Here is a 111,555-nt window from a genome sequence, read left to right as displayed (position 1 = left end):
CGTGCCGCGACGCATCTGCATGGTGTCGGGGTTGTGGCAGTACAGGCACTGCAGCGGGCAGCCGGCCAGGAACACGGTCAGGCGCGTGCCCGGCCCGTCCACGGCCGTGACCAGCTCCCACGAGTGGACCGAGCCGACCGACCCGGACCGCACCGCCGCCATCTTGGCCGCGTGGTCCAGCTCGATCGAGGAGAGCCCCGCCGTCCCGGACCGCGCCCGGGGCAGCCCCAGGTGCACGGCCGGCCACGGCGCCGCTTCGTGCACCTGGGTGGTCTGCGCCATCGTCGGAGCCGTCAGACCGAACCGTGGAACGTGCGGGACAGCACGTCGAGCTGCTGCTCGCGGGTGAGCCGCACGAAGTTCACGGCGTAGCCCGACACCCGGATGGTCAGCTGCGGGTACTCCTCGGGGTGCTCCATGGCATCCAGCAGGGTCTCGCGGTTGAGCACGTTGATGTTCAGGTGGAAGCCCGACGACATCATGAACGCGTCCAGCAGACCGACCAGGTTGGTGACCTGCTCGTCGCGGGTGCGCCCCAGACCGGTCGGGATGACCGACGAGGTCAACGAGATGCCGTCCTGCGCCTCGCCGTAGGGGATCTTCGCGACGGACAGTGCCGAGGCGAGCATCCCGTGCGCGTCCCGCCCGTTCATCGGGTTGGCGCCCGGTGCGAAGGGCTGGCCGGCGCGGCGTCCGTCGGGCGTGGAGCCCGTGGACTTCCCGTAGACCACGTTCGACGTGATGGTCAGGACCGACTGCGTGTGCAGCGCCTTGCGGTACGTCGGCGTCTTGCGCAGCTTGGTCATGAACAGCTCGACCAGCCACACCGCGATGTCGTCGGCACGGTCGTCGTCGTTGCCGTAGGTCGGGAAGTCGCCCTCGACCTGGTACTCGGTGATGAGGCCGTCGACCGTCCGCACCGGGTGCACGGCCGCGTACTTGATGGCCGACAGGGAGTCGGCGACCACGGAGAGCCCGGCGATGCCGCAGGCCATGGTGCGCAGGATCGCGCGGTCGTGCAGGGCCATCTCGAGGCGCTCGTACGCGTACTTGTCGTGCATGAAGTGCACGCAGTTGAGCGCGTCGACGTAGGTCTCGGCGAGCCAGTCGAGCATCCCGTCGAGCTTGGCCACGACGTCGTCGTAGTCGAGCACGTCACCGGTCACGGCCGGCGCCGAGGGGGCCACCTGCTTGCCGGTCATCTCGTCGCGACCACCGTTGATCGCGTAGAGCAGCGCCTTGGCCAGGTTGATCCGCGCGCCGAAGAACTGCATCTGCTTGCCGACCCGCATGGGCGAGACGCAGCACGCGATCGCGGCGTCGTCACCCCAGGAGTCGCGGATCAGGTCGTCGGACTCGTACTGCAGCGCGGAGGTGTCGATCGACACCTGCGTGCAGAAGCGCTTGAAGCCCTCGGGCAGGCGGTCGCTCCACAGCACCGTCAGGTTGGGCTCGGGCGCCGGGCCCAGGTTGTAGAGCGTCTGCAGGAACCGGAAGGACGTCTTGGTGACCAGGGTGCGTCCGTCCTCGCCGATCCCGCCGATCGACTCGGTGACCCAGGTGGGGTCGCCCGAGAACAGCTCGTCGTACTCCGGGGTGCGCAGGAACCGCACGATGCGCAGCTTGATGACCAGGTCGTCGACGAGCTCCTGGACGTCCTGCTCGGTCAGCCGGCCCGCAGCGAGGTCACGCTGCATGAAGACGTCGAGGAAGGTCGACGTGCGGCCCAGGGACATGGCCGCGCCGTTCTGCTCCTTCACCGCACCGAGGTACGCGAAGTAGAGCCACTGCACGGCTTCCTTGGCGGTGGTCGCCGGACCGGAGATGTCGTAGCCGTACGTGGCGGCCATCGTCTTGAGCTCCTGCAGGGCGCGGATCTGCTCCGCGTTCTCCTCGCGGTCGCGGATGACGTCCTCCGACGAGCGCTCCTTGTCGAGGTCCGCGCGGTCCTCGCGCTTGGCCGCGATCAGGGCGTCGACGCCGTACAGGGCCACGCGACGGTAGTCGCCGATGATCCGGCCGCGGCCGTAGGCGTCCGGCAGGCCGGTGATCAGGTGCGAGGAACGGGCAGCGCGCACGGAGGGCGGGTAGACGTCGAACACGCCGTCGTTGTGGGTCTTGCGGTACTTGGTGAAGATCTCGCCGACGATCGGGTCCGGCGCGAAGCCGTAGGTCTCGAGCGCCTTCTCGACCATCCGGTAGCCGCCGTTGGGCATGATCGCGCGCTTCAGGGGCGCGTCCGTCTGCAGGCCGACGATGATCTCGTGGTGGCGGTCGATGTAGCCCGGCTCGTGCGAGGTGATCGTCGAGGGCGTGTGCTGGTCGATGTCGTAGACGCCGCGGGCGCGCTCCGCCGGGAACATCTCGGTCAGCTTGGCCCAGATGCCGGTCGTCCGAGCGGTCGGTCCCGCCAGGAAGGAGGCGTCGTCGACGTAGGGCGTGTAGTTGCGCTGGATGAAGTCACGGACGTCGATCCGGTCCACCCAGGGCCCGGTGACGAAACCTTCCCAGGCCGGCCTCACGGCGGGCTCGATCCGAGAGTTCGCGGACACGGTGCTCGTGGACATTTGCGCTCCTCCGACGTTGCTGATACCTCGACGTTACGGAGGCGACGAGGATTCGTCCCAGGACCTAAGGCCCCGTGTGATGCGGGTCATCACGAGGACAGCCCCAGCGCGGCGAGAGTGTCGCGCGCGATGTCCGCAGGATGCAGGCGCAGCTCGGTCACCAGCTGCTCGCGGGTGGCGTGGTCGAGGAACTCCCGCGGGATGCCGAACGCCTGCACGGGGGTGCCGATCCCGGCCTCGCGCGCACGCTGCGCGACCACCGATCCGAGGCCCCCGTCGACCACCCCGTCCTCGATGGTGACCACGTGGTCGTGGTCCCCCACGAGCTTGGTGAGCGCGCCGGCGACCGGCAGGACCCACCGGGGGTCGACGACCGTCACGCGCAGCCCGTGCGCGGCGAGCACCTCGGCCGTCTCGAGCGCGGTCTGCGCCATGGCTCCGTACCCCACGACGAGCACGTGCGCCGCGTCCACGGGGCCGTCGTGCCGGGCGAGGACGTCGATGCCGTCCAGGTGGTCGATCGCGGGAACCGGGTCCACGAGGGCGCCCTTGGGGTACCGGACGACCGTGGGGGCGTCGTCGACGTCGACCGCGGTGCGCAGGGCGTCGCGCAGCGTCTCCTCGTCGCGCGGAGCCGCCAGCCGGAGCCCCGGGACGACCCCCAGCATCGCCAGGTCCCACATGCCGTTGTGGCTCGCGCCGTCCGAGCCCGTGAGGCCCGCACGGTCGAGCACGAACGTCACGCCGGCCTTGTGCAGGGCGACGTCCATGAGGATCTGGTCGAACGCGCGGTTGAGGAACGTGGCGTACACGGCGACGACGGGGTGCAGGCCGCCGAACGCCATCCCCGCCGCGGACGTCGCGGCGTGCTGCTCGGCGATGCCGACGTCGAACACGCGCGTGGGGAACTCCGCCGCGAACGGCGCGAGCCCGACCGGCTGGAGCATCGCCGCGGTGATGGCGACGACGTCGGGACGCCGGCGGCCGATCCGCACCAGCTCGTCGGCGAACACGCTGGTCCACTCGAACCGCGAGGGCGCCACGGGCAGCCCGGTCTCGGGGTGGATCTTGCCGACCGCGTGGAACCGGTCCGCGACGTCCTGCTCGGCCGGCACGTAGCCCCGGCCCTTCTCCGTGATGACGTGCACGATGACCGGGCCGCCGAACGCCTTGGCGTTGCGCAGCGCCCGCTCGACCGCGCTCACGTCGTGCCCGTCCACCGGGCCGACGTACTTGATGCCGAGGTCCTCGAACATGCCCTGCGGCACCAGGACGTCCTTGATGCCCTTCTTCATGCCGTGCAGCGCGTCGTAGGTGGCGCGGCCGGGAGGCCCGGAGCGGCGCAGCGTGCGCTTGCCCCACGACAGGACGTTCTCGTAGCCGCGCGTGGTGCGCAGCGTGTCGAGGTGGTGGGCGAGGCCACCGATCGTCGGGGCGTAGGACCGGCCGTTGTCGTTGACGACGATCACGAGCCGGCGGTCCTGGCCCGCCGCGATGTTGTTCAGCGCCTCCCAGGCCATGCCGCCGGTCAGCGCGCCGTCCCCGATCACCGCGACCACGTGCCGGTCGCCGCGGCCGGTGAGCTCGTTGGCCTTGGCGATGCCGTCGGCCCAGCTCAGCGCGGTCGAGGCGTGCGAGTTCTCGACGACGTCGTGCACGGACTCCCTGCGGCTGGGGTACCCGGACAGGCCGCCCTTGCTGCGCAGCTGCGAGAAGTCGCGGCGGCCGGTGAGCAGCTTGTGCACGTACGCCTGGTGGCCGGTGTCGAACACCATGGTGTCCAGCGGCGACTCGAACACGCGGTGCATGGCGATGGTCAGCTCGACGACGCCGAGGTTGGGACCGAGGTGGCCGCCCGTGCGGGACACCCGGTCGACCAGGAACGTGCGGATCTCGGCGGCGAGGTCGTCCGCCTGACGCGCGGTGAGCCGGCGCACGTCGTCCGGGGAGCTGATGCGGTCGAGCTGACCCATGGTGGTGCCTCCTCCTCCGGTGTGCGGCGACGATGCCGCACACTGCGGACGCCGAAAGCTGTGTCCCACACTGTAGAGGGACCGGAGCCGGACGACGCGCCGAGGCTGGTCAGGTGCCTGTGGAGGCCCCGTGAAGAGGGACGTCCGACCGACTATCATGGATCGGAAAGGGGAACACCCATGCGCTTCCTGCCCGGCCACGCGGCCACCTCCGACCTCACCTACGGCGACGTCTTCCTCGTCCCGTCGCGTTCCGAGGTCACCTCCCGCTTCGACGTCGACCTCACCGCCGTCGACGGCACCGGCACCACCGTCCCGATCGTCGTCGCCAACATGACGGCCGTCGCGGGACGTCGGATGGCCGAGACCGTCGCCCGCCGCGGAGGAATCACCGTCCTCCCCCAGGACGTCCCGACGAACGTCGTGGCCGAGGTCGTCGCCTCGGTCAAGGCGCGGCACACCGTCGTGGAGACCGCCGTGGTGGTCAGCCGCCACGACACGGTGCACACCGCCCTCACCCTCATCGGCAAGCGCGCGCACGGTGCCGCGGTGGTGGTCGACGACGGCAAGCCCGTCGGGGTCGTCACCGAGGCCGACTGCCAGGGGGTCGACCGCTTCACGCAGGTCGAGGAGGTCATGACCGCCCACCCGACCACGGTGGACCTCGCGATCATCGAGCAGGGCGGCCTGCGCGGGCTGGAGGCGGCGTTCGAGAAGCTGCACGGCTCGCGCCGCAAGTTCTCCCCCGTCGTGCGCGACGGCGAGCTGGTCGGCGTGCTCACCCGGATCGGCGCGCTGCGCTCCTCCATCTACCAGCCCGCCGTCGACGACCAGGGGCACCTGCGCGTGGCGGCGGCCGTGGGCATCAACGGTGACGTCAAGCAGAAGGCCCTCGAGCTGCTCGAGGCCGGGGTCGACGTCCTCGTCGTCGACACCGCGCACGGCCACCAGCGCAAGATGCTCGACGCGCTGGGCGCCGTCCGGTCCCTCGACCCGCAGGTGCCGGTGGTCGCGGGGAACGTGGTCACCGCCGAGGGCACGCGCGACCTCATCGCCGCCGGTGCGGACATCGTCAAGGTGGGGGTCGGGCCCGGTGCCATGTGCACCACGCGCATGATGACCGCCGTCGGGCGCCCCCAGTTCTCGGCGGTGCTCGAGTGCGCGGCCGAGGCACGGCGCCTGGGCAAGCACGTGTGGGCCGACGGCGGCGTGCGGCACCCCCGCGACGTCGCGCTCGCGCTGGCCGCCGGGGCCTCGCAGGTCATGGTCGGGTCCTGGTTCGCCGGCACGCACGAGTCGCCGGGCGACCTGCACGAGGACGGCAACGGGCGGCTGTACAAGGAGAGCTTCGGGATGGCGTCGGCACGGGCCGTCGCCGCCCGCACCAAGGGCGGCTCCGCGTTCGACCGGGCCCGCAAGGCGCTGTACGAGGAGGGCATCTCCTCCTCGCGCATGTTCCTGGACCCCCGCCGCCCGGGCGTCGAGGACCTCATCGACACGATCACCGCCGGCGTGCGCTCGGCCGCGACCTACGTCGGCGCCACGACGATCGACGAGCTGCACGAGCGCGCCGTCGTCGGGATCCAGTCGGCTGCGGGCTACGAGGAGGGGCGCCCGCTGCCCGACGGGTGGTGACCGGGATGCGTCCCGTGCTGGTGATCACGCACGCCCCGCACGAGGGCCCCGGGCTCATCGCGCGCGGGCTCGACGCTCCCCTGCGCGTGCGCACGGTCCTCGACCTGGAGGACGCGCGGCTGCCGACTCTCGACGAGGTCTCCGGCGTGATCGTCATGGGTGGTCCCATGGACGCCGACGACGACCGGGGCCACCCGGGCCTCGCGGCCGAGCGGGCGCTCCTCGCGGCGGCCGTCGACGCCGACGTCCCCGTGCTCGGCGTGTGCCTCGGCATGCAGCTGCTCGCGCTGGCGCTCGGCTCGCACCTGCACCTGCGGGCCGCCACCGAGATCGGGTTCGCGCCCGTGGACATCGACGTCGAGGACCCGGTCCTCGGCGCGCTCGGCACCCGGCCGACCGTGCTGCACTGGCACTCGGACACCGTCGACCTGCCCGCGGGCGCGACGCTCCTGGCCTCGACCGAGGCGACCCCGGTGCAGGCGTTCCGGGCGGGCAGCGCGCTCGGCCTGCAGTTCCACCCCGAGCTCGACGCCGGGATGCTCGAGCTCTGGCTCTCCACGCCGGACATGGTCGGCGAGCTCTCGGAGGACGACATCGACGAGATCCGCGCGGCCGGCGCTCGGCACCTGCCCGGGTTGGTCCCGGCCGCGGAGAAGATGTTCGCCGGCTTCGGGGAGCTCGTCCGGGCGCGCGGATGACGCACCCGACGCCGGACGTCGGTGGGGCGCGCGCCGAGCTCGTCGACCTGTGCGCCCGGGGCGTCGACTGGCGGGTGGACCCGGCACGCGTGCTCGAGGACGTCTCGACCGCGCGGCCCGCCGCGGTGCTGGTGCTCTTCGGCGCCCTCGACGACGCCCCCGCTCGCACCGGGTCGCCCGCGGTCGCCCGGGACCTCGACGTGCTGCTCCAGCGGCGCTCCCGGACGCTCGGGCACCACGCCGGGCAGATCGCGTTCCCCGGGGGGCGGCTCGAGCCGTCCGACGCCGGACCGCAGGAGGCCGCGCTGCGTGAGGCGGTCGAGGAGGTCGGGCTCGACGCCTCCGGGGTCGAGGTGCTCGGCACCCTGCCGCCTCTCCCCGTGCCCGTGAGCAACCACCTGGTCACACCGGTGCCGGCGTGGTGGACGCACCCGTCCGAGGTCGCGGCCGTCGACCACGCCGAGACCGTGGACGTGTTCCGGGTGCCCGTCGCCGACCTCCTCGACCCTGACAACCGCGCGAGCGTCGAGCACACGCGGTGGGGCCGGACCGTCCGCACGCCTGCCTTCACGGTGGACGGCCGGCTCGTGTGGGGCTTCACCGGGATCGTCCTGTCGAGGATGTTCGACGCGCTCGGCTGGGCCGTGCCGTACGACGCCCACCGGATCGTCCAGGCACGCTGACGTGGTCCATCCCCTCCTCGAGATCGAGGTCACCGAGGACCTCGCCCGCTCCCTCCTGCGCGAGCAGCACCCCGACCTCGCCGACCTGCCGCTGACCTGGGCGGGCACGGGCTGGGACAACGCGCTCTGGCGGATCGGCGAGCACGTCGCCGCCCGGTTCCCCGTGCGGGAGATCTCGGCGCCCCTCGTCGTCCACGAGCAGCGCTGGTTGCCCGTCCTGGCGCCCCGGCTGCCGGTCGACGTGCCGGTGCCGGTCCGCGTAGGGATGCCGTCGGCCACCTACCCGTGGGCGTGGAGCGTCGTGCCCTGGTTCGACGCCGTGGCGGCGCACCGCACACCGGTGCCCGGTCGGTCGGCATGGGCGCCGCGGCTGGCAGCGGTGTTCGCCGCGCTGCACCGGCCCGCCGCCGACGACGCACCGGTGAACCCCTTCCGCGGCGTCCCGATCGGCCCGCGCGAGCAACCGCTGCGTGAGCGGCTCGAGCAGCTCGCGCTCGCCGACGCGGACCGGATCCTCGAGCGGTGGCGCGACCTGGCCGCCGCGCCCGTCTGGGACGGACCGGCGCTGTGGCTGCACGGCGACCCGCACCCGGCCAACCTGCTCGTGCGCGACGGCCGGCTGCGGGCGGTCATCGACTTCGGGGACATCACCTCAGGCGACCCCGCGTCCGACCTGTCGACCGCGTGGCTCACGTTCGACGCGGAGGGCCGCGCGGCGTTCCGGGCGCGCCTGGCCTACGACGACGCGACCTGGCGGCGGGCCCAGGCATGGGCGCTGCACATGGCGGTCGTCCTGCAGATGCACCCCGTGGACCACCCGCACCTCGCGGAGATCGGGCGGCACGGGATCACGCAGGCGCTCATCGCCTGACGCGGTTGGATACTGGCGCGATGGCGAACACACCGAACAAGACCACCCCGACCGACGCCGACGTCGACGCGTTCGTCGCGGCCGTGGAGCACCCCGTCCGCCGTCGGGACGCGGAGCGCCTGATCGCCCTGATGAGCCGCATCACGGGCGAGCCACCGCGGATGTGGGGGCCGACGCTCGTCGGCTTCGGGTCGTACCACTACCGGTACGCGAGCGGACGCGAGGGTGACGCGGGCGCCGCCGGCTTCTCCCCGCGCAAGGCAGCCACCACGGTCTACCTCCCGGACGGGGTCGATGCGCACTCCGACCTGCTCGCAACGCTCGGGCCGCACACCGTGGGCGTGAGCTGCGTCTACATCAAGGACCTGGACACCGTGGACCTGGGTGTCCTCGAGGAGGTGGTCCGGCGCTCGTACGCGACGGTGTCCGCGGAGACGTTCGGCGACGGCTGATCGTCAGGATGCCGGTCCCTCCCGCACCATGCGCCGCACCGGGTCGAGGCGCAGCGTCGCGGGGTCGACGTCGGTGAGGACCCACGTCGCGCCTGCGGCGACCCAGGGAGCGGGATCGGTCCCGGGGGTGAGGTCGATCGCGACGTCGTAGGGCAGCTCCGGGTCGGCCCGCAGAGCACCCACCCGCGCCACCGCCTCTGCCAGCTGGTCCGGGGACGTGAGGTTGACCGGGAAGACGCCGTCGTGCCGGGCCGCGCGCCGCAGCGGGCGCAGGTTCCCGGGGAACGCGGCGACCCAGACCGGGATGTGACCGCGCACCGGCGTGGGCGCGAAGGTCATGCCGTCGACGAGGTGGTGCTTCCCGTGGTGGCGCACGACCCCACCGCTCCACGCCGAGCGCAGGATCTCGAGCGACTCGTCGAGCATCTCCGCGCGGGTCCGGTCCTCCACGGGCTCGCCGGTGCGCGAGTACTCGCGGGCGAAGGAGTCGCTGCCGACCCCGACGCCGAGGACGAGGCGCCCGTCGCTGAGCCGGTCGAGCGACACGGTCTCGCGCGCGACCTTGGTGGGCCGACGCCGCGCCAGGGGGCTCACCATGGGGCCGAGCGCGAGGCGGTTCGTCACCGCGGCCGCGGCGGCGAGGCAGACCCACGGGTCGGCCACCGCCGTCACCGGCGCCCGCCAGTCGAGCTGGTCCCACACGAAGAACCCGTCCCACCCCGCGGCCTCGGCCTCGACGGCGAGATCGGCGACGACCCGCGGGTCGGCCAGCTCGTCGAACAGCGGTAGCCACACCGCGGACCTCATCGCGGTGTCCCGGGTGCCGTGTGCTCCAGCAGCGCCGCCGTGAACTCGTCCCACCGGGCCGGTGGCAGCTCGTGACCGGCACCCTCGAGCACGACCAGCCTCGCCCCCGGAATCGCCTCCGTCAGCGCGTATGCGTGGGGCAGCGGGAAGACCGGGTCCAGCTCGCCGTGGACGACGAGCGCGGGCACACCGACGTCCCCGAACCCGCCGTTCACCGGACCCGGCGTGTCGATCGCGAAGTGGTTGTTCGCGGCGCTCGGGTCCGTGGAGCGCGCCAGCTCCAGCTCGACGAGCCGGCGCAGGTGCGCCTCGTCGACCAGGATCGACTCCCCGTGGTACGCCCGGATCACCGCGACGGTATGGTCGACCCACGCGTCGTGGTCGTCGAGCGGGGGGGCGGGCGCCGCGACGGCGTCCCGGAAGGCGGAGGTCGGGCCGGGCAGGCCGGCATCACCTGTCGTCGTGGACATGAACGTCACGCTCGCGACGCGGTCGGGATGGTCGACGGCCAGGATGAGTGCCGTCCCGCCCGACATCGAGCGACCCACCACGTGGACGGTGTCGAGGCCGAGCGCGTCGACGATCCCGAGGGCGTCGTCGGCCAGGTCCCTCATGTCGTACGCCGGGTGCCCACCGCGGGAGACCGTCGACCGTCCGGTGTCGCGCTGGTCGTAACGGACGACGAACCGGCCGCCGGCGGCGAGCCGTTCGCACAGCTCCTCCTCCCACCCGACCATCGACGCGGCTGCACCGTGGATGAGGAGGATCGCGGGGTCGCCGCGGTCGCCGGCGGTCTGGACGCAGAGCTCCACGTCGCCGAGCTGGATCATCGTCTCGGGGTTCATGAGAGCGACGCTAGGACGACCTCGCCAGCGCGAAAAGCGATTGTTCCTGATGATGATGATCGCAGAGGGCGATACTGGGGCCATGCTGGAGCTCCGCCTTCTCGCCGCCCTCAACGCCGTGGCCCGCACGGGCACGTTCGGGGCTGCCGCCGCCGAGCTGGGCTACACGCAGTCGACGCTGAGCCAGCAGGTCGCGGCACTGGAACGACGGGTCGGTGGCGCCGTCTTCGACCGTCCGGGAGGAGCCCGTCGACCGCGGATCACCCCGCTCGGCCGCCTGGTCCTCACCCAGGCGAGGACCCTGCTCGCGGCCGACGTGGCCGCCCGGGACGCGATCGACCGTTTCCACGCCGGTGCCGGCCGGGTCGACGTCGGCACCTTCCAGACGGTCACCAACGTGCTGCTCCCGATGGTGGTGGACCGGCTCCGGGTCGAGCACCCGGACGCGGACATCCGGCTGTTCGAGGACGAGACCGACGAGCCGCCGATCGACCTGCTCGACCTCGCGTTCCTCGACGTCCCCGGCCCGGACGACGCCGACCACGTCGAGGTGTTCCGGGACGAGCACGTCGTGGTGGCCCGACGCGGCGCCTTCCCGCCCGGACCCGTCCCCCTGGCCGACCTCCACGGCCGCGCGATGGTGGCACTGCCGCCCATCTGCGACCAGGCGGTGGTCGAGGCGGCCCTCGCCCGGGCAGCGGTCGCGCCCGACATCGTCTTCCGGACCGTGGACAACCAGGGCATCACCTCGATGGTCCGGGCGGGTCTCGGCGCGGCCGTCATGCCGGTGCTCTCGGTCTGGGGGCAGCGCCACGACGACGCGCTGTCGTTCCACCGACTCGAGCCCGCGGTCCCGGACCGGGTGGTGCAGGTGGTGTCGCGGGGCACCCTGTCGCCCCTCGCGATCCGGCTCCGGGAGCTGTCCGTCGAGGCCGGGCAGCACCTGGTGCGCGACCTGGCGGCTGCGGACGGGTCGGGGGACATCGCTGGACGTGAAGGCGCCCACCCGCCCGGCACGTCATGATGTCCGGCGTGACCGACGCGCCGACCCCTGCCCCCGCACCGCGTGCCGGACTGCGTGCGTGGCTGAGCGACCTCGGTGCGGTCGTGGCGCAGGGCGTCCGGCTGTGGGCGCGCACGTGGCCGCTGCTGCTCGTGATCGCACTGCTCGCCGTCGCCGGGCGGCACGCCGCCGGCTGGGCCGCCGTGAACGCGGCGACCGTGAACAACACGCTCGGCTGGGCGGTGCTCGTGCTCGCACCGCTGAGCATGGTCGCGGGCATCGTCGCGATGCTGCACGTCCTGCGCCGCGACCTGCCCACGCTCGCCGCCATCGGCCGTACCCGCGCGCCCGACGACCCTGCGTCCGGGCACGAGCGCGGCCTGGTCGACGTGCTGGCGTCGGTGTTCGTGCCGTTCCTCGCGCTGTACGCGTCCTACGGGCTGCTCGCCGAGGACCGCGCCCGGTTCCTCAACACGGCCGCGTACCGGGAGTTCATGGAGAGCGTCTCGTTCACCGGCGGGGACGGCCCCGACGGGTCGTTCGTCGACCTCGCGACCGGGTGGGGGCTCGTCGCCGTGGTGGTCGTGGCCGTCGTGCTGCGCTGGTTGCTCGGCCGGTGGGAGGGGCGCAGCCACCGGCGCGCGCTCGCGTTCGCGGGCGCCTACATCGAGGCGTTCTGGCTGCTCGCGGTCGCGGCGTTCGCCACCCAGCTGCTCGACGACCTGTGGACGTGGATCGAGTCCCGGCGCGCCGTGGCGATCGTGCTCGAGTGGTGGCTCACGGTCCTCGACGCGCTCGGCCCGGTGGCCGGACCGGTCGACGCAGCCGTGAACGCGGTCGCCGGCGTGCTGGGCAACCTCGACGACCTCGTGGTCATCCCGCTGGCGTGGCTCACCGTCGGCGCGGTCGTCTACGGGCACAAGCTCGCGGCGCCGCCCAAGCCCGAGCCGCGCGTGCGGCTGGCCGCGTGGCAGCGGGTGCCGGCGCCGGTGCGTCGCTGGACCACCGAGGCCGCAGCGCCCGTCGTCGGCGACGTGCGTGGGCGGTTCACCGCGCTCGTCGACGGGCTGCGACGGCTCGCGATCGCGGGGCTGGGCCCGATGCTCGTGTTCGCGCTGGCGTTCCTGGTCGCGACGCGGATCGAGGAGGGCATCCTGCTGCTCTTCCGGGCGATCAGCGGCCCGCAGGACGTCGACACCTGGCTCGCGTTCGCTCCGATGGTGTCGTCGGTCGCGACGGCCGTCGGCCTGACGGTGACGATGGCGCTCCTCGCGGCAGGCGTGGACCGGATCCTCGCGGGCCAGGCGGCGGTCTCGGCGCGGGCACCCGATCCGGTCGAGGCGTCGGAGGTCTAGCTCGGGACCTCGAGGAGCACGTAGTGAGGCATCTGCCACCAGAGGGCGACGTCGGCGATCTCCACGCCGTCAGGGACGACGACCACCGGCGACACCGACCAGGTGGCAGGTCGCGGCAGGTCGTCCGGGTCGCTCAGAGCGTCCTCCAGGTCGCCCAGCGGCGGCCACGGGCCCGGCGCGTCCTCCGGGACGCACGGCGTCGCGGACTGCAGCGCACCCCAGCCGCTCGCCACGTAGCCGTACCGTGTCCCGGCCGCGTCCCGCACGGCGAGCGAGCAGCCGGTGAGCACGACGTCGGGGTCGGCGCTCAGGGTCAGGTCGACCTGGACCGCGCGAGTGCCGGCGGGCAGCTCCATGTCCTCGGGCAGGGTCGTCGCCTCGCCCACGCCGTCGAGTCGTACCTCGACATCGACGGGCAGGGTGCCGCCGGCGCCGTCGTAGACCCGTTGGTGGAACTGAGCGGTCTCGCCCGCCTCGACGGTGGTCGGGCGGCGCAGGTCCTGCTCCCACCACAGGGTGCGGACCCGGTCGCCCGCCGCGACGAGCGCGAGCGCCAGCGCGACGGGCAGCGCGACCAGGGCCCAGCGGTTGCGTCGCCACCAGGACCGGGAGGTCGGCGGGGAGTCGGTCGTCGTGCTCACGGCTGCTCCGGGGGCTCGTCGGACCACGCGCCGGCGACGACGGGCGTGTCGTCCGACGCCCACGCGTCCGCGTCGGCCTGCGTGAGGCCCAGGTCGATGTCGGCGACGTCGTCGCGGCGCTGGTCCTTCTGCTCCGACCCGATGCGCAGGTGCGCCCCCGCCACGGCCTCGGGCGGGAGCTCGACGCGCACCGTCGCGTAGCGAGGGACCCCCGGCTGTGCGGTGCCGGGAAGGAACCACGAACGTCCGCCCGTGAACACCGTGTACGTGCGACCGTCGCCGCCGAGCAGCTCCGCGAAGCTCAGCGCGCGCGGCCGGCCGACGACCTCGATCGTCAGGGGCACGGTGAGCCACACGCCGGGCGTCGCGAGCAGCGTCCCGTCGTCGTTGTCGAGGACCGTCGAGCCCGCGGGCTCGCCCGCCGTCAGGCGTGCATACCGGAGCTCGACGGGCTCACCGACGACCGCGGGCCGGACGAACGACGCCTGCACGCGCTCGTCGACCGGGAAGGCGGTGACGACGACGTGTCCCACGGCGAGGGCGGCGAGGACGGCCGCACCGGCGCCGAGCGTCTGCCCCCGGGGACGACGTGCGGCCGGTTCGGGCACGGTCACTCGTCGACCTCCTCGTCCGCGTCGGACACGGCCTCGCGCACGTCGAGCTCGCCGCGCAGGGTCGTCGTCGGGTCCCACCAGGCCGCCGTCGGATCGAGGCTGCTGCTGCGCCAGGTGTGCCGCTGCACCAGGACGGTCGCGCTGGTGGGGGGTGCGACGGAGCCGTCCTGCTCGAAGAGGAACGCGGCCTCGTACGTCAGGCCGGGCTGCACGGGGCTCAGTGACGAGCCGTCCTCGAGCAGCGCGATCGACGTGGACGTCACCCCCGGGACGATCGGGTTGTGCTCCTTCACCAGGCCGTCGACGTCGGTGAGCGTGAGCGCATCCCGCAGCGTGCCGCCCAGCAAGCCCGCGTCGCTCGTGTTGCGGACCGTCGCGACGACGCCGATCCAGCGGTTGCCGTCCTCGGACAGGTACTGCCCCGGCAGGTCGGTGGTCCACACGACGCGGTGCACCGTCAGCTCGAACGGCGCGACCTCCACGGGGGCGTCGACCGTGAGCGCCTCGGGGCCGTCCTGCGTCTGCTCCTGCAGGCCCCCGAACGCCGCCGTGGCCGCGAGGAGCACGATCGCGCCACCGAGGCCGATGCGCCGCAACGGCTGGTCGAGGACGCGACGCGCGACCGTGCTGCCGCTCTGCCGCGCTCGGGCGCGCAGGTCGGGAGGGGCGGCGGGTCCGGGCACGCGCCCGAGTGTAGGGGCGCGGTGAGTGCGGGGCCGCCGGTGACCGGCGTCAGTCCGGGACGCGCGCCAGGGCGATCCCGAACCCGGGGAGCAGGTCGTACCAGCGCACGTCGACGAACCCGGCGCCCTCGAGGAGCACGCGGAACTGCTCGGGCGTGTGGAAGCCGATCCACCCCGGGTCGCCGGCCAGGGAGAGCGCCGACGCCAGGCGGACGAACCACTCCGGGCCGGGGTCGATGATCGCGTAGTGGCCACCCGGCCGCAGGCACCGCCGGATCCCCGCCGCCGCGGCCGCCGGGTCCGGGTAGTGGTGGTGCGCGAGGCAGTTGTAGACGAGGTCGAACGCACCGTCGAGGTCCCGCGGCAGGTCACCGACGTCGGACTGCACGAACGCCGTGTTGTCGAGGCCCGCGGCCCAGGCCGCCCGGTGCGCACCGACGACCATCCCGGCAGCCAGGTCGACCCCCACGACCTCGCCGTCCGGGACCCGGCGCGCGACCGCCCGCAGCTCCCGTCCGGGCCCGCACCCCGCGTCGAGCACCCGGGCGTCACGCGTGAGCAGGGGCGCGAGCATGTCGAGGGCCTCGGAGAAGAGCGGGACCGAGAAGGGGCGCACGTAGAAGTCGTACGCCTCGGCCAGCCGGTCGAACTCCTCGACCAGCCCGTCGTTCTTGGTCGGCGCGTCCAGGAGCCGAGGCCCTCGCTGCGTCCTGCTGAGCAGCGGTCCCCCGCCCGGGGTCGGCGGTGCGGCGTCCACGACCAGCGCCTCGCCGCGTGCGCGGGCCGCCTGACGGGTCGCGCGGACCGGGTCGGAGACGAGCGCGGCCCACGACCACATCGACGCCGCGAGCACCCCGCTGGCGGTCTCGCTCATGCGTCGGTGCGCCGCAGCACGACGGCGATCGTGCCGGCGGGGATCCCCTCCACGCGCACGGTGCTGCGATGGTCGACGCCGGCCACGACGGTGTCCGGCACGGTGGCGCGCAACGAGACGACGACGGACTCCTTGGCGGCCAGGTCGAGGGTCGAGGGCGTGACCGTCACCTCGACGTCGACCGGTTGGCCGGACGGGTCGCGGAACGGGTCGACGACGACGACGCCCGCCGCCCCGGCGTCCAGCACGTTCTCGACCTCGAACGCCCCGGCTGCCTGCGCGCCCGCCGGCCCCTCCAGCACCAGCAGCGCGGCCGCGGGCGCCGGCGCGTCCTCGGCGTGGTGCTGGTGCGGGGCGGGCGCGTCGGCATGGCTGTGGGTCGCCGGGCGGCCGGGGGTCTGGAGGGACACCACGCGGGGCGCCTCCTTGGCCACCGCGGAGACCTCGGCGAGCCAGTCGGTGACCAGGCTCCCCCAGGCCTTGTAGTACGCCACGTTCGCGTCGACGATCCGGCGGACCAGGTCGTCCGCGCCGGCGGTGGGGGGCGGCTCAGCCATGGACGACCGGGACCCGGCCCTGCCGCGGCTGCGGGCGGCAGCAGGGCTCCTTATAGAAGTGGTCGTACCAGTGGTGCACCGTGTCGGGCTCGTCCAGGACCGCGACCTCGTGGACGCAGGCGCAGCCACCGTCGGACGACGACACCTCCCACCGCACGACGTGGTCGCGGCAGCCGCGCACCCAGAGCAGGGCCGAGAGCGACTCGGAGCCGTCGTCGGGGAGGTGCACGGTGGCGGTGAACGTCGAGGTCTCGTACGGCCCGATCTGCTGCTGCACGGGGGTGACCGTCACGGCGCCGGCATCGGGACCGGTCACCCGGACGGCGACGAACCGGCTGGCAGGCCACTCGTTGGTCACGACGAGCCGCAGCGTCATCGTGGCGCCCGGGCAGCCGTGCGCGGTGACGGTGGGGAGCTTCTCGGGCAGGAAGCACGCGTCCGGGATCGCGCAGCCGCAGGGCTGCGTGCCCAGCGACACCTGCGGCAGGCGCAGGCCGCTCGTGTCGACCTTGCCCGCCGCCGCGACGACGTCCGACACGGGGGTGGACGACCGCATCGCGTCCAGCATCGACCGGCCGAGCTTCAGGCCCGCCCCGACCACCGCGTCGAGGGCGGCCGTCGTCTGGTCGGTCATGGTCTGCTGAGTGCTCACGACGGCTCCTTCGCTCGGGTGCTGCGCTTCCGCGGGGTGGGCACCGGGGCGGTGACCTGGACCTCGACCCGTACGCGTACCCCGGCCACCACCCAGGTCCCCGCGTGCTCGGCGGGCGGGAGGCCGGCCGGGACGTGCACCTCGGCCGCCACGAGCGTGTCGGCGCCCGGCGCGAGGATCCCTGCGCCGTCCGTGACGACCACCCGGGCGGCCTCGGACTGACGGGCGGCCACCGTGTCGGCGACCACCGCCCACCGGTCCAGACCCCGGGCCTTCCCGCTCAGCCCGGCCGCGATCGCGTGCTCGAGCGTCTCGCGCTCCTCGAACGCCAGCACCGCGACCTTGCTGATCTCGACCGGGACGTTCCCCCGGTTCACCGCGTGCACCGACACGGGCACGATCGCGCCCGCCGACCCGGAGACCGGGACGACGAGCGGCCGGACCTCGGCCGCCTGGATCCCGAGCACCTCGATCCGCACGTCGATCGCCCCGCCGTCCCAGAGCAGCTGCGCCGCCCGCTCCCCCGCGGGAGCGTCGTCGGCCAGCAGCAGCCGGACCTCGGTCCGGGCCGGACCGGCGGGGGCCGTGAGCACGCGCGCGGTCGACAGGACCTCGTCCGGCTTCTTCGACTCCGGCGGCACCAGCACGATCGAGGTGCGCTGGTCCGGGGGCACGTCGACCACCCCGACCACCGCGCCGGGCGGACCGACCAGCCGCGCGACCCGGACGTCGCCCGCGGGTGCGCGGGTGGCACGGGCCACGGTGTCAGCCGTCCTTCGGGTCGAGGTCGTCGTCGCGGTCGGTGTACCCGCAGCGCTCGCAGGGTCCGGCCTTGTACGCCTCGGAGATCATCTGCGCCTCGCCGCAGAGCCGGATGCTCAGCAGGTCCATCCCGAGCAGGCTCAGTCCGACCGTGAAGTCGGCGGGCAGGTGGGCGCGCGTCTCGGGGAGCTCGGTCACGGCGAGGTTGAGGTTCACCGGGTTGAGCGTGACGGGGTTGAGGGTGATGGTCGCGTTCAGGGGGTTGAGCGTGACCGGGTCGATGCCCATCTGGATCTTGGGGATCGGCTCGTGGATCGTGATGCCGAACTCGTTCGGGATGCCGGCGACGGTGACGGGACCGATGGCGCCGATGTGGTCGACGACGACGGGGTTCATCGAGACGGGTCCGATCGAGCCGAGATGCCCGTCGAGGTGGACGTCCGAGCCCATGGCTACCCCCAGGTTGCCGTGCGGGATGTCGTCACCAAGCAGGATCGACCCGGACAAAGTCGGGCGTCAACCAGCAACGCCGCCCAGTTCGTCGGCCAGCAGGTCCAGCTCGCCCAGCAGCACGATCTCGTCGGGACCGGTCTCGGCCGGGTACCAGGCCACCCGCGTGGCCGTCGGCGGCGCCATCGGGGCGCCCGCGAGGAGCTCGTCCGCGAGCGCCTGCAGCGTCGGCAGCCGCACGGAGGACGCGATCAGCACCTCGACCAGCGCGAAGATCGCCGCCACCTCGTCCACGGTGCCGACGACCTCGATCCGGCCGCTCAGCACGGCGTCCCGCACCTCGAGCCGCGCCTCGAGCAGGTCGACCACGGTCCCCCGGTCCGTGCGACCCCAGCAGGCCGGTCCGGGGCCGGCGGCCGACGTCACGCGCAGGAGGCCCGCGTCGTCGAACCTCACGTCCACCGCCTCGTCGTCCAGCCCGATCCGCGCCTCGCGCGCACCGGCGAGCCGCCGCACCCGCGCGCCCGCGCCGGGCTCCCCGGCATCCAGCCCCGCCACGAGTGCCGCCACGAAGGCCGCGAGCCCCCTATCCGGCACGCTCGACCACCCCCAGCCCCACGGAGTCCACGCGTGTCCCGGCGATCAGCCCGACGCAACGGAACTCCCCGACGAGCTCGTGCAGGAAGGCGAAGCCGGGCTGCGCGGGCTCCGCCATCACCAGCTGCGCCACGTCCCGCACCTCGAACTCGAGGTCCAGCCCGTCGAAGCCGTTGTTCGCGTGCACCGCGACGCGCGCCGGCAGCCGCTCGGCCGCACGGTCGGTGTGCAGCGCGGCGAGCGCGCCGGGCAGGCGTCGCGACGGCCACCTCCGCCCGTGCGTCTCCACCAGCACCTGGTCGTCGACGAACCGGACCACCCGACCGCCGACCTCCACGGTGAGCAGCACCTGCCCGGAGCGCGTGTGCGCGCGGTTCGTCATGCGCGAGAACACCACCAGCAGCCCGTCGGGGGCGTGCCAGCAGGCCCAGTCCCAGCCCGCGTCGTCGCCCCACCACCACCGACCCCAGTTGTGGTCCGCGTAGCCGCCGGCGCCGTCCAGCGTGACCGTGCGACCGGGCAGGTCGAGGGTGCCGTCGACGCGCATCCTGGGGTAGACGGCCCAGCCGAGGTACCCGGAGCCGAACGGCATCGTGGACTCGACGCTGAGCTCAGGGCCGACCGGCACCCCCTCGAGCGTGAGGTCGACCCCGTCCCGTGGCAGGCGCGCACGCGCGGCCACCCGGGTGCCCGACGGATCGACCGCGACCGCGACGCCCGCGGTCGCCAGGGCGAGCACCCCCGCCTCGACCGCGCCGGCCGACACCACCTCCGCGTTCCCCGCCCAACCGACCCCGGGCTCGTGCACCAGCGCCGCGCCCACCGCGCGGGACGCCGGCGCGGTGGGGTCGCCGTGCACCGAGACGTTGACCAGCGCGATCACCCCGGTCGCGTGGTCGAACGCGTTGACGTGCAGCCACTCCTTGTACGCGCCTCGCGCAGGGTCGTCCGCCGGCGGCCGCCGCAGGTGGTCGCGCACGGTCAGCGCAGGACGCCGCCGTCGACCCGCGCGGGTGCGGGGCGACCGGGCACCACGGTGGCCGTCGGCGGGCCGGAGCTGTCCGCGAGCGCCTGCACGAGGTCGACCGTGTCCGTGGCCAGCACCCACATCCCCACCATCAGGTCCAGCGGGTCGATGCGTGCGGGGTCGGCCGGCCGGTCCGCCCCCGTGGGCTCCGCGACCAGCGGCGGCAGCTCGAACGTCTCGGCGAGATCGTCCACCAGGAGCAGGGCGGCGTCGTTGCGCAGCTGGTCGAGGACCCGGCTGGGCGGCATGGTGGACAGCCACCGCTCGATGCCGAGCTGCTTCCAGAGCAGCGCCGCGTTCGTCGCCGGGCGGCCGTGCGCCAGCCCGTCCCGGAGCCTGCGGCCCTCGGTCGTCTCCGCCGCCTGCCGCCCGAGCGCCGCCACCCCGGCCGCCAGCGCTCCGACGACGTCGGCCCCGGAGACCAGCGAGAGCGCCGCCAGCCGGCCGGAGAGCGAGGCGACGAGCGCCGCCGTCGTCCGGCCCGCCCGGTCGGGCTCGTCGACCAGCCGGACCTGGGCGCGCGCCGTCATGCGACGACCTCCGTCACGGTGACCTCGAGGGGGACTCCCGCCGGGTGCAGTCCCCGCAGCGTCACCAGTCCGCGGTAGAGCCCGGGTGGCACGTCCCCCGGGACCCGGAGGCGGACCGTGACACGCGCCTGCTCGGCCGGGGCGAGGAGCCGGAAGGCCGGTCGCGCGTCGGCGTCGACGAACCACGTCGTGCCGTCGTCGCCGACGAGCGGGGTGAGCACCGCCGCGAGGGCCGTGTGCACCCGCTGCCGGTTCTCGACGTCCAGCGCGACCGAGGCACGGCCGCCCAGCGGCACCGTCACCGCCAGCGCGTCGGGGGCGTCCGGCCGCAGCACCGTGCCGGGGCTGTGCGGCTCGAACATCCCCTGCACCCGCCGCAGATACCGGAGCGTCTCGTCGACCATCCGACCCTGGAACTCGGTCTGCAGGCGCAGGATCTCGCTCAGTGCGTCGCCGGCTCCGTGCGGTGGCTCCGTCATCGACTCCCCCAGCTACAGCGTCCGGTCGATCACGTAGTGCAGCATCTCGCGCAGAAAGTGACGATAGTCCGCCGAGTCGTCGTCGCGGGAGGGGCCGAGCACGCGGGACTCGAGCTCGAGTGCCTTGCGCGAGTACCGCTGCGCGAGGGCACGCCCGTGGTCGATCGACCCGTCGCGCTCCATCGCGGCCGCGAGCCACGCCACCTCGTCGGCGTCCTTGTCCGGCCGTGGGACGGTCAGCAGGCGCAGCGCGCGCTCGCGGTCCGGGGTGGGGGCCGTCCGCAGGAAGTGCAGGAGCATGACCGTCCGCTTGCCCTCCCAGAGGTCGCCCGCGGACTCCTTGCCGTAGGCGCCCTCGTCGGCCACGAGGTTGAGCACGTCGTCCGTGATCTGGAACGCGACCCCGGCGTGGAACCCGAGGGCGACGAGCGCCAGGAGCTCCTCCTCGGTGGGCCGGCCCTCCCCCGGCGGGCTGCCGCAGATGACCCCGATGCGCAGCGGCGCGATCACCGTGTACCAGCAGGTCTTCTTGTAGACCATGCGCACGTAGTCGCGGTCCTGCAGGTCGAACGTGCCGGCCGCGATCCAGTCGAGCTCGATCGCCTGACCCTCCACCGACTCGCGGGCCATCCGCTCGAACTCCCGCAGCACCAGCAGCGCCTTGCGGACACCGACGGTCGACACGTTCTCCAGCAGCACGCCGACCGACAGGATGTTCGTCGCATCGCCCACGTTGATCGCCACGGGGACTCCCCGGTCCGCGAAGAGGGTCGCGCGGCCGCGGCGGAACGTGGAGGCGTCCTCGATGTCGTCGTGCACCAGGAACCCGTTGTGCAGGAGCTCCAGCGCCGTCGCCGAGCCCAGCGCCTGCTCGGTGCGGCCCCCCGCGGCGATGGCCGCGCTCAGGCAGATGGCGGGACGCAGGCCCTTGCCCTCCCGGAGCGGGTAGTCCGCGACGAGGTCGTACAGCGGCCCGTAACCGGTCGCCCGACGACGCGCGACCAGCTCGGCGATCTCCCCGCGCACGAGGTCACGCGCGTCGGCGAGGACGCGCGCGACCAGTCGTTCGTCGTGAGCCATGGGCCCGTCCTACCGCACGACGACGGCCCCCGACCACCGTGCGGTGGTCGGGGGCCGTCGGCCGGGCAGGTCAGGCCTTCACGAGCGAGCGCAGGACGTACTGCAGGATGCCGCCGTTGCGGTAGTAGTCCGCCTCGCCGGGGGTGTCGATCCGCAGCACCGCGTCGAACGCGACGACCGTGCCGTCGGTCTTGGTCGCGGTCACGGCGAGGGTGCGCGGTGTCGTGCCCTCGTTCAGCGCGGTGACACCCGTGATGTCGAACGTCTCCGTGCCGTCCAGGCCGAGCGAGTCGGCCGACTCGCCCTCCGGGAACTGCAGCGGCAGCACGCCCATCCCGATGAGGTTGGAGCGGTGGATCCGCTCGAAGCTCTCGGTGATGACCGCCTTGACGCCCAGCAGGCTGGTGCCCTTCGCGGCCCAGTCGCGCGACGAGCCGGAGCCGTACTCCTTGCCGCCGAGCACGACCAGCGGGATGCCCGCCGCCTGGTAGGCCTGCGCGGCGTCGTAGATCGACGACTGCTCACCGGTGAGCAGGTTCTGCGTGAACCCGCCCTCGACGCCCGGGACCAGCTGGTTGCGCAGCCGGATGTTGGCGAAGGTGCCGCGGATCATGACCTCGTGGTTCCCGCGGCGCGAGCCGTAGGAGTTGAAGTCGCGACGACCCACGCCGTGCTCGGCCAGGTACAGGCCCGCAGGGCTGTCGGCCTTGATCGAGCCGGCCGGGCTGATGTGGTCGGTGGTCACCGAGTCGCCCAGCTTTGCGAGCACGCGGGCACCGTGGAAGTCCACGACCGGCGCCGGGGCCGCCTGCATGCCGTCGAAGTACGGGGGCTTGCGCACGTAGGTGGACTCCTGGTCCCACTCGAACGTGTCGCCCTCGGGGGTCGGCAGCGAGCGCCACCGCTCGTCGCCGGTGAACACGTCGGCGTAGTCCTTGGTGAACATCGCGCGGTCGATCGAGGCGTCGATCGTGGACTGCACCTCGTCGGGCGTCGGCCAGATGTCCTTGAGGAAGATCGGCTGACCGGCCTCGTCGCGGCCCAGCGGGTCCGACTCGAAGTCGAAGTCCATGGTCCCGGCCAGCGCGTACGCGATGACCAGCGGCGGGGACGCCAGGTAGTTCATCTTGATGTCGGGGTTGATGCGCCCCTCGAAGTTCCGGTTGCCGGACAGCACGGCGGCCACCGCGAGGTCGTGCTCCTGCACCGTCTCCGAGACCTTCTCGTCGAGCGGGCCGGAGTTGCCGATGCACGTGGCGCAGCCGTAGCCGACCAGGTGGAAGCCCAGCTTCTCGAGGTAGGGCCACAGACCGGCCTTCTCGTAGTAGTTGGTCACCACCTGCGAGCCCGGCGCCATGGACGTCTTGACCCAGGGCTTGGCGACGAGGCCCTTCTCGACGGCCTTCTTGGCGACGAGGGCAGCCGCGATCATCACCGACGGGTTCGACGTGTTGGTGCAGCTGGTGATGGACGCGATCGCGACCGCACCGTGGAACAGGTCGAACGAGCGGCCCTGCGTGTCGGTGGTCGGGTACACGCGCATCGCCGACGACGTGATCGCGGGCGAGTCGGACGCGGGGAACGACTCGCGCTCGGCCTCGTCGACCCCGTTGGTGACCTCGGGTGCATACGTGGGCAGGTCGCGCTGGAACTGCTCCTTGGCCCGCGACAGCTCGATGCGGTCCTGCGGGCGCTTCGGGCCGGCGATCGACGGGACCACCGTGGACAGGTCGAGCTCGAGGTACTCGGAGAACACGGGCTGGACGTACCCGTCCGACGTCGGGTCCAGCCACATGCCCTGCTCCTTGGCGTACGCCTCGACGAGCGCGAGCTGCTCCTCGGAGCGCCCGGTCAGGCGCAGGTACTCGATCGTCACGGAGTCGATCGGGAAGATCGCCGCGGTCGAGCCGAACTCGGGGCTCATGTTGCCGATGGTGGCGCGGTTGGCCAGCGGCACGGCCGCGACGCCCTCGCCGTAGAACTCGACGAACTTGCCGACGACGCCGTGCTGGCGCAGCTTCTGCGTGATCGTGAGGACGATGTCGGTGGCGGTGACGCCCAGCGGGATCGTGCCCGTGAGCTTGAAGCCGACGACGCGCGGGATGAGCATCGACACGGGCTGCCCGAGCATGGCCGCCTCGGCCTCGATGCCGCCGACGCCCCAGCCGAGCACGCCCAGGCCGTTGACCATCGTGGTGTGCGAGTCGGTGCCGACGCAGGTGTCGGGGTAGGCCTTGCCGTCCCGCACCATCACGACGCGCGCCAGGTACTCGATGTTGACCTGGTGCACGATGCCGGTGCCGGGCGGGACGACCTTGAAGTCGTCGAACGCGGTCTGGCCCCAGCGCAGGAACTGGTAGCGCTCACGGTTGCGCTCGTACTCGAGCTCCACGTTGCGCTCGAACGCGTCGGCGCGGCCGGCCACGTCGATCTGCACGGAGTGGTCGATGACCAGCTCGGCGGGGGCCAGCGGGTTGATGCGGCTGGCGTCGCCGCCGAGCTCGACGACGGCCTCGCGCATGGTGGCCAGGTCGACGACGCAGGGCACGCCGGTGAAGTCCTGCATGATCACGCGGGCGGGCGTGAACTGGATCTCGGTGTCCGGCTGGGCGTCCGGGTCCCACTCGGCGAGCGCGCGCACGTGGTCGGCGGTGATGTTGGCGCCGTCCTCGGTGCGCAGGAGGTTCTCCGCGAGCACCTTGAGGCTGAACGGCAGGCGCTCCACCCCCGGCACGGCCGAGAGACGGAACACCTCGTACGAGGCGTCACCGACCTCGAGTGTTCCCTTCGAACCGAAGCTGTCGACGCTGCTCACGGGGGCTCCTTCGCTGGCGAGTCTGCCGGTGTTCCTGCCGGGGATGAAAGTCACCCGGACCGCTGGGCGGTGCGACCTCCCAGCCTAGGTGCGGCGGGGGTCGCGATTTATCTCGACATCAAGATACATGCTCGCGGGCCCCCGTGCACACGCGTCCACTGCGGCGTGGCGCGCGTGCACGGGGGCCCGGGTGGCGTGTGCCTCAGTGCTGCTGCGCGGCCCGCTCCGCGTCCACGGCGTCCTGCGCCTTGCGCTCCGCCTCGATCGCCCGCTCGTGCGAGCGCGGGTCGTACTCCGGCGTGCCCTGCTTGTGCAGCTCCTGCGTGACCAGCCGCTTCGCCTCCGCCAGCCGGCTGACCGCGTCCTTGTCGCTCACCGTGCCGCTCCCCTCTGCCGGGCCGCTCCGGTCCGGCTACGCGTTCCACGCTAGTCCGGAGGTCACTGACGTGCACCCAGTCAGCGCGTCAGGACGGCGACGGCCTCGAGGTGGTGCGTCATCGGGAACAGGTCGTACGCCTGCAGGTCCGCCAGCGCGTACCCGGCGTCGGCGAACAGGGCGATGTCCCGGGCCAGCGCGGCCGGGTCGCACGCGACGTAGACCACGCGCTCCGGGCGCAGCTCGGTGATCCCGGCGACGACCTTGCGGCCGGCCCCCGTCCGGGGCGGGTCCAGCACGACGGCGTCCGCGTGCACGACGTCGGAGTCCGAGTCCACCCGGCCGGTGAGCACCTGGGCGACGTCACCGGCGTGCAGCTCGACGTTCGAGCGGGCGTGCAGGTTGCGTCGCGCGTCCTTGACCGCACGGGCGTCGCCCTCGATCGAGATGACCTCGCCCGTCTCGCCGACCGCGTCCGACAGGGGTGCCGTGAACAGGCCGGACCCGGAGTAGAGGTCCAGGACCGCGGCGCCGTCGACGTCGCCGAGCCCAGCGAGCACGGCGCTGACCAGCAGGTCGGGTGCCTCGCGGTGGACCTGCCAGAAGCCCGCACCCGCCACGCGGAACTCGTACCCGACCTCGCCGTGCTGGACGTGCTCCTTGACGGCGGTGCGTGCGTTGGGGCGTCCGTCCATGCGTCCGCGGCCGAGGTCGAAGGGCGCGCCGTCGACGAGGACCAGCGGGGCGTCCCCGCTGGACGGGGCGATCGCCTCCACCCGCGCGCCACCGGTCCAGCGCCGGCCGAACAGGTCGAGGGCCGCGATCGCCTCGTTGGCCAGGGGCATCGAGTCGAGCAGGTGCACGTCGTGGGAGCGGAAGCCGTGCATGCCCGCCCGGCCCTCGGCGTCCGTCACCAGGTCGATCCGGGTGCGCCAGCCGAGGCCCCCGCGCTCCTCGTCGCCCGGCGCAGCCTGCACGGGGACGTCGAGGTCCAGCTTGGCCAGGCGGCGCAGCTGCTCGGCGAGGACCGCCGTCTTCCAGGCCCGCTGAGCCGGCAGGGAGACGTGGGCGAGCTCTCCCCCGCCCACCCCACCGGGACCGGCGGCCGGCCAGGCCGACTCGACGCGGTCAGGGGATGCCTCCAGCACCTCGACGGCGTCGGCGCGCCAGAACTTGGCGGTCTCCCCCGCGTCGGTCAGTCGTGCGCGGACCCGCTCGCCGGGCAGCGTGTGCCGGACGAAGATGACGCGCCCCTCGTGGCGGGCGACGCAGTGGCCGCCGTGCGCCACCGGGCCGATCTCGAGCTCGACGAGCCCGTCGATGCGGTCGGGTGCAGAGTCAGTAGCCACGCGGAACGGTACCCCGGACCGGCTCCTCGAGCCCCGTCTGCCCCTCGGTGGACGCCAGCTGCCACGGCACGGAGGCCACCACGACGCCCGGCGTGAACAACAGCCGGCCCTTCAGCCGCAGAGCGCTCTGGTTGTGCAAGAGGTGCTCCCACCAGTGCCCGACGACGTACTCGGGGATGTACACGACCACCAGGTCGCGCGGGCTGTCGCGTCGGATCGAGCGCACGTAGGTGAGGACCGGCCGGGTGATCTCACGGAACGGGGAGTCCAGCACGCGCAGCGGGACGGGGATGTTCATCGCCTCCCACTCCGCACGCAACATCTCGACGTCGTCCGCGTCGACGCCGACGGTCAACGCCTCGAGCACCTGGGGCCGCGAGGCGCGGGCATAGGCCAGCGCGCGCATCGTCGGGCGGTGCAGGTGCGAGACCAGCACGATCGCGTGCACCCGGCTGGGCAGCGCGCGAGACGCTTCGGCGTCGGTGCCGAGCGCCAGCTCCTTGCGCACCAGGGCGTAGTGCCGGTGGATCGACTGCATGAGCACGTAGACGACCGCCATCGCCAGGATCGCGATCCACGCGCCGTGCGTGAACTTGGTGATCAGCACGACGACGAGCACCGTCGCGGTCATCGCCAGGCCCACCGAGTTGATGATCCGCGAGCGCTTCATGCGCGTGCGGGCGGCGGGGTCGGGCTCCGTGCGCAGGTGCCGCGTCCAGTGCCGGACCATGCCCAGCTGGCTCACCGTGAACGACACGAAGACGCCGACGATGTACAGCTGGATCAGGCGGGTGACCTGCGCGTCGAAGGCCCAGATCAGCACGATCGCCGCCAGCGCCAGGGTGACGATGCCGTTGGAGAACGCCAGCCGGTCGCCCCGGGTGTGCAGCTGGCGGGGCAGGTAGCCGTCACGCGCCAGGATCGAGCCCAGCACCGGGAACCCGTTGAACGCGGTGTTCGCCGCGAAGAACAGGATCAGCCCGGTGACCACCGCGATGAGGACCGCCACGACCGGCACGCTCTGGAACACCGCGGCCGACAGCTGGCTGATCACGGGGTGCTGGTCGTAGCCCTCGCCCACGGGCACGCCATCGCGCAGCAGCTGGGTCGCGGGGTCGTCGGCGAAGATCACGCCGGTGGCACGGGAGAGCAGCAGGATCGACATGATCATGACGATCGAGAGGCTGCCCAGCAGCGCCAGGGTGGTCGCGGCGTTCTTGGACTTCGGCTTCTTGAACGCGGGGACGCCGTTGCTGATGGCCTCCACGCCCGTGAGGGCGGCGCAGCCGGAGGAGAAGGCGCGCAGGATGAGGAAGAAGCCGGCGAGGCCGGTGAGCCCCTGGTCGAACGCCGCGTCGGGCGCGAGCTCGAACCCGGAGCTCTCCGCCATCGCCAGGTTGCCGGTGAGCAGCTGGACCGATCCCACGACCGCCAGAGCGCCGATCGCGAGCATGAACATGTAGACCGGGATGGCGAACAGGCTCCCGGACTCCTTGACGCCGCGCAGGTTGGCCACCGTCAGCAGCACGACGAGCCCGACCGCGAACGCCGCCTCGTGCCCCCGCAGCGCGGGGAGGGCGGTCGCCGCGTACTGCGCGGCCGACGAGATGGACACCGCGACGGTCAGCACGTAGTCGACGAGCAGCGCGCTCGCGACGGTGACGCCGGCGTTCTTGCCCAGGTTGGTCGTCGCGACCTCGTAGTCACCGCCCCCGGACGGGTAGGCGTGCACGTTCTGCCGGTAGGAGGCGACGACGACGATCATCACCGCGACGACCGCCAGACCGACCCATGGCGAGACCACGAGCGCGGTCATCCCCGCGAGCGAGAGCGTCAGCAGGATCTCGTCGGGCGCGTAGGCCACCGACGAGAGCGCGTCCGACGCGAAGACCGGCAGCGCGATGCGCTTCGGCAGGAGCGTGTGGCCGAGCCTGTCGCTGCGGACGGGACGTCCGAGCAACAGGCGTTTGGCGGCATCCGAGAGGTCCGACACGATCCGCAATGCTAGGCCCGCGCGGGCCGACCCACACCACCCGCACGCCGCGCACGGTATAGCGTGCCCCACTGTGCACTTCGTGATCATGGGATGCGGCCGGGTGGGCGCGACGCTCGCCAAGAGCCTCGAGGACAACGGCCACTCGGTGTCCGTCATCGACCAGAACCCCGAGGCCTTCCGGCGCCTCGACCCGGAGTTCGGCGGCAACAAGGTCACCGGGCTCGGTTTCGACCGGGACACGCTGACGCAGGCGGGGATCGAGGACGCCTTCGCGTTCGCCGCCGTGTCCGACGGGGACAACTCGAACATCCTCGCCGCGCGCGTGGTGCGCGAGACGTTCGGCGTCGAGAACGTCGTCGCCCGCATCTACGACCCGCACCGCGCCGAGATCTACCAGCGGCTCGGCATCCCGACCGTCGCGACCGTGCGCTGGACCGCCCACCAGGTGCTCCGACGGCTGCTGCCCATGGGCGCCACGGACGAGTTCCGCGACTCCTCGGGCCAGATCCAGCTCTCGCAGGTGGACGTCCACGCGGGCTGGGTGGGCAAGCCTCTGCGCGTGCTGGAGGAGGCCACCGGGGCCCGGATCGCGTACGTCACGCGTTACGGCGACGGCCTGCTGCCGACGCCGACCACCGTCCTGCAGGAGAACGACACCGTGCACGTGCTCATGCGGGCGGACGCCTCCGCCCTCGTCGAACGCATCCTCACCAGCGCCCCGGCGGTGACCGCGTGAGGGTCGTCATCGCGGGTGCCGGCTCCGTCGGCCGCTCCATCGCGCGCGAGCTCCTCGGCCACGGGCACGAGGTCACCCTCGTCGACCGTCAGCCGTCCGCCATGCGCGTCTCGCAGGTCGCGGACGCCGAGTGGCTGCTCGCCGACGCGTGCGAGCTCCCGACCCTGCGGCAGGTCAAGGCCGACGAGTGCGACGTGGTCGTGGCCGCGACCGGCGACGACAAGGCGAACCTCGTCATCTCGCTGCTGGCCAAGACCGAGTTCGGGGTCCCGCGCACGGTCGCCCGCGTGAACAACCCCAAGAACGAGTGGATGTTCGACGAGGCCTGGGGCGTCGACGTGGCCGTGTCCACGCCGCGGATCATGACCGCGATGGTGGAGGAGGCCGTCACGGTCGGCGACCTGGTGCGCATCTTCACGTTCCACCAGTCGCGCGCGGACATCCTCGAGCTCACGCTCCCGGACGACTCCCCGCTGGCCGGCGTGCGCGTGGGTCAGATCCAGTGGCCGGCCGACACGGTGCTCGCGTGCATCGTGCGGGACGCGCGACCGATCGCCCCGAGCCCCGACGACACGCTCGAGGGCCGGGACGAGCTGCTGTTCGTCACCGCTCGGGAAGCGGACGAGGCTGAGCTGGAAGCGCTGCTGACCCACGGACCAGCGACCAGCTGAGCCAGAGGGTCAGCGCGGTCAGGGGCAGCCCCATGGCCAGCTTGGCGGTGCCGAGCCACGCGACCTGGTCCGCCAGGTACAGGGGCACCTGGACCGCGAGCCGGACGGCGAACATCGCGACCCACGGCCACGTGGCGAGCGCGTAGCGGCGACGCAGCACCGGATCGGCACGCCACGCCACCGCGGCACCCCACGAGCCGTTGCTCGACAGCGGCCCCTCGGCCCGGAACAGACCCATGACGAGACCGACCAGCGGCCAGCCGGCGAGGATCGAGACCAGCGTCGCGACGAGGTACGCGACGTTGACCCAGAGCCCGTAGGCGAAGTAGTCCGAGGCGTCGCCGGAGCGCCACGCCCAGATCACGCCGATGCCGACGCCGACGAGCCCGGAGAAGGCCTGCGTGACGGGCGTGCGCTGCACCAGCCGCACCACCACCGCGACGACGGCCGCGCCCGCCGCGGCGATCAGCGCCGGCGTGAGCCGCTGGCCCGACGCGAGGTACACCACGACGAAGAGCAGCCCGGGGGCCACGGACTCGACGACCCCGCGCACTCCCCCGACCGCGTCGGCGGCCGAGAACTGCTCGGCCGTGAGCGCGCGCATCCCGCGCAGGCCACCCTCCTCGGGCGGCACGACGTCGTCGATCGCGTCCATCCCCTTCAGGGGATCGGCCGCCTGGTGGTCACTCACCGGGACGCGGCCGCAGCTCGTAGCGCGGGTTGAACACGGTGCGACGACCGTCGATCAGGCACACGAGCCCCTCGATCTTCAGCCGCCGGCCGGGCGTGACACCCGAGATCTCGCGGCGGCCGAGCCAGACGAGGTCGAGGGACCCGCTCCCGTCGTACAGCTCCGCCTCCAGGGCGGGGACTCCCTCGCGCGGCCGCAGCGTGACGGACCGGATGACGCCCGAGACGCTCGCGCGCGACCTGTCGCGCAGCTGCTCGACGGGCGTGCACCCGACCGAGCGGTGGGCGTCGGCGCGCTCCTCGTCGGCCTCGATCTCGGCCTGGGACGCGACCGCCTTCTTCAGGCGCTCCTTGAGGCTCATCGGATCTCCGTGATCTCGGGACCTCGGGTCATCGGGTCGAAGTCGGGCGCCGCCGGCTGGTCCTGGTCCGTGACCGGCTCGGCGGACTGCAGGTTCGGCGTGCCCGGACCGGGCAGCCGCAGGGTCAGCAGGTCGCGCGGCGGCCGGGCGTCCTGGCCGCGGACCACGACGATCCCGGCGAAGAGCTGCTCCAGGGCGGTGGCTGCGGCCGGGTCCACCGCGGCACGACCGGTGATCACGCCGCGCACGAACCAGCGCGGACCGTCGGCGCCGACGAAGCGAGCAGGCCGGTGCCCCGTGCGGCCCTCCGGCGTCCGGATGGGCAGCCGGGCCAGCAGCTCGCGGCCGAACGGACCCGGCAGGTCGTCGGCCGAGCCGCCCTGCTGCGTCACGGACTCGGCGATCTCGGCGCGGATCTCGTCCCAGATGCCCTCGGTGCGCGGCGCGGCGAACGCCTGCACCTGCAGCGACGACCCGTCGAGGAGGATCGACGCCGCGGAGACGACGTCCGTCGCCTTGTCGATCTCCATGCGCAGCTCCATGCCCTGGACGCCGGGCAGGAGGATCGCGCCGAGGTCGACGCGCGGGAGGTCGTCGTCCACCTGCGAGGCGTCCCAGGGGCCGCCGGTGCGCTGGACGGGGGCGGACACCGTCGGGACGGCGTCGTCGTCGGGCTCGTCGTCCACGACGGGCGACTCCTCGACCTCGGTCTCGACCGCGTCGTCTGGGGCGGAATCCTTGCCACCACGCCGGAACAGCGCCACGTGCTCACTCCTCTTCGACGCGCTCGCGCGCATCAGTTGCTGACAGATCGACAGTAGTCCCGACCTAGGCGGTCGGCGCAGCCTTCCAGCCGCCGCTGGACCCGAAGCCGCCGTCCCCGCGGTGCGAGCCGGGCAGCCGCTCGGCCTCCACGAAGCGCACCCGCTCGACCCGCTGCACGACCAGCTGCGCGATCCGGTCACCCCGGTGCAGCTCCAGCGGGTGCTCGACGTCCGTGTTCAGCAGGGTGACCGCGATCTCGCCGCGGTAGCCCGCGTCGACGGTCCCGGGAGCGTTGACGATGGTGAGCCCGTGGCGCATGGCCAGGCCGGACCGCGGGTGCACGAACGCCGCGAAGCCGTCCGGCAGCGCGATGGCCACACCCGTCGGCACCGTCACGCGTCCCTGCGGCGGGATGACCACGTCGATCCGGGAGACCAGGTCCGCGCCGGCGTCGCCGGGGTGCGCGTAGGCGGGTGCGGGGAGGTCGGGGTCGAGGCGCAGGAGGAGCACCTCGGTGCTGGGGTCGGCCGTCACGGGGCCCGACCCTACCCGCCGGATGGGATGCTGGGTGCATGTCCGACGCGCCCCGTGGCACCCCGCTGTCCTCGTCCCGGGCGGCTGCGCCCACGTACGTCGAGAGGCTCTGGCTCGGTCCGCTCGGGTGGGTCCTCCTCGTGGCGTTCGCCGCCATGGTGTTCGTGGCGTTCGTCCCCGTCGACCTGCGCGTCGCCGGAGCCGTGGGCGTCGCGGTCCTGGCGGCGGGTGCAGCCGTGCTCGCCGGCGCGGCGCCGCGGGTCGAGGTGCGGGACGGGACGTTCCGCGCGGGCGGCGCGCACATCCCGGTGGCGGTGCTCGGTCCGGCTGTCCCGCTGGACGCCGCCGCGGCGAGGTCCGAGCTGGGCCCCCGCCTGGATGCTCGCGCGCACCTGTGCCTGCGCGGGTGGATCCACACCGCGGTGCGGGTCGAGGTGCGCGACCCGCAGGACCCGACCCCGTACTGGATCGTCTCCACCCGCCGTCCGGCGGAGCTGGCCGCCGCGCTGAACGACTGAGGGCCGGTCGCCCGGAGCTCCGGGCGACCGGCCCTCAGGTCGGTCGAAAGACGTGGGCGGAGGCGATCAGGCCGCGCACTCCGAGCAGACGGGTCGTCCGTCGCGCTCGTAGGCGAGCTGGCTGCGGTGGTGCACCAGGAAGCAGCTCGAGCACGTGAACTCGTCCGCCTGCCGGGGCAGCACGCGTACCGAGAGCTCTTCGCCGGAGAGGTCCGCGCCCGGGAGCTCGAACCCTTCGGCCGCTTCGGTCTCGTCCTCGTCCACCACGCCCGAGTTCTTGTCGGAGCGCCGGGCCTGGAGCTCCTGGAGCGAGTCCTCGCTCAGGTCCTCCTCGGTCTTGCGCGGGGCGTCGTAGTCGGTAGCCATGTGTGGCGTCACACTCCGTGTCTGGATGGAATCTCGTACGCGGGATCAATGCACGCGACGTGCTTTTTGTTCCCGCGCGCGGTGGGATTCTGCACCACTTTCGAGCGATGAGCGAACCGGACGCGTGACCGATTTCGTGGCGCGCCCCGTGGGAGCGTTTTCAGATGTCCGAGTCGGCTCCGAGCTCCTCGAGGAACGCCCGCAGCTCCTCGAAGGCCCCCGGTACGCCCGCGACCGTCATCGCCTCCTGCGCCTGCCCACCCCGCAGACCTGTGACCTGCGCACCTGCCTCCTGGGCGATCAAGGCGCCCGCGGCGACATCCCACGGCTGCAGCCCTCGCTCGTAGTACAGGTCGAGGCCGCCGGCGGCCAGGGCGCACAGATCCAACGATGCACAACCCGCGCGACGAATATCACGTACCCGCGGCAACAGTTCTGCCACGATTCGGCCCTGCGAGCGTCGCCTCGAGGCGACGTATCCGAAGCCGGTGCCCACCAACGAGTCGATCAGCGGGCGCGGCGGGTTCACCCGCAGCGCGTGGCCGTCGAGGGTCGCTCCGAGGCCCAGGCCGGCCGTGTACGACCGTCCGTCCTCCGGGGAGAACACGCAGCCGGCGAGGGCGGTCCACGTGGCGGGTTCGGGCGCGACCGTCGGGTCCGGTCCGCGCACCGCCGCGACCGAGACCGCGTAGGGCGAGTGCCCGTAGAGATAGTTGACGGTGCCGTCGATCGGGTCCACCACCCAGGTGATGCCTGACGTGCCGGGGTGGAAGGCCTCCTCCTCACCGAGGACCGCGTCGTGCGGACGCAGCTCGGCGAGCCGGCGGCGCAGCAACGCCTCCGACGCCAGGTCCATCGCCGTCACCACGTCCTGGGCGCTGGACTTCGTGGCGGACACGGTGACGTCCCGGCGACCGTCCCGGACCAGGGCACCGGCCTCCCGGGCGATCACCTCGGCGACGTCGACGAGCTCACGGACCTGGTCAGGGGTGTCGGGGTTCACCCGGCCATCCTCTCAGCGCACGGTCCCCCGCCACGGCCCGGGCGCCTTCAGCTGGAACCGCAGTGCACCCACCCGCAGCGCGAACACCGCGATCACGACCGTCACGCTGGTCGCGGTGGTGACGGCCTCCTGCCACCACAGCACAGCGGTCGCGGTGGACCCGAGCAGAGCGGGGATCGCGTAGAGCTGGCGGTGGTGCAGCACGACCGGGACCTCGCCCGACAGGAGGTCGCGCAGCACCCCGCCGCCGACGCCGGTCATGACGCCGACCACCACGGCCGCCGTGAGCGTCGTGCCGTACTCGAGCCCCTTGATCGTCCCGACGACGCTGAACAGGGCGAGCGCCCCTGCGTCGAGCACCACGATGAAGCGGCGGGCGCGCTCGAGCCGGGGGTGGAAGAAGTAGATGACGGTCGCACCGACGACGGCGGTCATGATGAACCGCCAGTTGGAGATGCCGACCGGCGGCACAGCGCCGATGAGGACGTCGCGCAGGATGCCGCCGCCGAGGCCGGCCGCCCAGGCGAGCACCATGATGCCGAACACGTCGAACTGCTTGCGGACCGCGGCGAGCGCACCCGACATCGCGCCGACGAAGACCCCGATCAGCTCGAGGATGGGCTCGAAGGGGATGTCCGTGTCCACGCGGCAGATCATCGCAGCGTCGGCCCCGTGCGGCACGATCCCGCGCCGCACCGACCCGGGTGCGCGCCGTGGGGCCGGATCGGTGGCAGGCTCGTGCCCGAGGTACCGGGAGGTCGCATGGGTGAGCTGGAGCTGGTGGGTCTGCACGAGGACGGGGAGCACCTCGTCCTGGTGGCCCCGGACGGCGCACGCTTCCGCGTGCGCATCGACGAACCGCTGCGCGCCGCCGTGCGACGCGACCGACCGCAGCTCGAGCAGCTGCGCGCGGAGAGCGCCGGGACGCTGAGCCCGCGGGAGATCCAGGCGCGGATCCGCGCCGGTGCGACGACGCAGGAGGTCGCGGACTCCGCCGGACTGCCCGTGGAGCGCGTCCGTCGGTACGAGGGACCGGTACTCGCCGAGCGGGAGCACATCGCCGAGCAGGCCCGCGGCACCCGTGTGGGCCGGGAGGCCGGCGCGCCGACCCTCGGCGACCTGGTGACGGACCGGCTCGCCGCACGGGGTGTGGAGCTGGCCTCGCTCGCGTGGGACGCCGCCCGTGAGTCGTCCGGGCCGTGGGTCGTCCTCGCCCGGTTCGCCGTGGACGAGACCGAGCACGAGGCCCGCTGGACCTTCGACCCGGCGAAGCGCACGGTCGTCGCCGACGAGGACGAGGCACGCTGGCTGTCCGAGACCGAGCTCCCGGACGAGCCGGTGTCACGGCGCCACCTCGCGGCCGTGCGCGACGTGGTGTTCGACTTCCAGGGCGACGGTGCCACCCTGCGCGGGACGCACGACGCGCCCGAGCCGGTCGAGCCCGAACCCGTCCCGGACCCGCAGGAGCAGACCGCCTCGCTCCTGGACGACCTGCGCAGCCGTCGCGGCGTGCGCCAGGCGGTGGAGCTCGGCGACGAGGACGACCCGGAGGAGTTCGAGGGCTTCGGGCCTCAGCACGCGTTCGACTTCGGCCGGCTGGACGCCTCCGTGCCCGGTGCTCACCCGGTCGATGCCGACGCCGCCGCCGAGGCGCAGGTCTACCCGGCGCCCGTCGCGGTCCCCGAGCCGGTCACCACGCCCGCGGCCGCTGCCGAGCACGACGAGAGTGAGCGCCCGCGGTCCCGCCGCGGCCGCGCCAAGGTGCCCAGCTGGGACGAGATCGTCTTCGGAGCGAAACCAGAGTGACCCGCGGTCGGTGACCGGCGAGCGCTGAGCCCGTCAGATGCTGAGCTCGTCCACCGACGTGAGCGTCTGCGGGCTGGGCGAGGAGGCCCGGGCGGCAGCAGCAGTCATGCGCCGCATGTGGTGCCGCCGGCACAGGACCTCGTAGCCGACCTCGTCGGCACCGGCCTCGACGTCGCCGACCACCACCTGCGCGCCCTCGACCACCATGGTCCCGCCGATGGTGCGGGCGTTGTGCGTGGCGCGCGCGCCGCACCAGCACAGCGCGCGGACCTGCAGGATCTCGACGCGGTCGGCCAGCTCGACCAGCCGGGCGGCGCCGGGGAACAGGCGCGCGCGGAAGTCGGTGGAGATCCCGAACACGTAGACGTCGACGCCGAGCTCGTCGACCACCCGGGCCAGCTGCTCCACCTGCGCGGCGGTGTAGAACTGCGCCTCGTCACCGATCAGGTAGTCGACCGGCCGCCCGTGCGTGCGTCGCGCGATCACGTCCGACCAGAAGTCCGTCGAGTCGTCCACCTCGTGCGCGCGCTGGGTCAGGCCGAGCCGCGAGGAGATGGTCGCCGTGCCCGCACGGTCCTGCCGCGTGAACAGCACCCCGTCGCGTCCGCGCGCCGCGTGGTTGTGGTGCATCTGGAGCGCGAGCGTCGACTTGCCGCTGTCCATCGTGCCGGAGAAGAACACCAGCTCGGCCATCAGGCGACCACCAGGCACGGGACGAGCATCTCGAGGCGGGTCAGGGAGCCGTGCACCCCGACGATGTCGAGCGAGGCGGGCGTCTGGGTGCGCGAGTCGACGACGGTGGCGCGTCCGGTCATGGCCACGACCACGTCCCCGATCACCGGCAGCACGTGTGCGGAGATCTCTCCGAACCAGTCGTCGTCCGCGGCCTCGGTGCGCGTCGCCACGACCGCCGCGTCCCCGAGCACGTCGCGCCACCGGTCCGCCACCGTGGAGGCGTCGACGCCGGGCTCGAGGTGCAGGTGCAGCGCGCGCGGCTCCCCCGCCACCAGCGCGACACCGTCGCCCAGCACGGGGTGAGTCGCCGCGTCCCAGCGGAGCGTGCGGTCGACGTCGACCATCCCGTGGTCGGCCGTGATGACCAGCACCGTGTCGCGGGGCAGCGACCGGGCGAGCCGGCCGAGCTCGGCGTCGAGCTCGGCGAGCGCGTCGCCCCACTGCCAGGACCCCCAGCCGTGGCGGTGCCCCGCCTTGTCGACGTCGCCCCAGTACAGGTAGGCGACGCCCGGCCGGCGGAGCGCGTCGAGCGTGGCGTCGACCCGCGCAGCGAGCGACTCGGCCGACGTGTAGGCGGGGCCGCGCAGCGCGGCCTCGGTGAGCCCGGAGCCTGCGAACCGCGCCGGTCCGATGCTCGTCACGCTGGTGCCGGCGGCGACGAGCCGCTCGAACACCGTCGTCTCGCGCTGCCACTCGCGGGCGGGCGGCAGACCGGTCCAGCTGACGAGGTTGCCCAGCTCGCCGGTGGCGGGGTCGCGGACCGTGTACCCGAGCATCCCGGTGCGGCCCGGAGGCAGCGCCACCCCGAACGTGCCCATCGCGGTCGCGGTCGTCGAGGGGAACGTGCTGGTCAGGGGCGAGGAGTCGGCGAGACGCCGACGCAGGAACGGCGCGTGCCCCGCGCGCTCCGCGAGGTTGGCGTGCCCGAGCCCGTCGACGAGCACCACGCAGACGCGCGACGCGTCGGGCAGCCCGAGGGTCTTCTGCGAGAGGTCCGCGTCCGGCACGTCCAGCACGCCGATCGCGCCGGCGACGGCCGGGAGCACGCGCCCGAGGCACGGGAACAGCGACGCGGGGGCGACCAGGTCCGCCGCGTCGAGCGCGTCCTGGAGCCGTGACGGCGTCGCCGGTGCCTCGAGGTCGGTCATCGGGCGCGTGCGCTCGCCGCCGAGAGCTGCCGCGCGAAGGCCGTGGCGGCGCGCACGGAGTCGAGCCCCTCCGCCGCGGCGCTCACACGGACCACGACGTCGTCGGGCGCGAGCGTGCCGGTGAGGCCATGGTCGGCGTCGCAGTTCGGGTCCCCGCAGGTCGCCGGCTCGAGGTCGACCCGGGAGACCGCGCCCCAGCCGATCACCAGCGTCAGCTCCTGCGCGAGCTGCCCGCGCTCGTGCTTCTCCGGGAGGGGCACCACGTGGGTGAGCGCGACCGACGTGAGCTCGGCCAGCGGCACGGCCTCGGTGGTCGCCGAGGCGGACGCCGACGGGTGCTCGGAGTCGGCCGGGTGGTCGTCGACGTGCGCGACCACGAGACGGGTCGGGGTCAGCACCAGCACGGTGACGTGGCGGCGGACCTCGGCGGCGTCGAACGTCGTCTCGGGGTGGACCAGGTGGGCCACGACCTCCTCGTCGGCGAGGGCCACGTCGAGCACGTCGACGACGAGCTCCGGGTAGTAGCCGGCACGGTGGAGATCATGGTGCAGGGCGGGAGCAGCGGCAGGCACCCGTCCATCCTCCCACCTCGACGGCCGTGGCCTGCGACCGGGCATGCTCACACCCTCGACAGTCGGCGCGTGGCGTCCGCACGGTCGGCCCGCGACACCGCGACGCGCGCGCCGAGCACCACGGCGCCGTGCTCGGAGACCACCACGGGGTTCAGCTCGAGCGAGCGCAGCTCGGGCAGGTCGTCGGCGAGCACCGCGACGCGCGCGATGAGGTCCTCGAGCGCGGCCACGTCGAGTGCGGGCAGGCCGCGGTAGCCGAACAGCCGGGGAGCCGCCCGCGCCGTCCGGACCAGCTCGGCGACGTCGACGTCGGTGAGCGGCGGGACGCCGTAGGCGATGTCACCGAGCAGGTCCGACGCGTCACCGGCGAGCCCGAAGCTGATGATCGGGCCGAACAGGGGGTCCTCCACCGAGCGCACCACGCACGCCGACCCGTGCGGAGCCATGGCCTGGACCTCGAGCGGAGCGTCGACGTCCCCCTGCTCGTGGCTCGCGGCGAGGGTGAGCACCTGCTCCACGTCGGCGCGCAGCTCGGCCTCGTCGGCGACGTCCAGCCGCACGCCACCGAGGTCCGCGCGATGCCGAAGGGCGGGGACCGTGGTCTTGATCGCCACGGGCCACCCGATGCGCTCCGCGGCGGCCACCGCCTGGTCCGCGTCGTGCACGCGGAAGGACGGCAGGACGCTCACACCGACCGTGGCGAGCAGCTCGGAGATCCGGTCGGGGCTGAGCGCCAGGACCGCGTCGCCCGAGGCCTCGGCCTCCAGCCAGCCCGCGACGAGCCGGCGAGCGGCACGCGTCTCGACACCCTCGGGATGCAGGGGGCGTCCGCGGTCCCCGGCCCGCCACTGCGCGTACCGGGCGGCGTGCCCCAGCGCCAGGGCGGCGTCCTCCGGCGTGCTGTACGCGGGCACGGTCCACTCCCGGCCGTCGTCGTCCGCCGCGGTCAGCTCGGCGGTGAGCCCGTGCAGGTCGTAGATGCACGCCACCGTCGTGCGGCCGGATCGGGCGGCGGCGCGCGCGACGGCGTCCTGCAGCACGGTGTCCGGTCCCCCGACCGTCGGGATGCGCACGACCACCACGACGTCGCTGTCGGGGTCCGCGTACAGCTCGTCGACGGCCGCCGCGACCTGGTCCGCCGGGGCGTCCTCGGGGAGCAGCTGCACGTGCCCGCTGACCACGAGCCCCGCCGCCGCCACGGCCTCGGCGACGAGCGCGGCGACGGACGCGGAGCTGGCGAGGATCGCGGTGCGTCGGCCCGCGGGCAGCGGCTGGTGCGCGAGGACCTGGGCCACGTCGAGCATCTGGTGGGTGTTCTCGACGCGGACGACCCCGGACTGACGGAGCATCTCGGCCAGGGTGCGCGGCGGCGCGTGCGTCGGGCGGACCGCGTGGCCCGGCGGGACCACCTGCCCGGACCGCCCGGCCGTCACGACGATGACCGGCTTGAGCAGCGAGAGGCGACGGGCCACCCGCGAGAACTTGCGCGGGTTCCCCAGGGACTCCAGGTACAGACCGACCACGTCCGTGTCGACGTCGTCCGCCCAGAACTGCATGAGGTCGTTGCCGGACACGTCCGCCCGGTGCCCGGCGGAGACGAACTGCGAGACCCCGATCCCCCGGCGACGGACCGCCGAGAGCAGCGCGACCGCCAGCGGCGCGGACTGGCAGAAGAGCCCGATCCTGCCGGTGGGCGGAGGTTCGGCGGCCAGCGACGCGTTGAGCTGGAGACCGCCGGCACGGGTGGAGATCACCCCGTAGGACCCCGGCCCGACCACGCGCATCCCGGCCCCGTGCGCGACGCGCAGCAGCGCGCGCTGCCGGTCCAGCCCGTCGGGACCTTCCTCGGCGAAGCCTGCCGTGACGAGCACGACGCCGTGCACCCCGAGCCGGGCGAGCGCACGGACCACGTCGGCGGCCTCGTCCGAGGGCACCGCGACGACCGCGAGCTCCACCGGCGCGGGCACGTCGGCCACCTGCGCGTGCAACGGGAGGGCAGGGTCGCCGGGGACGCCGACGGCGTGCACCAGCACCGACGGGTCCCCGAGCAGGAGGTCCCCCAGCACGCGTGACGCCAGGCGCCCGGCGAGGGTCTCCCCCGCGTCCACCCCGGGGCCCACCACCACGACCGACCCCGCGTGCAGCAGGTCCCGCATCGATCGCGCCTCGGCGCGGTGCTCCCGGTCGGCCATCACGGCGAGCGAGCGGTCCGTGGGGTCGATGTCGAACCCGACCGCGACGATGCCGTCCTCGGTGCGCTGCCGCACCTCGAAGCCGGCGTCCTTGAACACCGAGATCATCCGGCCGTTCTGCGGCAGGACCTCGGCGACGAACCGCCGCACACCTCGCTCACGGGCCGCCGCCGCGAGGTGCTCGAGCAGCACGGACCCGAGCCCGCGCCCCTGGTGGGCATCCGCGATGTTGAACGCCACCTCGGCCTCGTCGGTGCCGATCCGGTCGTAGCGCGCGACGCCGATGATCTGGTCGTCGTCCTCGGGCTCGGTGGCGCTCGAGACGGCGACGAGCGCGACGCGGTCGACGTGGTCGACGTTCACGAGCCGCGCCAGGTCCCGCTCGGGCAGCCGCTCGAGCGGGGCGAAGAACCGCATGTACGTCGAGCGCTCCGACTGCCCGACGTGGAACGCCTGCAGAGCGTCGGCGTCCTGCGACCGCAGCGGGCGCACGTGCGTGGTGGACCCGTCGTGCAGGACGACGTCGGCCTCCCACGTGGCCGGGTAGGCGGGACCCGGTCGTGAGGTGTCGTCAGCCGTGACGTCTGCCATGACGGTCACGGTAGTGCTGCCAGCCGCGCGCCGCGGCCCGTCGGAGCGCCGCGACGGTCCACAATGGTCGCCGCACCGCAGACCGGCACCGAGGAGCAGCACCCATGGCGCGTCGCCCCGCGACCCCCGAACTCCCGCCCGAAGACCTCGTCGAGCGCATCGTCGACATCGACGTCGCGACCGAGATGGAGGGCTCGTTCCTGGAGTACGCCTACTCGGTCATCTACTCGCGCGCGCTCCCGGACGCCCGCGACGGGCTCAAGCCGGTGCAGCGCCGGATCCTCTACCAGATGTCCGACATGGGCCTGCGCCCCGACCGCCCGTACGTGAAGTCCGCGCGCGTGGTCGGCGAGGTCATGGGCAAGCTGCACCCGCACGGCGACGCCGCGATCTACGACGCCATGGTCCGCCTGGCCCAGCCGTTCTCGCTGCGCCTGCCCCTGGTGGACGGCCACGGGAACTTCGGCTCGCTCGACGACGGACCCGCCGCGCCGCGGTACACCGAGGCGCGCATGGCGCCATCCGCGCTGGCCATGACCACCGGGCTCGACGAGGACGTCGTCGACTTCGTGCCCAACTACGACAACAAGCTCACCCAGCCCGAGGTGCTCCCCGCGGCGATCCCGAACCTGCTGGTCAACGGCGCGGCCGGCATCGCGGTCGGCATGGCCACCAACATGGCGCCGCACAACCTGGTCGAGGTGGTCGCGGCCGCCCGGCACCTGGTTCTGCACCCCGACGCCACGCTCGAGGACCTGCTGCGCTTCGTCCCCGGTCCCGACCTGCCCTCGGGCGGCAAGATCGTCGGCCTGGAGGGCGTCCGCGAGGCCTACCGGACCGGCCGCGGCGCGTTCCGGACCCGCGCGACGGCCCGGATCGAGAACGTCACCGCGAAGCGCAAGGGCATCGTCATCACGGAGCTGCCGTACACGGTGGGCCCGGAGAAGGTCATCGAGAAGATCAAGGAGGGCGTCCAGAGCAAGAAGCTCTCGGGCATCTCCGACGCCGTCGACCTCACCGACCGCCAGCACGGCCTGCGCCTGGTCATCGAGATCAAGACGGGCTTCCACCCCGAGGCGGTGCTCGAGCAGCTCTACCGGTACACGCCGCTCGAGGACTCGTTCTCCATCAACAACGTCGCGCTCGTCGACGGCCAGCCGCGCACGCTCGGCCTGCGCGAGCTGCTCGTCGTCTGGGTGGAGCACCGGATCGTCGTCGTCCGCCGTCGCTCGCAGTTCCGGCTGGCCAAGCGCCTCGAGCGGCTGCACCTGGTGGAGGGTCTGCTCGTCGCGATCCTCGACATCGACGAGGTCATCCAGGTCATCCGCACCTCCGACGACGCCGACACCGCCCGCGCCCGGCTGCGCAGCGTGTTCGACCTGTCCGAGCCGCAGGCGGAGTACATCCTCGAGCTGCGGCTGCGACGACTCACCAAGTTCTCCCGGATCGAGCTGGAGAAGGAGCAGCAGCAGCTCGAGCAGGAGATCGCCGAGCTGCGCGAGATCCTCGGCGACGAGGCACGCCTCCGGACCCTCGTCTCCGCGGAGATGGCCGAGGTCGCCGCCACCTACGGCACCCCGCGTCGGACCATCCTGCTCGAGTCGGCCGGTGGCACCTCGATCACGGGCGCCCCGGCAGCCCGCGGCGCCGCCGCGCCGCTGGAGATCGCCGACACCCCGTGCTGGGTGCTCCTGTCCGGTACCGGGCTCCTGGCCCGCACCGCGTCGGAGGACCTGCCGGCGCGCGTCGAGGGCGCCCGGCGGTCCAAGCACGACGTCGTGTCCGCCGCGGTGCCGACGACCGCGCGCGCCGAGGTGGGCGTGGTGACGTCGCAGGGGCGGATCGTCAAGGTCTCCGTGCTCGACCTGCCCGGGCTGCCCCCCACCGACGGCGCGCCCTCCCTGTCCGGCGGCGTCCCGCTCGGCGAGGTGGTGACCCTCCTGCCGCGCGAGCGCGTGGTCGGCCTCACGTCGCTCGCCGCCGACGCCCCGACGCTCGCCCTGGCCACCGTCCAGGGCACGATCAAGCGGGTGTCCGCCGGCGACGTGCCGGGGAACCGCGACGCGTGGGAGGCGATCTCGCTCAAGGACGGCGACGAGGTGGTCGGTGCCACCGCCGTCACGGACACGGACGAGCTCGTCCTGCTCTCCTCCGACGCCTCCCTCTTGCACTTCCCGGCCTCGGCGGTCCGGCCGCAGGGACGTGCCGCGGGCGGCATGGCCGGCATCAAGCTCGCCGCGGGCCAGCGGGTCGTCGCCTTCGGCTCGGTCGCGGCCGACGAGGCGCCGAACGCGGTCGTCGTGACGATCGCCGGGACCTCCGGCGCGCTGCCCGGCACGCAGGCGGGCTCCGCGAAGGTCACGCCGTTCGACGCCTACCCGGGCAAGGGTCGCGCGACCGGAGGGGTCCGTGCGCACCGGTTCCTGCGGAACGAGGACGCCCTGCTGCTCGCGTGGGTGGGATCCGCGCCCGCGTGGGCGACGGGCTCGGGCGGTCAGCCGATCGAGCTGCCGGCCGTCGACCCGCGCCGGGACATGTCCGGCACGGCGCTCACGTCACCGGTGCACGCGATCGGCTGACGCCGCTAGACGAACGCCACCACGTTGTCCCGCACCGGAGGGTGCTGGACGAACGTACGTGCCGGGGTGGCCTCCGGCGCCCGACGCTCGGCGACGTTGCGCGCCACGACCGCGGCGGCGATCAGGCCCTGCCCGACCGTGTAGGTGAGCATGACCCAGAACCCCTGCCCGGCGAGCTCCCAGGACGGCACGAAGGCCTCCAGCGCGATCAGGGCGTCGCTCACGAGGAAGACGGCACCGCCGACCCCCGCGACCCGGCCGAGGCCGGTGGAGAGCACGGCCATCGCGGTCAGCACGCCGCCGTACACCGCGACCGGCACGAGCAGGCTGTTCGCACCCGGAGCGCACAGGGCGACGAGCCCGACGAGCACCGCGGCGTACGGCAGGAGAAGGACCGGGCGGCGGTAGACGATCGACGCGCGGACCGACGGGGCGAACGCCACGACGTAGGCCGTCTGCGCGAGCAGGAAGAACCCCACCATCACGAGGAACGCGGCGTCCTCCCCGACCAGCGACGGGACCAGGTCACCGAGCCAGGAGAACCCGAGCGCGACCAGCACCCAGGTGACCAGGCGTCCGCGCGGCCACCGGGTCGCGGTGAGGACGACCGCCGCGAGGGCCGGCATGAGCAGCCACTGGCTCACCCGCTCGAGCCCGGCCGGACCGGTCAGCTGGGCGACCAGGTGCACCAGCACGAGCACGACGAACACCGCGACCCACGCGCGCGCGGCCCTGGACAGCGAGCGTCCCACGACGACCTCCTCGAGGCCGGACGCCCTCGTCCGGCGACAGAAACGGCCGGACGTCGTCGTCCCGCCGCGCCGATGCTAACGCGCGGCGAGCACCTCGTGAGACGGATCGACCACGTCGCTCACAGCTCGATCGAGAACATCGTCGAGCTGTGGAACACCGCGTACCCGAGGCCCTCGTACAGCCGGTGCGCGCCCGACTGGTTCGCGGTGTCGACGCCCAGCTCGGCCATGTCCATCCCGTCCGCCCGGTACGCGACCATCACCGTGGCGAGGAGCGCCGCCGCGAGCCGACGGCCACGCCATGCGCGCCGCACGCCGAGCAGGTCCGTGTAGCCGGCCTTGTAGCCGATCACGGGCCAGTCGTGCTCGAACCTGCTGGACAGGAGGTACCCGGCCACCTCACCGGTGGCATCGTCGATCGCGACGAAGCTCCACGTCGGAGCGAACATGCTCCGACCCTGCGCCCACTCGTCGGCCGTGCGGGGCTCGCTCCCCCAGTGGTCGGCGAACGCCTCGTTGTGCGCGAGCCGCACCTGCTCGTCCAGCTCCGGGGTCCACGGCACGATCCGCAGCCCCGCGGGCACGTCGACCGGCGGGAGCTCGGCGTCCAACGGGCGACGCATCTCGGCGTAGTACCGCACCGGCGTGAAGCCGCTCGCGCGCAGCAGGCGGATGGTGGTCTCGGCGTTGTCGTGCACGAACACCGCGAGCCGGCCCGGCAGGTCCTTGCCCGAGGACGCCAGCCGCTGCCGCCCGCGCGCCGTCTCCCAGGCCAGCACCTGACGACCTATCCCCCGGCCGCGCCACTGCGGGTCGACGCAGCCGTCGAGGAACGCCCTGACCACCCGGGCGTCGCCGGGGGGCTGGTTGACGCGCGCGTAGGCACGGATCACCCCGTCGGTGTCGACCCCGGCGAGGGTGTCGCGCGCGTGGTCCTTCCAGTCGCCGTCGAACTCGTCGTCGATCTCCTCCGCCGAGGTCCTGTACGGCGCTGCCTCGGCCTCCTCGACCGCCGTGACGAGGCGTGCGAGGGCGGGCACGTCGTCGCGCGTGAGAGGGCGCCAGGTGAGGCCGTCGGTGCCGGTGGGCAGCGGGGCGGCGGCGGGAGCGGCGGCGCGCTCGGCGATGGGCGCGAGATCGGTGGCGGTCACGACCACCACGATCCCCGGCCCGGCGACGTCACGGCAACCCAAATGTCCGTCAGGCGTCGATACGGCTGCGGTCCAGCCCGTCCCCGCCCGCGACGATGAAGTCCTTGCGCGGGGCGACGTCCGAGCCCATGAGCAGCTCGAAGACCTCCTCGGCCCGCTGCGCACCCTCGACTGTCACGCGGCGCAGCGTGCGGTGGCGCGGGTCCATGGTGGTCTCCGCCAGCTGGTCCGCGTCCATCTCCCCGAGGCCCTTGTAGCGCTGGATGTCGTCCTTGTAGCGCTTGCCGGCCCGGTCGAGCTTCTTCAGCGTCGCCGCCAGCTCGGCTTCCGAGTACGTGTAGACGTACTCGTTCTTGCGCCCGCCGCCCCCGATGACCTCGATGCGGTGCAGCGGCGGCACGGCCGCAAAGACGCGACCCGCCTCGACGAGGGGACGCATGTACCGGAACAGGAGCGTGAGCAGCAGGGTCCGGATGTGCGCGCCGTCGACGTCGGCGTCGGTCATCAGCACGATCTTCCCGTAGCGCGCCGCTTCCAGGTCGAACGAGCGACCCGACCCCGCACCGACCACCTGGATGATCGCGGCGCACTCGGCGTTCTTCAGCATGTCCGTGATGGACGCCTTCTGGACGTTGAGGATCTTGCCGCGGATGGGCAGCAGCGCCTGGAAGTCGGAGCTGCGCGCCAGCTTGGCGGTGCCGAGCGCGCTGTCCCCCTCGACGATGAACAGCTCGCTGCGCTCGACGTCGTCGCTGCGGCAGTCGGCCAGCTTGGCGGGCAGCGAGGACGTCTCGAGGGCGTTCTTGCGGCGCGAGATCTCCTTCTGCTTGCGCGCGGACAACCGGGCGCGCATCTCGCCGACCACCTTGTCCAGCAGCAGCGACGACTGCGCCTTGTGGTCGCGCTTCGGAGAGCTGAAGATCGCCGCGAGCTCGGTGTCGATGACCTTGCCGACGATGGCGCGGACGGGCCCGGTGCCGAGGACCTCCTTGGTCTGCCCCTCGAACTGGGGCTCGGCCAGCCGGACGGTGACCACGGCGGTCATGCCCGCGAGCACGTCCTCCTTCTCGATCCGCTCCGAGGTGTCCCGGGCCGAGATCTTGAGGCGCCGCGCGTTGGCGTCGACCGCCTTGCGCATGGTGCGCAGCAGCCCCGCCTCGAAGCCGGCCAGGTGGGTGCCGCCCTTGGGCGTCGAGATGATGTTGACGAAGCTGCGGACCTCGGTCTCGTACCCGGTACCCCACCGCAGCGCGATGTCCACGTCGCAGGTGCGCGAGACCTCCTGCGCGGTCATGTGGCCGCGGTCGTCCAGCACGGGGACCGTCTCGGTGAACGCCGCCGACCCCGTCAGGTGCCAGGTGTCCGTCACCGCGGTGTCCGGCGCCAGGTGGTCCACGAAGTCGATGACGCCGCCGCTGTGCAGGAACGTCTCCTCGTGCGGTCCGTCGGCGCCGGGCGTGCCCGGGATGCCGCGTTCGTCGCGCACGGTCAGCGTCAGGCCGGGCACCAGGAAGCTCGTCTGCCGTGCGCGGGTGACCAGCTCGTCGTACGCGAACACGGCCGTCTTGGGGAAGATCTGCGGGTCCGCCCAGTACCGGACGCGCGTGCCCGTGCGTCCCCGCGCCACCTTGCCGCCGACCGCCAGCTCCGAGCCTGAGACGAACGGCTCGAAAGGGTTGTCCGGCCCGATGCCCCCGCGGTCGTCGAACGTGCCCGGCTCGCCGCGGTGGAACGTCATGCGGTGCGTCCGGCCGCCGCGGTCGACCTCGACGTCCAGGCGCGCTGACAGGGCGTTGACCACGGACGCGCCGACACCGTGCAGGCCACCGGAGGCGCCGTAGGAGCCGCCGCCGAACTTGCCACCGGCGTGCAGCTTGGTGAAGACGACCTCGACGCCGGTCAGCCCGGTCTTCGGCTCGATGTCCACGGGCACGCCACGCCCGTTGTCGCGCACCTCGACCGAGGAGTCCGCGTGCAGCACGATCTCGATGCGGTCGCCGTGGCCACCCAGCGCCTCGTCGACCGAGTTGTCGATGATCTCCCAGAGGCAGTGCATGAGACCGCGGCTGTCGGTGGTCCCGATGTACATGCCCGGGCGCTTGCGGACCGCCTCCAGGCCCTCCAGCACGGACAGGTGCCGGGCGGTGTAGCCGGACTGCGGGGAGGTCGTCGTCACGGGGCGATGGTAGTCGCCGGGCCTGACAGGACCGCGGCACCATGCCGCCGGGCACGGCTGTGTTGCAGGCTGGTTACAGTCCACTACGCGGTGAGCGAACCACCCGCTCCTGGTGCGAGGGATCGACGGCCGGGATGGTTCTATGGACTCGTGACCGGGACCATGACGCATCCACTGACCGCGGCCGACCGCTGCGACCGCTGCGGCGCACAGGCCTATGTCCGAGTTGTTCTTCCCGTGGGAGAGCTCCTCTTCTGCGCGCACCACGCGCGCGAGCACGCGCCCAAGTTCGCCGAGCTGGCCACCCACGTGCAGGACGAGACCGACCGCCTGCTCGCCGAGCACGGAGCGGGAGCCGGCGCCGCGACCTGAGTCTCGGCACCACCCACGACGACCGCACGAGGCCCGGACCTGCTGGTCCGGGCCTCGTGGTCTGTCCCGGCGGGCTCCACTCTCCTACGCTCGGTACGACCGGCACCGACGCCGGTCCCGAGCGAGCAGGAGACGCACCATGAGCGAGCCCGACGTCGACAAGGCCGAGCAGCTCGAGCTCGTCCGCCGCGGCCTGCTGGAGGGTGAGGAGGTGCTCGCCGTCTACGACTGCATCGGCACGGGGACCGGCTTCCTCGGGATCACGACCCTGCGTGTGGTCATCCAGGACAAGAGCTTCGTCGGGAAGCGCGTCGCGATCACCTCGATCCCGTACCGCCACGTGCGCTCGGTCTCGATCGTCAGCAACACGTCCTTCGCGGGCAAGTTCGCCTCGAACAGCAGCATCGCGATCGACGTCGGCGGCACGGTCCACGAGGCCGACTTCCGCGGCGTGGAGAAGGCCCACCGCGCCCACGACCTCATCCTCTGGTACCTCACCCGCTGAGGTCAGGCCAGCACGTTCGTCCAGGCCAGCACCCGGTAGGACCGCACCACGCCGTGGACGACGAACGGGTCCGCCGCGGCGAACTCCTCCGCGGCCTCGCGCGTGGTCAGGACGCACATCGACCCGTTGACCTCGGGCTGCTCGAACGTGCCGATCGCCACCAGCAGGCCGCGCGCGGCGAAGTCCTCGTAGTGGGTGGTGTGCGCCGCCATGTGCACCGGCGCGAGCTCCAGCACGTCCGGCCCGGACTCGTAGAGCACGACGTACCGGACCTGCCTCACGGCGCCCCACCCTCGGCGTGGGCCACCAGCCGAGCCAGGATCATGCCCCAGCCCCGCACGTACGACCCGCCCCGGTAGCCCTCCGGCAGCGCGCACGCACCGCCCAGCTGCTCCTCCGTCATCCGCTCCCAGCCCCGGTGCTCGACCGCGACCCGCGTGAGCGCAGGCCCGAGGGGCCGGAAGCTCAGCTCCACCTCGGTCGGCTCGGGCGTCAGGAGCCACGACATCGTGAACCCGTGCGGCGGGTCCCATGCGACGAGCTCGCCCCAGACGTGGGTCGTGCCGTCGTCCCAGGTCTCGACGACGTTCCCGCCGAGCCGGCGCTCCATCGTCACGTCCCGCACCCGGTCGCCGCCGGACGAGAACGGCTCGACCGGCCACCAGACGCCGATCTCGCGCACGAAGACGTCGAACGTCCTGGACACGTCCGCCCGCACGGTCGTCGCCTGGTGCACCGGAGGTGCGGCCAGCGTCGTGACGTCACGCGGTGGCACGGTCGTCCCTCTCGCTGCCGTCAGGCTCGAGCACGCCGACCTCGATCTCCACCAGGCGCCGCGCGGTGTCGAGCGACGACGCCCAGGTCTCGTCGAGGTACGCGCGCAGCCCGGCGAGCCCCTCCGGCCGTGACCGGTAGAAGTTGCGGGTCCCCTCGGTCCGGCGCGTCACCAGCCCCGCGTCCTCGAGCACCCTCAGGTGCTGGCTCACCGCGCTGCGCGTCACGTCGAACTCCTCGGCCAGCCGCCCGACCGGGACCTCGTCGAGGGCGAGCAGGGTGAGGATCTCGCGGCGTCGCGGCTCCGCGAGCGCCCGGAGCACGGCGTCGGTGTCGCTCACGCCCACAGTCCTACCGCGTGCCCGTCCAGGTCCGCCAGCACCGCGACGCTGCCGCTGTCCGCCGGCAGCGCGGTGGGCGGCTGCAGGGTCGACCCGCCGAGCTCCTCGGCACGGGCCAGCGTCGCGGCCAGGTCGTCGACCCGCACGTACAGCAGGATCCCCGGCGGCAGACCGTCCGGGTCCGCCGCGCCGATCCCGCCCCCGACCGTCTCGGCCGGCGCACCGGTGTCGATCAGCGTGTAGCCGCCCAGCTCGGGTGGCGCGTCCGCCGACCAGTCGAACAGCTGCGTGTAGAACTCGCGCGCTCGCGCGGGATCCGTGCTGGTGACCTCGAACCACATGACGGGACTGCCCATGACCCACCTCCGGCTGATGCGACCGACCCGTCTATGGTCAGCCATCACTAACCGTTAGTCAACCCTTACGGTACTAGCAGGTGGCGAGCATCGTCACGAGCGCGTCCAGCTCGGGCTGCGTGACCGTCAATGCGTTGTCCTGCTTCAGCGTGACCCAGGCCGTGGCGTAACCGCACCATGCAGCGACTGCCGGCGGCTTCCACTCGTCGGGCCCCCGGGAACCCTTCGACTGGTTGAGCCCGTCCTCCACGGCGACGAGCGCGTTGACGTGGGCGAGATCGTTGGCATAGGTCTCCTTCTGCGCCGCCCCCCATGCCCAGCCACCCGAGTCGTGCGCGTTCTTCAGCGGGACCATGTGGTCGATGTCCAGGTCGGACGCCTGATACCAGGTCAGCCCGCTGTAGGGGTCGACCCACGTCCCGGACAACACGGAGCAGCCGTCGGCACTCAGCACCACCGCCGTGGTCGACTCGGCGATGAGCACCTCGGCCCTCGTGTCCTGGCAGTCGCCGTCCTCGTCGACCCAGTGGTTCCAGGTCGCCCGGTCGTACACGACCGGCGGCTCACCGGCTCCACGCACCTGCAGCCCCTCGGGCGACGGGTCGACTGGCGAGTCGCTGGTGAAGTAGCCGAGGACGTCCACGAGCGCGTGGGTGCGCGTCGAGGTGTACATCGTGACCCGACCGCCGTCGCCGAGAGCCCCGATCGCTGCGTTCGCGACCGTCTCCCCCGCACCCGTGAAGTTCACGCTCGACGACGCACCCGCGACGCCGCGCCCCTCGGGGAACAGCTGCAGATAGCCCGAGCCCGTGGTCTGCGTCGCCGTGGCGTTGACGAACACGGCCGACACGCCGCTCGCCGGGACACCGAGGTGACCGGTCGGGCTCAGAGCCGTCGGCGACCCGGCGGCGAGCGCCGACCCCGCGCGACTGTCCAGCAATCGGCCCGGCGTCACGGGGACGAACAGCCCGGTCGAGCTCGCGGTCGCGGTCTGGTCGGTGAACCAGCCGACGACGTCGATGATGAGGTGGGCACCGCTCGACGTGTACAGCGTCACGTTCCCGCCGGGTCCGAGGGGGACGATCACCAGGTTGGCGACCGTCTGCCCGGCCCCGGTCAGGTTGACGTTCGAGGTCGTCCCCAGCGCGGTGCCACCACCCGTCGGCACCACCTGGACGAAGCCGGCAGAACGGGACTGCGTCGCCGTCACGGTCATCGCGACGGACGAGACCCCGGAGGCCGGGACGCCACCGCGGCCGGTGAGCTGCACCGTGAAGGACTCCCCCGGAGCGGGCCGGGGGTTCGGGTCGAACGGTGGCGGACCCGGCGGCGCGGGCGGCGGCTGCGGGGACGACGGCCGACCGGGAAGCGCCTCGCACGGGATCAGGTCGTCGTTGCCGTCGAGCCGGGCCACGTCCCCGTAGTGCGGGTAGTACGTCCAGAACCAGGCGTTCGCCTCGGCCCAGGTGGAGAAGTTGCCACAGTTGACCGCATCGCCCGGGTTCGCCGGCACGCTCGGCCCCGCGGGCGGGGTGAGCGCCGGCAGACCCGTCCGGTTGCGTGAGTCCACGACGCGGGCCGGGCTGAGCGCCTGGTACCGACCGTCCGTGCTCTGGGCCGTGTCCTCGAAGTATCCCGACACGTCGACGACGAGATCGCCACCCGCCACGTCGTACAGCGAGATCCGGCCGCCGTCACCGACCGGGACGGTGACGAGGTTGGACGCGGTCTGGCCCGGGTAGAAGACATTGATGTTCGACGAGGATCCCGGCGTGCCGCGGCCCGTCGGCAGCGCCTGGACGTAGCCGAGCTGGCGCGGGTTCGTCACCACGACGTTCAGTGCGACCGCGGTGACGCCGGACTCCGGCACCCCGCCCTGCCCGGTGACCTGCACCTCCATCAGCGCGCCCGCAGCGGGTCGCGCCGACGGCGCACCCAGGCCGACCCTCGTGTCCAGGATCCGCGTCGGGGCGAGCGGGACGTACCTGCTCGTTCCACCCGGGTCGGCCGCTGCCGCAGTCGGGACGGCGACTGCGCCGACGGCCAACATGAGGACGATGGCCGTCACTCGCGCGAACGAGTGCGCCCATCCGGGCTGCTGCATGGTCGGGCTCCTGGCGTCGAGGGCAGTTCCACTGCACGATCGACGGTTGCGGTGCTCACCTTGAGTCTCCGCCGCGTGTGTGCGCGACGGCACACGACCACCAGCACCGTCCTGGGGTCATCCCGGAGACAGCGATGCCCCGCACACCGAGGGGTGTGCGGGGCATCGCTGGTGACGACTCAGTCCAGGTAGTCGCGCAGCACCTGCGAGCGCGACGGGTGCCGCAGCTTCGACATGGTCTTCGACTCGATCTGCCGGATCCGCTCACGCGTCACGCCGTAGACCTTGCCGATCTCGTCGAGCGTCTTCGGCTGGCCGTCGGTCAGGCCGAACCGCATCGAGACCACGCCGGCCTCGCGCTCGGAGAGCGTGTCGAGCACCTGGTGCAGCTGCTCCTGCAGGAGCGTGAAGCTCACGGCGTCCGCGGGGACGACGGCCTCGGAGTCCTCGATGAGGTCACCGAACTCGCTGTCACCGTCCTCACCGAGCGGCGTGTGCAGCGAGATGGGCTCTCGGCCGTACTTCTGGACCTCGACGACCTTCTCGGGCGTCATGTCCAGCTCCTTGGCGAGCTCCTCGGGCGTGGGCTCGCGGCCCAGGTCCTGGAGCATCTGCCGCTGGACGCGGGCGAGCTTGTTGATGACCTCGACCATGTGCACCGGGATGCGGATGGTGCGGGCCTGGTCGGCCATGGCGCGGGTGATCGCCTGGCGGATCCACCACGTGGCGTACGTCGAGAACTTGTAGCCCTTGGTGTAGTCGAACTTCTCGACCGCGCGGATCAGACCGAGGTTGCCCTCCTGGATCAGGTCCAGGAACAGCATGCCGCGGCCGGTGTAGCGCTTGGCCAGGGAGACGACGAGGCGCAGGTTGGCCTCGAGCAGGTGGTTCTTGGCGCGTCGACCGTCGTTCGCGATCCACTCGAGCTCGCGCTTGATCTTGGCTTCCATCGTGATGCCCGCGTTGAGACGCTCCTCGGCGAACAAGCCCGCCTCGATGCGCTTGGCGAGGTCGACCTCCTGCTCCGCGTTCAGCAGAGCGACCTTGCCGATCTGCTTCAGGTAGTCCTTGACCGGGTCCGCCGTCGCGCCGGCCGTGACGACCTGCTGAGCGGGGGCGTCGTCGTCGTCCGCGTCGGAGTAGACGAAGCCGCTGTCCTCGCTCTCCTCCTCCTTGGCGGCCGGCTTCTTCTCGCCGTCCTCGTCCTCGTCGTCGGTCTCGGCGGCGTCCTCGACCACCTCGACCACCTCGACGGCCTCCACGACGACCTCCTCGATCGACTCGATGTCGGGCTCGTCGCCCTCCACCACCTCGACGTCGGGGTCGGCGGTCTCGGTCGCCGCCTTCTTGGCGGCAGCAGTCTTCGCGGCCGCGGGCTTGGCGGCCGTGGCCTTCGCTGCCGTGGTCGTCTTGGCGCGGGTCGTCTTGGCGGGTGCGGCGGCGCCCTCCTCGGGCGGCACCACCGCCTTGGCGGACGGGCGCGCCTTGGCGCTGGTGGCGGCGACGGCACGAGCAGGAGCGGCGGGCTCGCGGACGCCGATTCCGGCGGTGGCGAGCCCACGGACGACGGCGCGAAGACGCTTGGCGTCCTGGACGTCCGCCTGCTCGCACGCGGTGCGCAGCTCCTCGGCGCCCACGGTGCCGTGGGTGCGCCCACGCAGGACAAGGTCCTGGAGAGCAGGGTGCTCGAACTCACGCGGAAGAGCGGGATGCGGGGTCTGGGACGACACGAACGACCTTTCGGCAGCGCGACACCCGGAACGGGGCCGGGAGGTAGATAGATATTGTACCGACCTCACGGGCCGGTCGGCGCTATCACGGGCACGACGACACGGCCGTCGAGGACGGCGGTCAGAGGGTTCTCGTTCTCAACGAACGACACGGGCAAGAGATTCCCGAGCTGACGGGCGCCCTGCGTGTGGCGAGGGGATGCCGACGTCAGGCGGGTCCGGGCTTGACGGTGAGAACGGGGCACGGCGCGTCGAAGAGCACCCGCTGCGCGTTGGCGCCGAGGATCAGCTTGCCCACCGGGCTCCGTCGACGCAGACCGAGGACCACCAGCTGGGCACCGACCTCTTCCGCCGTCGCGATGAGGTCGTCCGCGACGTCGCCGCCCGTGAGCAGCCGCACCTCGTGGTCGACGTCGCTCGCTGCGAGCTCGGCCCGCACCTTCTCCAGCTCCGCCTCGACGGCTGCGCGCTGCTCTTCCGGTTCGTCCGGGCGTGCGCTCACGACGACCACGACGCGCGTGTCGCGCTGTCGTGCTTCCTCGATCGCCGCCCCGAGGGCCGCCCGACCTTCCGGAGTGGCCAGATAGCCGACCACGATGCCCATCGGTCCTCCCCTCGTCCGCGGCAACACCGCCGTGTGCGTGACGCTACCGGAGCGGAGGGGCCGCCACGAGCGCACCGGGCATCTCGGCGCAGGTCAGTCGGTATGCCGCACCCACCCCGGGGGGACCGCCGCGCCCAGCGCGTCGTCGAGGAGCTCCGCCAACCGGTAGTCCGGCTCGGCATCGAGCGCCCCGTCCAGCAGCACGCGCGAGCGCGCGCCGTCCCCACGCCACCACGCCAGCAGTGCCAGGAGCGTCAGCGCCGGTGCCTGCGCGCCGGTCCGGCCACGCGCGACCACGGCCTCCAGGACGGTCTCGTGCACCGCCGTCGCCCGCGCCGGAGGAACGACGCCACGCACGGGGTCGATGATCATGGCCATCGCACGGCCGAGCGCGGCATCGAGCTCCGGCGTCGACTCCGCACCCCGGACGCAGCGCTCGGCCAGGTCCGCCGTACCGGGCACCAGCGCGACCAGCACCCCGTCCCGCACCCGTCGGTCGGCCAGCCCCGCCTCGAGCCGCCCCCACGGCGCTCCCCCGGTGCCGGGCCCGTCCGACTCGACCATGTTCACCGCGCAGCGCCACGCCACGAGCGACTCCTCGCGCCACCGGGACACCGCGTCCGTGCCGGCGACGAGGGCCTCCTCCCATCTGCGCTCCCACCGACGCCGGACGCGGGCGACCGAGCGGCGGACCTCGCCGTTCTCCGGGCGAATCCGGGCGATGTCGTCCCGGGAGTCCGCCACCGCCGACCCGGCCAGCACCAGCGTGGCGCCCACCTGGGTGGAGTCCAGGTCCCGCAGCGGCCGGCCACCGGGCGGGCAGCAGTCCTGCGCGCAGTCGAGCGCCAGGTACCCGGTCGGCGTGACCACCCACACCTGTACGTCCCCGAGCGCCGCCGCAGCGGCATCCCGGAAGTGCCGCGCCGCCGCGTGCGCGGGCCCGTCCCCACCGCGGGGGTCGCGATCGCTGTAGAGCACGAGGATCCCGCGACGCGCGCCGTCCCGACCGAGATGGGCGACGAGCGTGCGGGCGAGCAGCGGACCGTCCGAGGCGTCGGCGAGGTGCGGCAGGTCCACGCGGACGACCAGGCCGACCGCCCCGCGGGGCGGACGCAGGCTCACGGCGACGGCGCTGTCCGCAGGGCGGAAGCCGAGCCGATGAGGGACGAGCGCGAGGATCTCCCGGGGTTCGCTCACCCGGAGCGTGGTGGTCTGCATGCCGTCAGCCCACCGGACCCGCCGGGTGTGCAGGCCCGCCCGACCGGATCTGTGCACCGGGCCGCTGCTGCCGGGGCATGTGGGCGCCTCGATGCAGCACCGGGGGCGGCTACCCTGTCGCGATGCCCCGTCCTGCGCCCCTGCCCGCGCGCGCCCGGTCCGCCGTTGCGGCCGTCGCGGTCGCGCTCGCGGTCGGCGCCTCGACCGTGGCGTGCACGACCAGCGGACCCGGCCGGGAGTCCCCCACCGGCAGCGCGGTCGCCCTGGCCACACCCACTCCCGGCCGCACCGAGACGTTGCTCCCCGACGACGGAGGCTCCCACTCGGCGGTCGGTGAGGTCGTGGACGGCTTCCCGGTGGACCTCGTCCCGGTCCCCGACGGCGCGGAGGTGCTGCTCTCGTCCGCCGCACCGGTCGACGGCACCGACCTCACCGAGATCAGCCTCAACCTGCGCACGGACCAGGACGCCGCGGGGCTGCTCGCTGCGGTGCGGGCGCCCCTCGTGGCGGCCGGGTTCACGGAAGGCACACCACCCGCGGCCGAGGCGGGGCTCGCGGCCCAGTCGACCTTCGCCCGCAACGCGGGCTCCGAGCTCCTGGTCGTCGGCATCCTCGATCGCGACGACGAGCGCACCCTCACGCTCGGCGGGCGGGTCCGCGCGGCCGCGCCGTAGGCTGCCCCGCGTGAGCACAGTGACCCCGTCCCTCGTCGACGTCGAGGACGTCCGACCGCGTATCGACGCCGTGCTGACCAGCCACGTCGCGCAGCTGCGCACCGTCCTGGCAGCGGCCAGCGGCGACGCTGACGTGCTCGCCGACGCGGTGGCGCAGATCCTCACCGGCGGCAAGCGACTGCGGGCCGCGTTCTGCTACTGGTCCTGGCGCGCACACGGCGGCGTCCCCGGCACGCCGGAAGCCGACGCGGTGCTCCGCGTGGGCGCCGCGCTCGAGCTGTTCCAGGCGGCCGCGCTCTTCCACGACGACGTGATGGACGACTCGGACACCCGGCGCGGGTTTCCCGCGGCGCACCGGGCCTTCGCCCTCCTGCACGGCCGGCACGGACTCACCGGCGACGCCGAGCGGTTCGGCATGTCGGCCGCGATCCTGCTGGGCGACCTCACGCTCATCGCGAGCGAGCAGGAGTTCGCCGGAGCGCTGGCACTACAGCCGCGGCCGCGCGCCGAGCGTGCGCGGGCCGTGTTCGACCTGATGCGCACCGAGGTCACGGTGGGCCAGTACCTCGACGTGCTGGCGCAGGCGATCCCGTGGGGCGACGACCCCGTCGGCGACGAGGCGCGGGCGCGGGAGGTCATCCGGGCGAAGGCCGCGCGCTACAGCGTCGAGCACCCGATCGTGCTCGGTGCCGCGCTCGCGGACGCCGGGGAGGACGACCTGGAGGCGTGCCGCTCGCTCGGCCTGCCGCTCGGCGAGGCGTTCCAGCTGCGCGACGACCTGCTCGGCGTCTTCGGCGACCCGCAGACCACGGGCAAGCCGGCGGGCGACGACCTGCGCGAGGGCAAGCGGACGGTCCTGGCGGCGCGAGCGGTCGCCCGCGCGCGTGCAGGTTCCGACGACGCCACGGTGCGGCTGCTGCGCGAGCGGCTCGGCGACCGCTCACTCACCGAGGCCGACGTGACGGTCCTCGCCGACGCCATCCGGAGCACCGGGGCGCCCGACGACGTCGAGACCCTGATCGAGGACCTCGCCGGCCGCGCGTTCACCCTCATGGACCAGCGCCCGTGGGCCGAACCGGCGCGCTCCCAGCTGGTCGGGCTGGCGCACGCGGCGGTCGACCGGCGCGCCTGAGCCCTCAGAGCTCCGCGGCTGCCCGGCGGCGGATCTCGGTCTTGCGGCCGGCGCGCAGTGCGTCGATCGGCGTGCCCGGCAGCGAGTCGTCGGGCGTGAAGAGCCACTCGATGGCTGCCTCGTCGGTGAACCCGGCGTCCGACAGGACCGTCAGGGTGCCCTGGAGCGAGGCGAGCACCGCCCACGGCTGGTCCGGGTCCCGGTTCGTCGGCTGCGACGGGTTGGCGAGGTGTCCCGGCACGAGGAACGCGCCCGGGATCGAGAACACTCGCGGGTCGCCACGGCGGACGCCGATGATCCGGCGCTCCTGCACGATCCGGCGCACCTTGGAGGCGTCGAGGCCGAGCCGGTCGGCAACATCAGGGACGGTGAGCCACTCGTCGACCAGCCGGTCGAGGGTCTCTGCAGAATCGTTCACCCGACAAGAGTACGCATCGATGAATTACACCGGCGCAATTCACCCGTGCGCTTTCCCCGCGTGCCGTATTCGGATACGTTCGCATTCTGTCACTCCAGTCACACAGGCACCATCCGTTCACTTTCGCACCATGAGGTAGGCCCCATGTCGCACCACGCCACCGCCCGCCGAGTCGCCAGCGGGACCGGCGCGACCCTCGCGCTGGCTGTCGTCGGCGTGACCGCGACCGGGGGCGCCGCACATGCCGACGACGCCTACACGGTCCGCTCCGGGGACACCGTCAGCCACATCGCGACCCGCACCGGCACCACGGTGGCGGCCATCGCCCGCGCCAACGCCCTCGCAGACGTGTCGCGCATCCGCATCGGGCAGGTGCTGACGATCCCGACGTCGACTTCCGCGGCCCCCGCACCCGCCGCCGTAGCCCCGGCCGCAGGGTCGTACACGGTCGTGTCGGGAGACACGGTGAGCCACATCGCCGCGAAGCTCGGGACCTCCGTGCAGGCGATCGTGACGGCGAACGGGCTCGACGCACGCGCCTTCATCCGCGTCGGCCAGACGCTGACGGTCCCGGGGTCCACCGCAGCAGCCGCACCCGCCCCGGCCGCCGCCGCCCAGGCGGCAGGATCCGTCTCGCACACCGTGCTGTCCGGGGAGACGGTCACCGCCATCGCCGCCAAGCACGGCGCCACCGTCGCCGCGATCGTCGCTGCCAACGGCCTCGACTCCCGCGCGCTGATCCGCATCGGGCAGACCCTCACCGTCCCGGTCCCGGCCGCCGCACCCGCGCCCGCGGCGGTGGGCAACACGTTCGCCGGACGCACCTACGCCGACTCCGTCGTCGCCGCCGCGAACGCGAACCTCACCACCCTGCGCAGCTCGGGCACGCCCTCGAAGGCCGAGATGCAGGCCAAGGTCGCCGCGACGGCCCGTGCCCTGGGTGTCGACCCGGCACTCGCCCAGGCCGTCGCGTTCCAGGAGTCCGGGTTCAAGCACGCGGTGGTCTCCCCCGCCAACGCCATCGGGACCATGCAGGTGATCCCCACGTCCGGCCAGTGGGCGTCGGACCTCGTCGGGCGCCAGCTCAACCTGGTGAACCCGGACGACAACGTCACCGCGGGCGTGGCCATCCTGCGCGCGCTCGTCAGCAACGCCCCCGACCTCCCCACGGCGATCGCCGGCTACTACCAGGGTGCGGCGTCGGTGAAGAAGAACGGGATGTTCGCGGACACGCGGCGCTACGTCGCCAACGTCCAGACGCACATGACGCGCTTCCGCTGAGGTCGCGCCTGCCGCACCGGCGGCACTCGCGACCGTAGACTCCCTGCCGTGGGAGCCACCATCACCGATCCGTTCGTCGGCCGCCTGGTCGACAGCAGGTACGAGGTCGTGTCCCGCATCGCTCGCGGGGGCATGGCGACCGTCTACCTCGCCGTCGACCGGCGGCTCGACCGCGACGTCGCGCTCAAGGTGATGCACGCCCACCTGGCGGAGGGGACGTCGGGGTCGGACTTCGTCGCCCGGTTCCGTCGCGAGGCCCGCACCGCCGCCCGTCTCACGCACCCCGGCCTCGTCGGGGTCTACGACCAGGGCGTCGACGGCGAGACCAGCTACCTGACGATGGAGTACATCGACGGCAGCAACCTGCGTCGGCACATCGGTGAGCGCGGCGCACTGACCGTCGCCGACGCGCTGCGGATCGGCGAGAGCGTGCTCGACGCGCTGGCCGCCGCCCACCGCGTCGGCCTGGTGCACCGCGACATCAAGCCCGAGAACGTGCTGCTCGCCTCCGACGGACGCGTGAAGCTGGCGGACTTCGGCCTCGCGCGCGCCGTCACGGAGGTCACCTCGACCACCACCGGGACGGTTCTCGGCACGGTCGCGTACCTCGCCCCGGAGCTGGTCACCCGCGGGGTCAGCGACGCGCGCACCGACGTGTACGCGATCGGGATCCTGCTCTTCGAGATGCTCACCGGACGGCAGCCCTTCACGGGCGAGACGCCCATCCAGGTGGCGTTCCAGCACGTCAACAACGACGTCCCTGCGCCGTCGGAGCTGGTCGACTGGCTGCCCATCGAGATCGACGACGCCGTCCGCGCACTCGCCTCACGCGACCCCGACGACCGCCCGGTCGACGCCGCCGCCGCCCTCACCCTCCTGCGCCGCACGCGTGCCGCCCTGGACGAGGAGACACTCGCCCGGCACGCCGACGTCAGCCCGTCAATCGTGCTCCCCGCGGCGACGGACCCGGCCGAGACCGACCTGGATGCCGAGACGGACGACGACGCAGACGCCGACGCACCGGGCCTCGACGAGTCGGACTCCGACTCGGACGAGACCACCCTCATCGAGGTGAACGACGCACGCGGGACCACAGTCGCGCTGCCCATCGGGCTCGGCGTCGCTGCCGAGCTGCTCACCGGCCGCCCGCCCGAGCCGAGCCGGAAGCGTCACCCGGTCCGCTGGATCATCCTGCTCACGGTCCTCGCCGCACTGATCGGCGGCGGCACCTGGTGGTACCTCCAGGAGGGCCCCGGCGCCTACACGACCGTCCCGACGATCATCGGGCAGGACGCCGAGGAGGCGACCGCGATCCTGGCGCGAGCCGGTCTCGGCGCCGACCCGACGTCCGCCTTCGACGCCGAGGCGCCCGTCGACACGGTCTTCCGGACCGACCCGGGCCAGGGTGACCGGATCCGCAAGGACGGCACGGTCGCGTTCACCGTCTCCAAGGGCCCCGACTACGTCCTGGTGCCCTCCGGCGTCCTCAACGAGCTGCAGGCGAGCGCCGAGGCCGCCCTCAGGACCGCCGGCCTCGAGCCCACCTATGCGGAGCCGGAGTTCAGCGACTCGGTGGGACTCGGCAAGGTCATCAGCGCGACCCTGCCCGACGGCACGCCGGCCGCGCCCGACACCCAGACGGTCCGGGGCACGACCGTGATGCTCACGCTCTCCGACGGCCCCGCGCCGGTCACGATCACGTCCGTGGTCGGGATGAGCGTCGCGGACGCGACCGCCGAGCTCCAGTCCGACAACCTGCTGCTCGCCCCGACCGAGGCGTTCAGCGACACGGTCGCCGCCGGTCTGATCATCGACCAGAGCCCCGCCGCAGGCGCCGAGGGCCACCGGGGCGACACCATCGCGGTCAACGTCTCCAAGGGCCCGGAGAACGTCGAGATGCCCAACGTCGTGAGCAAGCAGTTCGACGCCGCCAAGGCCCAGCTCGAGAAGCTCGGCCTCACGGTGAAGCGCGAGAACGTGCTCGGCGGCTTCTTCGGGACGGTCCGCGACCAGAGCGCACCCGCCGGTCAGCCCGTGAAGGTCGGCACGGAGATCGTCCTCACCGTCGTCTGACACGACGCAGCCCGGCGCCGCACGAGGCGGGACCGGGCTGCTCGGCGAACAGCTCAGGACGCGCGGAGCAGCTCCACGACCTGGAACGCCATCTCCAGCGACTGCTGGTGGTTCAGGCGCGGGTCGACGAGCGTCTCGTACCGTCGCGCCAGGCCCTCGTCGTCGATCTCCTCGGACCCGCCCAGCACCTCGGTGACGTCGTCGCCCGTGAGCTCGATGTGCAGGCCGCCGGGCACGGTGCCGAGGCCGCGGTGCACCTCGAAGAAGCCGGCGACCTCGTCCATGACGTCGGAGAACCGGCGCGTCTTGTAACCGGACGCCGACGTGATCCCGTTGCCGTGCATGGGGTCGCAGACCCACGTCACGGGGCGACCGTCGGCGGTCACCTTCTCGACCAGCGCGGGCAGCAGGTCACGGACCTTGCCGGCGCCCATGCGGGTGATGAACGTGATGCGGCCGGCCTCCCCCTGCGGGTTCAGCTTGTCGATGAGCGCCAGGGCGTCGTCGCCGGTGGTCGTCGGGCCCAGCTTGATGCCCAGCGGGTTCTGCACGCGCGAGAAGTAGTCCACGTGGGCGCCGCCGAGCTGGCGGGTCCGCTCACCGATCCACACGAAGTGCGCCGAGCAGTCGTACGGGAGCCCGGTCCGCGAGTCGATGCGCGTCAGGGGGCGCTCGTAGTCGAGCAGCAGGCCCTCGTGGCTGGAGAAGAAGTCGACGGACCGGAGCGCGTCGAAGTCGGCACCGCAGGCCGCCATGAACCGGATGGCCCGGTCGATCTCCGCCGCGATCTCCTCGTAGCGCGAGTACGACGGGTTGGCCATGAAGCCGCGGTTCCACTCGTGCACGCGCAGCAGGGACGCGAAGCCGCCGGTGGTGAACGCCCGGATGAGGTTCAGCGTCGAGGCGGACGTGTGGTACGCCTCGAGCAGCCGCTGCGGGTCCGGCGTGCGGGCCTCGGTGGTGAACTCGTAGTCGTTGATGATGTCGCCACGGAACGCGGGGAGCGTCACGCCGTCGCGGGTCTCCGTCTCGGAGCTGCGGGGCTTGGCGTACTGCCCGGCCATCCGGCCCATCTTGATGACGGGCAGGCTGGCGCCGTACGTGAGCACGACGGCCATCTGCAGGATCGTCTTGATCTTGTTGCGGATGTTGTCCGCCGTCGCCGTGCTGAACGTCTCCGCGCAGTCACCGCCCTGGAGCAGGAACGCCTCGCCGCGCCCGGCGGCCGCCAGCTGCGCGCGCAGGTGGTCGGCCTCGCCCGCGAACACGAGCGGCGGGAGCGTCGACAGCCGAGCCGTCACCGCGCCGAGGGCGGTCGCGTCCGGCCACTGCGGCTGCTGGAGCGCGCCCATCGACCGCCAGGCGTCGAGCCCCGCGACGACCTGCGGGTCCGGCTCGACACTCATGAGTGACTCGCCGGGACCAGGGACTGTCCGATGTCCTGCAGCAGCGCACCGAACCAGGGCTGCGACACGTCGAACGCCTTGCCGCCCGCGATGCGCGGGAACTCGATGGCGCGCAGCACGTCGCCCTGCTCCTCGTCGTGACCGATGACGCCGGACTCGCCGCGCAGGGCGGACTCCACGGCCAGGTCGGTCATCGACTTGATGAGGCGCAGGTCCTCGGCGTTCGCCGCCGCGGCGCGCGAGTAGTACCCGGACTTCTGCACCATCGTCTTCTCGGCGCCCAGCTTCTCGCCGAACTGCTTGGCGAACCACTGGCCCGGGTTCACGGTGTCGAGCTTGACGTGACCGAACGGGTCGCGCTCCACGGGCGTGCCGGCGGCCTCGAGCTGCTCGACGATCTCGTGCATGCCGGCGCCCTCGGACAGGAAGATGTTGACGTTCCCCTGCTCGTCCATGATCGCCTTGAGGCGCGCGGCCTCGGCGTCGATGTCGAGCGCGAGCTCGGGCACGAAGACGGCGTGGATGTCCCAGCGCTCGCGCGTCAGGCCGATCCCCGGGACCCACTCCTGCGTGTCGAGCCACTTGCGGTACTCGGCGGCCGCGGCGGCGGTGAGCCACCCGCAGTGCCGGCCCATGACCTCGTGGACGATGAGCATGCGCGGGCCGGAGCGGTGCTCGCCGATGATGTTCGCGGCGAACCCGGCGGCCTCCTCGGCGGCGGTCCAGGCGCCCAGCGACTGCTTGATGGGCACCACGTCGTTGTCGATCGTCTTGGGCAGGCCGACGACGGTCAGGTCGTAGCCGTTCTCGTGCAGGTACGCAGCGAGGTCGGCAGCCGTCGTGTTGGTGTCGTCGCCCCCGATGGTGTGCAGCACGTCGACACCGTCAGCCTTGAGCTGCTCGGCGGCCACCTGCAGCGGGTCCTGGCCCTCCTGCACGAGTCCGCGCTTGACGCAGTCCTTGGCGTTGGTGAGCTTGACGCGCGAGTTGCCGATGGGCGAGCCACCGAACTTGTGCAGGATCCCGGCCTTGGCTCGCGTCTCCGCGTCGACGACGATCTTGTCGCCGCGCAGGAGGCCGTAGTAGCCGTGCTGGTACGCGATGATCTCGATGTCGGGAGCGATCTCCGTGTACCGCTCGATGAGCCCGCCGACGGCGGACGACAGGCACGGAGCGAAGCCACCTGCGGTCAGGAGGGCGACGCGACGAACCGACATGAGACACACCTCTCGTAGAAACTGCCTTCGACGCACCCGATCTGTCGGGCGCGCCCACGGTGCCGGCGCTCAGGCCGACCGCGTCATCCTACTGACGTCCCGGACTCGTCCTGCGGGGGGACCGGCACCTGGACGTCCGGTACGGGACGTCCTCCGGGCGCGGCCGGCAGGTGGTCGGCGGCGTCGCCCGCGACGGCCGGGTGGCCCGTGGCGATGCGCGCCTTCTGGGTGGCCGCGTAGACGTCCACGTACTCCTGCCCGGACAGGCTCATGATCGCGTACATGATCTCGTCGGTCACCGAGCGCAGGATGAACCGGTCGTTCTCCATGCCCTGGTAGCGGCTGAAGTCGAGGGGCTCGCCGATGACCGTGCCGATGCGCATGACCTTCGGGATCCGGCGACCGGCGGGCTGCGCCTCGTCGGTGCCGACCATCGCGACCGGGATCACGGGCGCGCCGGACTCCAGCGCGAGGCGCGCGATCCCGGTCTTCCCGCGGTACAGCCGGCCGTCGGGGCTGCGGGTGCCCTCGGGGTAGATGCCGAACAGGTCGCCGTCGTTCAGGCGTCGCAGCCCGGTGCGCAGGGCCGCCTCGCTCGCCTTGCCGCCCCCGCGGTCCACGGGGATCGTGCCGACGCCGCGCATGAAGCCGGCGGTGAGCCGCCCCTTGATCCCCGAGCCGGTGAAGTACTCCTGCTTGCCGATGAACACGAGCTCACGGTCGAGGACCAGCGGCAGGAAGAACGAGTCGATCACCGCGAGGTGGTTGCTCGCCAGGATCGCGGCACCCTCCTCGGGGACGTTCTCGGCGCCACGCACCCACGGCCGGTAGACCAGGTGCAGCAGCGGTCCGACGAAGACCCGCTTCATCAACCAGTAGAACAACGGTTCACCTCTCGACCCGACTCACGGACTGACCGCCCACCCGAGCCCTGCGCTCGCCCCCGACGACTCCCTGCGGAAGCCCGGGGCCGAGCACCTGCCACCCCGACTGCCCGGTCCGACTCTAGAGTGCTCCTATGGCACCTCGCCCCGACGACCCCGACGAGGGGGTCCAGCCGACGGGCGCCGACGAACCGCCGGCCGCCGGTCTGCCTGCCGGCCCGCCCGACGGGCCGCCCGATCATGCCGCACCGCCGCCGCTGTCGGACGAGGAGGTGTGGGCCGCGATCGTGGCCGACCTCGGTGAGCTCGACGGGTTCGACGAGGCCCAGGATCCCCCCGCTGCTCCGACGGCCCCGCCGAGCGGGACGACCGCCGAGCCCGCCACGGGCCTCTCGTTCCCGGTCGCACCCTGGGTGGCCGACCGACGCGTCGTGCGGCCCGCCCAGGAGCCGACGCGAGAGCCGGAGCTGTCCGGGCGCGACTGGGACGGGACCTCGCAGATCGACGACGCCGAGAGCGCCGTCGACGCCGAGGAGCACTTCGTGCCGCCCGATCCCGGGCCGGTCCTCGGGGGTGACCCGCTGCTCACGATGGCCTGGTTCGCCGCCGCGGGCGTGCCGGTCTTCCTGCTGGTGGTCCTGGTGGCGTGGCGCGACGCACCGCCCGCGCTCGTGCAGGCGGCGGCCGCCCTCTTCGTCGTGGGGGTCGGCGTGCTCCTGTGGCGGATGCCGCACCGTCGTGACCCGGGCGACGACGACACCGGTGCGGTGGTCTGACCGGGACGCACCGGTCCTCAGAGGCGTGCGAGGTCGGCCGCGCCGACCATCCCCGCGTCGTTGCCCATCGACGCGACGACGATCTTCGCCTCGGGCCGGTGCCCGCGCCCGGACAGCTGCTCCGCGAAGCCCTTGCGGGCGGGAGCGAGGAGCAGGTCTCCCGCGTCCGCCACTCCTCCGCCGACGACGATCAGCGCCGGGTCGAGCAGCGCCGTCGCCGACGCCGCGCCCTCGCCCACCCAGCGTCCGAGCTCCGCGAGCAGCTCGACAGCCAGGGGGTCGCCCTCCTGCGCGGCCTGCGTGACCTGCGGCCCGTTGAGCTTCTCGACGTCGCCGCCGGCCAGCTCCAGGAGCCGCTTCGCACGGTCGGGCTCGATGATCACGGTGGCCTGCGCGTCGCGCACCAGCGCGCTGCCCGAGGCGTACTGCTCCCAGCAGCCCTCGTGGCCGCAGCCGCAGTAGTGGCCACCGGGCACCACGCGCATGTGCCCGATCTCCGCGGCGACACCCCACGCCCCGCGCACGAGCTGGCCGTTGGACACGATGGCGCCGCCGAGGCCGGTGCCGACGGTGAGCATCAGCATGTCGTCGACGTCGCGGCCCGCACCGAACCGGAACTCGGCCCAGCCGGCCGCGTTGGCGTCGTTCTCCACGACGACCAGCACGTCGTCGTCCTGCAGGATCGCCTGGACCTTCTGTCGCAGCGGGTAGTCGCGCCACGCGATGTTCGGGGCGAACAGGACGGACGACCGGTCGGCCGAGACGAACCCGGCTGCGGCGACGCCCATGGCGCTGACCTCGTAGGAGCCGCTCAGCTCGAGGTAGACCTCGGCGATCGCCTTGTCGATCCCCGCGACGTCGTCGGGCGACGTCTCCCGGCGCGTCTGCGCGAGGATCGTGCCGTCGTCGTCGACGACACCCGCCGCGATCTTGGTCCCGCCGATGTCCACACCGATGGCGTGCATGTTCGTGTGTGCTCCTACGCGCTCGTACCGTGCTCGCTACCGTGCGGTGCGGGCTTCCACGCTATCCGCCTGCGCGGCCCCCGGCCCACGTGCCCGGACGACCCCGCGACCAGGCCCGCCGCAGAGCGTACCCATTCGGCTGCTGCCCACAGGGCGACCGAAGTCCCGTATCCTCAGGGCCACACTTCGCCCCTCTGTCACTGGAGCCAGCATGGACGAGTTCCACATCCCTTTGCGCGTCGAGGTCGATCCCTCGAAGAACCTCAACGACCTGCTCGCCGCGCGCGTCGCGAGCACGCCCGACGGCGTCCTCGTCGAGCACAAGACGCACGAGGGCGGGCCGTGGATCCCGCTGACCTCGCGGGAGTTCGACGCGGAGATCGTCGCGGTGGCCAAGGGTCTCGTGGCGCGCGGCGTGCAGCCCGGCGACCGCGTCGGCATCATGTCGCGCACGCGGTACGAGTGGTCGCTGATCGACTGGGCCGTCTGGGCCGCGGGCGCGGTGCCGGTCCCCCTGTACGAGACGTCGTCGGCCGAGCAGGTCCTGTGGATCCTCACCGACGCCGACGTCTCGCTGCTCGTGGTCGAGACCGCCGCGCACGCCGCGGTCGTCGACGAGGTCCGCGCCGAGGCGCACACCCTGCGCGAGGTCCTGATCCTCGACGACGGCGCGATCGACACCATCGTGACCAGCGGCGCGAGCACGACCGACGACGAGATCACCCGTCGCCGTGGCCTCGCGGTCCTCGACGACCTCGCCACCATAATCTACACGTCGGGCACGACGGGCCGGCCGAAGGGCGTCGAGCTCACGCACGGCAACTTCTACCTGCTCACCGTCAACGCGGTCGAGGACATCAACGAGGTCTTCGCCGAGCCCGGCGCGCGCACGCTGCTCTTCATGCCGCTCGCGCACGTGTTCGCCCGGTTCATCGAGGTGCTCTGCATCCCCGCCGGCGCCGTCCTGGGCCACAGCCCGAGCACGGTGACCCTGATCGACGACCTCGGCTCGTTCAAGCCGACCTTCATCCTCGCGGTCCCCCGGGTGTTCGAGAAGGTCTACAACTCGGCCGAGCAAAAGGCCGCCGCGGGCGGCAAGGGATCGATCTTCCAGCGGGCCGCGAAGACGTCGATCGTCTACTCGCGCGCGCTCGACAACCCGCGCGGCCCGAGCCTGTGGCTGCGCCTCCAGCACAAGGTCGCGGACGTGCTCGTCCTGCACCGTCTGCGCAACGCGCTGGGCGGCAACGCGCGGTGGGCCGTCTCGGGCGGTGCCCCGCTCGGCGAGCGGCTCGGCCACTTCTACCGTGGCCTCGGCCTGAACGTGCTCGAGGGCTACGGCCTGACCGAGACCACCGCCCCCGCGACGGTGAACCGGCCGGGCCGGGGCACCAAGATCGGCACCGTCGGCCTCCCCCTGCCGGGCAGCGGCGTCCGCATCGCCGCGGACGGCGAGGTCGAGCTGCAGGGCATCCAGGTGTTCCGGGGCTACCACAACAACGAGGCCGCGACCGCGGAGGCCATGCACGACGGCTGGTTCCGCACCGGCGACCTGGGCTCGCTGGACGACGAGGGCTACCTGCGGATCACCGGTCGCAAGAAGGAGATCATCGTCACGGCCGGCGGCAAGAACGTGGCCCCCGCGGTGCTCGAGGACCGCATCCGTGCGCACCCGCTCATCAGCCAGGTGGTCGTGGTCGGTGACCAGCGCCCCTTCATTGGTGCGCTCATCACCCTCGACCCCGAGGGCGTCCCCGGCTGGCTGTCCGCGCACGGCAAGCCGGCCATGACGCTCGCCGAGGCCGCCAAGGACGCGGACGTCCTGGCGTCGCTGGACAAGGCGGTCGAGAAGGCGAACAAGGCGGTGTCCCGGGCGGAGTCGGTGCGCAAGTACCGGATCCTCGAGTCGGACCTCACCATCGCCAACGGCTACCTGACGCCGAAGCTGAGCATCCGTCGCAACGAGGTGCTCAAGGACTACGCAGGCGAGATCGACGCGCTCTACGAGGGCCCGGCGGGAGACTGACGGCTCACACCGCGCGCACCAGCCGCAGGGGCGGGACGAGTCCCGACGCCGCGAGCACGCCGATGGCGTGCTGCTCCGCGGCATCGAGCTCGACCGCCCCTGCGGCGTTCGCGGCGGGCACCGCCTCGGGCGCCGTGGTGCGCACCGGGATGGTCAGGAACGTCACGACGCAGTCCGCGCACGCGGCCCCGCGCTCGGTGCAGGTGTCGCAGTCGATGATCATGCCGGGGACGCTAGCGACGACCACCGACACCAGCCGTCAGAGGCGCTGCAGGCGCGCGACAAGCGTGCTGGACGGCACCACCCACGCTCCGGCGGCCTCGACGTCGCGCACGACCTCCTGGTCGCTGGTCACGACGACGAGCACCCGTCCCGGCGGCTCGGCGTGCACGAGGCGTCGGATCAGGTCGTCGGCGATCTCCCCCACCGCGAAGAGCACCCGGACGCCACGCGCGTAGCCGCCCGGCGGGTGCTGCTGCCCCTCCTGACCGTCGAAGCAGCACGTGACCTCGGCGCCGGTCCGCGCGGCGACCTGGGCGAGCCCGTCCACCAGCCGACGCCTCTGGTCCGCGAGCGACAGCTCCCCGAACCCGGACTTCGACACGTTGTACCCGTCCACCATCAGGTGCGCCCACGGCTGACGCAGCAGCTCGTCCAGCAACGCCGGGTCCTCCACCGACCGCCCGCGCGAGCCCGGCCGCACCACGGTGCGCTCCGTGGGCGGACTGACCAGGTCGGCCGGCAGGTCCGCGACCGGCGGCAGCGCCAGCTCGGACCGCAGCCCGCTCGCGGCGTCGACGATCGTGTCGAGGAGCAGGCGCACGCGCACGTCGGCGAGCTTGCGGGCCGCCCGCAGCTCCGCACGTGCGGCCGTGCGCTCGGCCTGCGCCGACCGTCGCTCCTCGACCGCCTGCCGGAGGTCGTCCGCGGCACGTGCCTGCGCGAGCTCGCCCGCGTCGCGCGACGCGCGTGCCTCCTCGGCCGCACGGCGCTCCTCGCTGCGCGCGCGGTCGGCGTCCGACCGCAGCCGTCGCAGCTCGCGCTGCAGAGCGCCGAGCTGCTCCTCGGCGGCACGCGCCTCGTCCCGCGCTGCCGTGGCGTCCGCCCGGACCCGCTCGACCTCAGCCTGCGCACGCGCGAGCCGGGCCTGCGCCTCCGCGCTCACGGCGCCGACCTCCGCCTCCTCCGGCGGGAGCACCTCGCGCCAGCCCGACCCGAGGAGCCAGGCCCCGACCGCGGCCTGCACCGACGGCGTCGGCGGCTCCGGGGCGTCCGCGGCCACCTGGGCGGCCAGCTCGGGGTTGGCCTGCGCCCACACGCGCGCCACCCGCGCCCGGTACGCGTCGTCCTGCAGGGCGTTCCAGAGCGGCCCCGCGCCTGCGGTCGCTCGCCGGCGTGGGGCGAACCGGTGGACGGCGCGCAGCGACGGGGGGACCTCGACGGGCTCCGTCGTCCCCAGCACGTCGGCGGCCACCTGCACCAGCGCGGTCCGCAACGTCGCCGGTACCTCCGTGGCGTCGTCGCCCGTCCCGCCGTCGCCGCTCATGACCAGCACCTTAGGTGGCACCGGGCTGTCGACGACGGAACGTGGCCCGGCGGCCACCCTGTCAGGGTGACCGCCGGCCAGGGTGCTCGACGACGTCAGGGGATCGAGACCCCCAGGACGTACGCGCCGGAACCGGAGTACGCGTCGACGACGTACCGGTAGGTGCCGGCCGTGCCGGAGTAGGTGAACGCCTCGTTGGGCGACGACGTCGTCCCCCGGGCGACCGTCGACCACGCGGTCCCGCTCCGCTTCTGCAGGTAGAGGTCGAAGTCCGCGCTGCTCGGACCGGCGAGGCACAGCCGGAAGGTGCCGCTGCGCGTCACGCTCACCGAGCCACCCGAGGGCTGGGCCACGGCCGAGCCGGAGGAGAGGGTGCCCTGGTAGCTGGCCGCGTAGCCGGAGCACGACGTCGTCGGGGGCGGGGTGGTGCCACCTCCCCCGGTGGTCAGCGTGAGCCCGTAGGCGGACAGGATCTCGTTCACCGGCTGGAAGTACGTGGTGCCGCCGGACGAGCAGTTCCCGGACCCGCCGGACGTCACGCCCTGCGCCTGGTTGCCGGCGATGAGGGAGCCGCCGGAGTCGCCGGGCTCGGCGCACACGTTGGTGCGGATGAGCCCGCTGACCGTGCCCTCGGCGTAGGTCACGCTCGCGCCGCGCGACTGGATCGTCCCGCAGTGCCAGCCGGTGGTCGATCCCGACCGGCAGACGGAGGCGCCGACCGCCGCGTCGGTGGACCCGGCGACGGAGACTCGGCTGCCGTTGTACTGGTTGACCGCACCGATCGGTGTGTTGCCGGCTGCGGCGCCGATCCACGAGTAGTCGTTGCCCGGGAAGCTGGAGCCCCGGAACGTGCCGGTCGGCGTCGCCGTCGTCGCCCCCGTCCGACCGCAGTGGCCCGCGGAGACGAACCCGCCGGTGACGGAGAAGCCGACCGAGCAGCGGCTCGTCCCACCGATCGTGTAGGCGTTGCCGCCGACGATGTCGATGAAGGTCCTCGGTGCCTCGGTGGTCGGCTGGAACGTCACCGAGTCCGCCGGCACCCCCGCGCGCTCGACGAGCTGGCGCGCCGCGGTCTCCCCGCCGGCGCGCACCGACACGACGACCGAGTTGGTCGTGACGTCGACGTACCAGCTCGGCACGGCCGCGGCGGCCTCGGCGGTCGTCGCGTCGAGCGAGGCCTGCCACTGCTCGAGGTCGGCGAGCGTGTGGTCGACGACGACGGCCTGCGCGCCGGCCGCCTGCACGGTCGAGGCGGCGCCTCCGTCGGCGACACCGACGTACAGGACGTTCTTCGTCGGGTCGATCCAGGCGCCGGCGAACGTGGCGCCCAGTCGCGCCTTGAGGACGCGCTGCTTCCCGGCGGCGTCCGCCTGGAACGTGAGCCGCTTGGCGGCGGCGGACGGGCTGAGCCCGAGGTCGCGCTCGAGCGCCTTCTGGATCGCGGGGTCGACCTTCTGCTGGATGCCGAGCTCCTGCGGGCTCGTGGATCCGGGGTCGGATGGTGCGGCAGTCGATCCGACCGCCAGCGGTCCGGCGAGGAGCACACCGGCCGCACAGGCCGTCACCGCTGCCCTCCAGGTGTGTCGCGTCATGTCCGTCGTCCCTCCGTCGTCACATCGGCCGGTAGGCCGTCAGTCACACTAGGCGTGACGCGAGTCGAAGAACAGATCACTCGGTGGGCATAGCACCGCGGTTATGCCCTCCGGCGGCCAACCAGTCGAGGAATCGCGGGCTGCTGCGGCTCACGGCCTCGGCGTGGGCGCGGTCGGCTGCCTCGACGATGCCGTCGACCGGCAACGCCGCTGCCTCGTCGTGCCACCCCACGTGGTGCGCCCACTGCAGTGGCACGCCCGCCAGCGGGACCACGCAGACACCGGGGGTGTCGGGGAACGTCGGCTGCACCAGCGCGACGCCGTGACCCGCCCGGACCAGGTCGACGCACGCCGCCCGGTCGGCCTCGCTCACCTTGCCGGGCGTGAACCCGGCCCGCGCGCAGGCGGTGACGAAGCAGCGCTGGAAGCACCCGGCGCCGGAGACCCCCAGCCAGTCCGCGTCTGCGAGGTCGGTGAGCGAGACGACCGCCCGGGTCGCCAGCGGATGGTCGTCCGGGACGAGCACGAACACCGGGTCGGTGCTCACCCGCCACCACCGGACACCACCGGCGGTCGGCGGGGAGGCGTTCCCGCACATGCCGACCAGGGCGATGTCGAGCGTCCGCGCGGCCAGCTGCGCCGAGACACCGTCGACGTCCGGCAGCGTGACGCTGGTGACCTCGGCGTGCAGGCCGGACACCAGGCGGTTGACGAACAGGCCGCCCAACGCCGTGGCCGCGGTGCCCACCCGCACGGACCGCGCCTGCTCGTCGCGGCCCGCCACGATCCGGTGCGCGTCGTCGACGAGTGCGGACATCGCGGGGAGGAGCACCTTGGCGCGGCCGAGCACGAACTCTCCGAGCGCGGTCGGCCGTGCACCTCGCTGGTCACGCGTGAACACCGGCGCTCCGAACGTCCTGTCGATCCGGTTGAGCTGGGCGGTGAGGGCGGGTTGGGTGAGTCCGAGGGCCGCGGCCGCGCGGGTCACCGAGCCCTGTTCGGCGACGGTGACGATCAGGCGGAGGTGGCGCAGCTCGAGCTCCATCCGGCGAAACTATCGACCCACCACCGTCGTGGGGAGACATGTGGCCAGGTCGCGACGCACCGGGGCAGGAGCCGGGTCGTGTCGGTGGCCGTGGGTAGCGTCCCAGCCATGTCGTCCGTCCGCCGCCTGCGCCCCGTCTGGGCGGACGCCACCCCGGACCCGGCGGCCCGTCCGGTGCAGCAGACCCTGGATGACCTGGGCACCCCGCTGTCGGACGTCACGTTCGTCGTCGTGGACCTCGAGACCACGGGCGGCACACCCGCGGACTGCGCCATCACGGAGATCGGCGCGGTCAAGGTGCGCGGCGGCGAGGTGATCGGGGAGTTCCAGACGCTGGTGGACCCCGGCGGTCCCGTGCCGGCCTTCATCCAGGTGCTCACGGGCATCACCACGACGATGCTCATCGGGGCGCCGCCCATCGAGGAGGTGCTGCCCAGCTTCCTCGAGTTCTCGCGCGGGTCCGTGCTGGTCGCGCACAACGCCCCGTTCGACATCGGCTTCCTCAAGGCCGCCGCCGCCCGGACCGGTCACGCCTGGCCGGGCAACAAGGTCGTGGACACCGTCCGCCTCGCGCGTCGGGTGGTCACGCGTGACGAGGCCCCGAACCACAAGCTGTCCACCCTCGCCTACCTGTTCCACGCCACGGTCACGCCCAACCACCGCGCGCTCTCCGACGCCCGGGCGACGGTCGACGTGCTGCACGCGCTGCTGGCGCGCCTGGCCCCCCTGGGCATCACCCACCTCGAGGACCTCGCCACGGCCACGGACCCGGTGCCCGAGGACGTGCGACGCAAGCGCACCCTGGCGGACGGGCTGCCGGACGGGCCGGGGGTCTACCTGTTCCGGGGGCCCGGCGACGAGGTCCTCTACGTCGGCACGTCCACGACGTCGCTCCGCCAGCGCGTCCGGTCCTACTTCACGTCGGCGGAGAAGCGCAGCCGCATGATCGAGATGGTCCGCGTCGCGCAGCGCGTCGACCCGATCCCGTGCGCGACGCCCTTGGAGGCGCGCGTCCGCGAGCTCCGCCTCATCGCCGCCCACTCCCCCCGGTACAACCGCCGGTCCCGGTTCCCCGAGCGCATGCCGTGGGTCCGCCTCACCTCCGAGCCCTACCCGCGCCTGTCGGTGGTGCGAGAGGTCAAGGACGGCGACGGCGCGACGTACATCGGACCGTTCTCCTCCGCCTCGACGGCCCAGCTGGCCGTCGAGGCCCTCCACGAGACGTTCCCCATCCGCCAGTGCACCCGCAAGCTCCCCCTGGTGGCCCCACCCGGTTCCTCGGCGTGCGTGCTCGTCGAGATGGGCAAGTGCGGAGCCCCGTGCACCGGTCACCAGGGACCCGCCGGCTATGCGGAGGTCGTCGACCGCGTCCGGCACGCGATGGTCGCCGACGCCGCACCCGTGGTCGAGGCGCACGCCGACCGGATCGCCTGGCTGGTGGCGCAGGAGCGGTTCGAGGAGGCCGCGACCGTCCGGGACCGCCTCGGGGGCTTCCTGCGCGGCGCGTCGCGTGCGCAGCGGTTCGCACCGCTCGCCGCCTGCGCCGAGCTGGTGGCCGCCCGACGTGCCGACGACGGCGGGTGGGAGCTCGTGCTCGTGCGGTTCGGACGTCTCGCGGGGACCGCGCGGGTGGACCGGCGCACCGACCCGCGCCCCGCCATCGCCACCCTCCAGGCCACCGGCGAGCAGGTCGAGCCGGCCGTGGCCCCCGCCACCGCGGCGCACCCGGAGGAGACCGACCTGATCCTCGCCTGGCTCGAGAAGCCCGGGGTCCGCCTCGTCGCGGTCGACGTGCCGTGGGCCTGTCCCGTGCGGTCGGCCGAGGCGCTGGGCGACGCCGCGACCGCCGTCGCGACGCTGGTCAGGCCCCGACTCGCCCCCGAGGCGGGTGGTCGGGTGCTCCACCTGCCGGGGGCGGACGCGGAGCGCGAGCTCGACGTCGCGGAGGCGCGGCCGGTGACGCTGGAGCTCGACGACGCGCGGGTCATTCCGTTCAGCATCCACCCGCCCCGCACGGCATGATGACGAGCATGCTGACCGCCATCGTGCTCATCGACTCGGACGCCGCGAGGATCCCGGAGGTCGCCGCCGCGATCGCCGAGCTCCCCGGAGTCAGCGAGGTCTACTCCGTGACCGGAGAGGTCGACCTCATCGCCATGGTGCGTGTGCGCGAGCACGACGACCTCGCCGACGTCATCGCGGACAAGGTGAGCAAGATCGAGGGCGTCATCCGCACGCAGACGTACATCGCGTTCCGCACGTACTCGCAGCACGACCTCGAGCAGGCGTTCGCCCTCGGGCTCGAGGACTGACCCGGAGCTCGGAGACCAGCTCAGCGGGCGCTGGCCGCCCGCCAGCGCGCCAGGACGTCCGCCGCGGCCCCGCTGTCCAGCGACTCCCGCGCGTGCCCGCTCGCGGCGACCAGCCGCTCCACGAGCGTCCCGCCGGCGGTGCCCGGCAGCGTGCCGTCGGCCACGAGCGCCGCGGCCGTGTTCAGCACGACGGTCTCGCGCACCGGGCCGGTCTCCCCGGCGAGCAGCCTCCGCGCGACGTCGGCGTTGTAGTCGGCCTTCGCTCCGCGCAACGAGTCGAGCGCGATGCGCGGCACGCCGAGCTCGGCCTCCCAGTCGATGACGGACTCCGTCACGTCGCCGCCGCGGACCTCCCACAGTCGCGTGGGACCGGTCGGGGCGATCTCGTCGAGGCCGTCCTCCCCGCGGAACACCAACGCGCTGACCCCGCGCTGGGCGAGCACTCCGGCCATCAGCGGAGCCATCCGCGCGTCCGCCACGCCGATCGCCGCGGATCCGGGCTGCGCCGGGTTGGTGAGCGGGCCGAGGAAGTTGAACGCCGTGCCGACCCCGAGCTCGGTGCGCGCGGCCGCGGTGTGCCGGAACGACGGGTGGAACACCTGCGCGAAGCAGAACGTGATCCCCACCTCGGTGGCGAGCTCGGCGACGCGCGCGGGTGGGTGGTCGAGCCGGATGCCGAGCTCCTCGAGCACATCGGCCGACCCGGACGACGACGACGCGGCCCGGTTGCCGTGCTTGACCACGGTGAGGCCGGCGCCCGCGATGACGAGGGCCGACATCGTCGAGATGTTCACGGTGTGCGATCGGTCGCCGCCCGTGCCGACGATGTCCAGCGTGCGCCCGGGGACCTCGATCCGGACGGCGTGCGCCAGCATCGTGTCGGCCAGGCCCGTGAGCTCGTCGACCGACTCGCCCTTGGTCTTGAGGCCGATGAGGAACGCGGCGACCTTGGGGGTCGAGGCCGCGCCGCTCATGATCTCGGACATCGCCCAGGAGGTCTGGTCGATCGTGAGGTCCCGCCGGGCCGTGAGGGTCGCGAACAGGTCCGGCCAGGTGGGGGTCTCCGTCATCGGGTGACGGCCTGCGCCTCGACGATCGCCGCCACCGCGCCGTGCAGCTCGACCGGGTCGAGCGGCCGGCTGACGACCGCGTCGGCGTTCGACCAGGACGCGAGCCACGCGTCCTGCGGGCGACCGGTGAGCACGAGGGTCGGCGGGCACCGGAAGATCTCGTCCTTGAGCTGCCGCGCCAGGCCGAGGCCGCCCACCTTGTCCGCCTCGCCGTCCAGGATCAGCAGGTCCAGCCCGCCCGACTCCGTCTGCGCGATGACGGCGGCCGCGGTGGCCACCTCGACCCACTCGATGTCGGGAGCCCCGCGACGCAGCCGCCGACCGACGGCGAGCCGTACCTGCGCGCGGGCGTCGACGTCGTCGCTGTACAGGAGGATCCGCGGGCCGGTGGTGGCTGCGTTGTCGGGCTGCGCCGTGCTCATGGAAGTCCCTCACTCGTCGTCGACGTGCGTCCGTCCGGAATTCTGGCACGGGTGGTCCCGGCTCGGTGGTCAGGCCCGCCACAGCACCTCCGGACGCATAGCACGGGGGCCACGACGCGCCGCGCGTCCGGACGGGTCGCGGGCGCCGCGCACGGCCGTCGACGCCTACCAGATCCGCGTGATCTCCGGCCGCGGGCTCGCTCGCGAACGTGCGGATCCTGACGGTGTGACATTTACCTGTGGCCACGCTGAGGGCCTAACGTCCCATGCGGGGGCGTCATCAGCCATAATGGCGATCGTGTCGACCGCAACGGCTGCCCCGCGCACCAGCCCCCACGTGAGCGTCAACCGACCGAACCCCGTGTCGGTAGGGACGATCGTCTGGCTGGCCAGCGAGCTCATGTTCTTCGCCGGCCTCTTCGCCATGTACTTCACGCTGCGTGGCGCAGCGCCGGAGGCCTGGGCGGAGAACACCCCGAAGCTCAACATCACCTTCGCCGCGATCAACACGACGGTGCTGGTCCTGTCGTCGGTGACGTGCCAGATGGGTGTGTGGGCCGCAGAGCGGTTCCAGCCCGTGCGCACCGGCTCCCTGCTCCAGGTGAACCGCTGGGGCATGAACGAGTGGATGGCCCTGACCTACCTCATGGGCGCCTTCTTCATCGGTGGCCAGATCTACGAGTACGCCGAGCTGGTGCACGAGGGGCTGACCATCGCGTCGAGCCCGTACGGATCTGTCTTCTACCTGACGACCGGGTTCCACGGTCTGCACGTCGTCGGCGGACTGCTCGCCTTCCTCTTCCTGCTCGGTCGCTCGTTCAGCGCCAAGCGGTTCGGCCACCACGAGGCCACCTCCGCGATCGTCACGTCGTACTACTGGCACTTCGTCGACGTCGTGTGGATCGCGCTCTTCGCGGTGATCTACCTCCTGAAGTAGCCGGCGTCGGGCTCACCGGCCCGTCGCCCCCAGACCCCCATCCCCCATGTGCGAGACGAGGATCGATCCGTGAAGGCACTCGCAGCCCGCAGGCAGGATCGGCGTGCGCCGATCGTGCTGCTCCTGCTGGCGCTGCTGCTCACCGGTGGCCTGTACGCGGTGCTGGCACCGACGTCGGCCGATGCCGCGCCTGTGAAGGCGAGCACCAACGACATCGACACCGGCGAGAAGCTGTTCCAGGCCAACTGCGCCACCTGCCACGGACCGGCTGCGTCCGGCACGGCGAGCGGCCCGTCCCTCATCGGGGTGGGCGCCGCGGCGGTCGACTTCCAGGTCGGCACCGGTCGTATGCCCATGCAGATGAACGGCCCGCAGGCCCAGGTCAAGCCCGTGCAGTTCGACCAGGAGCAGATCAACCAGCTCGCCGCGTTCGTCGCGTCGCTGGGTGCCGGTCCCGCCATCCCCACCGCGGAGCAGGTCGACCCGGCCCTCGGTGACGTCGCCAACGGCATGCTGATCTTCCGCACCAACTGCGCCATGTGCCACAACGCCGTGGGTGCGGGCGGCGCGCTCTCGCAGGGCAAGTTCGCACCGAACCTCTGGGCGACCACGCCCACCCACCTGTACGAGGCCATGCTGACCGGCCCGCAGTCGATGCCCGTGTTCAACGACGCGAACATCACCCCCGAGGAGAAGCGCGACATCATCGCGTTCATCGACCAGCAGGGCGGCACCTCCCCCGGCGGGCTCGACCTCGGCGCCCTCGGACCGGTGAGCGAGGGCCTCTGGGCCTGGGTCGTCGGCATGGGCCTGCTCATCGGCGCAGCAGTCTGGATCGGAGCGAAGTCCTCGTGAGCAACCACGACACAGGCCACGAGGCCGGCAACGAGCTCGTCACGCACGCGCCCGGTGCGCTGCCCGACAAGTTCGAGAACCCGGGTCACCCGGAGCACCACGACCGCCTGGGCGACAACGACCCGAAGGCGAACAAGAAGGCGGAGCGCCAGGTCGTGGTGCTCTTCGCCGTCTCCGTGCTCGCCACGCTCGGCTTCCTGGTCGCGTACTTCACGCTCCCTCCGGGCGAGACGCCGGAGTCGATGCTGCGCTCCAACCTGGCCCTCGGGCTCGGACTCGCCCTGTCGCTGCTGGGCATCGGCCTCGCCGCCGTCCACTGGGCCAAGGCGCTCATGAACGACCACGAGAAGTCCGAGGAGCGGCACGTCCAGCGCAGCTCCGACGAGAACCGCGCCGGCGCGGTCGCCGCCCTGAAGGACGGTGCGGAGGACTCGGCCATCGGTCGGCGCGGCGTGCTGCAGGGCGCCATGATCTCGGCCCTCGCACTGTTCCCGCTGGCGATCATCGTGCCCATCGTCGGCAACGTCGGTGGTGACTGGAACGTCTCGAAGTTCCGGCACACGATGTGGAAGAAGGGCACCAAGCTCGCGACGGACCCGACCGGCCGGCCCATCAAGGCCGCGGACGTGACCATCGGCTCGGTGTTCCACGTCATCCCGGAGGACCTCGACGAGGCGGAGCACCCTCTCGACGAGAAGGCCAAGGCCGTCGTCCTGCTGGTCCGGCTCGACCCGGCCGACCTGAACGAGGCCGAGGACCGCAAGGGCTGGTCGTACGACGGGATCGTCGCCTACTCCAAGATCTGCACCCACGTGGGTTGTCCGGTCGCGCTGTACGAGCAGCAGACCCACCACCTCCTGTGCCCGTGCCACCAGTCGACGTTCGACGTGGCCAACGGCGCCCGGGTCGTGTTCGGACCGGCGAAGCGGCCCCTGCCGCAGCTGCCGATCACCGTCGATGACGAGGGCTACCTGATCGCCCAGAGCGACTTCACGGAGCCCGTCGGCCCGAGCTACTGGGAGCGTCTCAAGTGACGACCACAGCCACCCCGACCCCCGTCGAGAAGCTCGCCGCGGGCACTGCCGACTACCTGGACCAGCGCACCGGCATCGGGACGTTCGTCAAGACGTTCGCGCGCAAGGTCTTCCCCGACCACTGGTCGTTCCTGCTCGGCGAGATCGCGCTGTTCAGCTTCATCACGATCCTGATCTCCGGTGTCTTCCTCACGCTCTTCTTCGTGCCCAGCATGAACGAGGTGCACTACGAGGGTCCGTGGGCCGCCATGAACGGCGTCGAGATGTCCGAGGCGTTCGCCTCGACGCTCCGGCTCTCGTTCGAGGTGCGCGGTGGCCTGCTCATGCGGCAGATCCACCACTGGGCCGCCCTGATCTTCATGGCCGCGATCGTCACGCACATGATGCGCGTGTTCTTCACCGGCGCGTTCCGCAAGCCGCGCGAGGTCAACTGGGTGGTCGGCTTCCTGCTGCTCATCCTCGGCCTGGCCGCCGGCTTCTCGGGCTACTCGCTCCCGGACGACGTCCTGTCCGGCAACGGCCTGCGCATCACCGACGGCGTGGTCCGGTCCATCCCGATCATCGGCAGCTACACGTCGTACTTCCTGTTCGGCGGCGAGTTCCCCGGCACCGACCTGATCCCGCGCCTGTTCACGGTGCACATCCTGCTGGTGCCCGGCATCATCCTGGCGCTCATCGGGCTGCACCTGTTCTTCGTCGTGCTGCACAAGCACACGCAGTACCCGGGCTCCGGCCGGTCGGACAAGAACGTCGTCGGCTACCCGCTGTTCCCCATCTACGTGGCGAAGGCCGGCGGTTACTTCTTCACCGTCTTCGGCGTCATCGCGCTCATGGCGGCGACGATGTCGATCAACCCCGTCTGGAACTACGGCCCGTACGACCCGTCACCGGTGTCCGCGGGAGCCCAACCGGACTGGTACATGCTGTTCCTCGAGGGATCGCTGCGCCTGATGCCAGGGTTCACCGAGTTCGTCGTGCTCGGGTACACGGTCTCGCTCAACGTGCTCATCCCGGCCATGGTCGTGCCCGGCATCCTGTTCACGCTGCTGGCGGCGTACCCGTTCATCGAGGCGTTCGCGACCGGCGACAAGCGCGAGCACCACGTGCTCGACCGCCCGCGCAACCGCCCGTTCCGGACTGCGTTCGGCGTCTCGCTGCTGACCGCGTTCTTCATCCTCGTGCTGGCCGGGTCCAACGACCTGATCGCCACGCACTTCCACCTGTCGATCAACGACATCACCTGGGTGTTCCGCGTGCTGATCTTCGTCGGCCCGTGGTTCGCGTTCTGGGTGACCAAGCGGATCTGCCTCGGCCTGCAGCGCAAGGACCGCGAGCTCGTCCTGCACGGTCACGAGACCGGCCGGATCGTGCGGTTCGCCAACGGTGAGTACATCGAGGTGCACAAGCCGCTGGACGCCCACGAGCGCTGGCTGCGGGTGCAGCACGACGCCATCCGTCCGCTGGAGATCGAGCCGGCGGAGGACTCCCGCGGCGTGCGGCGCAAGGGCTACGCCCTCGACCGGATGCGTCAGCGCCTGTCGCAGACGTTCTACGAGGACCGCATCGAGCCCGTCACGCCCACCGAGCTGGCCGCGTCGCACTCGCACGGCGAGCACGATGCCGTGGGTCCGGCCGACGAGCACGCACCGGCAGCCCTGACCGGCGCGGTCGGTGGCGGGCAGCACCTGGTGGATCCGCAGGATGAGACGACGCCCGACGGGCGGAATCGCTGATCCTGAGCAAGAGTTGACCGTGGAGTCGGGCGGCTCGCCGTAACGGCGGGCCGCCCGTTCCTCTGTACAGAGCGGACCGCGGCACGCGGTCCCAGACCGACGCAGGAGAGGTGTACTCACGCATGGCTGACTACTCGCTTCCGGATCTGCCTTACGACTACGCGGCACTCGAGCCGCACATCTCGGGCCGGATCATGGAGCTGCACCATGACAAGCACCACGCCGCGTACGTGACCGGCGCCAACACCGCGCTCGAGAAGCTCGCCGCCGCTCGCGCGGCCGACGACTTCGCCGCCGTGAACCTGCACGAGAAGAACCTCGCGTTCAACCTCGGCGGGCACGTCAACCACTCCGTGTTCTGGCAGAACCTCTCCCCGGACGGCGGCGACAAGCCCACCGGCGAGCTGGGCGCCGCGGTCGACGAGTTCTTCGGCTCGTTCGAGGCGTTCCAGAAGCACTTCGCCGCCAACGCCCTCGGCATCCAGGGCTCCGGCTGGTCGATCCTCGCGTGGGACTCGATCGGCCAGAAGCTCGTGATCGTGCAGCTGTACGACCAGCAGAGCAACATCGCGCTGGGCCTGGTCCCCGTCGTCGTCCTCGACATGTGGGAGCACGCGTTCTACCTCGACTACGTCAACGTCAAGGCGGACTACGTCAAGGCGTGGTGGAACATCGTGAACTGGGCCGACGCCGCGGCGCGCTTCGACCGCGCGCGCACCCAGACCGCGGGGCTCATCGTTCCCGTCTGACGTCCTGCAGCAACGGATGAGGGCCGCCCCGTCCTGGGGCGGCCCTCAGCCGTGTCAGGAGTTCGGCTGGAGCGTCCCCAGCTCGACGCCGTTCTCGTCGAAGAAGACCAGGTTCTCCCCCTCGAGCGTGGCCTTCACGGCCAGGGACAGCCACGTGTCGACGCTCGGGCACGCCATGCGCGTGGTCGCCCACTCGCCGAACGCCACCTGGGTCCCGTTCTGCTCCCACGCGCCGGTCATCCGGTTGCACCCGTCGGTCCCGGTCGCCGTGCCGTCCGCCGCGAGGTCCAGCGACGCGATCCCCTCGGTGTCCTGCGTGCCCCACAGCCCGCCGAGGTCCTCGACCGGCGCGCTGGCACCCGAGGTGTCCGCGCATGCCGTCAGCGCCGCACCCAGGAGCGTCACCAGCACGAGCGAGCGCATCGCCCGGACCCGAGGTCCGATCATGTGGATCTCTCCAGCGTCCCGATCTCCGTGTCGTCGGCCCCCAGGACCGTCAGCTCGTCACCGGAGACCGTCGCCGACTCGGCGCCGGAGAGCCAGGTGTCGACGTCCTCGCAGGCCATCATCGTGGCCCCCAGCTCGCCGAAGTCCACCTCGGACCCGTCGACCTCCCACGAGCCCGTGAGCTGGTTGCAGCCGTCGCTCCCGCTCAGGGCGCCGTCCTCGGCGAGCTCCAGATAGACGCGTGGCTCTGAGCCGGACTCGACCCACTCCCCCGTGACGTCCTCGGTGGAGAGCTCGCTGCCGGAGCCGGCGCTGCTCGCGCAGCCGGCCAGCAGGGCCAGGAGCACCACGGACATACCCGCCGACGTTCGCGAATGCCTCATACCGCCGACGCTAGCGCAGCAGACGCCAGAAAGGCCCCCACCGACGGCGAGGGCCTGTCCGGACGTGCAGGTCAGTGCGCGTGCTGGCCGCGGGAGAACTCGAACACCCAGCCGACCAGGCCGATGACGCCGAGCGCGATGCCGATGTACGAGAGCCACCAGCCCACGGCGAGACCGGCGAAGGTGATCGCGCCGGAGACACCGAGCACGAACGGCCACCAGCTCCACGGGCTGAACACGCCCTGGTCGCCGGCACCCTGCTCGATCTCGCCGAGCGGGTCGTCCTCGGGGCGGTCGTCGATCCGGCGGGACAGGAGCGCGAAGTAGGCGCCGATCATGCCCACGAGGCCGCCGACCAGCGGGATGCCCACGGTGCCCACCGGCTCGCCCTTGCTCCACGCGGCGTAGATCAGCCCGACGGGGACGAAGAACAGGACCCCGTAGAGGAAGAGCTTGGTCTCGAGCTTCATCGGGTGCCCTCCTCGTCGGTGCGCGACCGGTCGTCGACGATGGTCGCGGAGGACTGCTCCTGCTCACCCTTGTCGTTCACCACGCGGTCGGTTGCGACCTCGCTCTCGCCACGCCGGTCGGCCTCCCAGTCCAGCGGGCCGGGATTCGGCTCCACGTGGTCCATGGCGGCGACCTCGGGGTGGTGCAGGTCGAAGGCGGGGCGCTCGGAGCGGATGCGCGGCAGCGACGTGAAGTTGTGCCGCGGCGGCGGGCAGCTGGTGGCCCACTCGAGCGAGGCGCCGTACCCCCACGGGTCGTCGACGGTGACCAGCGGGGCGTTGCGCCACGTCGTGTACACGTTCCACAGGAACGGCAGCGTCGAGGCGGCGAGGATGACCGCGCCGACCGTCGACAGCTGGTTCATCCACGTGAAGCCGTCGTCGGGCGAGTAGTCCGCGTACCGGCGCGGCATGCCCTTGACGCCCAGCCAGTGCTGGATGAGGAACGTCGTGTGGAAGCCGATGAACAGCATCCAGAAGTGGATCTTGCCCAGCTTCTCGTCGAGCATCCGGCCCGTCATCTTGGGCCACCAGAAGTAGAAGCCCGCGAACATCGCGAACACCACGGTGCCGAACACGACGTAGTGGAAGTGCGCGACCACGAAGTAGGAGTCCGACAGCGAGAAGTCGAGTGCCGGGCTGGACAGGATGACACCGGTCAGGCCACCGAAGAGGAACGTGACGAGGAAGCCGATGGTCCAGAGCATCGGCGTCTCGAACGTGAGCTTGCCGCGCCACATCGTGCCGATCCAGTTGAAGAACTTCACACCGGTCGGCACCGCGATGAGCATCGTCATGAAGGCGAAGAACGGCAGCAGCACCGAGCCGGTGACGTACATGTGGTGAGCCCACACGGTCACGGACAGGGCGGCGATCGCGATCGTCGCGTAGACCAGACCCTTGTAGCCGAAGATCGGCTTGCGACTGAACACCGGCAGGATCTCGGTGACGATGCCGAAGAACGGCAGCGCGATGATGTAGACCTCGGGGTGCCCGAAGAACCAGAACAGGTGCTGCCAGAGGATCGCCCCACCGTTCTCGGGGTTGAACACCTGCGCACCGAGGCGGCGGTCGGCGCCGAGGGCGAACAGTGCGGCGGCGAGCGGCGGGAACGCCATGAGCACCAGGAGCGACGTCACCAGGGTGTTCCAGGTGAAGATCGGCATCCGGAACATGGTCATGCCGGGCGCGCGCATGGTGACGATCGTGGTGATGAAGTTGACGGCCCCGAGGATGGTGCCGAAGCCGGCGAACGCGAGGCCGAAGACCCAGAGGTCACCGCCGAGCCCCGGCGAGTACACGGTGTTCGACAGCGGTGCGTACGCGAACCACCCGAACGAGGCCGCGCCCTGCGGCGTGAAGAACCCGGCGCCGGCGATCGTGCCGCCGAAGAAGAACATCCAGTACGCGAGCATGTTGAGCCGCGGGAACGCGACGTCGGGCGCACCGATCTGCAGGGGCATGATCACGTTGGCGAAGCCCGCGAACAGGGGCGTCGCGAACAGCAGCAGCATGATCGTGCCGTGCATGGTGAACGCCTGGTTGTACTGCTCGCGCGACTGGAAGATGTCCATGCCGGGCGCGAACAGCTCGGCGCGGATGAGCAGCGCCAGGATGCCGCCGATCGCGAACCAGACGAACGACGTGATCAGGTACAGGTACCCGATGGTCTTGTGGTCGGTCGAGGTGATCCACTTGATCACCGTGCGTCCGAGAGTCTGGCGCGAGGGCGCCAGGCCGGGGATGTGCTCCGCGACGGCGGCCATCAGTTCTCGCCTTCCTTCGGAGCGCTGTCCAGGTCCTGCTGGCGGCTGTACTCGAGACCGAGCGAGCCTTCCTGACCCTTGTCCTTGAGCTCCTCGATGTGCGCGTCGTACTCCTCGCGCGTCACGACCTTCACGTTGAACAGCATCGACGAGTGGTACTCGCCGCAGAGCTCGGCGCACTTGCCCAGGTACGTGCCCTCCTCGGTGGGGGTGACCTGGAACGTGTTCGTCTTGCCCGGGATCATGTCCATCTTGAACAGGAACGCGGGGACCCAGAACGAGTGGATGACGTCGCGGGAGTCGAGGGTGAACTCGACCCGCTCGTCGACCGGGAGGTACAGGGTGACCTGGTCCTCGAGCACGCCGGTGCCGGCGGAGCCGACGTCCTGCGCGTGCTGACCGGTGTCGTACGCGTCGTCGTCGAGGTAGTTGAGGTCCCAGCTCCACTGCTTGCCGATCACCTGCACGTGCACGTCCGCCTCGGCGGAGGTGTCGACGATCGCGGTGGTGTCGCGGTTGGTGTAGTAGAAGAGCACCCCGACCATGATGATCGGCAGGATCACGTACATGACCTCGAGGGGCACGTGGTACCGCAGCTGCACGGGGAGGGTGTCGTCACCCTTGCGCTTCCGGTAGACCGCGACGCACCAGAGCATCAGGCCCCAGGTGATGAGGCCGACGATCAGGGCGGCGATCCACGACCCGACCCACAGGTTGGCGATGCGGCCTGTCTGGTCGGTGATCTCGGCGTCGGAGCTGCCAGGGAGCCAGCCGCGCTGCACCTCGGCGGAGCATCCGCTGAGGACGACGGCGGCGACGCCAAGCAGGCCGGCCAGCAACAGGGCTGGTCGCCGCGTGCGACGGGGGGTGTCCGGGTGCAACGGGGGACCTCTCACTCGCGTCCCGTCGACACCCTTGTGCACTGCAGAAGGGCGCCACCCGGGACCTTCGTCCTCGACCCGTGCAGCCTAGCGCGCCGACCACATCCTTTCGTGCTGACGACACCCGTTGACGACACGGTGTCAGCACCATCACACCGCGCGACCTCCACAGCGTCCGACGGTCGCCTGCGTCCCGGAAGCCGGTCGTCCCGCGCCTGGTCACGCCTCCGCGGGGTTACGGTGCCCCCGTGAGCAGCCGGCGCGACCTCGAGCCCGACACGTCCGCGGGAACGGGCGCTGTGACGCACGCCACTGCCCGGCGGGCCGTCCTCGACGCCGGCGGCCGGGCGCCGCTGCTGCCGGAGGCCCGGACCGCGTTCCTCGAGGCCCTGGACCAGGGCTGGGCCGACCCGCGGCGGCTGCACGCCGAGGGCCGACGCGCACGGATGCTGCTCGACGGCGCGCGGGAGGCGATCGCCTCCGTGGTCGGTGCACGGACCGAGGAGGTCGACCTCGCTCCCTCGCACACGGCCGCGCTGCACGGAGCCGTCCGAGCGGTGGCCCGCGGTCGGCGCCGTACCGGGACGCAGGTCGTCGTCGGCGCGGTCGAGCGGGCCGCCGTGCTGAACGCGGCGGACTTCGTCGGTGACCGGGTGACGGTCGGCGTGGACCGCGACGGCCGGGTCGACGCCGACGCGTTCACCGCCGCGCTCGGGCAGCCGGGGGTCGCGCTCGCCGCGCTGCAGCACGCGAATGGTGAGGTGGGCACCGTCCAGCCCGTCGACGCCGTGCACGCCGCCGCGCGCGCCGCCGGGGTGCCCCTCCTCGTCGATGTGGGCGCGAGCCTCGGTCACGCCGAGGTCGGAGCCACCTGGGACCTGCTCGCCGCCGACGCGGGCGACTGGGGCGGTCCGGGAGGGCTCGGCGTGCTGGTGACCCGCTCGGGCGTCCGGCGCTCCCCCGACTGGCCCGAGGACGAGGACCGCTGGTTCCCCGGCGGCGTGAGCGTGCCCGCAGCCCTCGCGGCCGCGGTCGCGCTGCAGGTGGCCGTCTCGACGCGGTCGACGGACGACGACTCCCGACGCCGGCTCGTCGAGACGATCCGGACGCGCGTGGCCGCCGAGGTCCCCGACGTCGAGGTCGTCGGGCACCCGGTGGAGCGACTCCCCCACGTCGTCACGTTCTCGTGCCTGTACGTCGAGGGCGAGGCGCTGCTGACCGCGCTCGACTCCCGGGGGTTCGCGGTCGGGTCCGGGTCCGCCTGCACGTCGAGCGCCCTCGAGCCGAGCCACGTGCTCGCGGCGATGGGGGCCCTGACGCACGGCAACATCCGGCTGGCGCTCCCCCGTGGCACGCAGGAGCAGGACGTCGAGCGCTTCCTCGCCGAGCTGCCGGGGATCGTCGCCGGCGTGCGGGAGGCCTGGGGGGTCGGCGGCCTGTGATCACCGTGGACGCCCGCGGGCTGCGCTGCCCGGCGCCCGTGATCAGGCTGGCCCGTGCGGCGGCCGATGCCCCACCGGGTACCGAGCTCACCGTGCTCGCCACCGACCCCGCCGCGGTGCACGACGTCCCGGCGTGGGCGCGGATGCGCGGTCACGCGATGGTCGGCGCGACCGAGCAGGACGGCGTCCACGCGCTGACCGTGCGGACGCACGCATGACGAAGGCCCGGTCCCCCTGGGGGAGCCGGGCCTTCCTCGTCGCTCAGATCAGCTGAACGAGCCGCCGCACGCGCAGGCGCTGCCGGCGTTCGGGTTGTCGATCGTGAAGCCCTGCTTCTCGATCGAGTCGGCGAAGTCGATCGTCGCGCCCTCGAGGTAGGGGACGCTCATGCGGTCGACGACGACCTCGACACCGTCGTAGTCCTTGACGACGTCGCCGTCGAGGACCCGCTCGTCGAAGTACAGCTGGTAGATCAGGCCGGAGCAGCCACCGGGCTGGACGGCGACACGGAGACGGAGGTCGTCGCGGCCTTCCTGCTCGAGGAGGCTGCGGACCTTCGAGGCGGCGAAGTCGGTGAGGAGGACGCCGTGCGTCTCGGTCGCGGTCTCGGTCGCGGTGGTCTCGCTCATGGTCTCTCCTGGGTGCTCGCTGGACAGCACTTCTGTTGCGTCAACCTCTGGCAACAGAGCGGGCCCCGAGGTTGTTCCCCTCCAGGGTACGACCCCGACGACGACATCCCGCTCAACGTGACCAGGTTCTCGCCACGCGGGCGGCGCGGGCCGCGAGGGACTCCGCGGGCGCGGCCAGCGCAGCGGCAACCTGCTCGGGGCTCTCACCGACCGCGTAGGCGGCGGTGATCCCCGCGGCCGACAGCTCGCGGCGGCCGACCAGCACCTCCCCGGCGACGACGACGGTCGGGACCGCGTGGGCCAGCGCACGCGACGCCACCTCGGACGCGACCTTCCCGTGCAGGGACTGCCAGTCGAAGCGGCCCTCGCCGGTGACGACGACGTCGTGGTCGGCGATGAGTGCGTCGAGCCCCACGGCATCGGCCACGAAGACCGATCCGGGCACCAGCCGCGCGCCGAGCAGCGCCAGCCCGAACCCGAGCCCGCCCGCGGCCCCGGCGCCCGGCCCCGCGGTCAGTCGCGAGGTGGCCGACGTGGTGCGCGCCCCGGCGAGCAGGTCGGGGCGGACCGCGTCCCCCAGGGCCGCCGTCGCGGCATGGGCGAAGTGCCCGAGCGCACGCTCCAGGTCCTGCGCCTGCTCCGGCGTCGCACCCTTCTGCGGCGCGAAGCCGGCGCTCGCGCCGTGCAGGCCCAGCAGCGGGACGTCCACGTCCGTCGCGACCACGAGCTCGACCTCCCGCAGCCGGTCCCGCAGGTCGCGCAGCCCGGCCAGGTCGTGCGGCGTGACCGACCCGAGCGACCCGCCGCCGGAGTCCAGCAGGTCGCCGGGCCCGTCGAGGCCGAGCGCCCGGGCGAGCCCGACCAGGGCGCCCGCTCCCCCGTCGTTCGTCGCGGAGCCGCCGAGCCCGACGACGATGCGACGAGCCCCCGAGTCCAGAGCGGCCGCCACCAGCTCCCCGGCGCCGCGGCTCGACGTGCGCGTCGGGTCACGCAGCTCGGCCGGCACCAGCGGCAGACCGATCGCCTGCGCCGACTCGACGTAGGCCGTCGTCCCCACCCGCAGGAACACCGCCGGCACGGGCACTCCGACGGGCGACGTCACGGTCACCGCGACGAGCTCACCGCCGAGGGAGGCGTGCAGGACGGCGACGAACCCCGGGCCGCCGTCCGACAGCGGGCACTCGGTGACCTCGTCCTGCGGCGCCGTGGATCGCCAGGCCCCGGCGATGGCCCGGGCCGCCTCGTCGGCCGTGAGGCTCGAGCCGAAGCTGTCGGGGGCGATGAGGACGCGCACGCCGTGCATCGTGGCACGGCGGCCGAGCGCGAATGCACAGGCCCCGTGTGGGAAGATCGCGGCGTGAGCGTGAGCACCTTCTCCGAGCCGGCTCCGTCGGCCCTCCTGCTGCTGGGACGCGGCGTCGATCTCGACTCCGAGCGTGGCGTCGAGTGCGTCGGCGGCCTGCCCGCGCCGAGCGACCCCGACCTCGTCGAGCGCGCCCGCGCGGCCCGTGCCGCGCTCGGGAGCCGCGCCTTCGTCCTCGGGCACCACTACCAGCGCGACGAGGTCATCGAGTTCGCCGACGTCACGGGCGACTCGTTCAAGCTCGCGCGCGAGGCGGCCGCCCGGCCCGAGGCCGAGTTCATCATCTTCTGCGGCGTGCACTTCATGGCCGAGTCCGCGGACATCCTCACGTCCGACCAGCAGCAGGTGATCCTCCCGGACCTCGCGGCGGGCTGCTCGATGGCGGACATGGCGGCCATCGACCAGGTCGAGGACGCGTGGGACGTGCTGATCGACGCCGGCGTCGCCGAGTCGACCGTGCCCGTGACCTACATGAACTCCGCGGCGTCGATCAAGGCGTTCACCGGTCGGCACGGCGGGACCATCTGCACGTCGTCCAACGCGCACGTCGCGCTGCGGTGGGCGTTCGACAAGGTCGGTGGCGTGGCCGGCACCGGCAAGGTGCTGTTCATGCCGGACCAGCACCTCGGCCGCAACACCGCGGTGCAGCAGCTGGGTCTCTCGCTGGACGACTGCGTGGTGTTCGACCCGCGGAAGCCGGGCGGCGGTCTGACCACGCAGCAGCTGCGCGACGCGCGCATGATCCTGTGGCGCGGCCATTGCTCGGTGCACGGCCGGTTCTCGGTCCGGAACGTCACGGACATGCGGGCGGCGGTCCCCGACGTGACGGTGATCGTGCACCCGGAGTGCCAGCACGAGGTGGTCCTCGCGGCGGACCTGGTCGGCTCGACCGAGTACATCGTCAAGGCGCTCGATGCCGCCGCTCCGGGGAGCTCCTGGGCGGTCGGTACCGAGCTCAACCTGGTGCGTCGCCTCGCGGCCGCCCACCCGGACAAGAACATCCACTACCTCGACTCCACGGTGTGCTTCTGCTCGACCATGAACCGGATCGACCTGCCGCACCTGGTGTGGGCGATGGAGTCGCTCGTGGCCGGTCGCGCGGTCAACCGGATCGTCGTGGACGCCGACGACGCCCACTGGGCACGCGTGGCGCTCGACCAGATGCTCGCGCTGCCGGGCTACTGAGCATGCCGACCGGGCACCACCTGCGGGTGGGCATCTTCGTGTTCGACGACGCCGAGGAGCTGGACGTCGTCGGCCCGTACGAGGTCCTGTCCGCCTGGGCGAACGTCTCCGAGCTGCGGCCGGAGGTGGTGACGTTCTCGCTGGACGGCAGCGGGATCCGCTGCGCCAAGGGGCTCAGGCTCGTCCCGGACACCGGCGCGGACGACGTCGGCCCGCTGCACGTCCTGGTGTACCCGGGGGGCTTCGGCACCCGGGCGCTCCTGCGTGAGGCCGCTCATCTCGAGTGGGTGCGCTCGATGCGCACCAGCACCGCACTCATGACCAGCGTCTGCACCGGAGCGCTCGTCTACGCGGCCGCGGGACTGCTCTCGGGCCGCCCGGCGACCACGCACTGGAGCGCGTTCGACGAGCTCGCCGTGATCGACCCCAGCGTGCTGCTGGACACCGAGGCCCGGTTCGTCGACGACGGTGACGTGGTCACGTCGGCCGGCGTGTCCGCGGGGATCGACATGGCGCTGCACCTGGTCGCCCGGCTGGAGTCGGTGGACGTCGCGCGTGCCGTGCGCCGCGAGATCCAGTACGACCCCGAGCCGCCGGTCTGACCGGGATCCCCCGTTCCCGTCGTACCTACTCGCGGGTAACATCCCCCGGATGACCCGGATGATCCAGCTCGCCCTGGCCACCACCCGCCCCCGTCGTGCCGTCCCGGGGCAGGGTCTGTTCGACCCGTCGATCACGCGCCTGCGGGTGCGCCTCGGCGACCTCGACTTCTACCGGCACGTCAACAACGGCGTGTACCTGCAGATGATGGACGTGGCGCGCAGCAACTTCCTCGCCGACCTCGGCGCGTTCCCGCTGCTCAACGGGCGCGGCTGGTACCCCGTCGTCGCCTCGTCGACCGTGTCCTACCGTCGCTCGCTGACCCTCGGCCAGCGGTTCGAGATCAGCACCCGGCTGCTCGGCTGGGACCCCCGGTGCGCGTACCTCGAGCAGACGTTCACGCGCCGCGGCGAGCACGTGGCCCGCGGCGTGATCGCCGGACGGTTCCTCGCCCGGGACGGGTCCCGCGTGCCGGCCCCGGACGTGATCGACCTGCTGGGCACGCACGACGGCCCGTCGCCCGAGCTGCCCCCGGAGGTGCAGGCGTGGGCCGAGGCCGTCGGCGTGGCCCACCGCGAGCCCGCCTGACCCTCAGCGGGCGGCGAGCCGCTCCAGCAGCAGCGCCTCGGCCAGCACGACCTTCTCCAGCTCCCCCAGGTGCACCGACTCGTTGGCGCCGTGGGCCCGGGAGTCGGGGTCCTCGACGCCGGTGACCAGGATCGCCGCGTCGGGGTAGACCTCCAGCAGGTCCGCGATGAACGGGATGGACCCGCCCACGCCGATGTCCACCGGCTCGGTCCCCCACGACTGCGCGAACGCCCAGCGTGCGGCCTGCATCGCGGTGGAGTCGGCGGGCGCCTGGAAGGGCTTGCCCTTCTCGCCGTCGGTCACGGTGACCCGTGCGCCGAAGGGGGCGTGACCCTCCAGGTGGGCGCGCAGGGCGGCCATCGCCTCCGCGGGGTCCTGCCCGGGCGCGATGCGGACCGAGAGCTTGGCCGACGCCCGCGGCGTGATCGTGTTCGAGGCGCTGGCGACGCGGGGGGCGTCGAAGCCGATGACGCCGATCGCCGGCCGCGTCCACAGCCGGGCGGTGATCGGTCCCGTGCCGGCCAGCCGCACCCCGTCGAGCACGCTGGTGTCGGCGCGGAACGCCGCCTCGTCGTAGTCCACCGTCGGGTCCGGCGCATGCACGAGACCCTCGACCGCGACGTCGCCGTCGTCGTCGTGCAGCGTCGCGATCAGGCGGGCGAGCAGCGTCGGCGCGTCGAGGACCGGGCCGCCGAACAAGCCGGAGTGGATGGCGTGCTCGAGCACGGCGACCTCGACCACGCAGTCGACCAGGCCGCGCAGCGACGTGGTCAGGCCCGGCACCCCGACGGCCCAGTTGGAGGAGTCGGCGACGACGATGACGTCCGCCTCGAGCAGGTCGCGGTGGGTGTGCAGGAAGCTCGCGAACGTCGGCGAGCCGATCTCCTCCTCGCCCTCGATGAAGACGGTCACGCCCACGCCCAGCTCGTCGCCGAGCACGCGCAGCGCGCCGACGTGCGCGATGACACCGGCCTTGTCGTCGGCAGCGCCCCGCCCGAACAGGCGTCCGCCGCGCTCGGTCGGCTCGAACGGCGGGCTGTCCCAGTCGGCGTCGTCGCCGGGCGGCTGCACGTCGTGGTGGGCGTACAGCAGGACGGTCGGCGCACCGTCGGGGGCGGGTCGGCGGCCGACGACCGCGGGCGCGCCTCCGGGGACGGTGAGCACCTGGACGTCGTCGATGCCCGCCCCGCGCAGGAGCGCCACGACGGCGTCGGCGCTCGCGGCGACGTGCGCCTGGTCGAACTCGGCGTTGGACACGCTCGGGATCCGGACGAGGTCCTCGAGATCGGCGCGCAGTGCGCCGAACGCGGACGCGGTCCTGGACCGCAGGGCGTCCGTGCGGTCGCCGGGCAGGACGGAGGACAGGGGGGCAGCGTCGGTCACGGACAGGCACGCTACTCGACTACCCTGGCGGGGTGTTCGGACGCAGCAACGACCCCCAGCCCGTGACTCCCGCCCTGACGGAGAGCACCCCGCCCTCGGACGCGGGCAAGGGCCGTCCGACGCCGAAGCGCAAGGTCTCCGAGGCCGCGAACAAGCGCCCGCTGGTGGCTCCGACCACCAAGAAGGCCAGCCGCGAGCAGGCCAAGGCGCAGCGCGACATCGAGTACCGCGCGATGCAGACCGGCGACGAGCGCAACATGCCGCTCAAGGACCGCGGGCCCGTGCGGCGGTACATCCGCGACTCCGTGGACGCCCGCTGGAACCTCGGCGAGTTCTTCCTGCCGGTGGCGGCGGTCTTCCTGGTCATCCAGTTCGCGCTCGCCAAGACCGGGTTCGCGGTGTTCGCCATCCTGGCCCTGTACGTCTACATCATCGCTGCCGTGATCGACGGCTGGCTGATGTGGCGCGGCCTGAAGAAGCGGCTCGTGGCCAAGTTCGGGATCGAGCAGCTGCCCCGGGGCGCCGCCATGTACGCCGTCCTGCGCGCGTTCCAGATCCGGCCGTCGCGCATGCCCAAGCCGCAGGTCAAGCACGGCCAGCGACCCGTCTGACGCCGCCGTAGGGTGGCGGCCATGGTTTCCTACCGCTACCTGGGCCGTTCCGGCCTGAAGATCACCGAGATCACCTACGGCAACTGGCTCACGCACGGCTCGCAGGTGGAGAACGACACCGCGAAGGCCTGCGTGCGCGCCGCGCTCGACGCGGGCATCACCAGCTTCGACACCGCCGACGTCTACGCCAACACCAAGGCCGAGACCGTGCTGGGCGAGGCCCTGAAGGGCGAGCGGCGCCAGTCGCTCGAGATCTTCACCAAGGTGTACTGGCCCACCGGCCCCGGCGGTGCCAACGACAGCGGGCTGTCGCGCAAACACATCCTCGAGTCGATCGACGGCTCGCTGCAGCGCCTGCAGACCGACTACGTGGACCTGTACCAGGCGCACCGGTACGACGAGTCGACGCCGCTCGAGGAGACGATGCAGGCGTTCGCCGACGTCGTCCGTGCGGGCAAGGCGCTCTACATCGGAGTCTCCGAGTGGACCGCCGACCAGATCCGGGCCGGGCACGCGCTGGCCCAGGACCTCGGCGTCCAGCTCATCTCGAACCAGCCGCAGTACTCCGCGCTGTGGCGGGTCATCGAGGGCGAGGTCGTCCCCACGTCCGCCGAGCTCGGCGTCTCGCAGATCGTCTGGTCCCCGGTCGCGCAGGGCGTCCTCACCGGCAAGTACAAGCCGGGTCAGGCGCCGCCCGCCGGGTCGCGCGCGACCGACGACAAGGGCGGGGCGCGGATGATCGGGCGCTTCCTCGAGAAGCCGGACGTGCTGCAGCGCGTGCAGGACCTCACGCCCGTGGCCGACGAGCTTGGCCTGTCGCTGGCGCAGCTGGCCGTGGCGTGGGTGCTGCAGAACGCGAACGTCGCCGCCGCGATCATCGGCGCGTCGCGTCCGGAGCAGGTCACCGAGAACGTCAAGGCGTCCGGCGTGACCATCCCCGCGGAGCTGCTGGCGCGGATCGACACGATCCTGGGCGACTCGGTGGTCTCCGACCCCGCCGAGACCGCGAAGAACGCACCGCCCGCCCGCTGACCGACGAGCCGGCCCTGGAGCCCTTCCGGGGCCGGCTCAGACGGCGACGGGCTCCTCGACGGGGACCTCGGCCACCGTCAGCCACGCCAGGAACACGTGCACGAGCGGGCCGATCGCCAGCGCGTACGCGAGCGTGGCGAACCCGACCGTCCCGCCGAGCAGCCAGCCGACCGCCACGACGGCGACCTCGATGGTCGTCCGGACCAGCCGGACGGAGCGCCCGGTCCGGCGCACGAGCCCGGTCATGAGGCCGTCGCGCGGACCCGGGCCGAGGCGCGCGCCGACGTAGAGGCCGGTGGCCAGCCCGTTCAGGAGGATCCCGCCGGCCGCAAGCGCGATGCGGACCCCCATCGCGTCGGGCAGCACGCCGAGCAGAGCCAGGAACGGGTCCACGAGCACGCTGATGACGATCACGTTCGCGACGGTGCCGACACCCGGGCGCTGGCGCAGCGGGATCCAGCACGCCAGGACCACCAGGCCGACGAGCAGCGTGACCGTGCCGAACGACAGGTCGGTGTGCCGGACGATCCCCTGGGTGAGAACGTCCCACGGCATGCTGCCCAGGCCGGCGTCGACGAGCATCGCGATCGACAGGGCGTAGAGGACGAGCCCGATCAGCAGCTGCACGCCTCGACGCACGGGACGCGCGCCAGGAGCGATCCAGGACGGCACCGCGCGAGCATACGTGCGCCCCTGACGGAGGCTCACGGGCGTCCCTCGAACCAGTCGGCGTGCGACGCGGGCGGGGGCCGGTGGCCCAGCCCGTCGCGGCGGACGACGACGGCGAGGCTGACGACGAGACCGGCAAGGACGATCAGCGCGGGTATCCACATGCTCATAGTCATCAAGAATGGGCACAAGTGGCTGTTCTTCCCATAGCCACTTGAGGCATAGTGGCCTCATGTCGTCCCTCGAGCTGCCTGCTGACCGCCGAATCAGTGGCCACCGCCTCGGCACCGTGCTCGGCGCGTGGCAGCGGCCAGGTCCGGCTTACCTGGCCCTGGCGGATGCCGTGCGCGCCGCGATCCTGTCCGGCACGGTGCCGCTCAGCACCCGGCTGCCCAGCGAACGGGAGCTCGCCGACGCCGCTGGTGTGTCCCGCACGACCACCACCGCCACCTACGGCCTGCTCCGCGACGAGGGGTACCTGGTGAGCCGCCGCGGCTCGGGCACGGTGACCACCCTGCCGTCCGGCCCGGGAGCACGGGTGTCGATGGCGGAGTCGGTGAGCGACGAGCCCGGCATCGTCGACCTCGCGATGGCGGCGCCGTCGGCCCCGTCCTCGCTGCACGGCGCGTACCTCGCCGCGCTCGACGCGCTCCCCCGCCACCTGGCCGGCACCGGCTACTCACCCCAGGGGCTGCTGGTCCTGCGGGAGGCGATCGCGCACTGGTACACGCAGCGCGGCACGCCGACGACGCCCGACCAGCTGCTGGTGACCACCGGCGCCCAGCAGGCCATCCACCTGCTGGTCAACGCCCACGCGGGTCCCGGGGACCGCGTGGTCGTCGAGCACCCCACCTACCCGCACGCGATCGACGTGGTGCGGGCCGCGGGCGCCCGACCGGTGCCGGTGCCCTCCGGCGGGACCGGCCTCGACATCGACCTCCTCGAGTCGACGCTCCGCCAGGTGGCGCCGCGGCTGGTCTACCTGATCCCCGCGCACCGCAACCCCACGGGCACGAGCCTGAGCGACGAGGACCGCGCCCGCGTGCGCGCGCTCGCCCGCCGGTACCGCACGGCGATCGTCGGCGATGAGGTGCTGGCGGAGCTGACCATGGACGGCCCGACGCCCGGGTCGTTCGCGGGCGACGGGACGGCCGCCGCCTACGTGGTCTCGATCGGCTCGGCGTCGAAGAGCTTCTGGGGCGGTCTCCGCGTCGGCTGGGTCCGCGCGCACCCCGACCTGGTCGCCCGGCTCGCGGCGTCCCGGGCGCACGTCGACATCGGGACTCCCGCGCTCGAGCAGCTGGTGGTCGCCGAGCTCCTGGCGCACTCCGACGACCTGCTGGCTCGCCGACGCGACGCGCTGCGGGACCGTCGCGACCTGCTCGTCGGCCTGCTGCTGGACCAGCTTCCGTCGTGGCAGTTCGAGGTCCCCGCGGGTGGCCTGTCGCTCTGGGCCGACCTCGGTGCACCCGTGTCGAGCGCGCTCGCCGCGATCTCCACCCGGCACGGCGTGCGAGTGGTGCCCGGGACCGCGTTCGGGGTGGACGGCAGCTTCGAGCGGAACCTGCGGCTGCCGTTCAGCGCGTCGGCCGACGACCTGCGGCGCGCGGTGGCCGGGCTCGCCGACGCGTGGGCGGGGCTGGGCGTGACCGAGCCTGTCGCGGGACCCGCTCGGGTCCACGCGATGGTGTGAGCGCGGTCAGATCAGCGGGAGCGTGATCGTCGGGGTCGCCTGGCTGCCCTCGTGCAGCAGGTGCACCGCCTGGACGCCCTGGGCGGCCAGCGTGCGCCAGTGCTCACCCAGCCACTGCTCGGCGTCGTACTGGGTGGTGAAGACCGGGCTGACGGGCCGGTCGAGCACAGCGCCGCCCGCGCCGTCGAAGCGCCACTCCCACTGCGGCCGCAGGACCATCAGGCGACCGCCTTCCGACGAGCGGGGACGCGGAGCGCCTCGTCCGCCGCGAGCGCCCTCGCGATCCGCGTGGCGTACGCAGGCCCCTCGTAGATGAGGCCCGTGTAGCCCTGCACGAGGGTCGCGCCGACCGCCAGGTACTCGCGCGCGTCGGCGGGGGTCGTGATGCCACCGACGCCGATGATCACCGCGTCGGGGCCGAGGCGGCTGCGCAGGCGTGCCACCACGTCGAGCCCGCGGGCCAGCACCGGCGGACCGGACAGGCCACCGGGTCCGAGGTCGTGGCCGATGGTCGTGTTGACCGCGACGATCCCGTCCAGGCCCAGCTCGGCGGCGAGCTCGGCCACCGCGTCGACGTCGTCGTCAGACAGGTCGGGGGCGATCTTCACCAGCAGCGGCACGGGAGCGAGCCCCCCGGCGGCCGTCGCCTCGTCGGCCGCCACGCGGGTGGCCTCGAGGATGGGGCGCAGTGCCTCCACCGACTGCAGGTCCCGTAGTCCGGGGGTGTTGGGCGAGGACACGTTGACCACCAGGTAGTCGGCGTACGGGGCGAGCCGTCCCGCGCTGGTCGCATAGTCGGCGGCGGCGTGCTCGGCGGGGGTCGTCTTGGTCTTCCCGATGTTCACGCCGACCACGAGCCGCCGGCCCGCCGGGGTGGCGCGCAGGCGACGGAGCCGGGCCGCCACCGCGGCGGACCCCTCGTTGTTGAAGCCCATCCGGTTGCGCAGGGCGCGCTGGTCGAGCACACGCCAGAGCCGCGGCGGCTCGTTGCCGGGCTGCGCCTGCGCGGTGACGGTCCCCACCTCCACGAACCCGAAGCCGAGCATGACCAGCCCGGCCACGCCGACCGCGTTCTTGTCGAAGCCGGCGGCCAGCCCGAACCGGGAGGGGAACCGGCGGCCCCACACCTCGACGGATCCGTGGTCGGAGGCCCGGAAGACGCGATGCACGACGTCACGCAGCAGCGGGACCTGCGCCACGACGCGGATCAACCGGAACGCGACCTCGTGCGCGCGCTCGGGGTCCATGCGCTTGAAGACGAGGTCGAACAGCAGGCGGTACACGTTTCTCACCCTAGGTCGTCGGACGCAGCCGGCACGTCGGCCGTCCGCCCGGTGCGCCACAGCCAGAGCAGCCCGAGGAACGGCAGGAGCAGCGGGACGTAGCCGTAACCCTGCCCGAACGCCGACCAGACCGTCTCGTCGGGGAAGTCGCCCACGTCCACGAGCGACAGGACGCCGACGGTCAGGACGCCGACCATCTCGATCGAGACCGCCCACCACGCGAGCGTGCGCCGGTCGGTGGCCAGCGCGATCGTCGCGACGACGTACACGAGCCCCGCGCCGAGCGACAGGAGGTACGCGACCGGTGCCTCGTCGAGCTTGGTGGCCACCTGGTAGATGCCGCGGGCCGTCGCGGCGAGCGCGAGGATCCCGTACACCGCCACGAGCAGCCGGCCGGGGCCGCTGCCCGTCCGGCGCGAGCGAGCCGTTCGGTCGGTCACACGGTCCCCCAGATCTGGAGCAGTCGGTACTCGAGGAAGGCCGCGGTCAGCGCCGCGACGAGAAGGACGACCGAGCTCCACCGCGTGCGCTCGGCGAACGCCCAGGCGGCCGCGATCGGCAGGACGAGCAGCTGCGTGAGCACGTAGCCCCACAGCAGAACCCCGTCCACGTCCGGCGACCCGGTGGCCGCGAGAACGCCCGCGACGGCGGCCTGGACGACGAGAACGCCCTCGACCACGGCCGCGCCCCACAGCTGGCGCAGGACGACCGCCCGGTCCCGGACGACGAACCAGAGGGCCCAGCCGCCGAGCGCCAGGCACAGGGCGACGACGAGCAGCGCGAGGGGGGCGATCACGATGCCCCACCGTACCGGCGACGCACGAGGGGTCAGTGCACCGACCTATCATCGAGCCGTGACCGTCTCGCTGACCTCCCAGGACCTTGCCCGCCTCGCCGTCGACGCCCTGGTCGTCGCGGTCTCCCAGCAGGACGGCGCCGCCGTCGTCCTGGGCGCCGAGCGCCTTCCCAAGGAGCTGCGCGCCCAGCTGGCCGACGCGGCCGCCCTGGGCATCACCGGTGCGGCCGACGAGGTCCGCCGCCTGCCCGGCACCGGCCTGGCCGCCACGGTCCTCGTCCTGACCGGTGTCGGCCCCGCGGACAAGGTCACCCCCGAGGTGCTCCGCCGCGCGGCCGGCGCGGCGACGCGCGAGCTCGCCGGCACCGCCCGCGTGGCGGTCGCCCTCCCCGCCGACGACGTGGCGTCGGTCGCGGCCGTCGCCGAGGGCGCCCTGCTCGGCGCCTACTCCTACACCCGCTACCGCGCGTCCGAGGCGGCCAAGCAGGCTCCCGTCGCCGCGATCCAGATCGTCACCGCCCACCCCCGCGACCACGCGGCGATCGGCGCCGTCGCCCGTGCCGAGGTGATCGCAGCCGCGGTGCACGGCACCCGCGACCTGGTGAACGCCGCACCGAACGACCTGTACCCGGCCGCGTTCGCCGAGGCGGCGAAGACGGCCGCAAAGGACTCGGGCGCCAAGGGCCTGAAGATCACCGTGCTCGACGACAAGGCGCTCGCCGCCGGTGGGTACGGCGGTCTCGTCGGGGTCGGTCAGGGCTCGGTCCGCGGCCCCCGCCTGGTCAAGGTGGCCTACTCGCCGTCGCGCGCCAAGGTGAAGGTCGCGCTCGTCGGCAAGGGCATCACGTTCGACTCCGGCGGCATCTCGATCAAGCCCGCCGCCGGCATGGAGGCCATGAAGTCCGACATGGCCGGCGCCGCCGCGGTGCTGCACACGGTCATCGCCGCCGCACGCCTCGAGCTGCCCGTCGCGGTCACCGGCTGGCTGTGCCTCGCGGAGAACATGCCGTCCGGCACCGCCCAGCGCCCGTCCGACGTGCTGACGATCCGCGGCGGCAAGACCGTCGAGGTGCTCAACACCGACGCCGAGGGACGCCTCGTGATGGCCGACGGCCTCGTGGCCGCCGTCGAGGAGAAGCCCGACGTCGTCATCGACATCGCCACCCTGACCGGGGCGCAGCTGATCGCCCTCGGCCACCGCGTGTCCGCCGTGATGGGCACCGACGACGTGCGCGGCGAGGTCGTCGCGGCGGCGCGGGCCAGCGGCGAGCAGTTCTGGCCGATGCCGCTGCCCGCCGACCTGCGCGCGGGCCTGAAGTCGAAGGTCGCGGACATCGCGAACATCAGCGACCGCTTCGGCGGCATGCTCACCGCCGGGATCTTCCTGCAGGAGTTCGTCGGGACGACGCCCTGGGCGCACCTCGACATCGCGGGGCCCGCGTACAACGAGCGGTCGGCGCACGGCTACACGCCCGTGGGCGGCACCGGCGTCGGCGTCCGGACGCTGCTCGCCCTGCTGGAGGGTCGCGCTCCGTCGGCCTAGGCGTGCTTGCGCTTGTGCGCGAGCCGCTGCCGCGAGTTCCAGTCCCGGAACCGCTGCGGGTAGCCGGTCCGCTGCACGTCGTAGACGGGGATGCCCAGGTCGCGCGCCAGGTCCCACGCCGTCTTCGGGTCCGGCACCCGGCGCCGCGTCCACTCACCGTCGGTCGCGACGAGCATCATCGTCGTCGGGGTGTCGTGGGTCTGCGGCTCCACGTAGGCCTCGACGCCGACCCGGGTCGCGACGAAGTCGCGCAGGTGCGCGACGGTCGCGGCACGCGCGTCCCGATCCGTCGGCGCGTCGGTGGCTGCCGGCTTGCGGCGCGAGAACAGGCCCATGGCGCACGAGGGTAACCTGCGAGCCTGTCGATCCGCGGGGTGTTCGCGCCGGACGGAACATCAGTCATGGGACGACTGTTCGGAGTGTCACATGGTCGTGCGTGCCGTCCAGGTCGTTCGCTGCCTGCAGGGATGACAGGATGGTCGGCAAGCTCGAGACCACCAAGTCTGCGTATGAGGAGTCTGCACGTGGCCGACACGAACGGCACCGCTTTCGACATCGTCGTCCTGGGCGGAGGCAGTGGCGGCTACGCCGCTGCTCTGCGCGCCGCACAGCTGGGGAAGTCCGTCGCCCTGGTCGAGGCCGACAAGGTGGGTGGCACCTGCCTCCACTACGGCTGCATCCCGACCAAGGCGCTGCTGCACGCGGCCGAGCTGGCGGACAACGCCCGCGACGGTGCGCACTTCGGGGTGCACTCCACGCTCGACCGGATCGACATGGCCGGGGTGAACGAGTACAAGTCCACCGTGATCGGCCGGCTCTACAAGGGCCTGCAGGGACTCATCAAGTCCCGCAAGATCACCGTCTTCGAGGGCTTCGGCAAGCTGGTCGGTCCCGACACCGTCGAGGTCAACGGCGAGCGCATCACCGGCGGGCACGTCATCGTCGCCACCGGCTCCTACGCCCGCTCGCTGCCCGGTCTGGAGATCGGCGGCCGCGTCATCACCTCCGACCAGGCCCTGCAGCTCGACTGGGTGCCCAAGTCGGCGATCATCCTCGGCGGCGGCGTCATCGGCTCGGAGTTCGCCAGCGTCTGGAAGTCCTTCGGCGCGGACGTCACGATCATCGAGGCGCTCCCCCACCTGGTCCCCAACGAGGACGAGGCGCTGTCCAAGGCGTTCGAGCGCGCGTTCCGCAAGCGCGGCATCAACTTCAACGTGGGCGTCCGGTTCTCCGGCGTGACGCAGGACGACAACGGCGTGCACGTCTCGCTCGAGGACGGCAAGACGTTCGACGCCGACCTCCTGCTGGTCGCCGTCGGCCGCGGACCGCGCACCTCCGGGGTCGGCTTCGAGGAGCAGGGCCTCACCCTCGACCGTGGCTTCGTCATCACCGACGAGCGCCTGCACACCGGCGTCGGCAACATCTACGCGGTCGGCGACATCGTCCCCGGCCTGCAGCTCGCGCACCGCGGGTTCGCGCAGGGCATCTTCGTCGCCGAGGAGATCGCGGGCCTCAAGCCCGCGGCCATCGTCGAGTCGGGCATCCCGCGCGTGACGTACTCCGACCCCGAGGTCGCCTCGGTGGGTCTCACGGAGGCGCGCGCCAAGGAGGTCCACGGCGCGGACGCGGTCGAGACGCTCGAGTACAACCTGGGCGGCAACGGCAAGAGCCAGATCCTCGGCACGCAGGGCTTCATCAAGCTCGTCCGCCAGAAGGACGGTCCCGTGGTCGGCGTGCACATGATCGGCGCGCGCGTCGGCGAGCTCATCGGCGAGGGCCAGCTCATCGTGAACTGGGAGGCCTACCCCGAGGACGTCGCCTCCCTCGTGCACGCACACCCCACGCAGAACGAGGCCCTCGGGGAGGCGCACCTCGCGCTCGCCGGCAAGCCGCTGCACGCCCACAACTGACCACACGATTCGAAGGAGACACGAGCGGTCATGTCCGACAACGTGCAGCTGCCCGCCCTCGGTGAGTCCGTCACCGAGGGGACCGTCACCCGCTGGCTGAAGAACGTGGGCGACACGGTGGAGGTCGACGAGCCGCTGCTCGAGATCTCCACCGACAAGGTCGACACCGAGATCCCGTCGCCGTTCGCCGGCGTGCTGGAGCAGATCCTGGTCCAGGAGGACGAGACCGTCGAGGTCGGCGCCACGCTGGCCGTCATCGGCTCCGGCGAGGGTGCCTCGACGCAGGAGTCCGCTCCCGCGGAGGAGCCCGCCGCGGAGCAGCCCGCCGCCGAGCAGGCACCGGCGGAGGAGCCCGCCGCCGAGGCCGCTCCCGCGGAGCAGCCGGTGGAGGAGCACGAGGAGCCGGCCGCCGCCCCCGCCGCCGCCGCCTCCGAGGGCGCCGTCGGCGAGAACGTCACGCTGCCCGCACTGGGCGAGTCCGTGACCGAGGGCACCGTCACCCGCTGGCTCAAGGCCGTCGGCGACGACGTCGCCGTCGACGAGCCGCTGCTCGAGATCTCCACCGACAAGGTCGACACCGAGATCCCGTCGCCGTTCGCGGGCACGCTCCAGCAGATCCTGGTCCAGGAGGACGAGACCGTCGAGGTCGGTGCGGTGCTCGCCGTCATCGGCTCCGGCGCCGCCGCCTCCGCACCCGCGCCCGCCGAGAAGGCACCCGAGCCGGAGAAGGCCCCGGAGCCCGAGAAGGCACCCGAGCCGCAGTCTGCTCCCGAGCCGGCAGCCGAGCAGGAGTCTGCCCCCGCGGCGGCACCCGCTCCGGTCCCGGCGACGCCCACCCCGGCCCCGGTCCCCGCCACCCCTGCCGCGGCGCCCGCAGCCGCTGCGGTGTCCGGCACCTACCTCACGCCGCTCGTCCGCAAGCTCGCGGCCGACAAGGGCGTGGACGTCGCGTCGCTCGTCGGCACCGGCGTCGGCGGTCGCATCCGCAAGGAGGACGTCCTCGACGCTGCCGCCAAGGCCGAGGCCGAGAAGGCCGCCGCCGAGGCCGCCAAGGCTCAGCCCGCCGCGGCCGCACCGGCTGCCCCGGCCCCGAAGGCGGCCTCCGTCCCGGCCGTGTCCCCCCTGCGGGGCACCACCGAGAAGGCCAGCCGGCTGCGCCAGATCATCGCCGAGCGCATGGTCGACGCCCTGCACTCGCAGGCGCAGCTGACCACCGTGGTCGAGGTGGACGTCACCCGGGTCGCCCGGCTGCGCGCCAAGGCGAAGGAGGACTTCAAGGCACGCGAGGGCGTCAACCTCACGTTCCTGCCGTTCTTCGTCCTGGCCGCGATCGAGGGTCTCAAGGCGTTCCCGAAGATCAACGGCGTGCTCGAGGGCAACCAGATCACGTACCACGCCCAGGAGAACGTCGGCATCGCGGTCGACACCGAGAAGGGGCTGCTCGTCCCGGTGATCCGCGACGCGGGCGACCTCAACCTCGCCGGGATCTCGCGCAAGATCGTGGACCTGGCCGGCCGCACCCGCCAGAACAAGGTCACGCCCGACGAGCTCAGCGGCGCCACGTTCACCGTGACCAACACGGGCTCGGGCGGCGCGATCATCGACACGCCGATCGTCCCCGGTGGCACGTCGGCGATCCTCGGCACGGGTGCGATCGTCAAGCGCCCCGTGGTGATCCAGGACGCGGACGGCGCCGAGGTCATCGCGATCCGGTCGATGTGCTACCTGTCGCTGTCGTACGACCACCGCCTGGTCGACGGCGCCGACGCGTCGCGCTACCTCACCGCGGTGAAGAACCGCATCGAGGAGGGCGCATTCGAGTCCGAGGTCGGACTCTGACGCGCTAGCACCTGACGCACCACGACGGCCCGGGACCCGCGCAGGGGACCGGGCCGCCGTGCGTCCGCTCCCACCGGGCCGGGACGACCGGGCGAACGTAGGGTGAGCGCCATGCAGGTCGTCATCGCCGGGTCGCACGGCTTCATCGGGAGCGCCCTCGTCCCCCACCTCCGCCGCACCGGCCACACCGTCCGCACGCTCGTGCGTGGCAACGCAGCCCGCCCGTCCGAGATCGCGTGGGACCCCGACACCGGACGCCTGGACTCCGCGTCGCTCGCGGACGCGGACGCGGTCATCAACCTGGCCGGGGTCAACCCGGGCAGGTGGCCGCTGACCACCTCGCGCAAGCGGGCCGTCCTGTCCTCACGGCTGCGCACCACGGGCCTCCTCGCCCGGACGCTCGCCGAGCTCGACGGCGACGGCCCGCGGGTCATGCTCCAGGCGTCGGGGATCGGCGCGTACGGCTCGCGGGGCGAGGACCTGCTCGCCGAGGACGAACCGCTCGGCACCACGTTCTTCGCGAACGTCGTACGGCAGTGGGAGTCCGCGACCGCACCGGCCCAGGACGCCGACGTCCGGGTGGCCCACCTGCGCACCGGCATCGTGCTCGGAAAGGGCGGTGGCGCCCTCGGACCGCTGCTGCCGCTGATCAAGGCGGGGCTCGGAGGGCGGCTCGGCTCCGGGAAGCAGTTCTGGCCCTGGATCACGCTGCTCGACCAGGTCCGCGCCATCGAGCACCTGCTGACCGCGCCGGTGCACGGCCCGGTCAACCTGGTGACCAGGCCGGCGCGCAACGCCGACGTGGTCTCCGCGCTGGCCTCGGCGATGCACCGGCCGGCCCTCATCCCCGTGCCGGCGTTCGCGTTGCGCCTGGTGCTCGGCGACTTCTCGTCGGAGGTCCTCGGGTCCATCCGCGCGGTCCCGGCGGTCCTCGATGCCAGCGGCTTCCAGCCGACGCACGCGGACCTGCGCACCGCCGCCGACTGGGTCGCGCAGCGCGACTGACGACGCCCCGGCGTCAGTCGTTGATCGCCTCGACGCCCTGCTGCTCGAGCCGGGCGAGGTGGTCCCGCATCTCCTGGAGGACCTCGGGGCGATGGCCGTCCCAGTCGGTGACCTCCCCGACCACCCGCAGCGGGTGCCGCGTCCGGTACGACCTCGTCGGGTTGCCCGGGAACCGCTTGTCCGTCAGGTTCGGGTCGTTCTCCAGGGCCCCGGTCGGCTCGACCAGGTAGATCCGGCCCCGGGCCTCGCCAACGGCCAGCTCCGCGCCCCAGGTCGCGGCGTCGAGGGTGGCGGTCAGGTAGACGAAGTTCGCCGTCGCCCGCGCGCCGTAGTTCGAGCCGCGCCCGGGTTCGAGCAGGTCCCCCACCTGCAGGTCCGCCTTCGTCCCGTGGTAGAACGGCCCGTCGTCCTGGACCTGCGGCGTCGTCTGTGCGTCCTCCATGTGGCCCCCTCGTCGTGGTCCCAGTGAACACCGCTCACGGGCGCCGGACGTCCCAGACCCGCCATCCGTCCGGGGTCCACCGCAGCCCCAGGACGACCGTCCGGGCCGCCGACGCGGCCACCTGCGTGGCGGCCCCGCCGTCGGCAGGCACCCGGTCGTACGCGGACGTCGCGGCCGTGACGGCGACGTCCGTCGTCCCACGACGGCTGTCGTCCGCCACCAGCCACGCGTCCTGCACGTCGACGGCGAACCCGTCCAGCCGCACGCCGTCGAGGTCCGGCAGCAGCAGCGAGTCGGCTCGGTACGCCGGACCGTCCACCACCTCGACGGCGCCCAGGGCCGCCGGGTCCCCCGCCCCGAGGACCTCCGCCCGCAGCCGGCTGAGCGCGATGGCGGCCACCACCGGATCGTCCGCCTCCTGGGGCGCGGCGGTCGCTGCAGGGGCCTCGGCCCCGAGCACCCGCCAGCCCACGACGCCACCGCCCAGGACGAGAGCTGCGGCCACGACCGACGCGGCAAGGCGCACCGACCGCCGCCGGCGGCGCGCCCGCTCGTCGCGACGCGTGCCGGTCTGGCGTCGGACCTGGTCTCCCTCGCGCGCGCCGGTCGACAGGGCCGACGACGCGAGCTGCCCGGCGTCGGGGAGCCGGACCGGCGTCGGCTCGGTGGCGCGGTAGCACCCGTCCACCACCTGCTCGGCGGAGAACCCTGGGACGGTCAGCAGGTCCGTGAGCACCTCCCGCACTGTGAGCTCGCCCGCGACGCCGGTGACCAGGTCCACGTCCGCCCCGGGCATCTGGGCGAGGACCGCGGTCACCAGTCGACGCAGGTCCGCCTCGGTGTCGTCGGCTCCGGCGAGCGCACCGCGGAGGTCCGTGAGCACCGGTCGCCCGTCGGGTCGCACCACCACCGTCGACTCGCTCACCGAGCCGTGCGCCAGCCCGGCAGCCCGCAACGCCTCGATGGCGCGGGCCAGCGGGATCGTGACCGTCGCGGCCTCGCCGTCGGTCAGCGGTGCCCGTGCCGCGCGGATCTGCGCGAGCGAGAGCCCGGGGACGTGCTCGACGACCAGCCCCACCCGGCCAGGGGACAGATCGAGCACCTCCAGCACCTGCGGGAGGTGCTCGTGCCGCACCTCGCGGAGGCGTGCCGCGCGCTCGGAGAGCCGGGCGTCCACGATCCCGGGGACGACGTGGAGCTCGATCAGTCGGTCCGCGTCGTCCAGCGCCGCGGCCACGCACCCCGCTGCGGTGACCTCGACGGCCCGGAAGCCGGCGTGAGCGAGGGCGCTCTCCACGTCGCTCGGCACGAGCAGGCTGTCCATGCGTGCCATCCAAGACCGGTCGGCGCCGGCGCGTCGTCCGTCATCCACAGCTCAGGGCAGTCGGACGACCCTGTGCTCGGCGGCCGAGACCATCGCGGCGTCCAGCACCCGCGCCGTCCGTGCCGCGTCGGCCGGATCGACGGGAGGCGGCCCCCCGTCGACCACCCACCGCACGACGGCGCGGTAGAGGTCGACGTGCCCACCGGCTGCGCGGGGCACCGGCTGCCGTTCCGCGCCGCGCACCAGCCAGCCCTCGTGCACCGGCTCGCCGGGCCGGCGGGTCTCCTCGTAGGCGTCGTCGAGCGCCCCGAACGGCGTCGGCTCGCCCTCGAAACTGGTCACCAGGTATGCCCCGGCGTCGCCCAGCACCCGCGTCCGGGGACCGGGTGCGCCCACCACGGCGCCGGCCTGCAGGTGGCTCACGACCCCGTTCTGCGCGTGCACGAGGGCGAGGAACACGTCGTCCACCGCCGGGGTCGTGCGAGCGTGCAGCTCGGCGTAGACCTGCTCGACCGGTCCGAAGAGCTGGATCGCGGAGTCGACCAGGTGCGCGCCGAGGTCGAGCAGCAGACCGCCGGACTCGGGGTCGTTCTCCTTCCAGCGGTCCTGCGGCACGGGCCGGAACCGCTCCCAGCGCCGCTCGAACCGGTGCACCGTCCCCAGCTCTCCGCGTTCGAGCAGGCCGAGCAGGGTGAGCTGCTCGGGGTCCCACCGGCGGTTCTGGAAGACGGTGAGGCGCCCGTCGGCGAGCCCGGCCAGCAGCTCCGCGTCGGCCGCGGACGTCGCCAGCGGCTTGTCGACGAGCACGTGCAGACCCGCGTCGATCGCGGCCCGCACGTGCGCGACGTGCTCGCCCGTGGGGCTCGCGATCACCACGAGATCGAGCTCGTCGGCGTGCGCCAGCAGGGCGTCGACGTCGGGGACCACGGTCGCACCGGGCCAGTCCTGCGCCACCTGCTCCGCGCGGCTGCGCGTGACGACGACCGTCACGCGCTGACCCGCCTCTCGCAGCAGCCGGGCGTGGATCCCCCGGCCTGCTCCCCCGTACCCGACCAGCCCGATCCGTAGCGCCTGCATGCGACTCACTCTAGGTCGGTGCCGCCCTGCGCCGGCCGCCGCGAGAGCGCACTGGGCCACCACGTCCGGTGGTCGAGGTCATGCACCAGCGCAGGCACCAGGAGGCTGCGGACCACGAGCGTGTCCAGCAGGACGCCGAACGCGACGATGAACGCGATCTGCGCCAGGAACAGCAGTGGGATGACGCCGAGCGCGGCGAACGTGGTGGCCAGCACCACACCGGCCGACGTGATCACGCCACCGGTCACGGCCAGGCCGCGGACCACGCCCGCACGGGTCCCCACCTTCACCGACTCCTCGCGCACCCGGGTCATGAGGAAGATCGAGTAGTCGACCCCGAGCGCCACCAGGAACACGAACGCGAACAGCGGGACCACCGGGTCGGCGCCGGCGAAGCCGAACACGTGGTTGAAGACGATCGCCGACACCCCGAGCGCCGCGGCGAACGAGAGCACGTTGGCCACCAGGAGCAGCGCGGCCGCGACCACCGACCGCAGCAGGAACATGAGGATCAGCCCGATCACGACCAGGACGACCGGCACGATCACCCGCAGGTCGCGCTCGCTGGCCAGCTGGGTGTCGAGCGTCTCGGCGGCGGCGCCACCGACCAGGACAGTGGGGCTGGCGTCGTGCACGGCGGTCCGCAGCTCCTCGACCGTCGCCACCGCAGCCTGCGTGTCGGCGGACGCCGTCGTGGTGACGTCCAGGCGGACACGCCCGTCGATGACGATCGGCGGCGCATCCGTGCTCGGTGCACCCGCACCGGCCGGGGCTCCCGTGTAGGGCACCACGGACTCGACGCCGTCGACGCCCTCCGCCGCGGTGGTGACGACCGCGACGTCGCCTTCGTCGACCAGGACGATCGCCGGCTGGACCGCGCCGGCCGGGAAGTGCTCACCGAGCACGGCCTCCCCGGAGACCGCGTCGACGTCGGTGAGGAAGATGTCGACCTGGCTCGTCCCGGACGCCTTGAGGCTCGGCAGGAACGCGGCGCCGACGCACAGGGCGAGCGCCGTGAGGATCCACACCGGGCGGGCGTGCCGTCCGACGAAGCGCGCGAGGCGGGCCCAGACGCCGGGGCCGGCGGACGGGTCCGCGGCGGTCGCCGCTGCGGTGTCCCCGTCGGCGACGAGCGCGTCCGCGCGGGGCGCGCGCGGCCAGAACAGGACGCGCGAGCGCTTGCCGAACACGAGCAGCAGCGCGGGCAGGAGGGTCAGCGCGCCGAGCAGGGCGGACGCGATGCCGATCGCCGCGACCGGTCCGAGGCTCCGGTTGGAGCCCAGGTCCGACAGCAGAAGGCACAGCACGCCGGCGATGACCGTGCCGGCACTCGCCGCGATCGGCTCGACGCAGGCACGCAGGGCGCGCCGCATGGCCGCGGCCGGGTGCTCGACGTGGTGGAGCTCCTCCCGGTAGCGCGCGACCAGCAGCAACGCGTAGTCCACGGAGGCGCCGACCACGAGGATCGACAGGATGCCCTGGGACTGGCCGTTGAGGACCAGCGTGCCGTTCTTGGCGAGGGTGTAGACCACCAGCCCGGCGAGGCAGAGCGCGAACACGGCGGTCAAGATCACGACGAACGGGAGGAACGGCGAGCGATAGACGATTGCGAGGATCAGCAGCACCGCACCGAGAGCGACGAGCAGCAGGACGCCGTCGATGCCGCCGAACGCGGTGACGAGGTCGGCGACGAACCCGGCCGGACCCGTGACCCACGCCTGGAGGCCGGGCTCGCCCGCGGTGGTGGCGGTCGCGGCGAGCTCCTCGTCGAGGGACTCGCGCAGCGCCACGACGAACGAGCCGGCGACCCGTTCCTCGTCGGCCAGCAGCTGCTCGGCCTTCGCGCCGTCCAGCGAGATCGCGACCAGCAGCGCCTCGCCGTCCTCGGCGGGCACGACCACCGGCTCGCCCACCAGGTACTCCGACCACGTGCCGTCGTTGCCCTCGGGCAGCGGCAGGTCGGGGATCCCCTGTGCCCACTCCTGCACGGCGGTGAGCTGGTCGGGGGTGACCTCGCTCCCGTCCTCCGGCCGGAGCACGACCAGCGCAGGTAGTGTCTCCGTGTCGACGAAGCCCTTGCTCTCCTCGGCGGCCCTGGTGGACTCGGCCGACGACGGCAGGAACGCGGAGGCGTCGTTCGTCTGGACCTGCGACAGCTTGCCCTGCGCCATCCCGCCGACCGACCCGATACCGAGCCAGACCACGAGGGCGACGCCGACGAGAACGGCGCGGACGAGGGTGGACCGGCGATTACTCAGCATGCTGAGTATCATCGGTGGTGTTGTCCGGATGAGCAAACGGAGGCCGCACGGTGGACCAGGAGCGCAGGTCGGCGGACATCATCGACCCGGCCTCGCCCGACCCCGCGCACTGGCCCGTCGGGCGCCTCTTGTCGGCGGCTGCCCGGCGCGTCGAGCGCGACTGGAACGCCCACCTGTCCACGTGGGACCTCAACCACGCGAGCCTGGCGGTCCTGGCCCACCTCCTGCGCTCGCCGATGTCGCAGCGCGAGCTGGCCACCGCCAGCGGGGTCACCGAGCAGACGATGAGCCGCGTCCTGGCCCGGATGGAGCGCACGGGCTACGTCACGCGCAGCCCGCACGACGACGACCGTCGCCGGCACGTCATCACCATCACGGACGCCGGCCGGTCCACGTTCATGGTGGCGTCGGACCGGGAGCTCGCCGAGGCGCTGGTCACCCGCGGGCTCACCGCGGCGCAGGCCGAGCAGCTGCGCCGGCTGCTTGTCGTCGTCGCGAGCCCGGGGTCGGACGAGCCGTCGGGTTAGCCTGTCGGCATGCGGTTCGACGAGCTCGACCTCGGCACACGCCTGCTCCCCTACGAGCCGACGTGGCAGCTGCAGCGGGAGGTGCTGGCCGGGGTGGCCGACGGGACGCGCGAGGACACCGTGCTCCTGTGCGAGCACGAGGACGTCTACACGGCCGGCCGTCGCACGGCGACGTGGGACCGGCCGGTCGACGGCACGCCCGTGGTCGACGTCGACCGCGGCGGACGGATCACCTGGCACGGCCCCGGGCAGCTGGTCGGCTACCCCATCGTGAAGCTGGCGACCCCCATCGACGTGGTCCGCTACGTGCGGGCGCTCGAGGAGGCGCTGATCCGCACGTGCGCCGACCTGGGCCTCGACGCGATCCGCGTCGAGGGACGCAGCGGCGTCTGGTTCGCCGCCGACGAGACCCGCCGGGAGCGCAAGGTCGCCGCGATCGGCGTCCGGGTGTCCCGCGGCGTGACGATGCACGGCTTCGCCCTCAACTGCGAGCCCGAC

115 protein-coding genes (2 of these 115 running past the window's edge) are annotated in these 111,555 nt (G+C 72.7%); 41 read left to right on the top strand and 74 right to left on the bottom strand.

Translation table 11 applies throughout. The features are described from left to right. From pflA to dxs, 3 genes are all read right to left on the bottom strand, one after another. On the bottom strand, positions 1–282 hold the 5' end (the start) of the coding sequence (pflA, locus tag ASD18_RS11470; protein WP_056090808.1) for a pyruvate formate-lyase-activating protein. It extends 588 nt beyond the left edge of the window; 282 of the gene's 870 nt are visible here — the first part of the coding sequence; the start codon lies at positions 280–282; the stop codon falls past the left edge of the window. An 11-nt stretch (positions 283–293) separates the two neighbouring features. Next, on the bottom strand, positions 294–2,567 hold the full coding sequence (pflB, locus tag ASD18_RS11465) for a formate C-acetyltransferase (protein ID WP_056090803.1): 2,274 nt from the start codon (positions 2,565–2,567) through the stop codon (positions 294–296). Between the two features lie 89 nt (positions 2,568–2,656). Further along, on the bottom strand, positions 2,657–4,540 hold the full coding sequence (gene dxs, locus ASD18_RS11460; protein WP_056090800.1) for a 1-deoxy-D-xylulose-5-phosphate synthase: 1,884 nt from the start codon (positions 4,538–4,540) through the stop codon (positions 2,657–2,659). A gap of 180 nt (positions 4,541–4,720) precedes the next feature. Here dxs and ASD18_RS11455 point away from each other — a divergent pair, with 180 nt between their 5' ends. The 5 genes from ASD18_RS11455 to ASD18_RS11435 are packed head-to-tail and all read left to right on the top strand — an operon-like array spanning position 4,721 to position 8,879. Further along, positions 4,721–6,175 (top strand): GuaB1 family IMP dehydrogenase-related protein, encoded by a 1,455-nt coding sequence (locus tag ASD18_RS11455; RefSeq protein ID WP_056090797.1) that lies wholly within the window; start codon positions 4,721–4,723, stop codon positions 6,173–6,175. Between the two features lie 5 nt (positions 6,176–6,180). Further along, a complete protein-coding gene (locus ASD18_RS11450) occupies positions 6,181–6,873 on the top strand; it encodes a type 1 glutamine amidotransferase (protein WP_056092110.1) in 693 nt (230 codons plus the stop codon). Beyond that, positions 6,870–7,556, top strand: coding sequence for a CoA pyrophosphatase (locus ASD18_RS11445; RefSeq protein WP_056090794.1), 687 nt, complete (start codon positions 6,870–6,872; stop codon positions 7,554–7,556). Before ASD18_RS11450 ends, ASD18_RS11445 begins: the two co-directional genes overlap by 4 nt. Position 7,557: 1 nt before the next feature. Next, entirely contained in the window at positions 7,558–8,427 is an 870-nt protein-coding gene (locus tag ASD18_RS11440; RefSeq protein WP_056090791.1) for an aminoglycoside phosphotransferase family protein, read from the top strand. Between the two features lie 20 nt (positions 8,428–8,447). After that, positions 8,448–8,879 carry a DUF1801 domain-containing protein gene (locus tag ASD18_RS11435; RefSeq protein ID WP_056090787.1) on the top strand — a complete coding sequence of 144 codons (432 nt, stop codon included), beginning with the start codon at positions 8,448–8,450 and terminating at the stop codon, positions 8,877–8,879. Positions 8,880–8,882: 3 nt separating this feature from the next. Here ASD18_RS11435 and ASD18_RS11430 read toward each other — a convergent pair whose 3' ends face one another. Both ASD18_RS11430 and ASD18_RS11425 read right to left on the bottom strand, forming a co-directional pair. Continuing rightward, positions 8,883–9,686: an LLM class flavin-dependent oxidoreductase gene (locus tag ASD18_RS11430; protein WP_056090784.1), complete on the bottom strand. Its 804-nt coding sequence runs from the start codon at positions 9,684–9,686 to the stop codon at positions 8,883–8,885. Continuing rightward, complete coding sequence (locus ASD18_RS11425) at positions 9,683–10,531, bottom strand: alpha/beta fold hydrolase (protein ID WP_056090779.1); 849 nt, start codon at positions 10,529–10,531, stop codon at positions 9,683–9,685. The genes ASD18_RS11430 and ASD18_RS11425 overlap by 4 nt, the downstream gene beginning before the upstream one ends. 82 nt (positions 10,532–10,613) lie before the next feature. On the opposite strand from ASD18_RS11425, the gene ASD18_RS11420 reads away from it, so the two are divergent. Both ASD18_RS11420 and ASD18_RS11415 read left to right on the top strand, forming a co-directional pair. Beyond that, positions 10,614–11,555, top strand: a complete 942-nt coding sequence (locus ASD18_RS11420; protein WP_200938527.1) for a LysR family transcriptional regulator — start codon at positions 10,614–10,616, stop codon at positions 11,553–11,555. A gap of 8 nt (positions 11,556–11,563) precedes the next feature. Beyond that, entirely contained in the window at positions 11,564–12,889 is a 1,326-nt protein-coding gene (locus tag ASD18_RS11415; RefSeq protein WP_156387943.1) for a hypothetical protein, read from the top strand. On the opposite strand, the gene ASD18_RS11410 is transcribed toward ASD18_RS11415, so the two are convergent. The 17 genes from ASD18_RS11410 to ASD18_RS11330 all read right to left on the bottom strand — a co-directional run bounded on the left by ASD18_RS11410 (position 12,886) and on the right by ASD18_RS11330 (position 28,368). After that, positions 12,886–13,530 carry a hypothetical protein gene (locus ASD18_RS11410; RefSeq protein ID WP_056090773.1) on the bottom strand — a complete coding sequence of 215 codons (645 nt, stop codon included), beginning with the start codon at positions 13,528–13,530 and terminating at the stop codon, positions 12,886–12,888. The genes ASD18_RS11415 and ASD18_RS11410 overlap by 4 nt on opposite strands. Beyond that, positions 13,527–14,144 carry a hypothetical protein gene (locus ASD18_RS11405; RefSeq protein WP_056090770.1) on the bottom strand — a complete coding sequence of 206 codons (618 nt, stop codon included), beginning with the start codon at positions 14,142–14,144 and terminating at the stop codon, positions 13,527–13,529. Before ASD18_RS11405 ends, ASD18_RS11410 begins: the two co-directional genes overlap by 4 nt. Then, on the bottom strand, positions 14,141–14,827 hold the full coding sequence (locus ASD18_RS11400) for a hypothetical protein (protein ID WP_156387942.1): 687 nt from the start codon (positions 14,825–14,827) through the stop codon (positions 14,141–14,143). The genes ASD18_RS11405 and ASD18_RS11400 overlap by 4 nt, the downstream gene beginning before the upstream one ends. Before the next feature lie 49 nt (positions 14,828–14,876). Next, complete coding sequence (locus ASD18_RS11395; RefSeq protein WP_056090764.1) at positions 14,877–15,701, bottom strand: class I SAM-dependent methyltransferase; 825 nt, start codon at positions 15,699–15,701, stop codon at positions 14,877–14,879. Further along, entirely contained in the window at positions 15,698–16,258 is a 561-nt protein-coding gene (locus tag ASD18_RS11390; RefSeq protein ID WP_056090762.1) for a hypothetical protein, read from the bottom strand. The genes ASD18_RS11395 and ASD18_RS11390 overlap by 4 nt, the downstream gene beginning before the upstream one ends. Further along, positions 16,251–16,910 carry a hypothetical protein gene (locus ASD18_RS11385; protein ID WP_056090758.1) on the bottom strand — a complete coding sequence of 220 codons (660 nt, stop codon included), beginning with the start codon at positions 16,908–16,910 and terminating at the stop codon, positions 16,251–16,253. The genes ASD18_RS11390 and ASD18_RS11385 overlap by 8 nt, the downstream gene beginning before the upstream one ends. Then, positions 16,907–17,671: a hypothetical protein gene (locus tag ASD18_RS11380; RefSeq protein WP_056090755.1), complete on the bottom strand. Its 765-nt coding sequence runs from the start codon at positions 17,669–17,671 to the stop codon at positions 16,907–16,909. The genes ASD18_RS11385 and ASD18_RS11380 overlap by 4 nt, the downstream gene beginning before the upstream one ends. A gap of 4 nt (positions 17,672–17,675) precedes the next feature. Next, positions 17,676–18,122, bottom strand: coding sequence for a hypothetical protein (locus tag ASD18_RS11375; RefSeq protein WP_056090752.1), 447 nt, complete (start codon positions 18,120–18,122; stop codon positions 17,676–17,678). 66 nt (positions 18,123–18,188) lie between these two features. After that, complete coding sequence (locus ASD18_RS11370) at positions 18,189–18,719, bottom strand: hypothetical protein (RefSeq protein ID WP_156387941.1); 531 nt, start codon at positions 18,717–18,719, stop codon at positions 18,189–18,191. Beyond that, positions 18,709–19,698 carry a hypothetical protein gene (locus ASD18_RS21055; RefSeq protein ID WP_056090745.1) on the bottom strand — a complete coding sequence of 330 codons (990 nt, stop codon included), beginning with the start codon at positions 19,696–19,698 and terminating at the stop codon, positions 18,709–18,711. Before ASD18_RS21055 ends, ASD18_RS11370 begins: the two co-directional genes overlap by 11 nt. Positions 19,699–19,700: 2 nt before the next feature. After that, positions 19,701–20,276, bottom strand: a complete 576-nt coding sequence (locus ASD18_RS11360) for a hypothetical protein (RefSeq protein ID WP_056090743.1) — start codon at positions 20,274–20,276, stop codon at positions 19,701–19,703. Next, on the bottom strand, positions 20,273–20,755 hold the full coding sequence (locus tag ASD18_RS11355; RefSeq protein WP_056090742.1) for a hypothetical protein: 483 nt from the start codon (positions 20,753–20,755) through the stop codon (positions 20,273–20,275). The genes ASD18_RS11360 and ASD18_RS11355 overlap by 4 nt, the downstream gene beginning before the upstream one ends. A gap of 12 nt (positions 20,756–20,767) precedes the next feature. After that, positions 20,768–21,835, bottom strand: a complete 1,068-nt coding sequence (locus tag ASD18_RS11350) for a polyprenyl synthetase family protein (protein ID WP_056090740.1) — start codon at positions 21,833–21,835, stop codon at positions 20,768–20,770. Between the two features lie 70 nt (positions 21,836–21,905). Further along, positions 21,906–24,650, bottom strand: a complete 2,745-nt coding sequence (gene acnA / locus ASD18_RS11345) for an aconitate hydratase AcnA (RefSeq protein ID WP_056090738.1) — start codon at positions 24,648–24,650, stop codon at positions 21,906–21,908. Positions 24,651–24,852: 202 nt separating this feature from the next. Continuing rightward, complete coding sequence (locus ASD18_RS11340) at positions 24,853–25,026, bottom strand: hypothetical protein (RefSeq protein ID WP_056090736.1); 174 nt, start codon at positions 25,024–25,026, stop codon at positions 24,853–24,855. Positions 25,027–25,106: 80 nt separating this feature from the next. Next, entirely contained in the window at positions 25,107–26,375 is a 1,269-nt protein-coding gene (locus tag ASD18_RS11335) for a class I SAM-dependent RNA methyltransferase (RefSeq protein ID WP_056090734.1), read from the bottom strand. Continuing rightward, the gene (locus tag ASD18_RS11330; protein WP_056092106.1) at positions 26,365–28,368 is read right to left on the bottom strand and encodes an APC family permease; all 2,004 of its coding nucleotides are present in this window, start codon (positions 28,366–28,368) and stop codon (positions 26,365–26,367) included. The genes ASD18_RS11335 and ASD18_RS11330 overlap by 11 nt, the downstream gene beginning before the upstream one ends. Positions 28,369–28,456: 88 nt before the next feature. Between ASD18_RS11330 and ASD18_RS11325 the strand changes: the two genes are divergently transcribed. Continuing rightward, positions 28,457–29,107 carry a TrkA family potassium uptake protein gene (locus tag ASD18_RS11325; RefSeq protein WP_056092103.1) on the top strand — a complete coding sequence of 217 codons (651 nt, stop codon included), beginning with the start codon at positions 28,457–28,459 and terminating at the stop codon, positions 29,105–29,107. Beyond that, positions 29,104–29,778 carry a TrkA family potassium uptake protein gene (locus tag ASD18_RS11320; protein ID WP_056090730.1) on the top strand — a complete coding sequence of 225 codons (675 nt, stop codon included), beginning with the start codon at positions 29,104–29,106 and terminating at the stop codon, positions 29,776–29,778. The genes ASD18_RS11325 and ASD18_RS11320 overlap by 4 nt, the downstream gene beginning before the upstream one ends. Here the strand turns inward: ASD18_RS11320 and ASD18_RS11315 are convergent. The 4 genes from ASD18_RS11315 to dut form a co-directional block, all read right to left on the bottom strand. Further along, positions 29,711–30,433 carry a DUF3159 domain-containing protein gene (locus tag ASD18_RS11315; protein ID WP_056090727.1) on the bottom strand — a complete coding sequence of 241 codons (723 nt, stop codon included), beginning with the start codon at positions 30,431–30,433 and terminating at the stop codon, positions 29,711–29,713. The two genes, ASD18_RS11320 and ASD18_RS11315, sit on opposite strands and share 68 nt — an antisense overlap. A gap of 28 nt (positions 30,434–30,461) precedes the next feature. After that, positions 30,462–30,830 (bottom strand): OB-fold nucleic acid binding domain-containing protein, encoded by a 369-nt coding sequence (locus tag ASD18_RS11310; protein ID WP_056090724.1) that lies wholly within the window; start codon positions 30,828–30,830, stop codon positions 30,462–30,464. Continuing rightward, positions 30,827–31,594: a DUF3710 domain-containing protein gene (locus tag ASD18_RS11305; RefSeq protein WP_056090722.1), complete on the bottom strand. Its 768-nt coding sequence runs from the start codon at positions 31,592–31,594 to the stop codon at positions 30,827–30,829. Before ASD18_RS11305 ends, ASD18_RS11310 begins: the two co-directional genes overlap by 4 nt. 64 nt (positions 31,595–31,658) lie before the next feature. Beyond that, the gene (gene dut / locus ASD18_RS11300; protein WP_056090718.1) at positions 31,659–32,129 is read right to left on the bottom strand and encodes a dUTP diphosphatase; all 471 of its coding nucleotides are present in this window, start codon (positions 32,127–32,129) and stop codon (positions 31,659–31,661) included. Between the two features lie 38 nt (positions 32,130–32,167). Between dut and ASD18_RS11295 the strand changes: the two genes are divergently transcribed. Then, positions 32,168–32,647: a DUF3093 domain-containing protein gene (locus tag ASD18_RS11295; protein ID WP_056090715.1), complete on the top strand. Its 480-nt coding sequence runs from the start codon at positions 32,168–32,170 to the stop codon at positions 32,645–32,647. A 66-nt stretch (positions 32,648–32,713) separates the two neighbouring features. Here ASD18_RS11295 and ASD18_RS11290 read toward each other — a convergent pair whose 3' ends face one another. From ASD18_RS11290 to ASD18_RS11280, 3 genes are all read right to left on the bottom strand, one after another. Then, complete coding sequence (locus tag ASD18_RS11290) at positions 32,714–33,013, bottom strand: DUF4193 domain-containing protein (RefSeq protein WP_056090713.1); 300 nt, start codon at positions 33,011–33,013, stop codon at positions 32,714–32,716. A gap of 160 nt (positions 33,014–33,173) precedes the next feature. Further along, entirely contained in the window at positions 33,174–34,016 is an 843-nt protein-coding gene (locus ASD18_RS11285) for an inositol monophosphatase family protein (RefSeq protein ID WP_056090708.1), read from the bottom strand. Positions 34,017–34,028: 12 nt separating this feature from the next. Beyond that, entirely contained in the window at positions 34,029–34,661 is a 633-nt protein-coding gene (locus ASD18_RS11280; RefSeq protein WP_235522328.1) for a trimeric intracellular cation channel family protein, read from the bottom strand. Positions 34,662–34,778: 117 nt separating this feature from the next. Between ASD18_RS11280 and sepH the strand changes: the two genes are divergently transcribed. Then, the gene (sepH, locus tag ASD18_RS11275; RefSeq protein ID WP_056090705.1) at positions 34,779–35,822 is read left to right on the top strand and encodes a septation protein SepH; all 1,044 of its coding nucleotides are present in this window, start codon (positions 34,779–34,781) and stop codon (positions 35,820–35,822) included. Positions 35,823–35,855: 33 nt separating this feature from the next. Here sepH and ASD18_RS11270 read toward each other — a convergent pair whose 3' ends face one another. Genes ASD18_RS11270 through ASD18_RS11255 form a run of 4 tightly spaced genes read right to left on the bottom strand, consistent with a single transcriptional unit; the run spans position 35,856 to position 41,060 of the window. Next, positions 35,856–36,515 (bottom strand): thymidine kinase, encoded by a 660-nt coding sequence (locus ASD18_RS11270; RefSeq protein WP_056090704.1) that lies wholly within the window; start codon positions 36,513–36,515, stop codon positions 35,856–35,858. Continuing rightward, positions 36,515–37,705 (bottom strand): alkaline phosphatase family protein, encoded by a 1,191-nt coding sequence (locus ASD18_RS11265; RefSeq protein ID WP_056090701.1) that lies wholly within the window; start codon positions 37,703–37,705, stop codon positions 36,515–36,517. Before ASD18_RS11265 ends, ASD18_RS11270 begins: the two co-directional genes overlap by 1 nt. Next, on the bottom strand, positions 37,702–38,277 hold the full coding sequence (locus tag ASD18_RS11260) for a DUF5998 family protein (RefSeq protein WP_056090698.1): 576 nt from the start codon (positions 38,275–38,277) through the stop codon (positions 37,702–37,704). Before ASD18_RS11260 ends, ASD18_RS11265 begins: the two co-directional genes overlap by 4 nt. 47 nt (positions 38,278–38,324) lie before the next feature. Next, complete coding sequence (locus ASD18_RS11255) at positions 38,325–41,060, bottom strand: GNAT family N-acetyltransferase (protein ID WP_056090695.1); 2,736 nt, start codon at positions 41,058–41,060, stop codon at positions 38,325–38,327. A gap of 104 nt (positions 41,061–41,164) precedes the next feature. Here ASD18_RS11255 and ASD18_RS11250 point away from each other — a divergent pair, with 104 nt between their 5' ends. Next, the gene (locus ASD18_RS11250; RefSeq protein WP_056090692.1) at positions 41,165–43,639 is read left to right on the top strand and encodes a DNA topoisomerase (ATP-hydrolyzing) subunit A; all 2,475 of its coding nucleotides are present in this window, start codon (positions 41,165–41,167) and stop codon (positions 43,637–43,639) included. A 5-nt stretch (positions 43,640–43,644) separates the two neighbouring features. Here ASD18_RS11250 and ASD18_RS11245 read toward each other — a convergent pair whose 3' ends face one another. The 3 genes from ASD18_RS11245 to ASD18_RS11235 form a co-directional block, all read right to left on the bottom strand. Continuing rightward, entirely contained in the window at positions 43,645–44,391 is a 747-nt protein-coding gene (locus ASD18_RS11245) for a lysoplasmalogenase (RefSeq protein ID WP_056090690.1), read from the bottom strand. Positions 44,392–44,510: 119 nt separating this feature from the next. Next, the gene (locus tag ASD18_RS11240) at positions 44,511–45,542 is read right to left on the bottom strand and encodes a GNAT family N-acetyltransferase (protein ID WP_056092097.1); all 1,032 of its coding nucleotides are present in this window, start codon (positions 45,540–45,542) and stop codon (positions 44,511–44,513) included. Positions 45,543–45,591: 49 nt separating this feature from the next. Next, a complete protein-coding gene (locus ASD18_RS11235) occupies positions 45,592–47,718 on the bottom strand; it encodes a type IIA DNA topoisomerase subunit B (protein WP_056090687.1) in 2,127 nt (708 codons plus the stop codon). 162 nt (positions 47,719–47,880) lie between these two features. Here ASD18_RS11235 and ASD18_RS11230 point away from each other — a divergent pair, with 162 nt between their 5' ends. Both ASD18_RS11230 and ASD18_RS11225 read left to right on the top strand, forming a co-directional pair. Further along, the gene (locus ASD18_RS11230; protein WP_056092095.1) at positions 47,881–48,090 is read left to right on the top strand and encodes a hypothetical protein; all 210 of its coding nucleotides are present in this window, start codon (positions 47,881–47,883) and stop codon (positions 48,088–48,090) included. Between the two features lie 139 nt (positions 48,091–48,229). Further along, a complete protein-coding gene (locus ASD18_RS11225) occupies positions 48,230–48,595 on the top strand; it encodes a hypothetical protein (protein ID WP_056090685.1) in 366 nt (121 codons plus the stop codon). A 2-nt stretch (positions 48,596–48,597) separates the two neighbouring features. On the opposite strand, the gene ASD18_RS11220 is transcribed toward ASD18_RS11225, so the two are convergent. The 8 genes from ASD18_RS11220 to ASD18_RS11185 form a co-directional block, all read right to left on the bottom strand. Beyond that, complete coding sequence (locus ASD18_RS11220; protein ID WP_082573782.1) at positions 48,598–48,876, bottom strand: YciI family protein; 279 nt, start codon at positions 48,874–48,876, stop codon at positions 48,598–48,600. After that, positions 48,873–49,370, bottom strand: a complete 498-nt coding sequence (locus ASD18_RS11215) for an SRPBCC domain-containing protein (protein ID WP_235522327.1) — start codon at positions 49,368–49,370, stop codon at positions 48,873–48,875. The genes ASD18_RS11220 and ASD18_RS11215 overlap by 4 nt, the downstream gene beginning before the upstream one ends. Further along, complete coding sequence (locus tag ASD18_RS11210) at positions 49,357–49,710, bottom strand: helix-turn-helix transcriptional regulator (protein ID WP_056092085.1); 354 nt, start codon at positions 49,708–49,710, stop codon at positions 49,357–49,359. The genes ASD18_RS11215 and ASD18_RS11210 overlap by 14 nt, the downstream gene beginning before the upstream one ends. After that, positions 49,707–50,066 (bottom strand): VOC family protein, encoded by a 360-nt coding sequence (locus ASD18_RS11205; RefSeq protein ID WP_056090683.1) that lies wholly within the window; start codon positions 50,064–50,066, stop codon positions 49,707–49,709. The genes ASD18_RS11210 and ASD18_RS11205 overlap by 4 nt, the downstream gene beginning before the upstream one ends. Before the next feature lie 73 nt (positions 50,067–50,139). Beyond that, complete coding sequence (locus tag ASD18_RS11200) at positions 50,140–52,170, bottom strand: HNH endonuclease (RefSeq protein ID WP_056090680.1); 2,031 nt, start codon at positions 52,168–52,170, stop codon at positions 50,140–50,142. Between the two features lie 179 nt (positions 52,171–52,349). Next, positions 52,350–53,900: an RNA polymerase sigma factor gene (locus tag ASD18_RS11195; RefSeq protein ID WP_056090678.1), complete on the bottom strand. Its 1,551-nt coding sequence runs from the start codon at positions 53,898–53,900 to the stop codon at positions 52,350–52,352. A 208-nt stretch (positions 53,901–54,108) separates the two neighbouring features. Beyond that, complete coding sequence (locus ASD18_RS11190) at positions 54,109–54,504, bottom strand: universal stress protein (RefSeq protein WP_056090675.1); 396 nt, start codon at positions 54,502–54,504, stop codon at positions 54,109–54,111. A gap of 93 nt (positions 54,505–54,597) precedes the next feature. Further along, the gene (locus tag ASD18_RS11185) at positions 54,598–55,722 is read right to left on the bottom strand and encodes a DUF4192 domain-containing protein (protein WP_056090671.1); all 1,125 of its coding nucleotides are present in this window, start codon (positions 55,720–55,722) and stop codon (positions 54,598–54,600) included. A gap of 122 nt (positions 55,723–55,844) precedes the next feature. Between ASD18_RS11185 and ASD18_RS11180 the strand changes: the two genes are divergently transcribed. Both ASD18_RS11180 and ASD18_RS11175 read left to right on the top strand, forming a co-directional pair. Continuing rightward, entirely contained in the window at positions 55,845–56,396 is a 552-nt protein-coding gene (locus tag ASD18_RS11180) for a hypothetical protein (protein ID WP_056090667.1), read from the top strand. A 10-nt stretch (positions 56,397–56,406) separates the two neighbouring features. Further along, complete coding sequence (locus ASD18_RS11175) at positions 56,407–57,528, top strand: polyprenyl synthetase family protein (RefSeq protein WP_056090664.1); 1,122 nt, start codon at positions 56,407–56,409, stop codon at positions 57,526–57,528. Positions 57,529–57,532: 4 nt separating this feature from the next. On the opposite strand, the gene ASD18_RS11170 is transcribed toward ASD18_RS11175, so the two are convergent. Continuing rightward, on the bottom strand, positions 57,533–57,946 hold the full coding sequence (locus ASD18_RS11170) for an Rv2175c family DNA-binding protein (RefSeq protein ID WP_082573780.1): 414 nt from the start codon (positions 57,944–57,946) through the stop codon (positions 57,533–57,535). Between the two features lie 144 nt (positions 57,947–58,090). Here ASD18_RS11170 and ASD18_RS11165 point away from each other — a divergent pair, with 144 nt between their 5' ends. Both ASD18_RS11165 and pknB read left to right on the top strand, forming a co-directional pair. After that, positions 58,091–59,227, top strand: a complete 1,137-nt coding sequence (locus ASD18_RS11165; protein ID WP_056090658.1) for a LysM peptidoglycan-binding domain-containing protein — start codon at positions 58,091–58,093, stop codon at positions 59,225–59,227. Positions 59,228–59,275: 48 nt separating this feature from the next. After that, positions 59,276–61,300 (top strand): Stk1 family PASTA domain-containing Ser/Thr kinase, encoded by a 2,025-nt coding sequence (gene pknB, locus ASD18_RS11160; RefSeq protein ID WP_056090656.1) that lies wholly within the window; start codon positions 59,276–59,278, stop codon positions 61,298–61,300. Positions 61,301–61,353: 53 nt separating this feature from the next. Here the strand turns inward: pknB and ASD18_RS11155 are convergent, their stop codons facing one another. The 3 genes from ASD18_RS11155 to ASD18_RS11145 all read right to left on the bottom strand — a co-directional run bounded on the left by ASD18_RS11155 (position 61,354) and on the right by ASD18_RS11145 (position 64,807). Then, complete coding sequence (locus ASD18_RS11155; RefSeq protein WP_056090652.1) at positions 61,354–62,706, bottom strand: class II 3-deoxy-7-phosphoheptulonate synthase; 1,353 nt, start codon at positions 62,704–62,706, stop codon at positions 61,354–61,356. Then, a complete protein-coding gene (locus tag ASD18_RS11150) occupies positions 62,703–63,923 on the bottom strand; it encodes a pyrophosphate--fructose-6-phosphate 1-phosphotransferase (RefSeq protein WP_056090649.1) in 1,221 nt (406 codons plus the stop codon). Before ASD18_RS11150 ends, ASD18_RS11155 begins: the two co-directional genes overlap by 4 nt. An 83-nt stretch (positions 63,924–64,006) precedes the next feature. Beyond that, positions 64,007–64,807 (bottom strand): 1-acyl-sn-glycerol-3-phosphate acyltransferase, encoded by an 801-nt coding sequence (locus tag ASD18_RS11145; RefSeq protein WP_235522326.1) that lies wholly within the window; start codon positions 64,805–64,807, stop codon positions 64,007–64,009. Between the two features lie 134 nt (positions 64,808–64,941). On the opposite strand from ASD18_RS11145, the gene ASD18_RS11140 reads away from it, so the two are divergent. Next, on the top strand, positions 64,942–65,583 hold the full coding sequence (locus tag ASD18_RS11140; protein WP_056090643.1) for a hypothetical protein: 642 nt from the start codon (positions 64,942–64,944) through the stop codon (positions 65,581–65,583). Positions 65,584–65,600: 17 nt separating this feature from the next. Here the strand turns inward: ASD18_RS11140 and ASD18_RS11135 are convergent, their stop codons facing one another. Continuing rightward, complete coding sequence (locus tag ASD18_RS11135; protein ID WP_056090641.1) at positions 65,601–66,548, bottom strand: ROK family glucokinase; 948 nt, start codon at positions 66,546–66,548, stop codon at positions 65,601–65,603. A gap of 211 nt (positions 66,549–66,759) precedes the next feature. Here ASD18_RS11135 and ASD18_RS11130 point away from each other — a divergent pair, with 211 nt between their 5' ends. Then, on the top strand, positions 66,760–68,574 hold the full coding sequence (locus ASD18_RS11130) for a long-chain fatty acid--CoA ligase (protein ID WP_056090638.1): 1,815 nt from the start codon (positions 66,760–66,762) through the stop codon (positions 68,572–68,574). Positions 68,575–68,578: 4 nt separating this feature from the next. On the opposite strand, the gene ASD18_RS11125 is transcribed toward ASD18_RS11130, so the two are convergent. The 4 genes from ASD18_RS11125 to ASD18_RS11110 all read right to left on the bottom strand — a co-directional run bounded on the left by ASD18_RS11125 (position 68,579) and on the right by ASD18_RS11110 (position 72,757). Next, positions 68,579–68,797: a hypothetical protein gene (locus ASD18_RS11125; protein ID WP_056090634.1), complete on the bottom strand. Its 219-nt coding sequence runs from the start codon at positions 68,795–68,797 to the stop codon at positions 68,579–68,581. A 36-nt stretch (positions 68,798–68,833) separates the two neighbouring features. Continuing rightward, complete coding sequence (locus ASD18_RS11120) at positions 68,834–70,120, bottom strand: NYN domain-containing protein (protein ID WP_056092082.1); 1,287 nt, start codon at positions 70,118–70,120, stop codon at positions 68,834–68,836. A 95-nt stretch (positions 70,121–70,215) separates the two neighbouring features. Beyond that, on the bottom strand, positions 70,216–71,712 hold the full coding sequence (locus ASD18_RS11115; RefSeq protein WP_056090631.1) for a S1 family peptidase: 1,497 nt from the start codon (positions 71,710–71,712) through the stop codon (positions 70,216–70,218). Between the two features lie 76 nt (positions 71,713–71,788). Then, complete coding sequence (locus ASD18_RS11110) at positions 71,789–72,757, bottom strand: LysR family transcriptional regulator (RefSeq protein WP_056090628.1); 969 nt, start codon at positions 72,755–72,757, stop codon at positions 71,789–71,791. A 108-nt stretch (positions 72,758–72,865) separates the two neighbouring features. On the opposite strand from ASD18_RS11110, the gene ASD18_RS11105 reads away from it, so the two are divergent. Further along, positions 72,866–74,779, top strand: a complete 1,914-nt coding sequence (locus ASD18_RS11105) for a DEDD exonuclease domain-containing protein (protein WP_082573778.1) — start codon at positions 72,866–72,868, stop codon at positions 74,777–74,779. A gap of 8 nt (positions 74,780–74,787) precedes the next feature. Next, positions 74,788–75,069, top strand: coding sequence for an Lrp/AsnC family transcriptional regulator (locus ASD18_RS11100; protein ID WP_056090625.1), 282 nt, complete (start codon positions 74,788–74,790; stop codon positions 75,067–75,069). Positions 75,070–75,089: 20 nt separating this feature from the next. Here the strand turns inward: ASD18_RS11100 and trpD are convergent, their stop codons facing one another. Continuing rightward, positions 75,090–76,139 (bottom strand): anthranilate phosphoribosyltransferase, encoded by a 1,050-nt coding sequence (gene trpD / locus ASD18_RS11095; RefSeq protein ID WP_056090623.1) that lies wholly within the window; start codon positions 76,137–76,139, stop codon positions 75,090–75,092. Continuing rightward, positions 76,136–76,561 (bottom strand): response regulator transcription factor, encoded by a 426-nt coding sequence (locus ASD18_RS11090; protein WP_056090620.1) that lies wholly within the window; start codon positions 76,559–76,561, stop codon positions 76,136–76,138. Before ASD18_RS11090 ends, trpD begins: the two co-directional genes overlap by 4 nt. A gap of 289 nt (positions 76,562–76,850) precedes the next feature. Between ASD18_RS11090 and ASD18_RS11085 the strand changes: the two genes are divergently transcribed. The 5 genes from ASD18_RS11085 to ASD18_RS11065 all read left to right on the top strand — a co-directional run bounded on the left by ASD18_RS11085 (position 76,851) and on the right by ASD18_RS11065 (position 81,869). Next, positions 76,851–77,498 (top strand): heme-copper oxidase subunit III, encoded by a 648-nt coding sequence (locus tag ASD18_RS11085; protein ID WP_082573776.1) that lies wholly within the window; start codon positions 76,851–76,853, stop codon positions 77,496–77,498. A gap of 69 nt (positions 77,499–77,567) precedes the next feature. Beyond that, positions 77,568–78,353: a c-type cytochrome gene (locus tag ASD18_RS11080; protein ID WP_056090617.1), complete on the top strand. Its 786-nt coding sequence runs from the start codon at positions 77,568–77,570 to the stop codon at positions 78,351–78,353. Further along, positions 78,350–79,387: a ubiquinol-cytochrome c reductase iron-sulfur subunit gene (locus ASD18_RS11075; protein ID WP_056090614.1), complete on the top strand. Its 1,038-nt coding sequence runs from the start codon at positions 78,350–78,352 to the stop codon at positions 79,385–79,387. The genes ASD18_RS11080 and ASD18_RS11075 overlap by 4 nt, the downstream gene beginning before the upstream one ends. Further along, positions 79,384–81,120 (top strand): cytochrome bc complex cytochrome b subunit, encoded by a 1,737-nt coding sequence (locus ASD18_RS11070; RefSeq protein ID WP_056090611.1) that lies wholly within the window; start codon positions 79,384–79,386, stop codon positions 81,118–81,120. Before ASD18_RS11075 ends, ASD18_RS11070 begins: the two co-directional genes overlap by 4 nt. 122 nt (positions 81,121–81,242) lie before the next feature. Beyond that, positions 81,243–81,869, top strand: coding sequence for a superoxide dismutase (locus ASD18_RS11065; RefSeq protein ID WP_056090608.1), 627 nt, complete (start codon positions 81,243–81,245; stop codon positions 81,867–81,869). A gap of 54 nt (positions 81,870–81,923) precedes the next feature. Here ASD18_RS11065 and ASD18_RS11060 read toward each other — a convergent pair whose 3' ends face one another. The 5 genes from ASD18_RS11060 to coxB all read right to left on the bottom strand — a co-directional run bounded on the left by ASD18_RS11060 (position 81,924) and on the right by coxB (position 85,855). After that, complete coding sequence (locus ASD18_RS11060; protein WP_056090605.1) at positions 81,924–82,316, bottom strand: META domain-containing protein; 393 nt, start codon at positions 82,314–82,316, stop codon at positions 81,924–81,926. Beyond that, a complete protein-coding gene (locus tag ASD18_RS11055; RefSeq protein ID WP_082573774.1) occupies positions 82,313–82,699 on the bottom strand; it encodes an META domain-containing protein in 387 nt (128 codons plus the stop codon). The genes ASD18_RS11060 and ASD18_RS11055 overlap by 4 nt, the downstream gene beginning before the upstream one ends. A 71-nt stretch (positions 82,700–82,770) precedes the next feature. Next, complete coding sequence (locus ASD18_RS11050) at positions 82,771–83,169, bottom strand: cytochrome c oxidase subunit 4 (RefSeq protein ID WP_056090599.1); 399 nt, start codon at positions 83,167–83,169, stop codon at positions 82,771–82,773. Next, complete coding sequence (ctaD, locus tag ASD18_RS11045; protein WP_056090596.1) at positions 83,166–84,974, bottom strand: cytochrome c oxidase subunit I; 1,809 nt, start codon at positions 84,972–84,974, stop codon at positions 83,166–83,168. The genes ASD18_RS11050 and ctaD overlap by 4 nt, the downstream gene beginning before the upstream one ends. Continuing rightward, complete coding sequence (gene coxB, locus ASD18_RS11040) at positions 84,974–85,855, bottom strand: cytochrome c oxidase subunit II (RefSeq protein ID WP_056090593.1); 882 nt, start codon at positions 85,853–85,855, stop codon at positions 84,974–84,976. The genes ctaD and coxB overlap by 1 nt, the downstream gene beginning before the upstream one ends. 299 nt (positions 85,856–86,154) lie before the next feature. Here coxB and ASD18_RS11035 point away from each other — a divergent pair, with 299 nt between their 5' ends. Both ASD18_RS11035 and ASD18_RS11030 read left to right on the top strand, forming a co-directional pair. Then, positions 86,155–87,297 (top strand): cysteine desulfurase family protein, encoded by a 1,143-nt coding sequence (locus tag ASD18_RS11035; protein ID WP_056092076.1) that lies wholly within the window; start codon positions 86,155–86,157, stop codon positions 87,295–87,297. Then, positions 87,297–87,515, top strand: coding sequence for a sulfurtransferase TusA family protein (locus ASD18_RS11030; protein ID WP_082573980.1), 219 nt, complete (start codon positions 87,297–87,299; stop codon positions 87,513–87,515). The genes ASD18_RS11035 and ASD18_RS11030 overlap by 1 nt, the downstream gene beginning before the upstream one ends. A 48-nt stretch (positions 87,516–87,563) precedes the next feature. Here the strand turns inward: ASD18_RS11030 and erpA are convergent, their stop codons facing one another. Together erpA and ASD18_RS11020 are read right to left on the bottom strand one after the other, a co-directional pair. Further along, positions 87,564–87,926, bottom strand: coding sequence for an iron-sulfur cluster insertion protein ErpA (erpA, locus tag ASD18_RS11025; RefSeq protein ID WP_056090589.1), 363 nt, complete (start codon positions 87,924–87,926; stop codon positions 87,564–87,566). Between the two features lie 112 nt (positions 87,927–88,038). Next, positions 88,039–89,229 carry a glycerate kinase gene (locus tag ASD18_RS11020; RefSeq protein ID WP_056090586.1) on the bottom strand — a complete coding sequence of 397 codons (1,191 nt, stop codon included), beginning with the start codon at positions 89,227–89,229 and terminating at the stop codon, positions 88,039–88,041. Between the two features lie 54 nt (positions 89,230–89,283). Here ASD18_RS11020 and nadA point away from each other — a divergent pair, with 54 nt between their 5' ends. The 3 genes from nadA to ASD18_RS11005 are packed head-to-tail and all read left to right on the top strand — an operon-like array spanning position 89,284 to position 91,662. Continuing rightward, entirely contained in the window at positions 89,284–90,474 is a 1,191-nt protein-coding gene (gene nadA / locus ASD18_RS11015; RefSeq protein ID WP_056090584.1) for a quinolinate synthase NadA, read from the top strand. A gap of 2 nt (positions 90,475–90,476) precedes the next feature. Further along, the gene (locus ASD18_RS11010; protein ID WP_056090580.1) at positions 90,477–91,076 is read left to right on the top strand and encodes a DJ-1/PfpI family protein; all 600 of its coding nucleotides are present in this window, start codon (positions 90,477–90,479) and stop codon (positions 91,074–91,076) included. A 49-nt stretch (positions 91,077–91,125) separates the two neighbouring features. Next, the gene (locus tag ASD18_RS11005; protein WP_056090577.1) at positions 91,126–91,662 is read left to right on the top strand and encodes a thioesterase family protein; all 537 of its coding nucleotides are present in this window, start codon (positions 91,126–91,128) and stop codon (positions 91,660–91,662) included. A 3-nt stretch (positions 91,663–91,665) separates the two neighbouring features. Here the strand turns inward: ASD18_RS11005 and ASD18_RS11000 are convergent, their stop codons facing one another. After that, positions 91,666–93,051 (bottom strand): dipeptidase, encoded by a 1,386-nt coding sequence (locus ASD18_RS11000; protein ID WP_369817284.1) that lies wholly within the window; start codon positions 93,049–93,051, stop codon positions 91,666–91,668. A 26-nt stretch (positions 93,052–93,077) separates the two neighbouring features. On the opposite strand from ASD18_RS11000, the gene ASD18_RS10995 reads away from it, so the two are divergent. Both ASD18_RS10995 and ASD18_RS10990 read left to right on the top strand, forming a co-directional pair. Continuing rightward, a complete protein-coding gene (locus ASD18_RS10995) occupies positions 93,078–93,656 on the top strand; it encodes a DUF3043 domain-containing protein (protein WP_056090570.1) in 579 nt (192 codons plus the stop codon). Positions 93,657–93,677: 21 nt separating this feature from the next. Then, positions 93,678–94,688, top strand: a complete 1,011-nt coding sequence (locus ASD18_RS10990) for an aldo/keto reductase family protein (RefSeq protein ID WP_056090567.1) — start codon at positions 93,678–93,680, stop codon at positions 94,686–94,688. A 36-nt stretch (positions 94,689–94,724) separates the two neighbouring features. On the opposite strand, the gene ASD18_RS21050 is transcribed toward ASD18_RS10990, so the two are convergent. Then, positions 94,725–95,360: a YitT family protein gene (locus ASD18_RS21050; RefSeq protein ID WP_056090565.1), complete on the bottom strand. Its 636-nt coding sequence runs from the start codon at positions 95,358–95,360 to the stop codon at positions 94,725–94,727. A gap of 32 nt (positions 95,361–95,392) precedes the next feature. Then, positions 95,393–95,527, bottom strand: coding sequence for a hypothetical protein (locus ASD18_RS21685; RefSeq protein ID WP_255355441.1), 135 nt, complete (start codon positions 95,525–95,527; stop codon positions 95,393–95,395). 62 nt (positions 95,528–95,589) lie between these two features. On the opposite strand from ASD18_RS21685, the gene ASD18_RS10980 reads away from it, so the two are divergent. Beyond that, complete coding sequence (locus ASD18_RS10980; protein WP_056090562.1) at positions 95,590–97,050, top strand: PLP-dependent aminotransferase family protein; 1,461 nt, start codon at positions 95,590–95,592, stop codon at positions 97,048–97,050. A gap of 6 nt (positions 97,051–97,056) precedes the next feature. On the opposite strand, the gene ASD18_RS10975 is transcribed toward ASD18_RS10980, so the two are convergent. From ASD18_RS10975 to ASD18_RS10960, 4 genes are read right to left on the bottom strand one after another with little or no spacing between them, the layout of a single operon-like run. Further along, a complete protein-coding gene (locus tag ASD18_RS10975) occupies positions 97,057–97,269 on the bottom strand; it encodes a hypothetical protein (RefSeq protein WP_056090559.1) in 213 nt (70 codons plus the stop codon). Next, on the bottom strand, positions 97,269–98,333 hold the full coding sequence (locus ASD18_RS10970) for a quinone-dependent dihydroorotate dehydrogenase (RefSeq protein ID WP_056090556.1): 1,065 nt from the start codon (positions 98,331–98,333) through the stop codon (positions 97,269–97,271). Before ASD18_RS10970 ends, ASD18_RS10975 begins: the two co-directional genes overlap by 1 nt. A 5-nt stretch (positions 98,334–98,338) precedes the next feature. Further along, positions 98,339–98,773: a hypothetical protein gene (locus ASD18_RS10965; protein WP_056090553.1), complete on the bottom strand. Its 435-nt coding sequence runs from the start codon at positions 98,771–98,773 to the stop codon at positions 98,339–98,341. Continuing rightward, positions 98,770–99,129 carry a hypothetical protein gene (locus ASD18_RS10960; protein ID WP_056090550.1) on the bottom strand — a complete coding sequence of 120 codons (360 nt, stop codon included), beginning with the start codon at positions 99,127–99,129 and terminating at the stop codon, positions 98,770–98,772. Before ASD18_RS10960 ends, ASD18_RS10965 begins: the two co-directional genes overlap by 4 nt. A gap of 58 nt (positions 99,130–99,187) precedes the next feature. Here ASD18_RS10960 and ASD18_RS10955 point away from each other — a divergent pair, with 58 nt between their 5' ends. Beyond that, positions 99,188–100,672, top strand: coding sequence for a leucyl aminopeptidase (locus ASD18_RS10955; RefSeq protein WP_056090547.1), 1,485 nt, complete (start codon positions 99,188–99,190; stop codon positions 100,670–100,672). On the opposite strand, the gene ASD18_RS10950 is transcribed toward ASD18_RS10955, so the two are convergent. Next, positions 100,669–101,007 (bottom strand): hypothetical protein, encoded by a 339-nt coding sequence (locus tag ASD18_RS10950; RefSeq protein ID WP_056090544.1) that lies wholly within the window; start codon positions 101,005–101,007, stop codon positions 100,669–100,671. The two genes, ASD18_RS10955 and ASD18_RS10950, sit on opposite strands and share 4 nt — an antisense overlap. Before the next feature lie 189 nt (positions 101,008–101,196). On the opposite strand from ASD18_RS10950, the gene lpdA reads away from it, so the two are divergent. The 3 genes from lpdA (at position 101,197) to ASD18_RS10935 (ending at position 105,426) form a co-directional block, all read left to right on the top strand. Beyond that, positions 101,197–102,582 carry a dihydrolipoyl dehydrogenase gene (lpdA, locus tag ASD18_RS10945; protein ID WP_082573768.1) on the top strand — a complete coding sequence of 462 codons (1,386 nt, stop codon included), beginning with the start codon at positions 101,197–101,199 and terminating at the stop codon, positions 102,580–102,582. Positions 102,583–102,612: 30 nt separating this feature from the next. Beyond that, positions 102,613–104,421 (top strand): 2-oxoglutarate dehydrogenase, E2 component, dihydrolipoamide succinyltransferase, encoded by a 1,809-nt coding sequence (gene sucB / locus ASD18_RS10940; RefSeq protein WP_056090536.1) that lies wholly within the window; start codon positions 102,613–102,615, stop codon positions 104,419–104,421. 111 nt (positions 104,422–104,532) lie between these two features. Further along, entirely contained in the window at positions 104,533–105,426 is an 894-nt protein-coding gene (locus tag ASD18_RS10935; protein WP_056092067.1) for a TIGR01777 family oxidoreductase, read from the top strand. A 13-nt stretch (positions 105,427–105,439) separates the two neighbouring features. On the opposite strand, the gene arr is transcribed toward ASD18_RS10935, so the two are convergent. From arr to ASD18_RS10915, 4 genes are read right to left on the bottom strand one after another with little or no spacing between them, the layout of a single operon-like run. Further along, entirely contained in the window at positions 105,440–105,868 is a 429-nt protein-coding gene (gene arr / locus ASD18_RS10930; protein ID WP_056090533.1) for an NAD(+)--rifampin ADP-ribosyltransferase, read from the bottom strand. 34 nt (positions 105,869–105,902) lie between these two features. Next, the gene (locus ASD18_RS10925) at positions 105,903–107,192 is read right to left on the bottom strand and encodes a hypothetical protein (protein ID WP_056090530.1); all 1,290 of its coding nucleotides are present in this window, start codon (positions 107,190–107,192) and stop codon (positions 105,903–105,905) included. Positions 107,193–107,243: 51 nt separating this feature from the next. Then, on the bottom strand, positions 107,244–108,269 hold the full coding sequence (locus ASD18_RS10920; protein WP_056090527.1) for a Gfo/Idh/MocA family protein: 1,026 nt from the start codon (positions 108,267–108,269) through the stop codon (positions 107,244–107,246). 5 nt (positions 108,270–108,274) lie between these two features. Then, a complete protein-coding gene (locus tag ASD18_RS10915) occupies positions 108,275–110,530 on the bottom strand; it encodes an MMPL family transporter (protein WP_235522325.1) in 2,256 nt (751 codons plus the stop codon). A gap of 50 nt (positions 110,531–110,580) precedes the next feature. Here ASD18_RS10915 and ASD18_RS10910 point away from each other — a divergent pair, with 50 nt between their 5' ends. After that, complete coding sequence (locus tag ASD18_RS10910) at positions 110,581–111,057, top strand: MarR family winged helix-turn-helix transcriptional regulator (protein WP_235522324.1); 477 nt, start codon at positions 110,581–110,583, stop codon at positions 111,055–111,057. A gap of 9 nt (positions 111,058–111,066) precedes the next feature. Further along, on the top strand, positions 111,067–111,555 hold the 5' portion of the coding sequence (gene lipB / locus ASD18_RS10905; protein ID WP_056090522.1) for a lipoyl(octanoyl) transferase LipB. It continues 177 nt past the right edge of the window; only the first 489 of its 666 coding nucleotides appear in the window; it begins with the start codon at positions 111,067–111,069; the stop codon falls past the right edge of the window.

This window comes from Cellulomonas sp. Root137, from assembly GCF_001426725.1.
Lineage (GTDB): Bacteria > Actinomycetota > Actinomycetes > Actinomycetales > Cellulomonadaceae > Cellulomonas.
Note: the sequence above shows the minus strand (reverse complement) of the source record. Positions and strands in the feature narration are given on the sequence as shown.

Excerpts from the sequence above, each read along its gene's own strand:
- ASD18_RS10920 (WP_056090527.1), bottom strand. The coding sequence starts at position 108,269 with ATGCAGGCGCTACGGATCGGGCTGGTCGGGTACGGGGGAGCAGGCCGG.
- ASD18_RS10975 (WP_056090559.1), bottom strand. The coding sequence starts at position 97,269 with ATGGTCCTGCGGCCGCAGTGGGAGTGGCGCTTCGACGGCGCGGGCGGC.
- ASD18_RS10925 (WP_056090530.1), bottom strand. The coding sequence starts at position 107,192 with ATGGACAGCCTGCTCGTGCCGAGCGACGTGGAGAGCGCCCTCGCTCAC.
- ASD18_RS11060 (WP_056090605.1), bottom strand. The coding sequence starts at position 82,316 with ATGATCGGACCTCGGGTCCGGGCGATGCGCTCGCTCGTGCTGGTGACG.
- ASD18_RS11230 (WP_056092095.1), top strand. The coding sequence starts at position 47,881 with ATGACGCATCCACTGACCGCGGCCGACCGCTGCGACCGCTGCGGCGCA.
- ASD18_RS11165 (WP_056090658.1), top strand. The coding sequence starts at position 58,091 with ATGTCGCACCACGCCACCGCCCGCCGAGTCGCCAGCGGGACCGGCGCG.
- ASD18_RS11315 (WP_056090727.1), bottom strand. The coding sequence starts at position 30,433 with ATGGACGCGATCGACGACGTCGTGCCGCCCGAGGAGGGTGGCCTGCGC.
- ASD18_RS11020 (WP_056090586.1), bottom strand. The coding sequence starts at position 89,229 with ATGCACGGCGTGCGCGTCCTCATCGCCCCCGACAGCTTCGGCTCGAGC.
- ASD18_RS11430 (WP_056090784.1), bottom strand. The coding sequence starts at position 9,686 with ATGAGGTCCGCGGTGTGGCTACCGCTGTTCGACGAGCTGGCCGACCCG.
- ASD18_RS10990 (WP_056090567.1), top strand. The coding sequence starts at position 93,678 with ATGGTTTCCTACCGCTACCTGGGCCGTTCCGGCCTGAAGATCACCGAG.
- ASD18_RS11155 (WP_056090652.1), bottom strand. The coding sequence starts at position 62,706 with ATGAGTGTCGAGCCGGACCCGCAGGTCGTCGCGGGGCTCGACGCCTGG.
- ASD18_RS11250 (WP_056090692.1), top strand. The coding sequence starts at position 41,165 with ATGGCGCGTCGCCCCGCGACCCCCGAACTCCCGCCCGAAGACCTCGTC.
- ASD18_RS11100 (WP_056090625.1), top strand. The coding sequence starts at position 74,788 with ATGCTGACCGCCATCGTGCTCATCGACTCGGACGCCGCGAGGATCCCG.
- ASD18_RS10935 (WP_056092067.1), top strand. The coding sequence starts at position 104,533 with ATGCAGGTCGTCATCGCCGGGTCGCACGGCTTCATCGGGAGCGCCCTC.
- ASD18_RS11005 (WP_056090577.1), top strand. The coding sequence starts at position 91,126 with ATGACCCGGATGATCCAGCTCGCCCTGGCCACCACCCGCCCCCGTCGT.
- ASD18_RS11010 (WP_056090580.1), top strand. The coding sequence starts at position 90,477 with ATGCCGACCGGGCACCACCTGCGGGTGGGCATCTTCGTGTTCGACGAC.
- ASD18_RS11455 (WP_056090797.1), top strand. The coding sequence starts at position 4,721 with ATGCGCTTCCTGCCCGGCCACGCGGCCACCTCCGACCTCACCTACGGC.
- ASD18_RS11435 (WP_056090787.1), top strand. The coding sequence starts at position 8,448 with ATGGCGAACACACCGAACAAGACCACCCCGACCGACGCCGACGTCGAC.
- sucB (WP_056090536.1), top strand. The coding sequence starts at position 102,613 with ATGTCCGACAACGTGCAGCTGCCCGCCCTCGGTGAGTCCGTCACCGAG.
- ASD18_RS11120 (WP_056092082.1), bottom strand. The coding sequence starts at position 70,120 with ATGAGCGGCGACGGCGGGACGGGCGACGACGCCACGGAGGTACCGGCG.
- ASD18_RS11290 (WP_056090713.1), bottom strand. The coding sequence starts at position 33,013 with ATGGCTACCGACTACGACGCCCCGCGCAAGACCGAGGAGGACCTGAGC.
- ASD18_RS11445 (WP_056090794.1), top strand. The coding sequence starts at position 6,870 with ATGACGCACCCGACGCCGGACGTCGGTGGGGCGCGCGCCGAGCTCGTC.
- ASD18_RS11295 (WP_056090715.1), top strand. The coding sequence starts at position 32,168 with ATGTCCGACGCGCCCCGTGGCACCCCGCTGTCCTCGTCCCGGGCGGCT.
- ASD18_RS11050 (WP_056090599.1), bottom strand. The coding sequence starts at position 83,169 with ATGAAGCTCGAGACCAAGCTCTTCCTCTACGGGGTCCTGTTCTTCGTC.
- ASD18_RS11450 (WP_056092110.1), top strand. The coding sequence starts at position 6,181 with ATGCGTCCCGTGCTGGTGATCACGCACGCCCCGCACGAGGGCCCCGGG.
- ASD18_RS11110 (WP_056090628.1), bottom strand. The coding sequence starts at position 72,757 with ATGGAGCTCGAGCTGCGCCACCTCCGCCTGATCGTCACCGTCGCCGAA.
- ASD18_RS11375 (WP_056090752.1), bottom strand. The coding sequence starts at position 18,122 with ATGGGCTCGGACGTCCACCTCGACGGGCATCTCGGCTCGATCGGACCC.
- ASD18_RS11205 (WP_056090683.1), bottom strand. The coding sequence starts at position 50,066 with ATGGGCAGTCCCGTCATGTGGTTCGAGGTCACCAGCACGGATCCCGCG.
- ASD18_RS11265 (WP_056090701.1), bottom strand. The coding sequence starts at position 37,705 with ATGACCGACCTCGAGGCACCGGCGACGCCGTCACGGCTCCAGGACGCG.
- ASD18_RS11350 (WP_056090740.1), bottom strand. The coding sequence starts at position 21,835 with ATGGCTCACGACGAACGACTGGTCGCGCGCGTCCTCGCCGACGCGCGT.
- ASD18_RS11255 (WP_056090695.1), bottom strand. The coding sequence starts at position 41,060 with ATGGCAGACGTCACGGCTGACGACACCTCACGACCGGGTCCCGCCTAC.
- ASD18_RS11085 (WP_082573776.1), top strand. The coding sequence starts at position 76,851 with ATGGCGATCGTGTCGACCGCAACGGCTGCCCCGCGCACCAGCCCCCAC.
- ASD18_RS11130 (WP_056090638.1), top strand. The coding sequence starts at position 66,760 with ATGGACGAGTTCCACATCCCTTTGCGCGTCGAGGTCGATCCCTCGAAG.
- ctaD (WP_056090596.1), bottom strand. The coding sequence starts at position 84,974 with ATGGCCGCCGTCGCGGAGCACATCCCCGGCCTGGCGCCCTCGCGCCAG.
- ASD18_RS10980 (WP_056090562.1), top strand. The coding sequence starts at position 95,590 with ATGTCGTCCCTCGAGCTGCCTGCTGACCGCCGAATCAGTGGCCACCGC.
- ASD18_RS11425 (WP_056090779.1), bottom strand. The coding sequence starts at position 10,531 with ATGAACCCCGAGACGATGATCCAGCTCGGCGACGTGGAGCTCTGCGTC.
- ASD18_RS11150 (WP_056090649.1), bottom strand. The coding sequence starts at position 63,923 with ATGTCGGTTCGTCGCGTCGCCCTCCTGACCGCAGGTGGCTTCGCTCCG.
- ASD18_RS21685 (WP_255355441.1), bottom strand. The coding sequence starts at position 95,527 with ATGAGCATGTGGATACCCGCGCTGATCGTCCTTGCCGGTCTCGTCGTC.
- ASD18_RS11420 (WP_200938527.1), top strand. The coding sequence starts at position 10,614 with ATGCTGGAGCTCCGCCTTCTCGCCGCCCTCAACGCCGTGGCCCGCACG.
- ASD18_RS11140 (WP_056090643.1), top strand. The coding sequence starts at position 64,942 with ATGGCACCTCGCCCCGACGACCCCGACGAGGGGGTCCAGCCGACGGGC.
- ASD18_RS11325 (WP_056092103.1), top strand. The coding sequence starts at position 28,457 with ATGGGATGCGGCCGGGTGGGCGCGACGCTCGCCAAGAGCCTCGAGGAC.
- ASD18_RS11200 (WP_056090680.1), bottom strand. The coding sequence starts at position 52,170 with ATGCAGCAGCCCGGATGGGCGCACTCGTTCGCGCGAGTGACGGCCATC.
- ASD18_RS11125 (WP_056090634.1), bottom strand. The coding sequence starts at position 68,797 with ATGATCATCGACTGCGACACCTGCACCGAGCGCGGGGCCGCGTGCGCG.
- dxs (WP_056090800.1), bottom strand. The coding sequence starts at position 4,540 with ATGGGTCAGCTCGACCGCATCAGCTCCCCGGACGACGTGCGCCGGCTC.
- erpA (WP_056090589.1), bottom strand. The coding sequence starts at position 87,926 with ATGAGCGAGACCACCGCGACCGAGACCGCGACCGAGACGCACGGCGTC.
- ASD18_RS11225 (WP_056090685.1), top strand. The coding sequence starts at position 48,230 with ATGAGCGAGCCCGACGTCGACAAGGCCGAGCAGCTCGAGCTCGTCCGC.
- ASD18_RS11185 (WP_056090671.1), bottom strand. The coding sequence starts at position 55,722 with ATGCAGACCACCACGCTCCGGGTGAGCGAACCCCGGGAGATCCTCGCG.
- arr (WP_056090533.1), bottom strand. The coding sequence starts at position 105,868 with ATGGAGGACGCACAGACGACGCCGCAGGTCCAGGACGACGGGCCGTTC.
- sepH (WP_056090705.1), top strand. The coding sequence starts at position 34,779 with ATGGGTGAGCTGGAGCTGGTGGGTCTGCACGAGGACGGGGAGCACCTC.
- ASD18_RS10915 (WP_235522325.1), bottom strand. The coding sequence starts at position 110,530 with ATGCTGAGTAATCGCCGGTCCACCCTCGTCCGCGCCGTTCTCGTCGGC.
- ASD18_RS11090 (WP_056090620.1), bottom strand. The coding sequence starts at position 76,561 with ATGAGCACGGCGCAGCCCGACAACGCAGCCACCACCGGCCCGCGGATC.
- pflB (WP_056090803.1), bottom strand. The coding sequence starts at position 2,567 with ATGTCCACGAGCACCGTGTCCGCGAACTCTCGGATCGAGCCCGCCGTG.
- ASD18_RS11180 (WP_056090667.1), top strand. The coding sequence starts at position 55,845 with ATGCCCCGTCCTGCGCCCCTGCCCGCGCGCGCCCGGTCCGCCGTTGCG.
- ASD18_RS11390 (WP_056090762.1), bottom strand. The coding sequence starts at position 16,258 with ATGGCTGAGCCGCCCCCCACCGCCGGCGCGGACGACCTGGTCCGCCGG.
- ASD18_RS11055 (WP_082573774.1), bottom strand. The coding sequence starts at position 82,699 with ATGAGGCATTCGCGAACGTCGGCGGGTATGTCCGTGGTGCTCCTGGCC.
- ASD18_RS11190 (WP_056090675.1), bottom strand. The coding sequence starts at position 54,504 with ATGGGCATCGTGGTCGGCTATCTGGCCACTCCGGAAGGTCGGGCGGCC.
- ASD18_RS11310 (WP_056090724.1), bottom strand. The coding sequence starts at position 30,830 with ATGAGCCTCAAGGAGCGCCTGAAGAAGGCGGTCGCGTCCCAGGCCGAG.
- ASD18_RS11270 (WP_056090704.1), bottom strand. The coding sequence starts at position 36,515 with ATGGCCGAGCTGGTGTTCTTCTCCGGCACGATGGACAGCGGCAAGTCG.
- ASD18_RS11355 (WP_056090742.1), bottom strand. The coding sequence starts at position 20,755 with ATGACGGAGCCACCGCACGGAGCCGGCGACGCACTGAGCGAGATCCTG.
- ASD18_RS11115 (WP_056090631.1), bottom strand. The coding sequence starts at position 71,712 with ATGACGCGACACACCTGGAGGGCAGCGGTGACGGCCTGTGCGGCCGGT.
- ASD18_RS11395 (WP_056090764.1), bottom strand. The coding sequence starts at position 15,701 with ATGAGCGAGACCGCCAGCGGGGTGCTCGCGGCGTCGATGTGGTCGTGG.
- ASD18_RS11065 (WP_056090608.1), top strand. The coding sequence starts at position 81,243 with ATGGCTGACTACTCGCTTCCGGATCTGCCTTACGACTACGCGGCACTC.
- ASD18_RS10950 (WP_056090544.1), bottom strand. The coding sequence starts at position 101,007 with ATGGGCCTGTTCTCGCGCCGCAAGCCGGCAGCCACCGACGCGCCGACG.
- trpD (WP_056090623.1), bottom strand. The coding sequence starts at position 76,139 with ATGACGGAGACCCCCACCTGGCCGGACCTGTTCGCGACCCTCACGGCC.
- ASD18_RS11105 (WP_082573778.1), top strand. The coding sequence starts at position 72,866 with ATGTCGTCCGTCCGCCGCCTGCGCCCCGTCTGGGCGGACGCCACCCCG.
- ASD18_RS11360 (WP_056090743.1), bottom strand. The coding sequence starts at position 20,276 with ATGACGGCGCGCGCCCAGGTCCGGCTGGTCGACGAGCCCGACCGGGCG.
- ASD18_RS11135 (WP_056090641.1), bottom strand. The coding sequence starts at position 66,548 with ATGCACGCCATCGGTGTGGACATCGGCGGGACCAAGATCGCGGCGGGT.